The following is a 110,082-nucleotide window of genomic DNA, read 5'->3' on the forward strand; positions in this document are numbered from 1 at the left end:
GGTGCTGGACCGCCGCCGCTCCGGGCGCACCCCCGCGGAACCCTCCCGCGACCGGGTCTGGTCGTGCTCGTACGTCCGGGTCGAGGACCCCGGCGGTCGCCCGATCGGCGTGATCGCCTCCCTGCTCGACATCACCGAGCAGCAGCGCGACCACGTCGAGGCCGAGGCCGGCCGCCGCAGGCTGGCGCTGCTCAGCGAGGCCAGCGTCCGCATCGGGGCGAGCCTGGAGCTGGAGCGCACCGCGCAGGAGCTGGCGGACCTCGCCGTACCGCAGCTCGCCGACGCCGCCACCGTGGACGTACTGGACACCCTCGCGCGCGGTGACGAGCCCGGCCCGGGGCTGGCCGGGGGCGTGGCCCTGCGGCGCCTGGGCAAGGCCCCGCTGACCGGCTCCGCCGTGATCGGCATCCTGGCCCCGCTGGGCAGGACCCTCGTCTTCCCGGCGGCCGCCCCCTACACCCTGGCCCTGGCCGCCCGCCGGCCCTTCCTGATCGCGCAGCTGGACGAGCAGGCCGTCGCCTCCGCCTCCCGCCACACGAGCAAGCCCGCGCAGCTCCTGCCCGTCGGCGTGCACTCGTTCATGATGGCGCCGCTGATCGCGCGGGACCTCGTACTCGGCGTCGCCACCTTCTACCGCACCAGCCCCATCGGCCCCTTCGGACCCGACGACGTCACCCTCGCCGGCGAGCTCGCGGCCCGGGCCGCCATCAGCATCGACAACGCGCGCCTCTACCACCGCGAACACGAGACCGCCGTCATCCTCCAGCGCAGCATGCTGCCCCAGCACATCACCCCGCCGCCCGGCATCGAGGTCGCCCACCGCTACCTGCCCGCCAGCGACGTCAACGAGATCGGCGGCGACTGGTACGACGTCCTGCGGCTCCCCGGCGGCAAGGCCGCCCTGCTCATCGGCGACGTCATGGGCCACGGCATCGCGGCCGCGGCGGTCATGGGACGGCTCTCCGCCAGCGTGCGCGCCCTCGCCCGGCTCGACCTCGCCCCCGAGGCCCTGATGCACCAGCTGGAGGCGACCCTCGACGACCTCGCCGATCCGATGATCGCCACCTTCCTGTATGCCGTGATCGACCCGGAGACCGGCCACTGCCGCATCACCCGCGCCGGCCACCCGCCGCCCGCGACCGTCAGCCCCGACGGCACGGTCCGCCTCCTCGACCTGCCGCCCGGCACCCCGCTGGGCGTCGGCGGGACCGCGTACTCCACCACCGACCTGACCCTGTCCCCGGGCAGCCTCCTCGTCATGTACACCGACGGCCTCGTCGAGGCCCGCGGCAGCGACATCGACGAACGCCTGGCCGAGCTGACCCGCCTGCTCGGCGAACCCCCGCGCTCGCTGGACCACTTGTGCGACTCGCTGATCACGCAGCTGGTCCCGGCGTCCGCGGACGACGACATCGCCCTGCTCATCGCCCGCGTCGGCACCGACCCCCACACGCCCCCGCCCCCCTGACGGGCAGGATGGGGGGATGGAGTTCACCGAACTGGAGGAGCGGGCCCGCGCGCTCGCGGCCTCGGGCGAGCGCCGGATCCTCGGCATCGCCGGACCGCCCGGAGCCGGCAAGTCCACCCTCGCCGCCCGCCTCGCGCAGGCGCTCGGGCCCGAACGGGCCGTGGTCGTACCGATGGACGGGTTCCACCTCGCGCAGGCCGAACTGGAGCGGCTGGGCCGGGCCGACCGCAAGGGCGCCCCGGACACGTTCGACGCCGCCGGGTACGCGGCGCTGCTGGCCCGGCTGCGCACGCCCGCGGCCGCCGCGGTCTACGCCCCCGCCTTCGACCGGTCGCTGGAGGAGCCCGTCGCCGGGAGCATCCCCGTCGACCCGGCGGTACGCCTGGTGATCACCGAGGGCAACTACCTGCTGTACGAGGCGGGGGAGTGGGCGGCGGTACGGGCGCTCCTCGACGAGGTCTGGTTCCTCGCGCCCGACGACACCCTGCGCGTACGGCGACTCGTCGACCGCCACGTACGCCACGGGAAGGCGCCGGCCCGTGCCGAGGAGTGGGTGGCGCGCTCGGACGAGGCGAACGCCCGGCTGATCGCCGCCGGCCGGACCCGGGCCGACCTGGTGGTGGAGTAGGGGCGTACGCGGCGGCAAGGGGGCGCGCAGCGGATCAGATGCGCCATTTCCCGAAAGATTTCCGTCGACACCCGTGCACATTCGGGCGTGTTTTCCGATGGGGTGGTGTTGGGGGAGCGGCCGGTCCGACCGGCCGCTGGATGTGGGGGGCAGGCATGCCCGTTCCGTTCGCTCACCGGAAGGCTTCCCGCCGACGTGATTCCTGTCCAGACCTTCGCTCCCGTGCTGATACTCGTCGCTTCCGACGCTCTCGATGCCGTCAGGAGACACCCACGCCTGCCGGGTGCGAGGACCCGGGCAGCGACCGCTCGTACCGGCGACGACCGGCATCCCTGGAGGAGCGCATGAGTGAGGGCGAGCTCGACCCGTCCGGGGACCGGGCGGTCTCCAGCGAGCTGGCCGGCGTGCTGCCGGTGGAGTTCAGCGCGTTCCACTCCCAGCACCACCGCGCCTACCTGCGCTACGCCCACCTGCAACTGGGCTCCCGCCAGGACGCCGAGGACGTCGTCGACGACGTGTTCACGTTCCTGCTGAAGGTGTGGCGCCAGGCGCTGAAGGAGGCGAGCCTGCACGGCTTCGCCTGGGCGGTGCTGCGCGAACACGTCGCGCGCAGGCTGGCGCTCCTCGGCCGGCCGGCCGCCATGGTCGAGACGGCCTGGTTCGCCGCCCTGCGCCGCGCATCCCGGCACCGCATGGAGCTGCTGGAGGCCAAGCTGGGTCTGTACGCGGCGATCGCATGCCTGCCCGAGCGCCACTACGACGTGGTGTTGCTGGCCTTCCTGCTGGGGTACGACAACGGCACCGTCGGCCGGATGATGGGGATCTCCCCCGCGGCGGTCCGTTCGCACATTCGAGGCGCAAGTCGAATCCTGTCCCAGAAACTCGGGGCGGACTGGGCTCCTGGAGAGGAGAAGGGCCGGTGAGCGACATGACGGCCGACCACGACGCCGTGCCGGGGGAGGAGCCGGCGGCGGCACTGGAGGGGGCCGAGGTGCTGGTGGAGGAGTACGCCGGCTACGACGAGGACGCCGCCCGGCGGCGCATCGCCCGCCGCATCGCGGCGGACCGGGCCCGCTCGGCGACCGGCGCCACCGGCCGGGGCGGCTTCCCGGCACCGGCCTCCCTCGCGGGCCGCGCGCCGCTGCCCCGGCCCGTGCCCACCGTGGCGGACGACCTCGTGCTCGACGCCGCCTGCCACGTACGGGCCGCCCGCGCGCTGGACGACCTGGCCTGGTCGCTGGCGGAGAGCCGGTCCTTCGCCGAGCTGGCCCTGGCCGCCGGCACCTGGCCGCACGGAGCGGAACCGGCCCTGCTGTTCGGCTGCCTCCTGCACCTGGCCGACCGGATGGAAGGCGCCCAGTTCTGGTTCCAGTACGCGGCCGGGGCCGGCTCGCGGACGGCCGCGCGCCTCCTGCACCTCCACCACCTCGCGCGCGCCGAGGTGGACACCGCCCGGCACTGGAAGGCGCTGGCCGAGGCGCTGCCCCCGGACGAGGGACTGCCGCACCTGCCGGAGGTCCCGGAGAACCTTGAGGAGGCCCTCGGCGCCTCGGTCATCTGGACCTCGCCGCCGATCAGCACCCAGGACCTCACCGCCCTCACGGCGGTGAGAGGGTACGGCGGGCGGCCCCCGTACCGGCTGCCCGCCCGGCTCAGGCGGGCCGTGACGGCCCTGAGCTGGAGCGACGACCAGGACCAGGGGGAGGTGTTCCTCCTCGGCCCGCACGTGGCGGTGGCCATCGCCCAGCACGCGCGACTGGACATCCTGCACCTGACGGACGAGGCGAACGCCTGGGCGCTCGAAGCCCTCAGGCATCCGCAGCCGACCGGGGCCGCGCGCGGCGCGTCGTCCCCAGGGCGGCCGGCTCCGGTCGCGATGGAGGCCGTCCACCGGGCGCTGCGCGTCCTGGAGGTCGTGGGCCGGTACTCGGGCGGGGTGGGCCTCGCCCAGATCGCCCGCGAGACCCGGCTGCCGCAGCTGGTGCTGGCGCGGGTGATGGAGCAGCTCGTACGGGCCAGCCTGGCGGCCCCGGCCGGCCCCGGAGCGTACATCGCGGGCCGGGCGCTCTCACTGACCGAGGCGGCGTCCGGCGACGGGCGCGGGCACCTGCAGGAGACCCTCGCCTGGGTCCGGGACGCGGTCGGCGCCGCCGTCTACGTGGCCCGCTACACCGACGGCGAGGTGTGCATCACCCAGTACGCCGACGGTCCCGCGACACCGCTCGTGGACGAGTGGGTCGACTTCCGGGCCGCCGCCCACGCCTCGGCCGTCGGCAAGGCCCTGCTGGCCCAGCTCGGGACCGACGGCCGCAAGGACCACCTGTCCCGGCACCGGGCGGCGCGGTTCACCGCCCACACCATCACCCGGCAGGACGACCTCTTCCGGCAGCTCGACACCCGCCGGCCGGGCGCCCCCCTGCTGGACCTCCAGGAGTACGCCGTGGGCACGGTCTGCGCCGCCGTGCCGATCACCTCGGGCCCCAACGCCGAATGCCTGGCCCTGTCCATCCCGGCCCCCGACCCGCACCGCCTCGTGCAGGCCGCCCGGATCCTCCAGAGCGAGGCCGCGGCGGTACTGCTCGCCCTGATCGTGGCGGGCACCGGCCCGGGCACCTCCCGTACGGCGCCGCACCGCGAGGAGGGAGCGGGAGAGCCCGGCAGCATCCTGATCACCGCCACCTAGGTCGTGTCCCGGGGCGGTCCTCCCGCCGGCCCGCCCCGGGCGTCACCCGACCGCACTGCCCCGCTGGCACGCGGGCCCGGCGGGCGGCTTGCTGGAGAGATGACAGAGCGAGCACCGGGAACCCGGCAACAAGCCCTGAGCACCCCCAAGGCCGCAGGGCTGGCGGGGGTCGTCTTCGCCGTCCTGCTCGCGACGGCGATCGTGCTCGCCCGGATCGCCCTGCCCGAAGGGGGCGGCGGCGAGGAGATGATCGCCCCGGGCGAGCGGGGGGCGCTGCAGACGGCGACCGAGCTCGTCCCGTTCGCGGGCATCGCCTTCCTGTGGTTCATGGGCGCACTGCGCGAGCACACCGGCGACGCCGAGGACCGGTTCATCGCGACCGTGTTCATGGGCAGCGGACTGGTCTTCGTCGCCTGCCTCTTCGGAGCCGTCGCCGCCGCCGGGACCGTGCTCGACGCCGAGGACCCCACCAGCTTCGGCCGGCACTTCGCGTACACGCTGCTCACGACGTACGGGATGCGGATGGCCGCCGTCTTCGTCCTCGCGACCTCGACCATCGGGCGCAAGCTCGGGGTCCTGCCCAGGTCCCTGGTCGTGATCGGGACCCTGGCCGGGGTGGCCCTGCTGGCAGTGGGCTCCAGCGTGCCGTACTGCGAGCTCGTCTTCCCGGCCTGGGCCCTGCTCATCAGCCTGTACATCCTGCGCGCCGCCCGCCGCACCGCGTGACTCCCGCTCGCCGCCGCCTCCCGTCACCCCAATGGCCTCGCCGGACGGGCCGTCCCGCTTCCCGGGCCGCACGCTGGCCGGGAAGCCGGAGGGGCCAACGAAAGGACTGGACCTTGCTGAGGCTTGTCGTCGATCTCAACCGGTGCCAGGGGTACGCGCAGTGCGCCTTCCTCGCACCCGACGTCTTCGCGATGCACGGAGACGAGGGCCTGCTCTACGACCCGCAGGCGCAGGACGCCCACCGCGAGCGCGTGGCCCAGGCGGTCGCCGCCTGCCCGGTGCAGGCGATCCTCGTGGACGAGCTGGACATGGCCGCCACCGCGCCCGGCACCCCGGGCGGCGCCGCGCGGGCCGCCGCGGAGGCGTCCGATGGCTGACACCGCCACGGACCGTCTCAAGACGGACGGCCGGATCGTCGTCGTCGGCGCCTCGCTCGCCGGGCTGCGCGGCGCCGAGACCCTGCGCGAGAAGGGCTTCAAGGGCACGCTGACCATGATCGGCGACGAGCCCCACGAGCCGTACGACCGCCCGCCCCTGTCCAAGCAGGCGCTGCTGGGCATGGGTACGGCCGAGGGCACCGCGCTGCCCCGCCGCCGCGACATCGACGCCGAATGGCGCCTCGGCGTACGGGCCAGCGGCCTCGACATGGCGGCCCGGCGGGTCAAACTCGCCGACGGGGACGAGGTCCCGTACGACCGGCTGCTGATCGCCACCGGCGTCCGGGCCCGGCCCTGGCCCAATCCGGCCGAGGGCGAGCTCGACGGCGTGTTCGTGCTCCGGACCCGCGACGACGGCGCGGCCCTGGCCCGGCGGCTCGACGCGGGCCCGCGCCGGGTCCTGGTCATCGGCGCCGGGTTCACCGGCTCCGAGATCGCCTCCGCCTGCCGCGAGCGCGGAGTGGAGGTCACCGTCGCCGAGCGCGCCGACGCGCCCCTGGTCGGTGCGCTCGGCGGGGTCATCGGCGCGGTCGCCGCCGAACTCCACCGGGAGAACGGCGTCGACCTGCGCACCGGCATCATGGTCACGGCCCTGGAGGGCGACTCCACCGGACACGTCCGCGCCGCGCACTTCTCCGACGGCACCTCGCTGGAGTGCGACGTCGTGGTCGTCTCGCTCGGCGCCCAGCGCAACACCGAGTGGCTGACCGGCTCCGGACTCGGCGCCGGCCCCCGCGGCATCGCCTGCGACGCGGGCTGCCGGGCCTTCGACATCCGCGGGATCGTCACCGACGACATCTTCGTCGCGGGCGACGTCGCCCGCTCCCCGCACCCGCTGTTCGGCTACCAGTTCCTGTCCCTGGAGCACTGGGGCAACGCCGTATCGCAGGCGGAGACCGCGGCCCACAACATGCTCAGCGAGAGCAGCGAGCGCCGCCCGCACATCTGGGTGCCGGCCTTCTGGTCCTCGCAGTTCGGGGTGAGCATCAAATCGGTCGGCGTGCCCTCGATGGGCACCGAGATCATGATCACCCAGGGCTCGCGCGCCGAACGCCGCTTCACCGGCGTCTACGGCTACCAGGGCCGCGTCATCGGGGCGGTCACCTTCGACAACTCGCGCTGGCTGCAATTCTACCAGGAGCAGATCGAGGCCACCGCGCCCTTCCCGCCGCCGTTCCCCACGGTCGACCGGCGCCCCGAGGGGCAGAAGCCGCTCCCCGCGGACTTCCCCGACCCGTCCGTGCCCACGCACGGACCGACCGTCACGCTCAGCGGGTACTCGCCGGCCGACCGGCGCCTCACGTTCACCCCCGCCGGGCACCGGCCCGCCCGCCCCCCGGAGGTCCCGGCATGAAGCAAGGCATCCTGAGCGACATCCTCGACTACTCCAACCGCGCGAACCCGTACCCGCTCTACGCGGAGCTGCGCAAGACGCCGGTCTACCACGACGGGGACGGCCCGTACGTCGTCAGCACGTACCACCACATCCAGAGCCTGCTGCACGACCCGCGGCTCAGCTCCGAGGCCCGCAATCTGTCCGCGAGCGCCGGGGACCCGCTGGCCGGCGGCGAGGACGAGGGAGCCTCGGCCCTGCCGCCGAGCTTCCTCAAACTGGACCCGCCGGAGCACGACCGGCTGCGCCGGATGACCAACCGCCCCTTCGGGCCGCCGCACTCCCCGCACCGCGTCGACGACATGCGCGGCTTCCTGGGCGCCACCGTCACCGGACTCATCGACAACCTCGGCGACCCGGAACGGATCGACCTGGTCGACCAGTTCGCCTACCCGTTCCCCGTCACCATGATCTGCCGGCTGCTCGGCGTACCGCGCGAGGACGAGGCCCGCTTCCACGTCTGGGCCGACACCCTGGCCGCGAGCCTGGACCCCGACCCCGACGCCGACCAGACGGAGCGGGAGAAGAAGACCCACGACGCCCGGATGGAACTGGGCATGTACCTGGCCGGGCTGATCGAGGAGCGCCGCAAGAACCCCGGCGAGGACATGCTCTCCCAACTGGCCGTCGGACACGGCCAGGACGAGACGATGAGCACGATGGAGCTGCTCAGCACCGCGGCCCTGCTGCTCATCGCGGGCCACGAGACCACCGTCAACCTCATCACCAACGGGATGCTCACCCTGCTGCGCAACCCGGACGTCCTGCGGCAGCTGCGCGAGACGCCCGACCTCGCCGTGCCCATGGTGGAGGAGCTGCTGCGGTTCGAGCCGCCGGTGCAGCTGCTGCCGCAGCGCACCCCGCTCGTGGACATCGAGGTCGGCGGGGTCACCATCCCCAAGGGCTCGTCGATGTGGCTGATCATCGCCTCCGGCAACCGGGACCCGAACCGCTTCGAGGACCCGGACCGCTTCGACCCGTACCGCAAGGACATCCAGCACCTGGGCCTCGGCAGCGGCATCCACAGCTGCTTCGGCGCCCCGCTGGCCCGGCTGGAGGCGCAGCTCGCGCTGAGCGAGCTGGCCCGCCGCCTGGAGAACCCGCGCCTGGTCGAGGACCCGCCGCCCTACCGGCAGAACGCGGTGCTGCGCGGCCCGCGCCACCTGCGGATCACGTGCGACGGGGTCCGTCCCGCCTGAAGCCGCGGGCCGGATCTCCGGCCCGCGGCCCCTCGCGTGAGCGGTGAGGAGCGAGAGGCTCAGAAGGAGGTCCAGGTGAAGGCCACCTGGTCACCGGCGTTCAGCTTGAACTGGCAGCCGCCGACCGGGGTGGGCGTGCCGTTGACCGAGATGCTCCAGTACGCCGAGCCGCCGCCGCTCACGTTCTTGATCGTGTCGACGGAGTAGTCGTCGAAGGACGCGTACCAGGTGCCGTCCCAGCCGAAGTAGTTTCTCCGGGCCGCGTCGTCGAGCGCCGCCGTCGGGGTCGGGACCTTGGACGGGTTGGCGTTGCCGTTGGTGCCGTCGCACTTGTGCGCGCCGCCCGTGGCGGTCGTGACGTCGTGGCCCTTCGTGTTGACCTTCCCCTTGAACAGCAGCCCGTTCGGACCCTGCACGGTCAGGGTCACGTTGACCGCCTTGTTCGTGTTCGGTGCGGCCTGGGCCTGGGCCTGGGCCTGCGCCTGGGCGTGGGCCGCGGCGGGCGCGGTGGCGAGGGCGAGGCCGAGGGCGGCCGTGGTCACGACGGCGCGGCGGGCGAGGGTCTGGCGCATGGAATGCCTTCCTGGAGTGGACCGTCCGGCCTGCCGCGACGATCCCCGGTTCGGGTCCGCGTTGGCGGCCCGGACCGGAGCAGTCGCATCGTACGGTCCGTCAACACCGTTCAGGAAGCGCGGATTTCGCCGCGGAACGCGCGGGCCGCGGCCGCCGCCGCGGCCCGCGACCGGCTAGGAGAGCTTGCCGTTGTAGTCCGGGAGCTTGAAGGTGCGCTCCGCGTGGCCGCCGACCAGGTCGCTGTTGTTGTTGCCGATGTTGGCGATGATCGTGTAGCCGCGGCCCTCGATCTCGGCGCGCTTGGCCGTCTTGTAGGCGCTGACCTCGCTGAAGAGGGCCGGCAGGTCCCGGACGTACAGGTCCGTGACGGGGTAGCCGACGGCCTTCAGGTTGTGCTCGGTGAGGGAGTGGATGATCCCCGGGCGGGCGGTGACGAAGATGATGGCGACGCCGTGCTCGTCGGCGTACCGGGTCAGGTCGCGGACCTCGGAGATGGCCGGGGTCGGGAACGTCCAGAACCAGTGGAAGTCCGTCTCCAACGAGGAGTTGTCGATGTCGAGGACGATCGCGGGCTTCTCGCCGGCGGGCGACTGGGCGATGCGCTGCTCGACGTACGGACGGGCCGTGGCCATGACGGCGGCGACATCGCGCTTCCACGTGCCGTAGTCGATGCCGCGCAACAGGGCGTTGCCGCCGGGCGCGGAGGCGGTGGCGGAGACGGTGGCCGCGGCCGGGGCGGTCACCGGGGCCGGGACCGGGGCGGGGGCGGCCTGGGCGGAGGCGGCAGGGGCCAGCATCAGGACGACGGTGGCCGCCGCCGTGGCGGTGGCGGTGCCGAGCAGGCGGGCGCGGGTGCTGCGCATGTGGGGGCGCTCCTCAGGGGGGATTGGCATGTACAGTGCCAGAATTCGAAAGATCGCCCCGCCTGTCTACTGGTCGGTAGTTAAATTTAGGTGGCCGTCCAGCCACCATCGAGGGGGAGCGAGGCTCCCGTGAGGTAGCCGGCGTGGGGTCCGCACAGCCACACCGCCGCCGCCGCGACCTCCTCGGGCTCGATCAGCCGCTTGATCGCGGACCGGGTCAGCAGCACCTCGGACAGCACGTTCTCGGGGCCGATGCCGTGCGCGGCGGCCTGCTGCTCGATCTGCGCCTCGACCAGGGGCGTACGGACGTAGCCGGGGCTGACGCAGTTGCTGGTCACCCCGTACGGGGCCCCCTCGATCGCGGCGACCTTGCTCAGCCCCTCCAGCCCGTGCTTCGCGGCCACGTACGCGGACTTGTACGCGCTGGCCCGCAGCCCGTGGGCGCTGGAGATGTTGACGACCCGCCCCCAGCCGGCCGCGTACATGTGCGGTAGCACGTGCCGCAGCAGCAGGAACGGCGCGGTGACCATCACCTGCTGGATCAGGGCGAACCGCTCGGCCGGGAACTCGGGGATGGGGGCGACGTGTTGCAGGCCCGCACTGTTGACCAGGATGTCCACCGCGGTCGGCAGCCGCTCGATCGCGGCCGGGTCGGCGAGGTCGACGACGTGAGCCTGCCCGCCGACCAGTCCGGCGACGGACGCGGCCGACTCCTCGGCGATGTCGGCCACGTGCACGGTGGCGCCCGCCTCGGCCAGGGCGATCGCGCAGGCCCGGCCGATGCCGCTGCCGCCGCCGGTCACCAGCGCGACGCGCTCCCGCAGGAAAGGAAGTTGGCTCGTCATGGCTGAACCCTAGGGAGGGCGGACGGCCGCGCCCATGGTCCCGCACACCACACTCGGGGGCCGGGCCGTGGTGTGCGGAGCCATGAACGGCGCGGGTGCGCGGCGGCGGCCGCCGTCAACGCCGCCCGGTGGAAAGGAAGTCGAGCACAGTGGCGCTCGCGTCCAGTGCGGTGCTGACGGAGCCGAAGCCCGCGGGCGGGGGAACGGTCGAGCCGGGCCAGGTGTGGCCCGCCCCGTGCATGACGAGCAGCCGCACTTCCGCCCCCGCGGGGCCGGCCGGCCAGGTGACGGAGTCGTAGCCGGACTTGCCCTCCTCGGCAGGACTGCCGGCCCCGCCCGCCGCGGCGAACGCCTCCGCACTGGCCCGCGCGGACATGGTCGCGGTGATGGGCTCCTCCCCGGGAGCGGCCGGCCCGGGACTGGGCAGCCCGGCCAGTGGCCGTACGGGGTCCTCGGCCCCGTAGACGATCAGGACGGGCACCGGCCCGGTGGGCTTCACGGCGGCGGCCCCGGTGGGGAGTTCACCGGAGACCGCGGCCGCGCCCGCGACCAGGTCCGGTCGCTGCGCGGCCATCCGCAGCGCCATGGAGCCGCCGTTGGAGAACCCGGCGACGTAGATCCGGTGCGGGTCCGCCCGGCCGGTGCGCACGAGTTCGGCGACCAGCGCCTCGGTGAACCGGACATCGGCGTCCGGATCCGGGCGCCGGTCGGTGGGAGCGGTGCCGGCGCCCCAGGCCTTGTCCAGCGCCTCCGGGTACACGAGGAGCATGCCGCGGGCCTCGGCGGCCCGGTCCAGGCCGCTCTGCTTGCGCAGGTTCTCGGCGTCGGCACCGCGCCCGTGGAAGGCGATGAGCAGCGGCCGGGGTCCGCCGTCCGCGGCGGGGCGGTGCATCAGGTACTCCCTGGTGCCGCCGTCCACGGTCAGCCGTTCCCGGCTGTCGACGCCGGGGGCCGGGGCGGCGGCGCTCGTACTCACGGCGGGCCCGGCCGCGGCGGGCGGCCGCGCGCCCGTCGAGCAGCCACCGAGCCCGGCGGCGGTCAGGGCGAGGCCGAGGGCGACGGCGGCGGCGTACGGGATGCGACGCGGGGTGCGCCGGGTGCGCCGCGTGCTCCGTGTGCCGGTGCGGTCGGGTGACGGGGGGAAGGGGTTCGAGGACATGCCGTGAGCACAGCACCGCGGCCCGCCCTCCGTCCAAGATCCGTATGGATCTCGGATCGATCAAACTCCGATATCGTTGCTGGCCGTGGACCTGATCCGGCATCTGCAGTGCTTCGTGGCTGTTGCAGAAGAAAGACATTTCGGCCGCGCCGCCGAGCTGCTCGGCATGGCCCAGCCACCCCTGTCCCAGCGCATCCAGCGCCTGGAGCGCGAGCTCGGCGTCCGGCTCTTCGAGCGCACCAGCCGCCAGGTGACGATCACCGCGGCGGGCACGATGCTGCTGGAGGACGCCCGCCTGCTGCTCGCCCGCGCGGACGCCCTCGCGGCCACCGCCCGCCGGATCCGCGACGGCGAGAGCGGACTCCTACGGGCCGCGCTGCCGCCCGATCTCGCCGGCGAGGCGATCGCCGCGATCCTGGCCGCCTTCCGGCAGCACCACCCCGGCGTGGAGCTGGAGCTCCACGAGCTGTCCACCGCCGAGCAGCTGGCCCGGTTCACCTCCCGCGAGCTCGACGTCGGGCTCGTCCGGCACCCCTGCGACATCGCCGGACTGGAGCTCGGGCCGGTCCTGCGCCGCGAGCTCGGTGTGCTGCTGCCCCGCGAGGCCCCGGCCGCAGCCCTGGACGAGGTACCGCTCGCCGCCCTCACCGGATACGGCCTGGTCCTCTTCCCCCGCGCCGAGGCCCCCGCCCTGCACGACGACGTCCTGAACACCTGCGCCCGGGGCGGCTACACCCCCGCCACCGTCCGCCAGGGCCGCGGCACCGGCTTCGTCCGCGGCCTCGTCCTGTCCGCGAACGCCGTGGCCTTCGCCCCGCGCGACACCGGGTCGGCCGACGCCCCGGGCCCGCACGCGGACATCGTCTGGCGGCCCCTCGCCGGCGCCCCGCTGGCCTGGCGCCACAGCGTCGCCTGGCCGCAGGGCCGCGGCGACGCCGCCGTCGGGGCCTTCGCCGAAGCGACCACGCGCGCCCTGTGGAACACTGCGGCGGTGACCGCCGACGCACCCGCGCGGCCGCTCCACCTGCGCCCGGCAGCGGAGTACTGGCTGTGAACCACCCCCTGCGCCGCATTGCCGCAGCCTTCGCCGAAGCCGGCGTCAGCGGCCGGCTGCACGCCGTCGACATCGATTCCGGTACGGAGATCGACGCCGGTGCGGACCAGCCGGTCGTCACCGCCAGCGTGCACAAGCTCTGCCTGCTCGTCGCCCTCCACCAGCACGCCGCGGCCGGCCGCCTGGACCTCACCGAACAGGTCGAGTGCCCGCCGGCCGACCGCACCGCCGGCCCCACCGGACTCGCCGCCATGCTGGATCCCGTCCGCATGTCCCTGCGCGACGCCGCGTACCTGATGACGGCCGTCAGCGACAACGCCGCCGCGGACCTGCTCCTCGCGCGCATAGGCCTCGACGGCGTCAACGAGGCCACGGCCCGCCTCGGCCTGACCCGCACCCGCGCCGTCCACACCTTCCGCTCGCTCTTCGCCACCGTCCGGGAGGACGCGGGCCCCGCCGGAGCCCGGGCCCTCGCCGATCCGCAGGTCCTCGCCCGGCTCCGCGCCCTCGACCCGGCCCGGAGCAACCGCAGCACACCCCGCGACATGACCCGGCTGCTCGCCGCGGTCTGGCGCGACGAGGCCTGCACCCCCGAACACGGAGCCGCGATCCGCCGCCTGCTCGGACTCCAGGTGTGGCCCCACCGGATGGCCGCCGGATTCCCCTTCGACGACGTCCACGTGGCCGGCAAGACCGGCAGCCTGCCGACCGTGCGCAACGAGGTCGGCGTCATCGAGTACCCCGACGGCGGCCGCTACGCCGTGGCCGTCTTCACCCGCGCCGCCAACCCCGCGGCCACCCTCCCCGCGGCCGACGCGGTGATCGGCGCCACCGCGCGCATCGCCGTCGACGCCCTGCGCACGAGGTAGGCCGCGGCGTCCCGGACGCGCCGGGCCCGGTCCGCGCGTACTCCCCAGGGAGTACGCCCGATCGGCCCGCCCGGCGGACGACGCCGCCGGGCCCGGGCGTCTAGCGTGGCGGCATGGCGGAGCGGCGGTGGGAGTACTGGGCGGAGCGCACCCGCGGCGGGCGGCTGCCGTGGCGGTCCTCGCTCCTCGTGGCCGTGCTCGCGCAGGCGGCCGCCGGGTGGGTGCAGCAGGCCCAGCCCGGCCGCGAGCCCATCGGCGCACTCGGGCGGCTCCTGCTGCTCCTCGGGCCCGCCCTGCTGCTCCTGCGCCACCGGTACCCGGTGCCCGTCCTCTACGGCGTCTGCGCCGTCACCCTCGGCTACCTCGCCTGCGGATACCCGTACGGCCCCGTCTTCCTCAGCGTCGCCGTCGCCTGCCTCGCCGCCGTCGTCTCCGGACACCGCCACGCCGCCTGGGGCGCGGTGGGCGGCCTGTGGGCCGGCCATCTGCTCATCGCGCACTGGCTGTACCGCTGGCTTCCGCCGCCCGGCGACGGCCCCGCCCCCTGGGGGACGGAGGGCGCCGTCACCGCCTGGGCGATCGCCGTACTCGCCGCGTCCGAGGTGGTCCGCGTACGCCGGGAGCAGTGGGCCCGCGACCGGGCCGAGCGGAAGGCCGCCGAGCGGCGCCGGGCGGACGAGGAGCGGCTGCGGATCGCCCGCGAGCTGCACGACGTACTGGCCCACAGCATCTCCGTGATCAACGTGCAGGCGGGCGTCGGCCTGGCCCTGCTCGACACCGACCCCGAACAGGCCCGTACGGCGCTCACCACCATCAAGGCGGCCAGCAAGGAGGCGCTCGGCGAGGTCCGGCAGGTCCTGAACACCCTGCGCGCCCCCGGCGAGGCCCCCCGCGCCCCCGCCCCCGGACTCGACCGGCTCCCCGAACTGGTCGCCCAGGCGGCCTCGGCCGGACTCACCGTCTCCGTGACGGGGGAGGACCGGGCCCGGGGACTGTCGCCGGCCACGGACCTCGCCGCGTTCCGGATCCTCCAGGAGGCGCTCACCAACGTGGTGCGCCACTCGGGCTCGCGGACCGCCCGGATCCGCCTCACCCGCCCGCTCGGTGCGCTGGAACTGCAGGTGGACGACGACGGGCCCGCCACCGGCGGCGAAGCCGGCGGCAGCGGCACCGGCCTGATCGGCATGCGCGAGCGGGCCGCCGCGCAGGGCGGCACCATCGAGGCCGGCCCCCGGCCGGACGGCGGCTTCCGGGTGCTGGCCCGGCTCCCGCTGACGGACACCGGATCGCCGGGGAGCCCGGCGGCGAGGGAGGACCAGGAGTGATCCGCGTACTGCTCGCCGACGACCAGGCGCTGGTACGGGCCGGCTTCCGCGCACTGCTCGACGCACAACCGGACATCGAGGTGGCCGGCGAGGCCGCCGACGGGGCCGAGGCCGTGCGCCTGGCACGCGAACTGCGCCCGGACGTCGCCCTGATGGACATCCGGATGCCGGAGCTCGACGGCCTCGCCGCCACCCGCACGATCACCTCGGACCCCGGACTGGCCGCGGTGAAGGTGGTCATGCTGACCACCTTCGAGCTCGACGAGTACGTCTTCGAGGCGATCCGCTCCGGTGCCTCCGGGTTCCTGGTCAAGGACACCGAACCGGAGGAACTGCTGCGCGCGGTACGGGCGGTGGTCGCGGGCGACGCCCTGCTCTCACCCGGGGTGACGCGCCGGCTGATCGCGGAGTTCGCGGCCCGGTCCAAGGCCCCGGAGGCGGCGACCGGGCTGGACCTGCTGACCGAGCGCGAGCGCGAGGTGATGGCCCTGGTCGGCCTCGGGCTGTCCAACGCGGAGATCGCGCGCAGGCTGGTGGTCAGCCCGCTGACGGCGAAGACGCACGTCAGCCGGACCCGCCCGGGACCGGGCCCAGCTGGTGGTGCTGGCGTACGAGTCGGGGCTCGTCAGGCCCGGCTGGCTCGGCTGAGGCGGCTCCCGCGGGGAGCTACTCCCGCAGCCGTACGCACAGTGCCGCCGGCCGTACGACGACCCGGGCACCCTCCCGGGGCGAGTCTCGGAAGCGACAAGGAAACCGCACCCCCTTCCGAGGAGCTGAACCGAGATGAACACCCTGGCCTACGACGGGCCCGGCCCGTGGATCCTCTTCGTCCCGCTGATCTGGGCGGCCGTCGTCTTCGGCGTCGTCACGGTCCTGCGCCGCACGGTGTGGCGCGGCGGCCGCGGCCCGAGCGGACCATGGGCGACCCGGGGCTCGTACGGCGAGAACTCCCCGATCGCCATCCTGGGCCGCCGGTTCGCCACCGGCGAGATCGACGAGGACGAGTACTGGCGCCGGCTGTCCGTCCTGGACGAGCAGTTCGGCCGGACGACCCTGGACGGCAAGGGCGGGGCCGGCTGAGCCCGCCGGACTTCCGGTATTGCGCCCCGCCCCCGGGCAGGAGCACCGGAGGCGGGGTTACCGTCCCGCGATGGATTCGAACACCCAGATACGGGACACCCCTTCGCCCAGCCGCCGCGGCCTGCTCCTCGCGGCCGCGGCGGGCTCGGCGGCCGTGGGGTCCGTCCTCCCCCTCGCCTCCGCCTTCCCCGCCTCCGCCGCTCACGCCCCGGCGCCGCCCGCCGAACCGGAGCCCGCCGCGGGCCCCGTCCCGCCGGAAGCGGCCCTGCGCCGGCTGGCCGCCGGCAACCGGCGCTGGCGTACGTACGGGCAGGAGCACCCGCACGAGTCGGCCTTCATACGGCAGCGGCTCACCAAGGCCCAGCACCCCTTCGCGATCGTCCTCGGCTGTGTCGACTCCCGCGTGCCCCCGGAGCTCGTCTTCGACCAGGGCCTGGGCGACCTCCTGACCGTACGCTCGGCGGGGGAGGTACTGGACGAAGCCGTCCTCGGCAGCGTCGCGTTCGGGGTCCTGGAACTGCAGATCCAGCTGGTGCTGGTGCTCGGCCACCAGTCCTGCGGGGCGGTCGGCGCCGCCGTCCGCGCGGACGAGACCGGTGAGCCGCTGCCCGCGCACATCCAGTACCTGGCCGACCAGATCCGGCCGTCCATCGACCACACCCAGCAGGGCGAGGCCCGCATCGACGCCACCATCGACGCGCACGCCCGGCGCACCCGCGACCGGCTCGCGGCCGAACCCGACATCGCCCGGCGCATGGCCGCCGGCAAGGTGGCCGTCGTCGCCGCCCGCTACGGTCTCCGCGACCAGAGCGTGCGCACCCTGGGATAGAACCGGGCTCCCCGGGGGCGCTGGAGCGCCGCCGTGCGCCCCTGGTGGAGACGGACGGCCGCCCGCCACGCTGGAGCCCGGTACACCCACCAGGGCGGGGGTCATGGTCGATGTCGACGTCGATGGAGAACCAGGGAAAACCGATCACCACGCACGACATGGTGGTGGTCCACCGGATGTTCCGGCGCGAGTTCGGGGAGGCGGCGGGCCGGGTGCGCGGAGTGCGCCACGGCAGCCGCGCCCAGGTCAGGCTGGTCGCGGAGCGGCTGGAACTGCTGCTGGACACCCTGCACCACCACCACGAGGGCGAGGACCGGCTGTTGTGGCCCAAGCTGGCCGAGCGCAGGCCCGAGCAGGCTGAGTTGTGGAAGCGGATGCGGGGCCAGCACGCCGAGCTGTCGGCCGGGCTCGCACGGGCGAGCGCCCTGCTCGGGCCCTGGGCGGCAGCCGGTGGGAGCACCCACCGGGAGGAGCTGGCCGAGGCGCTCGATCAGGTGGCCAAGGCCGCCGGGGACCACTTCGACCAGGAGGAGCACGAGGCGCTCCCGCTCGTCGCGGGGGTGGTCTCGCAGGCGGAGTGGGACGAGATCGGCGACGCGGCCAGCGCCGCCGTACCCAAGAGCAAGCTGTTCACCGTGCTCGGCATGATCCTCAAGGAGACGGACCCGGGCGAGCAGATCCTGATCATGGGCCACCTGCCGCTGCCGCCCCGGGTGCTCTGGCGGGCGGTGGGCGAACGCAACTTCCGCCGCCTGGAACAACGTCTGGAGGCGGCGGTGGGCCACGGCTAGCAGCTCTCGCACGCCCTCAGCTCGGCGAGCGCGAGCGCGCGCACCGCGGGGTACGCGCCGGCGCCGGGGAACGCGAGTACCGTGCGGAACTGCTGGCCCGCCTCGCTGACCCGGCCCGCTGCCGAGTAGGCGCGGCCCAGCCTGCTGCGGATCTCCATCTCCATACGGGTCCGCTCGGGCTCGTTCAGCGGGGACAGCGACCGGAGTCGGGAGAGGGCCTCGTGGTGGAGCGCCATGGCCGCCTCCAGGTTTCCGGTGCCCAGCTCCGCCGTGCCCAGCATGCTCAGCGTGATCGCCGTCAGGGGGATGTCGCCCGCCTGCTGCACCAGGTCGGCCGCCCGGCGCAGGAGCTCCTTGGCCTCGGCGAACTGGCCGAGGTCGAGGTGGACTTCGGCGGCGCAGCTCAGGGCCCTGCTGATCATGGCGGGCCGCCCGTTCGTCTCGGCGCGGGCGGCGGACTCGGCCAGGCACAGGAGCGCGTCCCGGGTCCTCCCCAGCGTGCGGTAGGCCGTGCCGAGCACGCTGAGCGCCATCGCCACCAGCCACTCGTCCTCCAGCAGCCGGGCCAGGTCGAGCGCGGCCGTGAGGGGCGAGAGGGCCTGCTCGGACCGGCCCGAGTTCAGCTCGGCGGCCCCGATCCCGGCCAGGGCCCGGGCTTCCTCGTGCCGGTCCGCGTTCCGTCGGCTCAGGCGCAGCGCCTCGGTGAACGCCGCACGGGACCGTGTGATGTCGCCCAGATAGACGTGGATGATCCCCAGGCAGTTGCGCAGCGCGGGCGCCATCCGCCGGTCGGTGGCCCGGTCCGCCTGGGGGAGGGCGACCTCCAGGGCCGTGCGGCCTTCGTGGTAGCGGCCCCGGCGCACGAACTGGTCGGTCAGCGCCTCGGCGATCCAGCAGGCGTGGTCGGCTTCGCCGAGGCCTGCCGCATGGCCGACGACGTCGGCGAGTTCGGCGTCGGCGGCGTTCAGCCAGGTGCTCGCGTCGGCCCAGCCCGCGAAGGCTCCCGTCGCGGGCGGTCCGGTGGGGAAGCCGCCGGAGCCCCAGTCGCTGGCGGTCCGGCCCGCGTCCACGTAGAGGCGGAGCATGGCGGTGCGCGCCGCCCGCGCTTCGGCCGGGGTGGCCTCCGCGAGCCGCCGGGCATGGACCCGTACCAGGTCGTGCAGGCGGTAGCGGCCCGGCCGGGGCTGCTGCACCAGACTCGTATCGACCAGGCTCTCCAGGATCTGCTCGGCGTCGCGGGCCGGCCGGCCGAGCATGGCCGCCGGCGTCAGGGCGTCGAATTCGCTCGTCGGCGTCAGGCCCAGGGAGCGGAACGCCTGCTGCTGTGTGGGAGCGAGCTGGTCGTACGACAGGCGGAAGGCCGCCTCCAGGCTGCGGTCCCCGGCCCGGAGCTCACTGAGCCGGTGTTCGTCGTCCGCCATACGGTCCACCAGATGGGCGAGCGTCCAGACGGGGCGCGTCTGCAGCCGTGTCCCGGCGATGCGCAGAGCCAGCGGCAGACCACCGCACAGCCGGGCCAGTTCGACCGTCGCCGTCCGTTCCCCGGCCGCGCGCTCTTTCCCGACGAGATGCCCGAGCAGGGTCTGCGCGTCGTCCGTCTCCAGCGGATCCAGCGTGATGCGCCGGTCGGCGTCGAGTCCGGCCAGCCGCCGGCGACTGGCCACGATCACCATGCTGCCCGGTCCCGCCGGGAGCAGCGGCCGGACCTGCGCGCTTCCCCGCGCGTCGTCCAGTACGAGGAGCAGCCGCAGCGAGCCGGTCGCCGCGCGCCAGGCGGCGCTGAGCTCGTCCAGATCGGCCGGTACCTCGCTGTCGGCCGTGCCGATCGTGCGCAGGAGCCGCCGCAGCACGCGCTGGGGCGAGAGCTTCTGCCGCCCCGGGCTGTGGGCGCGCAGGTCCACGAAGAGGCAGCCGTCCGGATAGTGGCCGCGTAACTCCTGGGCCGCGCGGACGACGAGGGCGCTCTTGCCGACCCCGGCGATGCCGTCGACGGCAGCGACGCCCACGGAGTCGGGTGGGAACGCGGTGGCCAGCAGGGACCGTTCGCGCTCCCGCCCGATGAGGACGCCGGTGACGCCCGGCAGTTCGTTGACCGGGGGGCGGGGCCGGGGCGGGGCGGAGAGGTCCGTCGGGCCGGCCGCGGGGAGGGTGGCGGGGCGGGCCGCCGCCGGGCCCAGGAGGAGTTCGTCGTCGCGGCGCAGTACCGCTTCGTACACCCGGCTCAGTGCGTCGCCGGGGCTGACCCCGAGCTCGTCGCGCAGCCGCTCGCGCATGCCCTGATAGGCGTTCAGCGCCTCGGCCTGGCGCTGGTTGGCGTACAGGGCGCGCATGTGCAGGGCCAGGAGCGACTCGTCGTACGGCTCGGCCGCGGACAGCGTGGCGAGCCCGTCCAGGGCTTCGGCGGACCGGCCCAACAGGAGGAGGCATTCGAGCCGTTCCGCCTGGAGCGTCCTTCGCCGTTCCGCCAGCCGCCGCCGCTCGGCCTGCGCGAACGGCCCCGGCAGCCCGGCCAGGGGCTCTCCCCGGAACAGCGCGAGGGCATCGGCGAGCCGTGCCATCGCGGTGGGCACGTCACCGGACGCTTTCACCCGCCGCGCCTCCTGGACCAGCTCGGCCAACTCGGCCACGTCGAGGCGGATTCCGTCCACGGCGATGCCGTACCGGCCCTGGCTGCTGCGGATCACCGACTCCTCGTACCCGGTTCCCGCCGGGTCGAGGGCCTTTCGCAGGGCGTAGACGTAACTCGGCAGGACCCGGTGACCGGAGCCCGGCAGCGCCGAGCCCCACACCCCGTCGAGGAGGTCCTCGTGGCTGACGGTGCTGCCCGGCCGCAGTGCCATCGCGGCCAGTACGGCTTGGCGCCGGACGGGTCCCAAGGCCAGCGGCGTCGTACCCCGCCAGGCCCGTACCGGTCCGAGCAGCTCGATCCTGAGCCGCTGCGGAGATTCCCCGTCCACTCGGATCCTTTCGCGCAGGTCATCGAAATTTCATCAGCATTGCAGTGCCCCCGGCCACGCTTGGCAAAGCTCATGGTGCACGAGTGGAAGCGGAATGGCTTGGAATCGGGGGGAGTCATGACGGGTTCAGCCCCCGCGCGCCGCACCGCGGTGCCGGGATGGGGCGGCAGCCGGGACGTGACCAGGTACCTGTGCGCGGCCGCGTACCTGGACCGCGCCTACGCGACGTCGCTCGTCAAAGAGGTGGCGGCGGAGCCGCATCTGGGCGTGGCCGCGGCCCCGGCCTGCGACGTCCCGGTGGTGCTCAGGCACGCGTACCTCGCGAACGCTCGCAGGCACAGCCGGGACATCCTGCTCGCCTTGCTGCTGCTGTTCGTCCTCATCTTTCAGCTGTTGGTGGGAATGCCCGGTGTCACCCTTGTGATTCTGTTCCTCGGGTGGGTGACGGTGTTCTCCTTTGAGTTCTCGACCAAGTACGGCGGCCCGATGCAGAGTCTGCGCCCGGACGAGTTCGACCCCGCCGCCGCCCCGGAGCCGATCAGCGCGAGCGTCGCCGCGCGGCTGCGTGAGATCGGCGCGTACGCCGAGGGCAACGTCACCACCTACAGCGGCTATTCGCCGTTCGCCGGGTACGGGGCCGCACGCGACTCGTGGTCCCTGGCCTTCGACGTCACCTCGCCGAGCCGGCCGGGGGTCGAACCGCAGGATTTCGACGTGACGGACCTGTACGCGCACGTCGCGGGACGGCTCCGCACGCTGGGCCTGCCCTGTCTGGAGATCGAGGAGCGGGTCTTCGTCGGCGGCTCGGCCGTCCGGGAGGACCGGCGCTTCCTCCCCGATCCCCTCGGCCGGCCCGTCACCGCCATCACGCCCGAGGCCATGGACGCACTGAAGCGGTCGCCGGAGGAGAAGGTCCGGCCGTACCTCGCCGTGCACTCCACGGGCTGGGGCGGTGAGCTGGTGACGTCCCTCTTCATCCGCTTCGTCCGCTCGGACTCGAGCCTCGTCGTGGAAGCGGCCCCGACGGTGCTGTTCCCCCTGCGCGACAGCTACCGGGTCGTCGACACCCTGATGCCCAGCCCGCCCCTGATCGAGGTCCTCAAGCTCGCGGCGTCGACTCTGGTACCGACCGTGTTCGAGCTCCTGGCCTCGCCCGTGCGCGCGGTCGCGGGGTTCGCCCCCGACTTCTGGATGTACTTCCGGGTCCGGAAGCAGGACAAGCTGATCACGCAGCTGCGCCGCTTCGACTACGGGGCCCGGCAGGCCGTGCGCCGCAACGTCGCGGACAAGAGCCACCAGCGCTACTTCCAGGAAGCGGACAGCGGCATGGTCCTCAAGGCGATCGAGAAGAGGGTGCTGAACGCGATCGTGGAATTCGCGGAGGCTCATGGAATCCATACGGACGAGCTGGTGCAACGGCAGGAACTGATCATCAATCACGGGATCATCGCGAGTCACGGAGCGAGAGTCCAAGGCAGCTCGGTCGCCTCCGGTGAGAACTCCAAGGTCTCGTCGAAGATCCTCAAGAAAATACCGCGCGTGAAAATGGACTGACCATGGTGAGGGGCGAGGAAAGAAATGCGGGAAAATCAAGGGATCATCGCCACGGGGGGCTCGCAAGTCGTCTCCTCCGCCGTGGCGAGCGGCAGGAACGCGCAGGCCGAGGTGTACAGCAGCGGGTCGACGCAGTTCGGAGACGGCCGACAGCGATCGCCTCAGGAGATCCGGGACCTGTTCTCCCGGCTGATCGACGAACTCGGGCGTTCCGAACACCCCGACCGCGCCGATCTGATCGAGATCGCGGAGGACGCGCGCGAGGAACTCGCCTCCGAGAACCGGCGCATGGGAAAGCTGAGGATGCTCGCCAGGGCGCTCCTGAGCGCGGTGGCGGGATTCACCGCGCTGGTCTCCCTCGCGCAGCCGATCGAAGAGGCGATCCGCGGTCTATGAGCGAGGGAGATCGGAGGAGATGACCATGCCGCCCTCCCGGCCCGCCGGGCCCGGCTACGTCCGCGTGGGATTCACGGTCCTTCCCCGGTGGCTGCCGTGGCTGGTGGCGGCGCTCGTGGTGGTGGGCGGGGGGAGCGCGGCCGTTCTCATCGCCGTGGCTCCCCCGCGCGGGGAGCGGGCGGCCGACGCGGCCCCGCGCGGCCTGCCGCCGGAAGCGGGCAGGGGCTCCTCCCTGCCATCGGCTCTCGTCCCGCCTCCCACCCCACGATCGAGTGAGCCCGTTGCTCCCGCATTCCCGTCCGCATCGGCCTTCCCGTCCGCATCGGCCACCCCGCCCGTCCTGCCTCCGGTCGAGCCGAGTCCGGCGCGTGCGCAAGGCCCGAGCGAGGTCGTGGAGGAGTACTACCAGGACATCGCGAACCGGGACTTCGCCGCCGCCTGGGAACTCGGCGGCAAGTACATCGCCCACACCTCCTACGCGAAGTGGGTGGCGGGGTACGACACGACGGCGAGCATCTCGCTCGGCTCGGCCGACACGGTGGAGCCCGGCCGGGTCCGGGTCGTGATCCGTGCGCTCCAGACGGACGGCACGCTGAGGGCGTACGAGGGGACCTACACCGTGTCCGGCGGGGTGATCGTCGGCGCGCAGGTCACCGAGGAGTGACCCTGATCCGCCGGACACCCCTAACCGCGGTACACGCGGAGGTCCGAGACCTCGTACGACATCTCCGATACGCCCGGGTCGGGGGCCGGGTGGTAACGGCCCGCGCACACGGACAGGTTCACGATGAGGTACGCCCGCCAGCGCCGGCCCACCCCGCTGTGGTCGGCGTACGCGCGGGTGCCGTTGACCCACCAGACGACCGTGTTCGTACCGAACCTGACCTTGAGGTCGACCCAGGCTCCGGGGCGGATGGCGGGGTCGTGGAAGTAGTGCGAGCCCCCGCCCCGGACGTGGTTGGAGAGTTCCAGCAGGTCCGGGTTGTCGGGGTGGTACTCGAAGACGTCGACCTCCTGGCCGCCGTCCCGCCAGGTCCAGATCGCGGGCCAGGCGCCGACCGCCTCCGGCAGCCGGACCCGGGCCTCCAGCACGTCCTCGGCGCGCAGCAGGAAACCCTCGTCACTGCCTTCGGTGGTGAGCAGTCCGGAGTCCCAGTTGCCGTCCGGCCGTCGGGTGGCGCGGAAGGTCCCGGTGCGGCTGTAGGAGGGGTCGTCGACGAGATGATCGAGTTTGTTGTCGCCCGGATTGACCGGGCCGTTGTCGGGAAAGGCCGAGGTCCGGCCGGCGACCCAGCGGGAGGTCGAGCCGAAGTCGGCGGAGAAGACGAGGGTGCGGGCGCTCCGGAACGGGGCGAGGAGTCGGGAGATCACCCCGCAGCTCTGCCCAGGGCGCGCCGGCCGCATTCCGGTGATCTTTGTCGAAATGCGGACGGGAGGGGCGCTTCAGGGCACTTCCGGCGCCCGAGGCGCCGCCCCGGCGCCCCACGGGCGCACGTCGGTCAGGAGCCGGACTGCTGCTGGCGCTCGGCGCGCTCGGCCTGCTCGGCGTGCTTCTCCTTGATGCGGACCGCTTCCTTGCGGACATCGGCCTGGGTGGCGCGCTCCTTCTGGAGCCACTCCGGGTTCTCCTGCTTCAGCGCGTCGATCTGCTCCGTGGTGAGGGCCTCGGTGACCCCGCCGCGCGCGAGGCCGGCGATCGAGACGCCGAGCTTGGACGCGACCACGGGGCGGGGGTGCGGGCCGTTGCGTCGCAGTTCCTGCAGCCACTGGGGCGGCTCGGCCTGCAGCGCGTTCAGCTCGCTGCGGGTCACGACACCCTCCTGGAACTCTGCGGGGGTGGCTTCGAGGTACACACCCAGCTTCTTCGCCGCGGTGGCGGGCTTCATGGTCTGGGTGGTCTTGTGCGACGTCATGGGGTCAAGGGTATCGAGCGTGTGCGCTACTTCTGACCACGGCCGGTAACCTGGCCGGGTGACAGGCTCGGAAGCATCTCCCACGGCATCGCCCACGGCGTCTCCCTCGTTCCGGCTCGCGTACGTCCCCGGAGTGACGCCCGGCAAGTGGGTGCGGATCTGGAAGGAGCGCCTGCCCGACGTCCCGCTGACCCTCCTCCAGGTCTCCGCCGCCGAGGCTCCGGACCTGCTGCGGGGCAGCGACGCCGACGCCGCCTTCGTACGGCTGCCGATCGACCGTACGGGCCTGGCCGCGATCCCCCTCTACACCGAGACCACGGTCGTCGTGGTCCCGAAGGACCACCTCGTGGCGGCCGTGGAAGAGGTCTCCACCGGGGACCTCGCCGACGAGATCGTGCTGCACCCGCTGGACGACACCCTGGACTGGGAGGGCCTGCCCGGGCGGCCCGCGCTGGAACGCCCCGCCACCACGGCGGACGCGATCGAGCTGGTGGCGGCCGGGATCGGCGTCCTCCTCGTCCCGCAGTCCCTCGCCCGCCTGCACCACCGCAAGGACCTCACGTACCGCACGGTGACGGACGCCCCGCAGTCCCGGGTGGCCCTGTCGTTCCTCGAACTCGACGGTGAACCCACCGACCTGGTCGAGGAGTTCATCGGGATCGTGCGCGGCCGGACCGTCAACAGCACGCGCGGCCGCGGCGCCCCGACCCCGCCTCAGCCGAAGCAGCGCAAGCGCCCCGACGCGGCGGGCGCGGGGCGCGGGTCCGCGGCCGGGAAGTCGGGCGGCAAGAACCCGCGCGGCGGCTCCGGCGGAGCCAAGGGCGCTCCCAAGGGCGGCAAGAGCAGCAAGATCGCCAAGGGTGGCAAGCCCCGCCGCCGGCCGTAGCGTACGGTCACGGTCGGTGACTTTCCGGGCCGAACGGGACGCTAGTCGCCGATCCTGACCAGGGCGAGCGTGATGTTGTCGGGGCCTCCGGCGTCGATGGCGGCCCTCCACAGCTCGAACGCCGCCTTGCCGTCGTCGTGCACCCGCAGCAGCTCGTCGAGCTCCTCGGGCGGCACCGGGTCGGTCAGCCCGTCCGAGCACACCAGGTAACGCGCTCCGGCCGGCAGCGGCTCCGTCGATACGTGCGGGGTGATCCCGATGTGCCGGCGGGCGCCGCCGAGCGCCTGGGTCAGCAGGGACGTGGTGCGCTGCCCCGGTTCCAGCGGCGGATTGTCGTCCACGCTCACCTGCCGGACCTCCGGCGCCGTGGCGTCGAGCACCCGGCTGTCGCCGACGTTGAACGAGATCAGAGAGTCCTCCAGTACGACCGCACCCGCCACGGTGGTGCCCATGGTGGCCAGCTCCGGATCGCTGTCACCGGCCGCGTACACCGCGTGGTTGCACAGGGCGAGCGCCTCGCGGACGGCTCCCTCGCTGTCCAAGGAGGGCCCGAGCACCGCCAGTTGCCGTACCACCAGCGCGCTGGCCACCTCGCCCGCCGGCTGTCCGCCGATCCCGTCTGCGACCGCTACGACGAGCGGCGAACCGAGCGGGAACACGAACGTCTGCGGATTGCGGGTCACACCGGCGCACAGCGTCCACGGCCCGACGACGAGGCTGTCCTCGTTGTGGTCGCGTACCAGCCCGGCATGGCTCAGGGCGCTCACGGCTACGTACGTCATCGCACCCCCATTGTCCCGCCGCACGCCCGTTCGTGCCCTACTCGGGCTCGCGGCCCCCGCCCCCGCCGAGCGCCTGCCGCTCCATGAGCCGGGTGACGTCCTTCGCGGTGACGATCCCCACCAGCCGGTCCGCGTCCACCACCAGGAGCGGCAGCCCGGTCCCCGGCCGCAGCGCGTCCAGGGCCTCGCCCAGCAGATCGCCCGGGGCCGCCACCGCGCACCGCTCCAGCGGTGTCGCCACGTCGCGCACGCGCAGCGCCTCGCGCTGCGCCTCCGGGAGCCGCGCCAGCCCGCGTACGTGCACCACCCCGCTCGGGCGGCCGTCGAAATCGAGCAGCGGAAGCGCGGAATGCCGGGATGCCACGGCCACCTCGTCGATGAACCGCCGCACGCTCAGCCAGTCGGCGCCGGTCGCCACCGGGCTGGACATCGCATCGGCCACGCGCACGCCCCGCAGCCCCGTGCGCAACACGGCGTGCTGGCGCTCCGCGCCCGCGACGAACGTGATGAAGAGACCGATGAAGACGAGCCACAGTCCGCTCGACACGCCGCGCAGGAAGGAGATCCAGCCCACGGCCGCCAGCAGCACGCCCATGACCTGCCCCATGCGCGAGGCCGCCCGGTCCGCCCGGTCCCGGTCGCCCGTACGCCACCACAGCAGGGCCTGGAGCACCCGTCCGCCGTCGAGCGGCGAGGCGGGCAGCAGGTTGAACACGGCGAGGAAGAGGTTCGTCCAGCCGAGCCAGACCAGGACGGCGGCGGGCACCGCCCAGCCGGGCAGGGTGTGCAGCCCGATCCCCGCGCCGACCGCGGCGCCGCCGATGACCAGGCTGGTGAGGGGGCCGCTCACCGCGACCGCGAAGGCCGCCGGGGCGGTCTGCGGCCGGCCCATCCTGGTCATCCCGCCCAGCGCCCACAGGGTGACGTCCTCGACGGAGATCTTCTTCCGGCGGGCCGTCGCGGCGTGCGCCGTCTCGTGCAGGAGCAGGCTGCCCATCAGCAGCAGGGCCCCCACGACGCTGGCGAGGGTGTACACGGCGTTCGAGCGCCCCGGAGTCCACACGGGGAGGGTCTGGCGGCCGAGCCCGTACGCGAACAGCACCACCAGCAGCGGCACGCTCCAGTGCATGCGCAGCGGCACTCCGACGACACGTCCGATAGGGACCGAGCCGTTCATCTGGGTCTCCTGCCGGCCCGGCAGTGGTTCATACACCCCATTGTCGCTCCGGGACGGCGGACCCGTACCGGAGCGACAGGCGGAGCGGGGCTCAGGCCTCCGTGGCGGCCGGAGCGGCCAGGGCCTCGTCGAGCTCCCACGCGTGCCGCTTGAACTCGCGCAGGAAGTCGCCGTGGTCCTCCCACTGGCGGGCGATACCGCGCAGTACGTCCCAGTGGTGCTCCACCGACTGGTCGATGACCCGGCGCAGCGCCGGTTCGGCCGTCGCCCGCTTCTCGATCAGCCCCTTGACCGCCGAGGCCTCCAGCACGGCGTTGCGCAGCGCGCGCAGCGCCCGGGAGGTGTCGTCCATCGCGAAACCGCGCTCGCTGCCGGTGGCCTCGTCGAACAGCGGGGTCAGCCGCGCCTCGATGAATGCGGTGATCCGCTCGAAGTGCTGCACGTCCATCGGGGCTCCATCTCGTCTGCTTCCGGGCGCCGCGGCTGCTCGCCGGCGCGGATGAAGAATATCCGCTGAAGATCGGGAGGCGACGGGCGGCGGGCGCGATCAGACGGCGACGGCCTCCAGGACCGAGGGCACCGACGGGGTGGGCAGGATGCGGGCCAGCCGGAAGCCCGCCCGTGCCAGCAGGGACTCGAACTCGGCGGCGGTCCGCTCGCGGCCCGTGACGACCATCAGCATCACGAGGTCGAGTTCCACGCCGGGATGCGGGGCGCTGCCCTCGGGCAGGACGGCGTCCACCACGAGCAGGCGGCCGCCGGTGCCGGCCGCGCGCCGGATGGAGCCGAGGATGCGCAGCGCGTCCTCGTCGCTCCAGTCGTGGAGGATGTGCTTGAGCAGGTAGAAATCGCCCCCGGCCGGCACGGCGGTGAAGAAGTCCCCGCCCGCCGTCCGCCAGCGGCCCGCCAGCTCGGGCCGGTCCAGTACGTGCTCGGCGACGGTGGCGGGCTGGTCGAAGAGGGTGCCGGACAGGGTGGGCTCCCGGGTCAGTACGGCGGCCAGCAGCCCGCCGCGGCCGCCGGCCACGTCGACGAGGCGTGCGCCCGCCGGGAAGGCGTAGCTCCGCGCCACCAGTTCCTCGACCGGGCCGGAATGCGCCGCCATGCCGGCGTCGAAGGTGGCCCGGTCCTCCGGGGACTTGAGGAGGTGTTCGAAGAACGGCATGCCGTGGGCGAGGTCGAAGGCGGACTCGCCCGTACGCAGGGTGTCCGCGAGCCGGTCGGCGGAGCGCGCGTACATCGGGTCGGTCAGCAGCAGGGCGCTCGCCAGCTGCGATCCCGGCGCGCCGCCGACCAGCGACTGCCCGGCCTCCTCGAGCCGGAAGGCGCCCCGGCCGTCCTCGCCGAACAGCCCCCGCGTCGCCAGGAACCGCAGGATCCGCCGCAGGGCGGGCCCGTGCGTGCCGGTGCGGGCGGCGAGCTCCTCGGCGGTGCGCGGCCCCTCGGCGAGATGGTCGGCTATCCGGTGGACGGCCACGGCCCGTAAGGCGGCGGCGTGGACGTGCCCGTACATGAGGTCGTGCAGCGGGGACGGGGCGAAGGGGTCGATGCTGGCCACGGTCCGGCTCCTGTCGGCTCGATGCGATGCGATGCGATGCGGTGCGGGTCGGTGCGACGCGATGCGGGTCGGGTCGGATCGGGGCGCGCGGGCGGTCGTGCGGCCCGCGCGGCCCACCTGCGCAGTGCATGCCGCGTACGGGTCCCCCGTCCAGTCCCTTTCCGGGCATCTCCGCGCGCCCCCGGGCCCGCCCCTCCACCAGGTGGCGGTTCCGGGTGGCCACTTCCGGGTGACACCCCCGTAGGCCTCACCGGCCCGCGGGCGCCCGTGGTCGACGATCGCCAGCGGCCGTACCTGCCGCGGCCGCAGATCGCCGGGGGCCGGACGCTTGGGAGATCACGTGCACATCCTGCTCGCCGCCAGCGCGTTCAACAGTCTCACTCAGCGTGTACACGCAGAACTGAGGGACCGCGGGCACAGCGTGGCGGTCGAGCTCGCCCTGCCCGGCGTCTCCCTCGCCGAGGCCGTCGACCGTCACCGGCCGGACCTCGTGCTCGCGCCGATGCTGAAGACGCCCATCCCCCGGGAGGTCTGGTCCGCCCACACCTGCCTGGTCGTCCACCCGGGGCCCGTGGGCGACCGCGGGCCCTCCTCGCTCGACTGGGCCGTCACCGAGGACGCGACCCGCTGGGGCGTCACCGTGCTCCAGGCCTGCGAGGAGATGGACGCGGGCGACGTCTGGGCCACCGCGGACTGCCCGCTGCCGCCCGTCGGCAAGAGCGACGCGTACCGCGGGGAGATCGCCGACGCCGCGCTGTCCGCCGTGCTGACGGCCGTCGACCGCTTCGCCTCCGGCACCCACGTCCCCGAGCGGCAGCGGTCCGGCCGCGCCCGGCCGTACCTGCGCCAGGAGCTGCGCCGGATCGACTGGGCGAACGACTCCACGCAGAGCGTCGTCCGCGCGCTGCGCGCCGCCGACTCCCAGCCGGGCGTACTCGACGAGATGCTCGGCGGCCAGTGGTTCCTGCACGGCGGGCACCCCGAGGACCGGCTGCGCGGCCGCCCCGGCGAGCTGATCGCCACCCGCGCGGGCGCGATCTGCCGGGCGACCGCCGACGGAGCCGTGTGGATCCCGGAGCTCCGGGCGCGGCGCGCGGCCGGCGAGCCGGGTCAGCCGGGTCAGCCGGCCCCCGTCAAACTCCCCGCCACCCTCGCCCTCGGCGACCGGCTGCCGCCGCTCCCCGAGATCCCCGCGCCGCCGTACGCCGCCGACGCGGACCCGGACGGCCCGCGCACCTGGTCCGACATCACCTACCGGGAGCAGGGCGGGGCCGGCTTCCTCACGTTCTCCTTCCCCGGCGGCGCGATGAGCACCGCGCAGTGCCGGCGCCTGCTCGCCGCCTACCGGGAGGCCTGCACCCGGCCCGTCTCCGTCCTCGTCCTCGGCGGCGGCCGTGACTTCTTCTCCAACGGCATCCACCTCGGCGTCATCGAGGCGGCAGCCGACCCGGCCGAGGAGTCCTGGGCCAACATCAACGCGATGGACGACCTCGTGGAGGCCGTCCTGACCACCACCGACCGGTTCGTCGTGGCCGCCCTCGGCGGCAACGCGGCCGCCGGCGGGGCCATGCTCGCGCTCGCCGCCGACGAGGTCTGGTGCCGTACCGGAGTGGTCCTCAACCCGCACTACCGGCTGATGGGCCTGTACGGATCCGAGTACTGGACCTACACGCTGCCCCGCCGCACCGGAACCGGCGTCGCCGAGCGCCTCACGACCGAGGCCCTGCCGATCAGCGCCGAAGCCGCCCGCCGGCTCGGGCTGGTCGACCGTACGATCGACTGCGCCCCGCAGGCCTTCGCCGACGAGACGTCCCGGCTCGCCGTCCGCGTGGCGGACTCGCCCGCCGTCCTGTCCCGGATCGCCGGCAAGAAGGCCCGCCGCGACGCCGACGAGAGCGTCCGGCCGCTCGCCGCCTACCGGGAGGCGGAGCTGGCGCGGATGCGGGAGGCCTTCTTCGACCCGCAGGCCCCGTACCACGCCCTGCGCCGCGCCTTCGTACGCAAGGAGCCCGCCGACCGCACCCCGGCGCACCTGGAGCGCACCGTGCCGGGACGGCGCACCGCGGCCCTGCCCTCCCGGCGGCCCCGGGTCACTGGACCGGCCGAACAAGACAGGGCGCCGGGCCCGGCCGGCTGCTAGCAAGAAGGGTGAGGCCGGCGCGGAGCACCTGCCCCGCCCGGCGTCCCCGTCCCCGTTCCCGCCCCCTCCGCGTCCCCGGCCCCACCCACCCCCCCGCATCCCTTCCCAAGGAGCGATCCTCATGGATGCAGCAACGCCGAGCACGGCGGTAGAGGACCCCCCGATCCACATCCTCTGGATCAACGCCGGACTGAGCTGCGACGGCGACTCGGTGTCCCTGACGGCAGCGATGCAGCCCAGCATCGAGGAGATCGTCATGGGCGTCCTCCCCGGACTGCCCAAGATCGCCGTGCACTGGCCGCTGATCGACTTCGAGTGCGGACCGGTCGGCGGCGCCGACACGTTCATCGAATGGTTCTTCAAGGGGGAGCGAGGGGAGATCGACCCCTTCGTGCTCGTCGTCGAGGGCTCGATCCCCAACGAGAAGATCAAGCCCGAGGGCTACTGGTGCGGCTTCGGCGACGACCCGGAGACCGGCCAGCCCATCACCACCAGCGAGTGGATCGACCGCCTCGCGCCCAAGGCCCTCGCCGTGGTCGCGATCGGCACCTGCGCCACGTACGGCGGCATCCATGCGATGGAGGGCAATCCCACCGGGGCCATGGGCGTACCCGACTACCTCGGCTGGGACTGGACCTCGAAGGCCGGCATCCCGATCGTGTGCGTCCCCGGCTGCCCGATCCAGCCCGACAACTTCTCCGAGACCCTGACCTACCTGCTCTACCAGGCGGCCGGCTCCGCGCCGATGATCCCCCTGGACGACAAGCTGCGCCCCACCTGGCTGTTCGGCAACACCGTGCACGAGGGCTGCGACCGGGCCGGCTACTACGAGCAGGGCGAGTTCGCCCAGACCTACGACTCGCCCAAGTGCCTGGTCAAGCTCGGCTGCTGGGGCCCGGTCGTCAAGTGCAACGTGCCCAAGCGCGGCTGGATGAACGGCATCGGCGGCTGCCCCAACGTGGGCGGCATCTGCATCGCCTGCACCATGCCGGGCTTCCCGGACAAGTTCATGCCGTTCATGGACGAGCCTCCGGGCGCGAAGGTCTCCGCCACCGCCAGCGGGGTCTACGGCACGCTGATCCGCAAGCTCAGGGCGATCACCGAGCACACCGTGGACCAGGAGCCCAAGTGGCGCCATCCCGGACGGCAGTTGACCACCGGCTACCGCAAGCCCTGGTGACCGGGCCGCCCGCGGCCCCGCGTCCACCCGGCCCGCGCCCCACCGCTGCGCCTCTCCCAACCTCCAGCTCCCGTCTCCAAGAAGGGTCACGGCAGACAAGATGACACCGAAGACGAAGGCGGCCGGTGACGGCAGCGGCCTGGTGGAGATGGCCTGGGATCCGATCACCCGGATCGTGGGCAGTCTCGGCATCCACACGAAGATCGACTTCAAGCAGAAGAAGGTCGCGGAGTGCTACAGCACCTCGTCCGTCTTCCGCGGCTACAGCGTCTTCATGCGCGGCAAGGACCCCCGCGACGCGCACTTCATCACCAGCCGCATCTGCGGGATCTGCGGCGACAACCACGCCACGTGCTCCGTCTACGCCCAGAACATGGCGTACGGGGTGAAGCCGCCCCACCTCGCCGAGTGGATCATCAACCTGGGCGAGTCGGCGGAGTACATGTTCGACCACAACATCTTCCAGGAGAACCTGGTCGGGGTCGACTACTGCGAGAAGATGGTCCGCGAGACCAACCCCGGCGTCCTCGAACTCGCCGAGCGCACCGAGGCCCCGCACGCCGGCGAGCACGGCTACCGCACCATCGCCGACATCATGCGCTCGCTCAACCCCATCGAGGGCGAGTTCTACCGCGAGGCCCTCCAGGTCAGCCGGTACACGCGCGAGATGTTCTGTCTGATGGAGGGGCGCCACGTGCACCCCTCCACCCTCTACCCGGGCGGCGTCGGCACCATCGCCTCCGTCCAGCTCTTCACGGACTACATGAGCCGCCTCATGCGGTACTGCGAGTTCATGAAGCGCGTGGTCCCGCTCCACGACGACCTCTTCGACTTCTTCTACGAGGCCCTGCCCGGGTACGAGGAGGTCGGCCGCCGGCGCGTCCTGCTGGGCTGCTGGGGCGCGCTCAACGACCCCGAGTACTGCGACTTCACGTACGCCAACATGACCGACTGGGGACGGAAGATGTTCGTCACCCCGGGCGTGGTGGTGGACGGGAAGCTGGTCACCAACGACCTCACCGAGATCAACCTCGGCATCCGCATCCTGCTCGGCAGCTCGTACTACGACGACTGGCAGGGCCAGGAGAAGTTCGTCACCCACGACCCGCTCGGCAACCCGGTCGACGCCCGCCACCCGTGGAACCAGCACACCATCCCGGCCCCGCAGAAGCGGAACTTCGACGACAAGTACAGCTGGGTGATGTCCCCGCGCTGGTTCGACGGCAAGGACCACCTCGCCCTCGACACCGGCGGCGGCCCCCTCGCCCGCCTGTGGTCCACCGCCCTGTCCGGGCTCGTCCACACCGACTACGTCCAGGCCACCGGCCACAGCGTGGTCATCACCCTGCCCCGCACCATGACCAAGCCCGAGACCCGCTTCGAGTGGAAGATCCCGAAGTGGAGCAACGCGCTGGAGCGCAACCGCGCCCGCACGTACTTCCAGGCGTACGCGGCCGCCATCGCGCTGCACTGCGCCGAGAAGGGCCTGGCCGAGGTCCGCGCCGGACGCACCCAGACCTGGGAGAAGTTCGAGGTTCCGGACGAGTCCATCGGCGTCGGCTTCACCGAGGCCGTGCGCGGCGTGCTCTCGCACCACATGGTGATCCGCGACGGCAAGATCGCCAACTACCACCCGTACCCGCCGACCCCGTGGAACGCCAGCACCCGCGACACCTTCGGCACCCCGGGACCGTACGAGGACGCCGTCCAGAACACCCCGATCTTCGAGGAGAACTCCCCGGAGAACTTCAAGGGCATCGACATCATGCGCGCCGTGCGCAGCTTCGACCCCTGCCTGCCCTGCGGCGTCCACATGTACGTCGGCAGCGGCAAGACGGTCAAGCAGATGCACGTGCCCACCGGACTGAGCGGACTCGGCGGATGAGCGCGACGGCGACCGACGCACGCGAGGCGGGCCGGCGGGTGGACGAGGTCCTCGACCGGCTGGCCGCCTCGGGCGACCGGGAGGCCTGCGCCGCGGCCGAGGAACTGGTGCGCGTGCTCATGGACTTCTACGGGGCCGGGCTCGCCCGGATCGTGGAGCGGCTCGGTGTGGAGCGCCTCGGCGGGCTGCTGGACGACGAGCTCGTCGCGAGCCTGCTCGCCCTGCACGACCTGCACCCCGAGGACGTCCACACGCGGATCGCCCGGGCCCTGGACACCGTACGGGACCCCATGGAGCTGATCGGCTTCGACGCGGCCACCGGCGTGCTGCGCCTGCGGTCCGCGCCGGGCGGCGGCTGCGGCTGCGGATCCGGCGGCGACGCCGTGCCGCAGGGCGTCGAGGACGCCCTGGCCTGCTTCGCGCCCGAGGTGAGCGCGGTGGAGCTCGAAGCCGCCGAGCCGCCCCTGCCCCTGCTCCAGATCGGCACCCGCCCGCAGGCCCCGGCGCGGGCCCGGTGAACGCGCCGCACCCCTGGACGACGGCGGAGCCGGGCACCGGCTCCGCCGGGCCGCGCGGTGCGCGCGGCCTGCGCCGGTTCACGGGGCCCCGGCCGCCCCGGCCCGAGCGCTGCGAAATGTGCGCGGTGGCGGTCCCCGAGGACGGCCACCGCCACCTGGTGGAGGTGGAGAAGCGGGCGCTGGTCTGCGCCTGCACCGCCTGCGCCCTCCTGTTCGACCGGCCGGGCGCCGCCACCGGGCGCTTCCGCGCCGTCCCCGACCGCTACCTCACCGACCCGGAACACCGGCTCGGCGAGGGCGCCTGGGAGCAGCTCCAGATCCCGGTCGGCGTCGCCTTCTTCTTCCGCAACGCCGCTCTCGACCGGCTGGTCGCCCTCTACCCGAGCCCGGCCGGGGCCACCGAGAGCGAACTGGACCCGGCCACCTGGCAGAACGTACTCGGCGGCGGGGCGCTCGCCGCGCTGCTCGAACCCGACGTGGAGGCGCTGCTGCTGCGCCGGACCGAGGGCCGCACCGAGTGCTACCTCGTCCCCATCGACATCTGCTACGAGCTGGTGGGGCGGATGCGGCTGCTGTGGCAGGGATTCGACGGCGGGGCCGAGGCCCGCGCCGCGCTGAACGCCTTCTTCGCACAGGTGGAGCGCAGGGCCAAGGTCCCGGCCGGGGCGGGGGAGGGGCGGCCGTGACCGACTTCTCCTTTGCCTGCACCGGGGTGCGCGCCGACCCGTACGCGGCCGGCCCCACCCTGGTCTTCCGGCTGCGCATCACCACCGCCGCCGACAAGCGGGTCCACGCGCTCGCCCTGCGCTGCCAGATCCGCATCGAGCCGGCCAAGCGCGGCTACGGCGCCGGCGAAGCCGCCGCGCTGCACGACCTGTTCGGTGAGCGGGCCCGCTGGGGGACCACCCTCCAGCCCCTCCAGTTCGCCCAGGTCTCGGTGATGGTCCCCAGTTTCACCGGGGAGACCGAGACCGACGTCGTCGTACCGTGCTCGTACGACATGGACATCGCCTCCGGCCGCTACCTCAGCGCCCTGGAGGAGGGCGAGGCGCCGCTGCTGATGCTGTTCTCCGGCACGGCCTTCACCGGGGCCGGGGGCTTCCAGGTCGAGCCCGTTCCCTGGGACCGCGAAGCCCCGTTCCGGATGCCCGCCGAGGTGTGGCGGGAGATGGTCGAACAGCACTTCCCCGGCTGCGGCTGGCTGCGGCTGCCCCGCGACACCATGGCCGACCTGCTCGCCTACCGCTCCCGCCACGCGCTCGCCTCCTGGGAGGCGACCGTACGGACCCTGCTGGACGCGGCGTCGGCCGCCGAGCCGCCGCCCCCGGACCCCGCCTGGGCCGGCGCCGTACTGCCGCGGGCCGCCGAGAGGACCGCGCCATGACCACGACGGCCCTGCCCGCAGCACGCTTCGCGGTCGCCCGGCAGGTGGCCGACGCCGTCCTCTTCGAGGGCTACGTCCTCTACCCGTACCGGGCCTCGGCGGCGAAGAACCGGCTGCGCTGGCAGTTCGGCGTCCTGGTCCCGCCCGCATGGGGACCCGCACACGGCGAGCACTCGTTCCAGCGCACCGAAGTGGTCATGGAACCGCGCGGCGCGGCCACCCTCGCCGTCGAGCTGCGCTTCCTGCACGCGCAGCGGCGTACGGTCGAAGAGGCCCGCCCGGACGGCTCGTTCGTGACCGTTCCCGAACTGCACCTGCCCGACCGGGTCCTGGTCCCGTGGGACGAGGGCACCGAGGAACGGGTCGAAATGACCGTCGCCGTCGCCGAGTTGGAGGAGGGCGAGGTCTCCCTGCCCTTCGTCCGGCCCGCCCGCGAGGAGACCGAAACCGTCCTCGGCGCCGACGGCCGGGAGGTGGGCCGCCTGGTCCGGCGCACCGAGCGCGCCGACGGGGTGCTGCGGCTGCGTGCGGAGCAACTGGACGTCCCGTACCGGGCGTTCAAACTCACCGCGGTGGTGGAGAACACGAGCGAGTGGACGCCGGACGCCGAAGGCGCCGCCGGCGCCGATCGCGACGTCGTGCTGCCCCGCTCACTCGTCGCGGCCCACCTGCTGATGGGCCTGAGCGCCGGATCCTTCCTCTCGATGACCGACCCGCCCGAGTGGGCCAAGACCTCCGTCGCCACCTGCGCCAACCGGCACACCTGGCCCGTCCTCGCCGGCGAACCGGGCAGCAGCGACGTGGTGCTGTCCTCGCCGATCATCCTGGAGGACCACCCCGGCATCGCGCCCGAGTCCATCGGGGCCATGTACGACGCCACCGAGATCGACGAGATCCTCGCCCTGCGCACGGCGGCCCTGACCGACCAGGAGAAGCGGGAGGCCCGCGGCACCGACGCCCGCGCGGCCGCTGTCATCGACCTGGCCGAGACCATGCCGCCCGAGGTGCTGGAACGCCTGCACGGCGCGGTCCGGGCGCTCCGCGAGATCACCGACCCCGGTGTGCCCACCCCCGAGTCGTTCGCCGAACTCTTCGACGAGGACGCCGTGTTCAAGCCGGACACCCCTTGGTGGGACCCGGAGCACGCGGATCCCGCCGGCCCGGCCCGCGACCGGATCCTGATCGACGGGACCTCCGTGGGACCCGGCAGCCGGGTGGTCCTGCGCCCGGGCCTGCGGCGCACCGACGCCCAGGACCTGTTCCTCCAGGGGGCCACGGCCCAGGTCGAGGCCGTCCTGCACGACGTGGACGGGGGAGTGCACCTCGCCGTCACCGTCGAAGGGGACCCGGGCGCCGACATCCGGCGCGAACAGGGCCGGTTCCTCTACTTCCAGCCCGACGAGGTCGCCCCCCTGGAGGGCGCGTGAGCGGCCGCATCCTGATCGCCGGCATCGGCAACGTGTTCCTCGGCGACGACGGCTTCGGCGTCGAGACCGTCCGGATGCTGGCCGAGCCCGGGCACGCGCTGCCCGGGCACGTCGAGGTGGTGGACATCGGCGTACGAGGGGTCCACCTCGCCTACCAGCTCCTCGACGGCTACGACACGCTCGTCCTGGTGGACGCCACCGCCCGCGGTGGAGCCCCCGGCACCCTGTACCTGATCGAGGCCGCAGAGCCCGGCTCCCTCGCCCCGCAGGGCCCCGTACTCGACGGGCACCAGATGTCGCCCGACGCGGTGCTCGCCCTGCTGGACACCCTGTGCGCCGGGACCGGCACCGCGCCGCCCCGGCGGATCTGGGTCGTCGGCTGCGAACCCGGCTGTCTGGAGGAGGGCATCGGCCTGAGCGCGCCGGTGGCCGCAGCGGTGCCGGAGGCCGTACGGATGGTCCTGGACCTGGTCTCCCGCCCGGACGAGGAGACGCTCGAAGAACACATGCCGCTCGACGACGAACAGAGCGCCGCCGCCAACTGAGGAGAACCCCATGAAGAAGGCCATCATCGGCGGCGCGGCCGCCGCCGTCCTCGCCGCTGCACTGTGCGTGGTGCTCCCCGACCTCCAGCGCTATCTGAGGATCCGCCGCATGTGACGCGCGACGCGTTGCCTGTGGTCCCCGCGATCCCTGACGTGCGACCGCCCCGGCGCCCGAATGGCGTACGGGGCGTCGGCGCGTCGGCGTGCCCGAGCGCCCCGTACGGCGCCGGCCGGTCTAATGAGGCCCGGCAGGACGGAGTCCCATGCACGAGATGTCGATCGCCATGGCCGTGGTGGGCCAGGTGGAGGAAGCCGCCGAGGCCGGCGGCGCGACCGCCGTCACCTCGGTCCGGCTCCAAGTCGGAGAGCTGGCCGGGGTGGTGCCCGACGCACTCGCCTTCTGCTTCGAACTGGCCTGCGCGGGAACGCTCCTCGAAGGCGCCGAGCTGGTGACGGAGCCGGTCGCCGCCCGCGCGCACTGCCGTTCCTGTACGGGCGACTGGGCGGTGGGCATGCCGCCCCGGCTGGTCTGCCCCGGCTGCGGGCAGGCGACGGACGTCGAACTCCTCACCGGGCGCGAGCTGCAGATCCTCAGCGTGCACTGGGAGGACGGCCCCGGCCCCGACCGTGTCCGGACCCCCGCCCCCACCCGCGAACCGATCTCCGAGGAGCGCTGAACCATGTGCCGTGTGGTCGACCTGAAGCAGGCGGTCCTCGCCAAGAACGACTCGGCCGCGCACGCCCTGCGCGCCGAACTCACCGCCCGCGGCACCACGGTGGTCAACCTGCTCTCCAGCCCGGGCAGCGGGAAGACCGCCCTGCTGGAGCGCGAACTCGGCCTGGCGCGCGAGCGCGGCGTACCGGTCGCCGCCCTCACCGCCGACCTCGCCACCGAGAACGACGCGCTGCGGCTGGCGCGTTCGGGCGTCCCCGTCAAGCAGGTGCTCACCGACGGGCTCTGCCACCTCGAAGCCGCCATGCTGGGACGGCACCTCGACGGCTGGCTGTCCGAGGACACCCGGCTGCTGTTCGTGGAGAACGTCGGCAACCTCGTCTGCCCCGCCTCGTACGACCTCGGCGAGTCGCTGCGCGTCGTCCTGGCCTCGGTGACGGAGGGCGAGGACAAACCGCTCAAGTACCCGACGGCCTTCGGGCTGGCCCAGCTCGTCGTGGTGACGAAGACGGACATCGCGCAGGCCGTGGAATTCGACGAGGCCGCCTTCCGCGCGCACGTCCAGCAGGTCAACCCGGGGGTGGAGGTGGTGCTGACCTCGGCCCGCGGCGGCGAGGGCGCGGGCATCCTGCTCGACCGGGCGCTGGCGGTGGGCGCCGGCGGCGCGGTACACGCCCCGGTCATGGCCCAGCAGCCCCCCGCACACCACCATCACCACGCCGAGGGTCCGGTCCACGACCACGCCGCCGGGCACCACCACGACCACGACCACGGACCCGGCCACCACCACGCACCCGGTGCCGGGCACGCACCCGCTGCCGGGCACGGCCCCGGGCCCGGGCACGGCCCCGAAGGCGGTCCCGGCCACACCGGTCCCGGCTCGGTCTCGCGGGCCGTGCACCCGCACTCCGGCGTGGTGCCGACCCGCTGATGGAAGCCGTGGAGCGCCGCCGGGTCATCGTGCGCGGCGTGGTGCAGGGCGTGGGCTTCCGGCCGTACGTGTACACCCGCGCGACCGGGCTGGGCCTCGCCGGGCACGTCACCAACACCCCCGAGGGGGTCGTCGCCGAGGTCGAAGGCGCCCCGGCGGCCGTATCGGCCTTCTGCGAGCGGCTCGCGGCCGACGCCCCACCGCTGGCGGTCGTCGACGCCGTCGACCACCACGAGGTCCCCGTATCCGGCGGCGCGGGCTTCACCATCGTGGCCTCCCGCTCCGGCGGCCCCGCCCGTACCCTCGTCTCCCCGGACGTGGCCACGTGCGCGGACTGCCTCGCCGAGCTGGCCGATCCGGCCGACCGGCGCCACCGGCACCCCTTCATCACCTGCACGCACTGCGGACCCCGCTTCACCATCGTCACCGGAGTGCCGTACGACCGGGCGCACACCACCATGGCCCGGTTCCCGATGTGCCCCGACTGCGCCCGCGAGTACGCCGACCCCGCCGACCGGCGCTTCCACGCCCAGCCGGTGGCCTGCCCCGCCTGCGGACCCCGGCTGCGCCTCCTCGCCGGAACCCCGCTGCGCGAGCCCGCCGGCGCCGACCCCGTGGCCGAGGCCCGCCGGCTGCTGGCCGACGGGGCGATCCTCGCGGTCAAGGGCCTCGGCGGCTACCACCTCGCCTGCGACGCCGCGCACGCCGGAGCCGTCGCCGAGCTGCGGCGCCGCAAGGCCCGCGGGGACAAGCCGTTCGCCCTGATGGCCCGCGAACCCGCCGACATCGAGCACCTCGTCCACCTCGGCCCGGCCGAACGGGACCTCCTCACCGGGCCCGTCCGGCCCATCGTCCTGCTGCGCCGCCGCCCCGGAGCCGGTGTGCGGGAGCTCGTCGCCGACGCCGTCGCCCCGGGCAGCCCCGACCTGGGCGTGATGCTCCCGTACACCCCCGTGCACCATCTGCTGCTCGGGCTCCCCGGCGACCCGCCCGGTCCCCGGCTGCTCGTCATGACCAGCGGCAACCTGTCGGGCGAGCCCATCGTCACCGACGACACCGAGGCCCTGGACCGGCTCGCCCGGCTCGCCGACGCCTGGCTCACCCACGACCGGCCCATCCACGTCCCCTGCGACGACTCCGTGGTGCGCGTCTGCGACGGCGAGGCGCTGACCCTCCGCCGCTCCCGCGGCCACGCCCCGCTGCCCCTCACGCTGCCGCTGTCCGTCCCCGCCACGCTCGCCGCCGGGGGCGACCTCAAGAACGCCTTCTGCCTCGGCGAGGGCCACAAGGCCTGGCTGTCGGCGCACATCGGCGACATGGACGACCTGGCCACGCAGTACGCCTTCGAGCGCGCCGAGCAGCAGCTGGAGTCCATCACCGGCGTCGCGCCCGGGCTGCTCGCCGTGGACCGGCACCCCGGCTACCGCTCGGCCCGCCTGGTCCGCGGCCGGGCCGGCGGCCGCCCGGTCCTCGGAGTCCAGCACCACCACGCGCACATCGCGTCCGCGCTGGCCGAACACGGCTTCGACGGCACCCACAGGGTGATCGGCGTCGCGTTCGACGGCACCGGATACGGAGACGACGGGGCGGTGTGGGGCGGGGAGGTGCTGCTGGCGGACTACACCGGCTACACCCGGTTCGCGCACCTCGCCTACGTCCCGCTGCCGGGCGGCGACGCCGCCGTGCACCGGCCGTACCGGATGGCCCTGTCCCATCTGCGCGCCGCCGGGCTCGGCTGGGACCCGGACCTGCCCTGCACGGCAGCCTGCCCGCCCGAGGAACTAAGGCTGCTGCGGCGCCAGTTGGAGCGGAACCTGCACTGCGTGCCGACGTCCAGCATGGGCCGCCTCTTCGACGCCGTCTCCTCCCTGGCGGGCGTCTGCCACCACGCCGGGTACGAGGCCCAGGCCGCCATCGAGCTGGAGGCTGCGGCGCTCACCGCGAGCGGCTCCGGGTCCGGCACCGGCTCCGGGGGCGGCGGGGTCATGGCGGACGCCGGTCCGGACTACGCGTTCGCCCTCCGGCCCCCCGCGCCCGGCGGCCGCGAAGCCCCGCTGGCCGCGGACCCGGCCCCCGTACTGGCGGCGGTGGTCCGCGACGTGCGCGCCGGCCTCCCGCCGGGCGTGGTCGCCGCCCGCTTCCACGCGGCCGTCGCCGGTCTCGTGGGCAGGCTGGCCGTCCTCGCGCGCGAGCGGCACGGGCTCGAGACCGTCGCCCTGACCGGCGGGGTCTTCGCCAACACCGTGCTCTCTTCCGCCTGCGCCCGCCTCCTGAGCGAGCGCGGCTTCACCGTCCTGCGCCACCACCGCGTCCCGCCGAACGACGGGGGGCTGGCCCTCGGCCAGCTCATGGTGGCGGCCTGCGCCCCGCAACACCCACAGCAAGGAGAGGGCCATGTGCCTGGCGGTACCCGGCAGAGTGCTTGACATCGGGGAGAAGGACGGCACCCGCATGGCGACCGTCGATTTCGGCGGTGTGGTCAAGGAGGTGTGCCTGGAGTACCTGCCGGACCTCCAGGTCGGCGAGTACGCCATCGTCCACGTCGGCTTCGCGCTGCAGCGCCTCGACGAGGAGTCGGCCCGGCAGACCCTCGAACTCTTCGCGCAACTCGGCATGCTCCAGGAGGAGTTCGGCGACCCCTGGGAGCGGGCGGCGGCCGAGTCGGGCGCACCGGACTGGCCCTTCACGGAAGACATCGCGGAGCAGGAGGCGCAGCAGCAGTGAAGTACCTCGAGGAATTCCAGGACCCGGAGCTGGCGCGTCGCCTGCTCGACGACATCCACTCCACCGTCACCCGGCCCTGGGCGCTGATGGAGGTCTGCGGCGGCCAGACCCACACGATCATCCGGCATGGTATCGACCAACTACTGCCCGATCAGGTCGAGTTGATCCACGGGCCGGGTTGTCCGGTGTGCGTGACCCCGCTGGAGGTCATCGACAAGGCGCTGGAGATCGCCTCCCGCCCCGAGGTCATCTTCTGCTCGTTCGGCGACATGCTCCGCGTGCCCGGATCAGGCCGCGACCTCTTCCAGGTGCGCAGTGAGGGCGGCGACGTACGGGTGGTGTACTCCCCGCTCGACGCCCTGCGGATCGCGCAGCAGAACCCGGCGCGCGAGGTGGTGTTCTTCGGCATCGGCTTCGAAACCACCGCGCCGCCCAACGCCATGACGGTCCATCAGGCGAAGAAGCTCGGCATCCCCAACTTCAGCCTGCTCGTCTCCCACGTCCGGGTGCCCCCGGCCATCGAGGCGATCATGACCTCCCCGAGCTGCCGGGTCCAGGGCTTCCTCGCCGCGGGGCACGTGTGCAGTGTGATGGGCATGGGGGAGTACCCGGAGCTGGCCGCGCGCCACCGGGTCCCCATCGTGGTCACCGGCTTCGAGCCGCTGGACATCCTCGAAGGCGTACGCCGGGCGGTAGGGCAGCTGGAGCGGGGCGAGCACACCGTCGACAACGCCTACGCGCGCGCCGTCCGCCCGGAGGGGAACCCGGCCGCCCTCGCCATGCTGGAGGACGTCTTCGAGGTCACCGACCGCGCCTGGCGCGGCATCGGCGTCATCCCCCACAGCGGCTGGCGGCTGTCCGCCCGCTACCGCGACTACGATGCCGAGCACCGCTTCTCGGTGACGGACATCGCCACGCAGGAACCCGCCGAGTGCCGCAGCGGAGAGGTCCTCCAGGGCCTGATCAAGCCCCACGAGTGCGAGGCGTTCGGCACCACCTGCACCCCGCGCACCCCGCTCGGCGCCACGATGGTCTCCAGCGAGGGCGCGTGCGCCGCGTACTACCTCTACCGGCGCCTGGACCTCGCGCCGGCCGCCCGGACCGCACCGCTGGAGGCGAGCCCCGTTGTCTGAAGCCCTGTCCGAAGCCGTACTCGACGTCACGGGCTGGACGTGTCCGGCCCCGCTGCGCGACCGCCCCCGGGTGGTGATGGGCCACGGAGGCGGCGGAGCACTCTCCGCCGAGCTCGTCGAGCACGTCTTCGCACCCGCCTTCGGAGGCGAGGTGCTCGCCCGGCTCGGCGACTCCGCGGCGGTCACCCTGGGCGGTGCCCGCCTCGCCTTCTCGACCGATTCGTACGTGGTGCGGCCGCTGTTCTTCCCCGGCGGCAGCATCGGCGACCTCGCCGTCAACGGCACGGTCAACGACCTGGCGATGAGCGGTGCCCGCGCCGCCTACCTGTCGTGCGGGTTCATCCTCGAAGAGGGCGTCGAGATCTCCGTGGTGGCCCGGGTCTCCGAGGACCTCGGCGCGGCCGCGCGGGCCGCGGGCGTCGAGGTGGCCACCGGCGACACCAAGGTCGTCGAGGCCGGTCACGGCGACGGCATCTACCTCAACACCGCCGGCATCGGGCTGATCCCCGACGGGGTGGACCTGCGCCCGCAGCGCGTCGTGCCGGGCGATGTCGTCATCGTCAGCGGGGAGATCGGCCTGCACGGCGTGGCCATCATGAGCGTCCGCGAAGGCCTCGAATTCGGGGTGGACGTCAAGAGCGACTGCGCGCCGCTGGGCGGGCTCGTCCAGGCCATGCTCGCGGTCACCCCCGACCTGCACGTCCTGCGCGACCCCACGCGCGGCGGGCTGGCAGCCGCCCTGAACGAGATCGCGGCCGCCTCGGGCGCCGGGGTCGTCATCCAGGAGGGCCGGGTACCGGTCCCGGAGGCCGTCGGCAACGCCTGCGCGATCCTCGGCCTCGACCCGTTCTACGTGGCCAACGAGGGCAAGCTGGTCGCGTTCGTACCCCGAGAGCACGCCGACGCCGTACTCGACGCGATGCGCGCGCACCCGCTGGGCCGCGACGCCACGGTGATCGGCGAGGCGGTCGAGGCCCACCCCGGCCTGGTGGTGGCCCGCACCGGCCTCGGCGGCACCCGCGTGGTCGACCTGCCGATCGGGGAGCAGCTGCCCCGCATCTGCTGACGCCGGGACCCTGCGCGGCCGCGGTCCGTGAGCTCAGGGGAGCTCGGGGATGAAGGGGAGGTAGTCCTCCGTGGCCGCGGAGGGGAGGACCGCGTAGCTGGCCTCGGGGAGTTCGTTCCACACCCCGGGGAGGTCGCCGAGGGGTTCGGAGACCACCAGCCGCGTCGCGTCCGAGACCTCCCGCAGGAACGGCAGCTCCGGGTACAGCTGGCGTACGGTGTCGGCCCTGCTGCTGTAGAACAGCGAACGCGACGTGCCCGCGCTGGAGTACCGGAAGGCCCAGACGCGCTCGCCGTCGCTGACCGCGATCGTCATCTGCATCGGGTCGGCGACGCCGTGCTCCTTGCCGACGCGCTCCACGAGGCCCGTCATCCGGGCGACCGCGCCCGGGGGGTCCTGGTCGAGGCCGAAGGTGACGGCCAGGTAGAACATCACCTCGGAATCGGTGGAGCCCTCGATGCAGGGGAAGAGCGCGGGGTCGACCGCCATGCACAGATCGCGCTGGAGACGGTGGAAGTCGGTGATGGCGCCGTTGTGCATCCACAGCCAGCGGCCGTGCCGGAACGGGTGGCAGTTCGTCTGCTGAATGGCCGAACCGGTCGAGGCGCGGACGTGGGCGAAGAACAGGGTCGAGCGGACGTGCGCGGCCAGTTCCCGCAGATTGCGGTTGTTCCAGGCCGGTCCGATGTCCCGGAAGATCGCCGGAGTGCCGCCGCCGTCGGCGCTGTACCAGCCGATGCCGAAGCCGTCGCCGTTCGTCGACTCGACGCCCATCCGGGCGTGGAGGCTCTGATCGATCAGCGAGTGTTCCGGCTGGTAGAGAACCGCGTCGAGCAGCATCGGCGAACCGGAGTAGGCGAGCCAGCGACACATCCGCATCATCCCTCTCCTGCGCCCCGTACGAGCCTATCGCGGCCGCCCTCAAGCCGCCTCGCACCTTGACGCGCACGCCCTCCATGTGCTTGCGGCGGACGGGCGCGCGCAGAGCGCCGCGCCGGCCCTTCGGGCATGGGGATGTCCTACAGCCGCTACAGCCGCTTTTCCATCCGGATGGAAGACTCCAGGTCCTCGCGGGCCTTGCCCTCCGCCTCCTCGCCCTTCCCCTGTTCCAGCAGCACCGCGGCGATCGCGTCCAGCTTGCGCTGGACGGCGTGCTCGGCGCGGCGCTCGGAGTTCTTCAGCAAGGCCAGCAGCAGCAGGGACACGGCGGCCATGGCGTCGCCCGCGAGGTGCTGCCACTCCGTGGGCAGCCCGGCCACGTGTACGGCCACGAAACCGGCCACGAGAAGTACGCACAGCAGGGAGAAGACGGCGGAACTCGTGAAATTGGAGGCGAGCTCGGCCAGCTTCTCGAAGCGGGCGGTCCGCCCCTCGCCGGTGCGTTCCGCCGGGTGCTGCAAGGCCATACCCGGCGCCTGCCCATCCGTTCCCTCCGTACACCCACCGCCTCGCGTCCGGTCCCGCGGTACCCGAATTCGGCCAGCGCGCTGCGGAACGGAGGTGTTGGCCGTTTCGCGTCCTTCCCCGTGCGCACTCGCTGTGGTGGCATGTGCATGCCGAAATTCGAAGAGTTCCGGTTCCGGTTGTGCCGGACCGATGAATGGAGAAACGACGATGTTGCTCCGCAGATTCACCGTCGGCGCGGCGGTCGCGGTGTTGTCCGCCGTGGCCGTTCCCGCGCAGGCCGATACCGTGTACACGCCGCCCGGCAGAATCACCGTCGAGGTGGTCGGCGTCAACGGATCGGGATGCCCGCAGGGGACCGCGGGTGTCACCGCGGCTTCCGACAACACCTCGTTCAGCGTCACGTACAGCAACTACCTGGCCCAGGCCGGAGCCGGTTCCGGCGGCACCGAATTCCGCAAGAACTGCCAGCTCGCCCTCCAGGTCCACGTACCGCAGGGGTTCACGTACGCCATCGCCCGCGCCGACTACCGCGGCTTCGCCCACCTCCAGCGCGGGGCCTACGGCCAGCAGCGCGCGAACTACTACTTCCAGGGCATGCCGCAGACGGCCCGCACGACCCACCAGTTCGGCGGCCCGTACTCCGACAACTGGCAGGCGAGCGACCAGACCGAGTACCAGGACCTGGTCTTCGCGCCCTGCGGCGAGGAGCGCAATCTCAACGTCAACAGCGAACTGCGGGTCTACGCGGGGACGTCGAACCCGCAGGCCCTGAGCTTCATGAGCATGGACTCGACGGACGGCAGCGTGAGCACGGTCTACCACTTCGAGTGGAAGGAATGTCCGGCGGCGGCCTGACGCGGCGTGAGCGCAGGAAACACCGATCGATGATCAGGAGTGACAACAACGATGTCTCATTCCCTGTCTCGTACCCTGCTCACCGGTGGCGCGGCGGCCGTGCTGATCGCCACGGCGGCGACCTCCGCCGGGGCCGCCGGCCACACCCCGCAGATCACCGCTCCGCCCGACAAGATCGTGATCGAACTCGCCACCGTGAACGGATCCGGCTGCCGCGAAGGCACCGCCGAGGTCGCCGTCGCGCCCGACAACACCGCCTTCACGGTCACGTACAGTGACTACCTCGCGCAGGTGGGACCCGGCGCGCCGCCCACGGCATTCCGCAAGAACTGCCAGCTCAATCTCCGCGTCCACGTTCCTTCGGGATTCACCTATGCGATCGTCCAGGCGGATTACCGCGGATTCGCATTCCTCCAGCCCGGTGCGTGGGGTCAGGAGCGGGCGAACTACTACTTCCAGGGAATGCCCCAGACGACCCAGCGCACCCATCAGTTCAACGGGCCGCACAACGACAACTGGCAGGCGAGCGACAAGACCGAGTACGCGGACCTGGTCTGGGCCCCGTGCGGAGAGAAACGAAACTTCAACATCAATACGGAACTGCGCGTGAATGCGGGCACGTCCAATCCGCAGACCGCCACGAGCTTCATGGCCATGGACTCCACCGACGCGAGCGTGAGCACGCTCTACCACCTCGCCTGGCAGGTCTGCCCCACGCCCAGATAGCCGCTACCGCCCGAGCGCCGTACCCGGCGGGTCCGCCGGGTACGGCGCTCGGCCGCGTCGCGCGCCGCTCACGTCAGAGGGCGCAGCCGGGACGCGGTGTGGTGGGACACGGACGGGAGGACGGCCGCCGAGACGGGGGCGTCGGAGGAGGTGAGGGCACTGCCGGCCCGCCAGGCCCGCCAGTCCAGGTTCCAGTCGCCGAAGCCGTTCTCGAACGGAGCCATCGGCTCCCCCTCGCTGTTCACCACCTGCACGATGTCCCCCTCCCGTACGGTCTGGAAGAACCAGGCGGCCTCCGCCGTGCTCATGCCCGTACAGCCGTGGCTCACGTTCTCCTCGCCCTGCGAGGCGACCGACCAGGGCGCCGCGTGCACGTACTCGCCGCTCCACGTCACCCGCGTCGCGTAGAAGACCGGCAGGTCGTAGAACTCGCTCGTGCCGCGCTTGATGCCGACGGAGTCCCCGCGCATCCGGACCTGGTACTCCTTGCGCAGCACGACCTTGACGCCGCTGCGGGTCCGGAACCCCGCCTTGCCGGTGGTGACCGGGATCGTCCGGATCACCTTGCCGTTGCGGCGTACGGTCATCTCGTGCGCTTCGGCGTCGGTGACCGCCTCGATCCGGTCCCCGATGGTGAACTCCGTGGAGTCGGAGGGGCCGCCGTAGTCGTGGTCGCCCACCTCGACCCCGTCGAGACCGCTCGTCACGTGCACCTCCGCGTGCGCCGGCCAGTACGTGCGCGGCCGGTAGTGCAGCGTCGAATCGTCCACCCAGTGCCAGCCGCCCTCGACGGCCGGCTCCGAGGTGACCTGGAGCGCCCGCTCCACCCGGGCCCGCGCCGTCCGGTCGGCGGCGGGAACCGGCCGGCTCAGGGCGGCCGTCACGATCTGCCCCGCGCCGTACGTGCCGGGCCGCGGCCCGAACTCCACCGTGAGCCGGCCCTCGTCCGGGGGCGGCGCGGTCCGGAACGCCAGGGTGACGCCGACCGGAGTCCCCGCCGCGTCCTGGGCGCCGACCCGGACGGTGTAGAGCTCGCCGGCCCGCAGCGGCTCGGTGTTGGTCCAGTGGCGGCTCCTCGGGGCGAGTTCGCCGCCCACGTAGCGCCCGTGCCCGTCGTGGACGGTGACATCGGTGAGCTGCCCCGCCTCGGCGAGCGCGATCTCCAGCGGACCGCCGGAGTTCGTGGGGAGGACGACCGTACGATCCGCCCCGCCGGCCTCGCGGGCTGCGGGCCCGCGCAGGACCGAACCGGCTCCCCGCGAGGTGGCCCGGACGCGCTGCTGCCGCCAGCCGGTGCACAGGCCGTCCCGGAACGCCTCCAGCGCGCACCGCGCGGCGATGCCGCCGTCCCCCTGGTCCAGGGCCCGGCCCACGAGCAGGGTCACGGCGGCGTCCGGGCCGCCGGCCGGCCGCCCCGCGGCGTCCTGCTCGGGCGCCCGGCCCGGTGCCGCGGCCACGACGAGGGCGGCGCCGGTCACGGCGGCCACCACGCTCCACGTCCTGGTTCCCGGCGCCCCCCGGGCCCGTCGTACCCGTCGTTCCTTTTGTGCACGGTGCGTCGATGACATCGCCACGCAGCCTTCCCAGCTCGCCCACGGCCCGTTGGGAGCATCAAAACGATTGCGCGGCTAAATGATGATCATGCGCTCGGGTGGTGCGACCGAACGGGCACGCAAGAGAACTCGGACGGAGCAACGGTGCGTTCGGGAGGGCGTGCGGGGGTGCGTGCGGGGCGCGTTCAGGGCAGCGGCCGGACCCGGACCACGCGGGCCGGTTCCTGGCCGCCGCCGGAGGCCAGGATGCGCACCTCTTCCTGGTCGCTGATCTCCGCACGGACGATGCCGGACGCGTCCGCGTAGACCGGGTGGCCGCCCGGCCCGGCCTGGCCGGTGGCGGTCACCACGACGACGTCCTCGCTCGTGTCCGCGTCCTCGGAAAACACCAGCTCGTAGCGCTGGGCACTCATCCGGGCCCTCCTCTGCCGGGCGAAAGGAGCTTCCCCACCTCCCATGATGCGCGCAGCGGCCGGTCCGCGCCGCCCGCGCGCCACCGCCCGCCCCGCGCCCCGCGCCCGCCCCGCGCCCGCCCCGCGCCCGGACTACGCGCGGACGACGGCGTACCGGCCGCGCGCCCTCGTGCCGTCCGGCAGCGTCCACTCCGCGGTGACGTGTCCCAGCGGCTGCCGCTCGCCGGTGTCCTCCTGCGCCGGTGCGGGCCGCAGGACGCGCTGCACGCCGAGGGTCAGCTTCCCGCCCGCGGTCTGCACGAGCACGTCGGTCGTCTCCGGTCCGTCGGACACGCCGAGGACCGCGACCGGGCCCGGGTGGCCGGTCCCCGCCGACCAGCCGGTGACGGACGGGTCGGGCGTGTCGCTCTCGCTCTGCGCCTGCGGCTCCGCCTCGCCGCGTACGAGCGCGTACAACCGCTCGACCAGGACGGGGTCGTGGGTCCCGTCGTAGATCCAGCGGCGACCCAGCACCCCGTGCTCGGAGGTTCCGATGAGGGCGTGCTCGGCCCCGTCCAGCGGTGCCCCGCGGTACGTGAGGGGCACGTGGTACGTGATCGGCCGGTCTCCCGCACGGTCGGAGACCGCCATGAACTCGATCCCGACCTCGCCCTGCGGGTCGTCGAGCCGGAAGCCCCCGACCCTGGCCGGCTGCGGGGCGCTCCCCGCGCCGGGGCCCTGGTACCAGGACTGGGTGGGAAGCCAGGAAGCGAGCAGCTCCAGCTTGCCCGGGGTCATCGTGGTCCGGTGGACGACGGCCATGGTGCGGCACCTCTCTCGGTCGACTGCCGATCATCCTGCCACCGGCCCCGCGCGGCCCTCAGGTTGCGTCCGCCTTACGTGACGCCGACGTTCGTGCCACGCGCCGTCCATGGCCGGTGAACAGGCAGGAAACACCGTGCAGTTGGCGTTGACGGCCGCCGCTCTACGCGCGTCATCATGGGCCGCATGAGAATCCCCCCACGCTTCCTGGCCCTCGTCGGCGCCGCGGCGGTCGCCGGCGCACTCCTCACCGGACCGGCCGCCTCGGCGGCCCCCGCTCCCGCGTCCGCCCCCGTCTCCGCCTCGGCCGCCGCCGCGGCATCGGTCGGCAGCATCTGCTACTCGGCGCTGCCTTCGCAGGCGCACGACACCCTCGACCTCATCGACCAGGGCGGCCCGTTCCCGTACTCCCAGGACGGCGTCGTCTTCCAGAACCGCGAGCGGCTGCTGCCGATCCACGGTAGCGGCTACTACCACGAGTACACCGTCATCACCCCGGGCTCGCCGACCCGCGGGGCGCGCCGGATCATCACCGGACAGCAGTGGGAAGAGGACTACTACACCTCCGACCACTACGCCTCGTTCCGGCGGGTCGACTTCGGCTGCTGATCCTGTCGATCCTGCCGTTCGCACGCCTCCCGGCGGGCTCCGGTCCGTGCGACGCCACGGGCCGGGGTTCCGCCGGGACCGGTGTGCCGGTACAACTTCCCCTGGGATCAAGGGGGATGCGGATGAGTGAACGGCGTACGGGCCGGACCGGCGCGATCAGAGCCTGGCTGTTCGGCGCCGCCGGTCCGGTCGAGCCGCGGACGATGGCCGAGGCCCTCGGCCTCGCCGAGGAGGCTCCCGGCCTCCAGCGGCTGCGGGACGCGGAGCCGCTGGAGCTGGCCCGGATCGAACGGCTCCACACGGCCGCGCAGCGCGCGTTCGAGCAGCGTACGGGCGATGCGGTGGGCCGGGCCCTGGAGGCGGCCGTACGCGCGGGCATCCGCGAGAGCGCGGCCGGCCCCGCCGGGCGCCCGCCCGGGACCGGAACCGGGACCGGGGCCGGAACCGGGGCCCGGACCGACCGACTCAAGGCCGAGGCCGATGCCGCCTCCCAGCGGCTCGCGGCCGACGCGGCGCTCGCCGGCGGGCGCGGGCTCAACACGGGCCTCGCCTTCGGCATCGTCCTCAGCCCCGTGGTGCTCGTACTGGCCCTGTTCGCCGCCCGGTTCGTGCCGCCCCTGCTCGACAGCGCCATCGGCTGCCCCGAAGAGCTGGTCCTGATGGATTCGCTGGTCTGCTTCGCGGGCGGGGCGATGGGCGCGGTCTTCAGCGTGATCATCCGGCTGCGCGACGCCTACCAGCTGATCCAGCCGGCTCCCGGGCGCTCCGCGCCCGCCGATATCCCCGCGGACCCGGTGCAGCTCGCCCGGATGATGCGTCAGGAGGGCTGGTACCGGGTGGTGGTCGGCTGGTTCCTGGCCAGCTCGCTCTTCCTGCTCATCAACGGCGGCATCCTCACCCTGCTCGCCCCGCCGGCCGCCCCCGAGGACATGTGCGGGCCGGTGCCGCTGTCCGCGGCCGGGCACCAGGCCCTGATCAAGGCCTGGTTCTTCTGGGGCGGCGTGGGCTTCCTCGCCGGTCTGAACGAGCGGTGGGCGTACGGCCTGGTCCGCCGCGGAGGCGAGCCGCGACCGGCGGATCCGCCCGCGCCCGCCGGGTGACGCAGACCTGCATCACGCGGCGGACGGGCGGCGCTGCGTCACTCGAACCGCGTGGTGTCGCCCGCCCCGCGGCGTACGATCTCGGCCTCGCCGCCGGAGAAGTCGATGACGGTGGTCGGCTCGGTCCCGCAGTCGCCGGAGTCGACCACGATGTCCACGAGGTAGTCGAGCCGCTCCTTGATCTCCCAGCCCTGCGTCAGCGGCTCCGGCTCGTCGGGCAGGAGCAGGGTGCTGGACAGCAGCGGCTCACCGAGCTCGGCGAGCAGGGCCTGCGTCACCGCGTGGTCGGGGATGCGTACGCCGACCGTCTTCTTCTTGGGGTGCAGCAGCTGGCGCGGCACTTCCTTCGTCGCGGGAAGGATGAAGGTGTAACTGCCGGGCGTGGACGCCTTGATCGCGCGGAACACGTCGTTGTCGATCTGCACGAACTGGCCCAGCTGGGAGAAGTCCTGGCACACCAGCGTGAAGTGGTGACGGTCGTCGAGGTTGCGGATGGACCGGATCCGGGCGAGGCCGTCACGGTTGCCGAGCTGGCAGCCCAGCGCGTAGCAGGAGTCCGTCGGGTACGCGACGAGCGCGCCGGAGCGGATGCTGTCAGCGACACTGCCGATGGTGCGCTGCTGGGGGTTCTCGGGGTGCACGTCGAAGTACTTGGCCATTGGCCGAGCCTACGCGATCAGGCCACCCCCGGCTCGCCGGGCGCCTGACGTCCAGCCCTGCCGGCGGAGGCGTTCGAAGCCGTCCAGGAGCAGGTCCAGCGCGAACTCGAACTCGAACTGGTCGTCGCAGCCGCCGCCGACGACGGATTCCCCGTCGTGGGCCGCGGCTCCGGCCAGCTCCGCGACGTGCGGGTAGGCCGCCGCGGCCTCCGGCGGCATGGCCGCCCGCCCCGCCGGATCCGGGTCCGGGGCGGCGTCGAACACCTCCTGGGTGAACCCCAGGACGCGGCCGCCCAGCGCGTGCATCACGTGATGGGTGAGATCGACGGAGAAGCCCCCGGCGCGGAACATGCCGATCACCGAGTCCAGGTACGCGAGCACGGCCGGGGTCGGCCCGGTGCGCGAGCGGATCACCTGGGCCGCCCAGGGGTGCCCCAGCAGGGCCGCGCGAGCCGAGAGGATCCGCTGCCGGACCGCGCCCTGCCAGTCCGATCCGCGGGCCGGGGGATCGATCTCGCCCACGACGGCCTCCACCATGCCGTCCAGGAGCTGTTCCTTGTTGGCGACGTGCTTGTAGAGCGCCATCGGCACCACGCCCAGCTCCTGGGCGAGCCGGCGCATGCTCAGCGCTTCGATCCCGGTGCCGTCGGCCAGCTCGACGGCGGCGCGCAGCACCCGGTCCCTGCTCAGCGGCGCCCGGGGCGCGGCCTCCGGTCGGCGGGTCATGTCGATCGGCTCCTTCGTCGTCGGTTCTCGGCTTGACGAGTGTACGGCGTACACCTAGCGTATGGCCCAGAGGTCGAGGTGTACGCCGTACACCTCTCAAGAGGGAGTGGTTCCGCATGGGTTCGACCAGAAAGACCGCGGTCGTCACAGGGGTGTTGTTCCTCGTCACCGAGATCGCCGCGATCGGCGGGCTCGCGCTGTACGGCCCCGTGCTGCACGACGCCGGTTACGTCCTCGGCCCCGGCGCCGACACCCGGGTGTTCCTCGGGGCCCTGTCCGAGTTCGTCCTCGCGCTGGCCGTCATCGGCACCGGGGTCGCCCTGTACCCGGTGGTCAAGCGGCAGAACGAGGGCGCCGCGCTCGGCTACGTCTGCGGGCGGCTGCTGGAAGCCGCCGTCATCCTCGCCGGCACCCTCAGCCTGCTGTCGGTGGTGACGCTGCGGCGGGAATCCGCGGCAGCGCCGGGCGGTGGCGCCGCCTCCCTCGTCACGGCCGCCGACACCCTGGTGGCGTTCCACGACTGGACGTTCCTCTTCGGGCCCAACCTCGTCCTCGGCGCGAACACCCTCGTCCTGGCGGGCCTGATGTACCGCTCACGGCTCGTCCCGCGGCCCCTCGCGGTGCTGGGGCTCGTCGGCGGCGCGCTGATCGGCGCCTCGGCGACCGCCGTGCTGTTCGGCCTCTACGAGCAGGTCTCGGTCGCCGGATCGCTCGCCGCCCTCCCGGTGTTCGCCTGGGAGGTGGGCCTGGCCGTCCGGCTCCTCGCCAAGGGGTTCACCGGGGCCGAGGGCACGGGAGCCGAGGGCACACGAACCGAGGGGTCCGGCGGGTCCGGCGGGCCCGCTCAGCTCCCGAACACCCCGGAGAAGTGGGCGGCCAGTCCCGGGACGGTCGGCGGGCACAGCCTGGCACCGAGGTAGCCGTCCGGCCGGACCACGAACGCCGCCGGCTCCCGCACCCCGTACATCCGGGCGAACTCGCCCCGGCCGTCGCGGTACACGGGCACCGGCGCCCCCCGGTCGGCCTCGGCCCCGGCGTCGGCGAGGATCGCGCACACCCCGACCCGGCCCGGGGTCGGGAGGTCCCGTACCGCGGAGGCGAGCTCGGCGAGGCCGTCCAGCGCCGGGCCCGGCCCGTACAGCAGCAGCATGTGATCGCGGCCGCGCAACAGGTCGTACAGCCGCACCGGATACGCGGCGATCTGCCCGGAGAGCCCGCCGCAGTCCGGCGCCCGGTCGCCGGGCCGCGGCCCGGGGCCGCCGTCGTCCTCCGGGCCCGCCGGCTGTACGAGGGGACTGCCCCGGTAGCCGACGAGCAGCTGGGCCTCGCGCATCATCAGCGTGTCCGCGTCCTCCGGATCCGCCTGGACGCCCTCGGCGGCCTGCCGCACGGTACGGCCGACGACCTCCTCGCCCACCGGCCGGCGCTCGGCGTCGTAACTCGCGAGCAGCCCCGGTCCGCCGGCGCCCCGCACGGCCAGCGCCAGCTTCCAGGCGAGGTTCCAGGCGTCCTGGATCCCCGTGTTCATGCCCTGCGCCCCGGTCGGCGGATGGATGTGCGCCGCGTCGCCGGCCACGAAGACCCGCCCCAGCCCGTACCGGTCCACCAGCCGGTGGCTGATCCGGAACACGGACGACCAGCGCATGGCCGACGCCGTGGCGGGCTGCGGGGACAGCCGGTCCACGACGGCCTGGACGTGTCCGAGTTCGGGGGTCCGGCCGCCCTCCAGCCCGTGCGCCACCGCGTCACCGCCCTGCGGAGGAGCGGCCGAGAGCTCGGGCGGCACCAGCATCGACACCCGGTAGCGGCCGGCGCCCGGCAGCGGAATGCACACCAGCAGGTCGTCGACGGAGCCCCGGGCATCGTGGTGCATGGCCCGCACCCCGTACCCGTACGGCAGGTCCCAGTCGAGCTCCACGTCGGCGAGCATGTACTCCTCGGGGAACGCACCACCCTCGAAGGCCAGGCCGAGCCCCTTGCGGACGACGCTGTGCGCGCCGTCGCAGCCCACCAGGAACCGGGTGCGGACCTCCTCCTCCCCGGCGGGAGTGACGAGCCGGCAGGTCACCCCGTCGGCGTCCTGGACGAACGACACCAGCTCGGTGCCCCGCTCGATACGCGTCCCGAAACCCTCCAGGAACTCCTCGATGATCCGCTCGGTCTCGTACTGCGGCAGCGCGGCGAAGCGGTACGGCACCTCGGGCGGCAGCACCAGGTCCAGCCGGGGCTGCTCCACGCCGTCCACGTACGTGAGCTGCCCGCGCATGGGGACGGCCGCCTCCAGCGCGGTGCGGACGAAGCCCATCCGGTCCCAGATCTCCAGGGTCCGCGGCTGGATCCCCACCGCCTTGGCGTACGGCAGCCGCTCCGGGAGCCGGTCGACGATCCGGCAGGAGATCCCGCGCCGGCGAAGCTCGGCGGCCGCCGTCAGCCCGACCGGGCCGGCCCCCGCCACCAGGACGTCCGCGGCCGCTCCATCGGTGTGCACCATCGAGCCTCCCGGACGGGGTCCCCGTGGATACGGATCTCCCCCCATGGTGGCCCGGGCGCCCGCACCCGGCGATCGGGCCGGGGTACCGGTCGGGTGGGCCGACCCGTACCCAGGCCCGATCTCAGTCCCCGATGTCGCGGCGGCGGAAGTCGTCCAGGGTTTCGCGGCGTACGAGGAGCCGGGCCGTGCCGTGGTCGACGGCGACGACCGGGGGACGGCCGACCATGTTGTAGCCGGAGGCCATGGACAGCTGGTAGGCGCCCGCCACCGGCACGGCGAGCAGGTCTCCCGGGTGGACGTCCCCGGGGAGTTCGACGTCGGCGGCGAGGATGTCCCCCGCCTCGCAGTGCCGGCCGACCACCGTGGCCGTACAGGGCCCCGCGGTGGAGTGGCGGCCGATCAGGCGGGGCGCGTACCGGACCCCGTACAACGCCGGCCGCGGGTTGTCGCTCATGCCGCCGTCCACGGCCACGAACACCCGCTCCCCGGTGTGTTTCACCGCGAGGACCCGGTACAGGGCCACGCCCGCCGGACCGGCGATCGCCCGGCCCGGCTCGATGGCGAGCCGGGGCACGGGCAGCCCGGCCGCCGCGCAGCTCTCGACGAGCTCGCTGCGCAGCCGGCCGGCCAGGGCCGTGAGGTCGAGCGCGGGTTCGCCCGGGCAGTACGCGATGCCGTGGCCGCCGCCCATGTCGAGCTCGGGGAGCGTGACGCCGTGGGCGTCGCGGATGCGGGCCATCAGGCCGACCACGCGGCGCACCGCCGTCAGGTACGGCTTCACGTCGGTGATCTGGGAGCCGATGTGGCAGTGCAGCCCGACGAGTTCGAGCTGCGGCTGGCCCAGGATGCGGGTGACGGCGTGCTGCGCCGAGCCGTCGGTGAGGGACAGGCCGAACTTCTGGCCGTCGGTGCCGGTGCGGATCTTCTCGTGGCCGCCGGCCGAGATGCCGGGGACGACGCGGACCAGGACCTTCTGGTGTCCGCCCGGGCCGACGGCGGCGGCGAGGCGGGCGATCTCGGACGGGCTGTCGATGACGATCCGGCCGACGCCGAGCCGCAGGGCGGTCTCGATGTCGCGGGGCGATTTGGCGTTCCCGTGCAGGAGGATGCGGTCCGGCGGGAATCCGGCGGTGACGGCGAGTTCGAGCTCGCCGGCCGAGCAGACGTCGAGCCCGAGGCCCTCCTCGGCGACCCAGTGGACCATGGCGCGGGAGAGGAAGGCCTTGGCGGCGTAGAGCACTTCGGCGTCGGGGAAGGCGTCGCGGTAGGTGCGGCAGCGGGCTCGTACCTCGCCCTCGTCCAGTACGTACGCCGGGGTGTCGAAGCGGTCGGCGATCTCGGTCAGCGGGACCCCGCCGACGGCGAGGCTCCCGTGCGGCAGCCGGGTCGTCGACGCCGGCCAGACGGACAGCTCGTCCGCGGAGTCCGCGGCGATCTCGGACAGGGTGACGGTGGTCATGGGACTCCTCCCCTCAGACGGCCTGGGCCGGGAACCGGCCCGGCCGCAGCGGCGCCGCGGCGGCGGCCGGAGCCGCCGGAGCGGCCGCCGGAGCCGACAGCGTCGGGTCGACGGTGATCAGGTCCGCGCCGAGCGGTTCGCACAGCTCCCGCAGCACGGACTCCGACAGCCGGATGTAGCCCTGGCCCTCACCGAGGGTGGCGGCCAGCAGATCCGTGCGGGTGAAGCCCACGGCCGTACGGGCGCCCAGTGGAGTGCGGAACAGGCGGATCACCGCCTCCGCTCCTCTTCCCGGCCGGACGGGCACGTACAGGAGCCCGGCCGGGACCCGTTCCTCGGGCTCGGGATCGTCTTCGTACCGGAACAGACACATGGGGCCCTCCCTGAGGAACCGCAAGAGGCGACTGGTGGCGCCCCGAGTGCGGGGAGGCAGTCCGGGGCGCGACTCCGAAGCTATCCCCGCCTCCGGCCCCCGCGCGCGGGTCCCTGACGCCACCTTGACGGGAAACGGCCCACTCCATACACGCCGCTGACGCGCTCCCGGCCCCGGCATCAAGGCACCGTCAGGGATTGCGCCCCGGCCGCCGGAAGCCCGCCGGCATTCCCCCGGCCGGTGTCAGCCCGCCCGGCCCGCGTGGTGGGCCAGGGCGGCGTGCGGGTCCTCGCGATCGGCGGTGTCGGTGTGATCGATGTGCACGGTGGCCGCGGTCAGCCGGGGGACGGCGTGGATCAGCGCGTGCTCGGCCTCGACGGCCAGGGCGTGCGCCTGCACCACCGTGAGGTGCGGGTCGACGACGATGTCGGCCTCGGCCCGCAGCGCGTGCCCGATCCACCGCATGCGGACCTGCCCGGTGCCCCGTACGCCGGCCACGCCGAGCAGCGCGCCGTGCGCGGTGTCGACCAGGGCCGGATCGACCGAATCCATGAGCCGCCGGCAGACCTCGCGCGCGGCGTCGCGCACCACCATGAGGATGGCCGCGGTGATGAGCAGGCCGACGATCGGGTCGGCGCTCTTCCAGCCGATCGCGGCGCCGCCCGCGCCGAGCAGGACGGCGAGCGAGGTGAACCCGTCCGTACGGGCGTGCAGGCCGTCGGCGACGAGCGCCGCGGAACCGATCCGGCGGCCGGTGCGGATCCGCTGCCGGGCCACCCACTCGTTGCCGAGGAAGCCGACCACCGCGGCGCCCGCGACCGCCCAGAGCTGGCTGATCTCGCGGGGGTGCAGGAGCCGGTCCACGGCCTGGTATGCGGTGAGGGCGCAGGAGGCCGCGATCGTGAGCACGACGACGATGCCGGCCAGGTCCTCCGCGCGGCCGTAGCCGTACGTGTAGCGGCGGTTCGCCGCCCGCCGCCCGAGTACGAACGCGATGCCGAGGGGAACGGCGGTGAGCGCGTCGGCGGCGTTGTGGACGGTGTCGCCGAGCAGGGCCACCGACCCGGACAGGGCGACGACGCCGGCCTGGACGGCCGTGGTCAGGCCCAGGACCCCCAGGGACAGCCACAGCGTGCGCATGCCCTGCCGGGAGGTCTCCATCGCCGGGTCCACCTTGGCCGCCGGCTCGTGGCCGTGCGGGGTGAACGCGTGCGCCAGATGGCCGAGCCGGTGTCCCAGTCGGTGTCGCAACCGGTGCCCCAGCCGGTTCCGCAGCGGCGCCCCGGAGGATCCGTCGTGGCGCTCGTGGCGCTCGTGGCGCTCGTGGCGCTCGTGGTGGTGGCTCACGGCGTGCTCGCTTTCGACGAGGACGACAGGGAACGGGTGGGCTCGACCCTCCGCCCACCCGCCCATTGTGTCCCCGGCCGTCAGCGGGAGCGTACGGCCGCGTCCAACTGCTCGGCGGACCGTGCCAGGCCGGCCGCCGCCGTCGCGCAGCGGTCGGCCAGGGCCTCGATCCGCCACCGGAAGGCCTCGGCCTGCGGACCCTTCCAGTCCAGCGCCACGGCCCCCGCCCGCAGCCGCTCCGCGTGCCGCAGCAGCGCCGCGGAGTGGGCCCGCAGCCCCTCCGCGGGTTCGTACCGCCGTGCATCCCGCTCCGTGCGCGGCGCCGGGATGGCCGTCACAGGGTCCTCCACGGGGCGAAGGCGTTGGTCACGCCGTCGAGGGCCGGGGCCAGTTCGGGGTGGTGGCGCAGGAGGACGGAGACCATGCCGTTGCGGTCCACCCACTCCAGGCCCTCCGCCGAGTACACCTCCGGCCGGTAGTCGGTGGTGAAGAAGCGGTCGCTCTTCAGCCGCCTGCTCGCCATCAGGATGAAGATCCGGAACAGCGAGTCGCTGAAGCCGAACCCGGCCGGCCGTGGCTCGGCGAGATTGCCGACCAGCGTGTCCACCCGGTCGAGGCGCCCCTCGTACAGCTCCTTCAGCAGCGGAGTGTCGCCCGGATGCCCGCCCGTCAGCTCCTCGAAGGAGGTGACCGGCCGCTTGCGCAGCATCTGCCGGTACGCGTTGTAGCGGGGGATCCCGCGCTCGCGGTCCCGCAGGATGTCGACGGTGCCCAGATCGATGTGCTCGCCGGTGAGCCGGGCCAGATTGCGCAGCGCGTCCGGGTGGTTGTGCAGTACGAGGGCCCCGGGGTGGGCCGTGCCGAAGCTGTAGAAGAGGTCGCTCATGCCGTACGCGTCGACCGCCTTGCGGGTGGTCGCGCCCTGCATGTCGTCGAACCCGATGGTCGCGCGGACGGTGCCCGCGCGGTGGTCCCGTACGGCGAGCTCGTCCGGGATCAGCGGGTGCAGCCGGTACGCGGAGACGAACTCCTCCGTCATCGAGAACGGCGCCGCGTGGTGGTCGGTCGCGGAGCCGAGGATTCCGCTGAGCATCTCGCCCTTGCCGACGCGCCCGTACGTCCGGCTGACCCAGCGCGGCAGCACCCCGTACCAGTTGGCGTCCATCGCGCGCCGCAGCACCGGGGTGTCGAGGATGCCCGGCGTCCACTCCACCGTGTGGATCTTCGCCATCAGCGCGGTGTTGACCAGCCGCGCGGTGTGGAAGAGCCGCTCGTCGTCCCAGGTCGGGTAGTGGGCGCGCAGGTAGTCGCAGATCGCGTTGTGCTCCTTGGCGAACAGCGTGTGCAGCAGCGACAGGCCCGCCCAGTAGTCGCTGTTCATGCCGGTCCAGTCCAGGCAGGAGTTCCCCGGCCGCGGATCGGCGGGCAGCCGGCCGTCCTCGACGATCAGCCGTCCGTGCTCGCCCGTGCGCAGCGCCCGGCAGCGGGCCTCGTCGGAGCCGTAGATCTGCGACCCGTCCCACCAGTGCGTGACGGTGTTCTCGTACGTGGGCGGCGCGTCGGCGGCGGTGTGCGCGACCGGGTCGGGGCGGGTGCGGTTCACGCGCATCGGGCAGCCGCCACCGTGCTCGGCCCAGTCGTCGTCCTCGGCGAGCGGGACGGTGAACGGCTCGGCCTCCTCGTTGTCGCCGTGGTTGGCCCAGCCGTGGTTCTCGAACTGGATCCAGGCGGCGGCCAGCAGGTTGAGGGTGGGCGCCGGCACGAACCCCTTGCGGGCCAGCAGCTGCCTGCTGATCTCGCGCGGGCTCGGCGACATCAGCTCCTCTTCGGAGTCCGGGAAGGCCAGGTGCAGCGGGGCGTTGCGGTCGAGCCGGGTGCCGACCCGGCCCATGTCCTCGTCGTACGGGTCGTAGCCCGAGCCGTCGTACGAGCGGAAGGGCGCGAGCGCGGCGGTCGGACGCCGCCGGTGCTCACCGCCCGCGCCGTAGGTGTCGTACAGGTTCTTGCGGCGCAGGTCGTCGCGGAGCACCCGGAGGTTCAGCAGCCCGAGGGGGAGCGGCAGTTCGTGCCACTCGCGGGTGCGGTTGACGCGGGCGAAGGCGGCCGAGCCGAGGCGTTCGAGGAGCCCGGGCGGGCCGTACGAGGGCGACTGGCCGGGGTGGGCGGCCTGCGCGGGGACGCCCGCGGCCGCCGGGGTCCGACGGCTCGGGGCCGCGCTCGGCTCGGTGGAGGTGGTGTCGGTCATGGTGTTCCTCAGCGGTCGTAGAGCCGGAAGAAGCGGGCGGCGGTCACCCGGCCCCGGAAGGGCGCGAGGTCGGCGTCGACGCGGGCGCTCGCCTCGGGGACCGTGTGTTCGAGGTTGTGCGCGTACCGCTCCGCGGCATGGCACAGCGGGAAGGAGTGCGTGTCGTCGGTCCAGGTGAACTCGGTGAACTGCTCGGGCAGTGCGTACGCGGAGACCGAGGAGCGGCCCTCCAGGCTCGGCACCACGTCGTGCTCGTTGACCAGCGAGTACACCCGGGTCCGCGGATCGGCCGGGCGCTTGCCGTCGATGGGGGAGCCGATCGCGACGACGTGCGTGACCTGGTGGATCCCGCAGAAGTCCCGGTCGGCGGCCAGGTTCATGGCGGTGATCCCGCCCAGGCTGTGGCCCACCAGGGCCAGTTCGCAGCCCGAGGGGATCAGCCGGCGCAGCGCTTTGGAGACGGCCCTGGAGTACGGGGTGGCGGGCCGCGCGACGGCGTGGACGGCGCCCAGCAGGTCCTGGGGGCTCTTGTCGCTGACACCGGACATGCCGGCGAGCTGGACCACGTACCGCTGGACGCCGTCGGGACCCACGACCTGCTGGACCAGCAGCGTTCCGTCGGTCCCCACGGCGCCGATGTTGCGGACGTACCCGGCGATCGTGCCGGTCGTGTCGAGGCGCTCGGCGAGTGCGGGGGAGGGGACGAGAGGTTCGGCGCGGCCCCGCCCCCGGTCGAGGAAGGCCCAGACCCGTCCGCTCACGCCGAGGACCGGCTCGGCGCCGGCCAGGGTGCGGCCGGTGGCGATCTCCCAGCCCGCCCCGTCGTTGAGCGGGTTCTCGTCGGTGAGGGCGTTCCACGCCAGGATGTCGGCGAAGGCGGGGGCCAGCAGGGCGAAGGTGCGCTCGGCGCCCTTGGTGCCGAGGAGCGAGCGGAAGACGCGGACCGCCTCGCGCGGCCGGTCCCCCTCGACGGCCCGCAGCACGCGCGCGGTGTCCGGGTCGCCGAGCAGTTCCGGGTGGGTCACGGCGGCGGCCCGGATGCGGGCCTTGAGGCCCGTCACGGCCAGGCTGACCGCAAGGCTCTCCCGGCTGGTGAACACCCCGGCGAGCCAGCCGATCCGGGCCAGACCGCGGCCGCGCGGCGCCCAGCCCAGCCCCTTGGGGTCGGTGATCGTCCGCAGCAGGGTGCGCCAGGCGGCGCCTCCGCGGGCGGCGCGCGGCAGCCGGGTGCCGAGGGCCAGTTCGGAGGCGTACCGGGAGGCGTCCCCCACTCCTTCGGCGGCTTCCGCGAGCACGCGGCACAGGTGGTGCAGGGAGCCGGTCTCCGGTTCGTGCCCGGTGACGGCGGTCGTGGCATCGGTCATGCGGGTGCCCTCCGGGGCATGGTGGGTTTCGGGTGGCGGGCCGCACGTGCGGTGCGGGCCGCACGTGCGGCGCGGGCCGCACGTGCGGCGCGGGCCCGGCGGGCGGCCGGACCCGCGCCGCCGGACGTGCTCAGCGCAGGGCGAGGGTGAGCCGGATACCGGCCGAGGCGAGGATCCCGGGCAGCGGACGGCAGGGGTCCACCGCGGGCCTGCCGCCGGTGACCCGGTGGCCCCGAAGCACCGCCGCGGTCAGCACCGCCGCCGTCAGCACGCCCAGGTGCTCACCCGGGCAGCGCCCGCCGCCATGGCTGAACGGCGCCATCCGGATGTCCTGCGCCGCCCCGGACCGCAGCCACCGGGCAGGCACGAACTGGTGGGCCGCGGGAACGTGTTCGGGATCCCGCTGATGGAACAGGGCGGGCACCAGCACCGCCGTCCCCGCCGGATAGTGCACCCCGCGCCACTCGGTCTCGGCCCGGGTGACCCGTACGAGGTCCGGCACGATCGGGAACAGCCGCAGGGTCTCCTCCACGCAGGCCCGCAGCCGGGGCAGTTCCGCGCCCCCGCCGTCGACCTCGGCCCGCAGGGCCTCCTGCTCGGCCGGATGCGCGGCGAGCAGCAGCAGGGTACGGGCCACGATCGGGGCGACGGTGTCGAGGGCGAGCAGCCAGTGGTGGGCCTGGCCCACCGCGTCCAGCGCGGCGGCGTCCGGTCCCTTGGCGGCCGGGTGGTTGCGGGCGAGCGCGGTCAGGGTGTGCGGTTCGGCGCGGGCGGCGTACTGCTCGACGCGGGCGGCGGCCTTGCGGTAGAGCGCCTCCGCGGCCGCGGCACGCCCCCTGCGCATCCGCATCCAGTTCGACTCCTCGCGGATCGCGAGCAGCCACCGGGCGAGCTCCTCGTCCCCCGCGGCCGCGTCGCCGAGGACCATCCGGCGCCCGATCCGGGCCACCGTGCGCCGCAGCAGCGGGAAGTCCAGCTCGGCGCCCTGGATCAGGGCGGGCGCCTCCTGCGCGATCACCGCCCGGAACTCCTCGCACGAGGGGTGCACCGGCCGGTCGGCGGCGAGCACCTCGTCGTTGACGCGCCGGCGCTCCTCGCGGGTGTCGCCGTGGGAGCAGATGACGCCCGTGGGCTCCAGCAGCGACAGCCCCTTGTACTTGTCGGGCGCGTCCATGGCGAGGGTGCGCACGGGCAGTTCGTAGAACCGCCGGACGTCGGCGTGGTCCAGCAGGACCAGCAGCGGCCCGGACAGGCCGCGCACCTCGACGGGCGCCCCGCCGTGCCGGGCGCGCATGGCGCGCAGCGTCGCCGCCGACCAGCCCTGCTGGCCGAGGGCCGCCTGCGCCGCCACCACCCGGGGTCGCAGGTGGAAGGCCCCGCGCACGAACGCGGGCAGCGTGTGGGTGGCGGCGAAGCGGACGGCCTCGGCGCGCCCGGCCCGGGCTGGCCGGGGTACGGGGAGGGAGGCGGAGCCGGTGTCCGCGGCTTGGTCCGGGATCCCGGCGGCCGCGGTGGTGTTCTCTTCGGCGGCCTCGGAGCGGGCCACGGACTCGGTCATGCCTCCACGACCTTGCCGGGGTTGAGCAGGTTCTTCGGGTCGAAGAGGCGCTTGAGCCCGCGCTGGAGTTCCAGGCTCACCGGGTCGAGTTCCCGGGTCAGCCACTCGCGCTTGAGCGTGCCGATGCCGTGCTCGCCGGTGCTGGTGCCGCCGAGGGCCAGGCCCGCGGCCATGATGTCGTCGTACGCGGTCTGGGCGCGGCGGAACTCGTCCGCGTCCGACTCGTCGAAGACGACGGTCGGGTGCAGGTTGCCGTCTCCCGCGTGCCCGAGGGTGAAGATCCGCAGCCGGTTCCGTACGGCGATCTCCTCGATCGTGCCCATGAACTTGGCCAGTTCGGAGCGCGGTACGGCCACGTCCTCGATGAAGGCGGTCGGCCGGCCGCCGAGGGTCGCGGCGAACGCGCCCAGGGCCGGGGTGACCAGCCGCCGCGCCTCGATGACCTGCCGCGACTCCTCGGAACCGGTGGCGGTCACCACGTTCCGGGACCCGGCCTCCTTGCACAGGAGGGCCATCGATGCGAGGTCGCGGGCGGGCTCGGCGGTGTCGCTCTCGATGATCAGCGTGGCGGCGGCGCCCGGGGTCAGCATCGGGTGCCCGTGGTCGGCGACGGCCTGGGACGTCGCACGGTCGAGGAGTTCGAGGGCGGACGGGACGTGGCCGGCCGCGGTGATCGCGGCGACCGCGTCCCCGGCCGCCGTCAGGGTCGGGAACTGGGCGAGCATGGCCAGCGCGGGCGGCCGTACGGGGCACAGCCCGAGCGTGGCGCCGACGATGACGGCCAGGGTGCCCTCCGAGCCGACGAGCAGGCGGGTCAGGTCGTACCCGGCGACCCCCTTCGCCGTGTCCCGGCCGGTCCGCATGCGGCGGCCGTCGGCGAGGACGAGGTCCAGGCCGCGGACGTAGTCGGCCGTGACCCCGTACTTGACGCAGCAGATGCCGCCGGCGCCGGTGGCGATGTTCCCGCCGATGGTGCAGTGCTCCCAGGAGGCGGGGTCGGGCGGGTAGGACAGGCCGTGCTCGGCGACGGCGTCGTTCAGGCGCTTGGTGACCACCCCGGGCTCGCAGCGCACGAGCCGGTTGGCGGGGTCGATCTCCAGGATGCGGTCCATCCGGGCGGTGCTCAGGACGACGCAGCCGTCGATCGCGTTCGCGGCGCCCGCGAGGCCGGTGCGGGCACCCTGCGGGACGACGGGGACGCCGAGCTCGTACGCGGTGCGCATGATGTGCCGGACCTGCTCGGCGGTGCGGGGGAAGGCGACGACGGCAGGGGTGCCGGACTCGGAGAACGGCGCGGCGTCGCGCGCGTGCGCGGCGAGGGTCTCCGGGTCGGTGTGCAGGACGTCGGCGTGGTCGGTGAGGAGGGTGCGCAGGCGTGACAGAAGAGGGGTTTCGGGGGACATGAGGAGCCTTCTGACGGTGGTGGGGGAGGCGGGCGTCCGGGCTGCGGAGGGGCCGGGCCTCAGAGGGAGGGGAGCTCGGTGGTCACGGGCACGTCGATGAGCACCGGCCCGTCCTGCTGGGCGGCCGCGTCCCGGACGAGCTTGGTGAGTTCACCCGCGCCCTGGGCCCGGTGGGTGCGCACCCCGTAGCCGTCGGCGACGGCCGTGATGTCGAGACCGGGGATGTCGAGGCCGGGGGCGCCCTGGGCGTGTTCGAGCTGCGCGAACCAGTGGAGGATCGCGTACTTCGCGTTGCTGAGGACGACGAAGGTGACGGGGACCTTGTACGCGGCCGCGGTCCACAGGGCCTGTACGGCGTAGTGGATCGAGCCGTCGCCGATGACGCAGACCACGGGCCGGTCGGGCGCGCCGAGCTGCGCGCCGACGGCCGCGGCGGCCCCGAAGCCGAGTCCGCCGCCCGCGGAGAACAGGTAGGAGTCCGGGGTCGCGATGCGGGTGGCCTCGTGGAACTGCGGGACGTTGGAGGGCGATTCGTTGACCCAGAGGGTGTTCTCCGGGGCGCCCTGCGCGATGGCCGTCAGCGCGGCGAGCGGGGTGAGCACCCCGTCGGCCGACTCGGGGAACCGCACCTGCTCGTGCGGTGCGGGCGCGCCCGCACCCGCGCCGGCGGCCGGGAGCCGCTCCGCGAGGGCCCGTACGGTCAGTGCCAGGTCCGCGACGACCGCGTCCCCGACGGGGGCCCGGGAGGCCTCCTCGGCGTCCCGGGTGAGGAGCACGAGCTCGGCGCCCTCGGGCAGGTGGGAGCCGGGGACGTACGGGTAGTAGCGGAACACGGGGGCGCCGACCACGACGACCAGGTCGTGTCCCGCGAGCTGCCGGCCGAGCGGCCCGATCGCCGGGGCCAGATCCCCGCGGAACTGCGGGTGGCTGCGGGGGAAGGAGACGCGGGCGGCGACGGGCGCCGCCCAGACGGGCAGCCCGGTGCGCTCGGCGAGTGCGAGGACGGCGTCCCAGGCGCCGGAGGCGTCGACGTCGTCGCCGACGACGAGGACGGCGGAGCGGGCGCGGGAGATCCGGTCGGCGAGCGCCGCGACCGTGGCGGCGTCGGGAGCGGCGGCGTGCGTGATCCGGCGGGCGGCGGCGGCCCGGCCGGCCAGGTCCTCCGCCTCGGTCAGCTCCGCGTCGAAATCGTCCATGGGGAGGGAGAGGAACACCGGCCCGTGGGGCGGGGTCTCGGCGATCTGCACGGCGCGGGCCAGCGCGGCCGGGACGTCGGCGGGGCGCGGGGGCTCGTACGCCCACTTGACGGCGGGCTGCGGGAGCAGCGTGGCCTGCGGGTTGGAGAGCAGGGCCTCCATGGTGAGCATGGCGCGTACCTGCTGGCCCGCGGTGACGACCATCGGGGTGCGGTTCGCGCGGGCGTTCAGGATGGCGCCCATCGCGTTGCCGGTGCCGGGCCCGGTGTGCAGGTTGACGAGGGAGGTGGTTCTGGAGGCGAGGGCGAAACCGTCGGCCATGCCGACGACGACCGCCTCCTGGAGGCCGAGGACGTACCGGAAGTCTTCGGGGAAGCGCTTGAGCATCGGCAGTTCGGTCGAGCCGGGGTTGCCGAAGACCGTGGTGATACCACGTGCTCGTAGAACGTCCAGGACTGATTCGCGAACCGTGCGCATTCGGTGTCCTTCCGCGCAGCCGGGGGCACTGTCGGTGATCAATCCAGCACACTGAGTTGATCTTTACAAAAAGCCTCCACGGCATATTCGTCTCTGCTATGCGCGCCCCGCGTGCCCGCTTCCCCACTGGCCACACGGCCGGGCGGGGTTGACGCCGTGTCCAGGGGGTGCGTCCGATGTCCCCCCGATGGGTGGACGGGGCTCGGCGCTCGTGGGCCCCGGGGGATGCTCCGGCGCGGTGAAGCGCGGACCGGCCGGGACCGGCGGCCGCGGGCGACGAGGGCTCAGGGGCGGAACCGGAGCGGGTGGTCCGCCGGGACCTCCACCACGGCGATGCGCACGCCGTCCGGGTCGGCGATCCACATCTCGATCAGGCCCCAGGGCTCCCGCCGGGGCGGCCGCAGCACCTCGGCGCCCCGCGTCAGCAGCTCCTCGTACGCCGCCTGCGCGTCGGTGACTTGGAGCCACAGCCGGAGCCCGGGAGCGGGCGGCTCCTCGGCGCGCCCCGAGACCTCGAGGAAGCCGCCGCCCAGGAAGTAGACCGTCCCGCGTTCCGGCCCGGTGCCGAACTCCCGGTAGACGGCGAGCCCCAGGGTGGTGCCGTAGAAGGCGCGCGAGCGCTCCGGGTCCGTGGGGGTGAGCAGGACGCGGCTGCCGAGTACGTGCACCATGCCGGCGAACCTACCCCCGGCGCCGGGGCACCACACGGCGGACGCCCCCGGACAGGGTGCGCGTCAGCCGCAGCCCGGGGCGTACAAAGTGCCCGGGACCTGGCGCCGCCGCAGCTCCCGGTCGTGCGGCCCGGCGGTGGCCGCGCACAGTCGGGGCAGCAGCCGGGCCGTGGTGTCGGCCGCTCCGCTGACCGGGGTGCGGCCGTCCGGGCTGAACGCGAGCGCGCCCACCAGGTTTAGGAGCCGCGGCGGCCTCCGGGAAGCGTTTCGCCCGCTTCGCCGGGGCCGGTCAGGCCTCGGGGACGGCGGCGTCGAGGGCCGCGGTGAGGCGGTGCAGGCGGATCTGGAGATCCCGGATCTCGGCGAGCTCGAAGCCCGTCGCGGCCGCGATCCGGCGCGGCACCTCCACCGCGCGTGCGCGCAGCTCCGTGCCGGCCCCGGTGAGGCCGACGTGGACGGACCGCTCGTCCTCGGTGCTGCGCTCCCGGTGGACCAGTCCGGCCGCCTCGAGGCGCTTGAGCAGCGGCGAGAGCGTCCCGGAGTCGAGTCGGAGGTGGTTTCCGATCTCCTTGACGGGCGTCGTGCCGTGCTCCCACAGCACCAGCATCACCAGGTACTGCGGATAGGTCAGGCCGAGGTCCTTGAGGACGACGCGGTAGAGGCCGTTGAAGGCCCGGCTCGCCGAGTTCAGCGCGAAGCAGATCTGGCCGTCCAGGCGGAGGAAGTCCTCCTCGCGGAGGGTTCGGGGGGGCTGCTCGCTCATGGACGCAAGTGTACCCGGGCAAGGCTTGTGAGGCATTTAGTTGTGCACAACTTAATTGTGTGCTCTACTTCTGGAGTCAGCCGATCACCGGCTGGACGGTCACCACCGCGAGAGGAACCCCTGATGGACGCGCTGTACACCGCTGTCGCCACCGCCAACGGCCGCGAGGGCCGCACGGTCAGCTCCGACGGCCAGATCGACCTCGCTCTCGCCATGCCCCCGGCTCTCGGCGGCAGCGGCCAGGGCACCAACCCCGAGCAGCTCTTCGCGGCGGGCTACGCGGCCTGCTTCGCCAGCGCCCTCGGCCTGGTCGGCCGGCAGGCGAAGGTCGACACCGGTGAGGTGTCGGTCACCGCTGAGGTCTCGATCGGCAAGGACGACACGGGCTTCGGCCTGGCCGTCACCCTGCGTGTCGAGCTGCCGGAATCCCTCGCCGGTGAGACGGGCGAGCTGCTGGTCAAGCAGGCCCACGAGGTCTGCCCCTACTCCAAGGCCACCCGCGGCAACATCCAGGTCGACCTGGTGGTCGAGTAGTCCTGACGGGGGTCCTCCCCTGAGGCGGGGGTCCTCCCCTAAGGCCCCCGGCCCGCCCCGTCAGGGGCGGGTCAGGGCGTTCCCCGAGGACGGGCGGATCCGGCGCGGCCATGATCGATCCATGTGGAACTCACCATGGCAGCGGGCGGCGTTCAGCGTCGGTCCGCTCTGCATGACGGCCTACGGGCTCATCCGGCTGACCGATGAGGAGCACGGCCCCGGTCTGGCCTGGTCTTCGGGCCATCTCTTCTTCCTGGCAGCCGTGGTGTGCTTCATCCCCGTCGTGCTGGGGATGCGGAGGATGGCCGCGGCGGGTCGGGCCCGGGCCGGCCGGGGACTCGCCGGTGCCGGCGCGGTGACCGCCCTGCTCGGCGTGGCCGCGGTCGTCGCGCAGGTGGTCATCGACCTCGTCGCCGGGTTCCTCAGCGAGGACCGCGAGGCGATGCGCGAACTCTTCCGGCGCGTCAAGAGCCACGCCGGTGTGGAGCCCGCCGTCTACACCGTCGGTCCACTCCTGTTCTACGTCGGCCTGCTGCTGCTCCTGACCCAGCTGGCGGCCCTGCGCCGGACAGCCGCCTGGCGGCCCCTCGCCGTGGTAGCCGGCATCGTGGCCACGGGTGTCAGCCTGGACCTGCTGCCGCTGGCGGGGCTGCTGTTCCTCCTCGCGTTCGCGCCCCTGGGGCGGCAGATCGACGACGCGGACCGCCGTCCGCCGGCGGCCACGGCCACGGCCTCACCGGGCCGCTGACGGGACCGGCGCGGCAGGGACGTGGTCCGTGAACAGGGCCTCCGGGAGCGGGGCCAGGCCGAGAAGGCCCAGCGTCGTGTCCGTCGTGACCCGGTGCCAGGCGGCGGCCCGGCGGAGCATCGCGTGCCCGCCGTGCGGCATCGCGATGCCCGCGGCCCGGGCCCCCCGGGCACGGGCCCGCCGTACGTAGTCCCACGACCCCTGCGCGTCGGTGACGCGGTCGGCCTCGTCGTGCAGGAGCACCACGGCCGTGTCCCCGAGGTGCAGGACCGGTTCACCCGGCGGGCACCACGGCGCGAGCCCCACCACCGCGCGGACGAGCGGGTCGGCGGCGGCCCGCAATGCGGCGCGCCCGCCCATGGAGTGCCCGACCAGCACCACGGGCAGGGGCCCGGCCACGCAGCACAGCTCGCGCAGCGCCTGCCACACGTCGTGGACCGGATCCGCGCGGTTGCCGTTCCAGCCCCGGTGCTCGTAGCGGACCTCCGCCACCACCACGCCCCGCGCCGCCCCCGCGCCCGCGATCGCCCGCGCGAACGGACGCATCCGCAGCCCCGGCAGGTTCGCCCGCGGCGGCGCGTCGAGCCCCTCCGCCCGCCCTCCGTGCAGCAGGAGCACCGCGGCCGTCGGGTCCTGCGGCACCCGGTGCAGCACCAGCGCACCCGTCGGCGCCCTCACGCCCGGCCTCCCCGCGGCGGCAGCGGGAGGAACCCGCTGGTACGGGCGGTGTAATCCGCGAAACCGGGCCGGTCCGCCATCCGGGCCTCCAGCAGCCGCTTGCCACTCCCCACCGTCAGCAGCAGCGTCATGGCCACCGGGGACACCACGCACGGCAGCGCGGCCCGCCAGGTCCCGCATACGGGCAGGTAGAGCCCCCACCAGACCAAGGAGTCCCCGAAGTAGTTCGGGTGGCGGGTCCACGCCCACAGACCCCGGTCCATGACCGCGGCCCGGTGCGCCGGATCGGCCTTGAACCGCGCGAGCTGGAAATCCCCCACGGCCTCGAAGCCCAGACCCGCCGCCCACAGCGCCGCTCCGAGTACGTCGAGCGCGCCGAGGGGGGAGTCCACGTAGGACGCGGCCTGCACGGGCAGGGAGACCAGCCAGACCAGGCCCGCCTGGAGCAGGTACACCGTGAGCAGGGCGCGCACCTGCGGATTCCCCCGCCCCCGGGCCAGGAACTGCGTGTAGCGGGGGTCCTCGCCGTGCCCGCGGCCGCGCCAGGCGAGGTGCAATGCCAGCCGCACCCCCCAGACGACCGTGGCAGCGGCGACCAGCAGCCGGCGGCCGCCGTTCCCGTGACCGGCCGACAGGACGTACGAGACCACCGCGATCGCGGCGAACGCCAGGCCCCAGGCGATGTCCGCCGTCCGGTGCAGACGCCGGGCCGTCCCGACCGCGAAGGCCAGGAGCAGGACGGCGGCGGCCGCACCGGCGGCCGCGGCCAGGTTGCTCCCGAGGGCCTCCCAGGAGGCGGCGTTCACCGCCCCGCCCCCAGCGCGACGTCCTCCGTCAGCAGCAGTTGCCGGACGTCGAGGTAGCGGGCCCGGAACCCGGCTTCCGAGTAGGCCAGGTAGAACTCCCACATCCGCCGGAACGTCGCGTCGAAGCCGAGCGCCGCCACGGCCTCGGCCCGCTCCGCGAAGCGCTCCCGCCACAGGCACAGCGTCTGCGCGTAGTGGTCTCCGTACCCCTGGTCGGAGACGATCCGCAGCCCCGCACCGGCCGCGTGCGCCTCGATGGCCTCGCGGGAGGGGATCAGACCGCCGGGGAAGACGTACTTGCTGATCCAGGTGTGCGTACGGGCGGTGCGCAGCATCCGCTCGTGCCCCATCGTGATGGACTGGAGCGCGATCCGTCCGCCGGGCACCACCGCATCGCGCAGGGCGGCGAAGTACGTCGGCCAGAAGTCCCTGCCGACCGCCTCGATCATCTCCACGCTCACCACCGCGTCGTACCGCCCCTCCAGGTCACGGTAGTCCCGCAGTTCCACGTCCACCCGGCCGGCGAGCCCCGCGGCGGCGATCCGGCGGCGGGCGAGGTGCTGCTGCTCCGCGGAGAGGGTCACCGTCGTCACGTGCGCCCCCCGCTCGGCCGCGCGCAGCGCGAGCTCGCCCCAGCCGGTGCCGATCTCCAGCACGCGCTTGCCCGGGCCGACGCAGGCGAGGTCCAGCAGCCGGTCGATCTTCCGGTGCTGCGCGGCCGGCAGGCTCTCGTGGCGCGCGGGGAAGGAGGTGAACACGGCGGAGGAGTACGACAGGGTCTCGTCGAGGAAGAGGGCGAACAGCTCGTTCGACAGGTCGTAGTGGCGATGGATGTTCTCCCGGGCCCCGGACCGGGAGTTCAGCTGCGCCTCGGGCCGGCGCTGCACCCACGCTCCGCGCAGCCTGCGCAGCGGGGCGGGGACGAGGTCGTCCACGTGCAGGGCGAGGACCGTCAGCAGGCCGGTCAGGTCGTCGCTGTCCCACTCGCCCGCCATGTAGGACTCGCCGAAGCCGATCAGGCCGTGCGCCCCGATCCTGCGGAAGAAGGCGTCCGGGTCGTGGACGGTCAGCGAAGGGCCGATGCCCCGGGCCGGTTCGGCGCCGAAGCGGCAGCGCAGGGGCAGGGCGGTCACGGCACGCCGGACCAGCCGGCGGGCGACGGCCGCGTGCCCGAAGGGGGCCGCCGGCGGCCGCGCCACGTCCGGCCACGCGTGGGCGCGGGGGTCGGCATCGAAGTGGACGGCTGCGGCGTGCCGCTTCGCGGGCTCGTCGGCGGTGCGGGGGAGCGAAAGGGTCACGAGAGGATGCCTTCCTGGGGCGCGCGGTCGGGTCGGGGCTGTACGGGCAGCCCGCGGAGCAGCAGTCGGACGGCCTGTCGGCGGATCCCGGCCCAGACGGCGGCCGTGGACCACGGCCGCCGGGCGACCGCGCGCAGCAGGGTGAGGGAGGTGGCGGGGCGGTGGCGGCCGTGCAGGGTCGCGGTGAAGGCCCGCTGCCCGGCACGTTCGAGCTGGACGGCGATCTCCAGCCGCTCCCGCGGCTCCGGCAGTCGCATGCGGTAGTGGCCGTCGACGGGGAAGAACGGCGAGACGTACAGCTCCTTCGTCGCCTCGGCCCGTCCGGCGTCGTCGGTGCGCAAGAGGTAGCAGTGGCGCTGTCCGTACGTGTTGTGGACCTCGCCCACGACACAGAGCAGGGCTCCGGCGCGGTCGTGGCACCAGTACAGCGTCAGCGGGTTGAACACGTACCCCAGGACCCGGGCGTGGGCCAGCATCAGGACCTGCCCGCCGTCGAGGTGTACGCCCCGGGAGGCCAGGTACGCGTCGAGGCCGGCCCGGATGGTCGGCGCGGCGGCGAAGTGGTCCCGGGCGTCGAAGCGGGCCAGCGGGCGCAGCGGCCACGGGAGGCGGGGGAGCGCGTCCACGTCCACGAGCCACATGTACGTGCGGTGGCGGAAGGCGTGCCGTACGGGGGCCGTCCGCGCGTGGGAGACGACGCAGTCGTACAGGGCCGGCACGGCGACGGCGGGCAGGGCGGGCGGTGTCGGCCCCGCAGCGGCCACCGGGTCCGCCGGTGCCACCGGGACCTTCGCCTCCGCCAGGACCGTCCGGCACGCCCTCTGCGCCACCGTGGGCGCCTCCACCCCGCTCACCAGCGCACCCCCAGCGCCGCGGCCGCCCGTACCCCGGAACGGCAGCCGTCCTCGTGGAAGCCCCACCCGTGGTACGCCCCGGCGAACGCGGTGACCCGCGTGTTGAGGCGGGGCAGCGCCCGCTGCGCGGCCACCGACTCGGGGGTGTAGACGGGGTGCGCGTAGTCCATACGGGCCAGGACGCGCTCGGGGTCGATCCGGCCGCCCGCGTTCAGCGTGACGACGTACCGGGTGGCGCCCGGCAGCCGCTGGAGGCGCGTCATGTCGTAGCTGACCCGGACCCCGCCCGCCCCCGGGCGGCAGTCGTCGAGGTGGTAGTTCCAGGAGGCCCGGGCCCTGGGCGAGCGGGGCAGCAGGCTCGTGTCGGTGTGCAGCACCGTCGGGTTCGCCTCGTACCGGAAGGCCCCGAGGATCCGCTGCTCGTCCCGGGTGGGATCGGCCAGCAGCCGCAGTGCCTGGTCGGGGTGCGTGGCGATGACGACCGCGTCGTAGGCATCGGTGGTGCCGTGCTCGGTGCCCACCAGGACGCCGCTCGGTATCCGGTCCACCCGGTTGACCGGCGTGGCGGTCCGGACGTTGCTGATCTCCTTGGCGACCTTCTCCACGTAGGCCGCGCTGCCGCCGGTGACGGTCTTCCACTGCGGGGAGCCGGTCACGGACAGCAGCCCGTGGTGGTCGAGGAAGCGGAACAGGTACGCGGCCGGGTACTCCAGCGCGGTCTCGGCGGGGCAGGACCACACCGCCGACACCAGCGGAGTGATGAAGTGGGTGACGAAGTACGGGGAGAACCCGCCGTCGGCGAGAAAGGCGCGCAGGGTGAGCTGCTGCGGGGGGCCGTCCCCGGCCAGCAGGCCGCGGGCCCGGCGGTGGAAGAGCGGTACCTCCGCCAGCAGCCGCAGGTACCGGCCGCGCAGGGCGGACCGCCCGGTGAACAGGCCCGCGGCCCCGCGGGCACCGGCGTACTCCAGCCCGCAGCCGTCGCACCGTACCGACATGCTCATCTCGGAGTCCTGCGTGGCCACTCCGAGTTCGCGGAAGAGCCGGAGCAGCAGGGGGTACGTGCGCTCGTTGTGGACGATGAACCCCGAGTCCACCCGCGCCGTTCCGCCGCCCGGGGCCGGCAGTTCATGGGTGTGGGCGTGGCCCCCCAGCCGGGGGTCCGCCTCGTACAGCGTGACGTCGCACGCCTTTTGCAGGACGTAGGCGGCGGTCAGTCCCGCCACCCCGCCGCCGATCACGGCCACACTCTGGGTACGCACAGTCCGTCACTCCCCACCGGTCGCCACGCCGCCGTCCGCGGCGGCGTTTCCCCTTGCTTCGCAGCCGAAGCGACCGCGGATTGGTGACAGTTGGCGAAAGCGGAATCAGCAGCGGTGCGGGAGGTTGCACATTGATCGGGAATTGGCGACCTGGTTGACCAATCCGCACAGATGTCCGCTCCGAAGACCGGTCAAGAACGCGAACCTGGCAGCATCCGGAGCGGTCGGCCCTCTGAGTGGAAGGGCCGGTCCTTTCGACAGGGAAGGACTGTCATGCGACGGACGGATCCCGGCGGACCTTCCGCCACCACCGGGCAAGCGCTGCCCTTCGGTGTCCCCGACACCGCTGCCCCCAGGCTCGAAGACCTGATGTCCCGGGTGGCCCGCGGCGACAAGGACGCCTTCTCCGCCCTTTACGACGCCCTGTCCGGGACCGTGTTCGGACTGGTCGTCCGGGTCGTACGCGACCGCGCCCAGTCCGAGGAGGTGACACAGGAAGTGATGATCGACCTGTGGCGGCAAGCCGCCCGCTACCGCCCAGACCAGGGCAGCGTGCTCAGCTGGGCCGCCACCCTCGCCCACCGCCGGGCCGTCGACCGGGTCCGATCCGCCCAGGCCGCGATCAACCGCGAACACGACCAGGCCGCCCGCCAACAGGCGCGCCCGTTCGACGAGGTGGCGGAACAGGTCGAGACCCGGCTGGAGAGCGAACAGGTACGGCGCTGCATGCGCGGCCTGACCGAGATCCAGCGCCAAGCCGTCACCCTGGCCTACTACCAGGGCCTGACCTACCGTGAGGTCGCAGAGACCCTGCGCACTCCACTGCCCACGATCAAGACACGCATGCGCGACGGACTCATCCGGCTGCGCGACTGCATGGGGGTGACCACATGAAGCACGACGGGGAACTGCACACCCTCACCGGCGCGTACGCCCTCCACGCACTCACACCGGCGGAACACGAGGTGTTCACCACACACCTCGCCGACTGCCCGTCCTGCCGGCAGGAAGTGGCCGAATTCTCCGCCACCGCCGCCCGCCTGGCCGGGGCCGCCACCCTGTCGCCGCCGCCGCGCATGAAGGACGCGGTCCTGTACGGCATCGAGTCGGTCCGCCAACTGCCTCCGCTGCTCCCGGCCACGGGCAGGCCGATGACGTTCACCGCCATCCTGCGCCGCAAGGCCATCACCCTGGCCATCGCCGCGAGCATCGTCGGGGCGGCCGTGCTCGGGGGCGTCACCGTCCGGCAGAACCGGCTCGCCGAGGACGCCCGGCAGCAGGCCCAGGCCACCGAACGCCGCCTCCAGGACGTCACCGCCGTCGTGGCCGCCGCCGACGCCCGTACCGTACGGGGCCGCACCACCACCGGCGCCGCCACCTCCGTGGTCAGCTCCAAACTGCAGAACAGGGCGGTCTTCATCGGCTCGGGGCTCCCCGACCCGGGCGCGGGCCGGACGTACCAGCTCTGGTTCGAGGACCACGGCACCATGCGGCCCGCCGGGCTGCTCACGCAGGACGGGGCCACGCTCATGCAGGGCGGCATCCAGGGCGCCTCCGGGGTGGGACTCACCGTCGAACCCGCGGGCGGGTCCGCCCGGCCCACCTCCCGCCCGCTGCTGCTCCTCAACCTGCCGGCCTGAACCCGCCCCGCCTCCCTACGGGGCGGGTTTCTGGACGGGCTTCGCACGGACGTGCATGCGTTCGCCCTGCCTGCCGAAGAGGCTGAGCACCTCGACGGGCCGGCCGTCGGCGCTGCTGAACCAGTGGGGCAGCCGCGTGTCGAACTCGGCGACCTCGCCGGGGCCGAGGACCAGGTCGTGCTCGGAGAGCACCAGCCGCAGCCGGCCCTGCAGCACGTACATCCACTCGTAGCCCTCGTGGGTACGGAGATCCGGCTCGGAGCCCCGGTCGGTGATGATCATCTTGTACGCCTGGAGGGGACCCGGAGTCCTGGACAGCGGGACGAACGTACCGCCGCTCGGCAGCTCATGCGGGGTCAGCCGGACCCGGGGATCGCCCACCTCGGGCGCCCCCACCAGATCGTCCAGCGGCACGCGGTACGCGCCGGCCAGCGGCAGCAGCAGCTCCAGGCTGGGGCGGCGCTGCCCGGACTCCAGCCGGGACAGGGTGCTCTTGGAGATGCCGGTCGTCTCGGAGAGCGCGGCCAGCGTGAGGCCGCGCTTGGCACGGAGCCGCTTGAGTCGCGGGCCGACCTCGTCGAGGACGCTCTGGTAGGGCGGTGGCGGTGCGTCGGCCGGTGCGTCGGCTGGTGTGTCCATGCGGGCATTCCACCCCGCTGTCCCGGAAACGGCAACAAGAGTTGTCGTATCGGATCCGCAGGGGGCAGGCTCCGCGCCATGAGCCCCCACAGCGATTCCAGCCCCGCACACGGCCACGGCCACGGTCACGGACACGGGCAGGCGGACGCGCACGCGCCCGGCCACGGCTCCGGCCACCACTCCGCCGAACTCGACTGGGACGTCATGGCGACCCAGCTGGAGAACGGCGCCGAGCTTCAGCTCCCCGGCCTGCGCCGGACGGCGGCCCACCTGGGCGAGCTGCTCGGCCCCTCGGCCGAGGTCCGCCGCATCCTCGACATCGGCAGCGGACCCGGCGTGATGACCTGCGTGCTCGCCGAGGCCTTCGCCGGCGCCGAGACCGTCGCCGTCGACGCCACGCCCGGCCTGCTGGACCGCACCCTGGCCCGCGCCGAGAAGCTCGGCCTCGGCGACAGGGTGGCCGTACGCCACGCGCAACTGCCCGAAGGCCTGGGCAGCGGCGTGGGGCCCGGCGGGGAGGGCCTCGGCACGGCGGATCTGATCTGGAGCAGCAAGACCGTCCACCACCTCGGCGATCAGCAGTCCGCGCTGGACGCGCTGGCCGGTGTACTGCGGCCCGGCGGGGTGCTCGCCGTGGCGGAGGGCGGCCTGCCGATGCGCTTCCTCCCGCGCGACATCGGGATCGGCAGGCCGGGCCTGCAAGCCCGGCTCGACGCCGTCCACGAGCACTGGTTCTCGGTCATGCGGGCCGAGCTCCCCGGCAGCACCCCCGTCGTCGAGGACTGGCCCGCGATGCTCGGCCGCGCCGGGCTGTCCCGCGTCGGGAGCTTCACGTACCTCCTCGACCTGCCGGCCCCGCTGGGCGGGACGGCCCGCGCCTTCCTGCACACCCAGCTCACCCGGCTGCGGGAGGCCGCGAGCGACATGCTCGACGCGGACGACCTCGACACCCTCGACGTGCTGCTCGATCCCGAGGCGCAGCACGGCATCCTCAGCCGGCCCGACGCCTTCCTGCTGTCCGCCACCACCGTCTTCACCGGCGTGCGAGAGGCCTCTGACGGCTGATCGCCGCCCGGGCGACGGCGATCTTCGCCGTGGGCCCGCCGCGCGCCCGCTGCGTGACCCGGGGCACAGGTGGGGGCCGAGTGGGGACGTGGCGGTGCGGGCACGTTCAGGGGGCGACACAATGACCACTGTTGTTCTCTTTGATCCAGTACGGAGGAATGGGCGGATGCTCAACGAAAGAGCGGGGCAGCAGGCGCGCCCGGAGGACCTGGTCGACGTGGCCCGGCTCGTGACCGCGTACTACGCCCTGCACCCCGATCCCGCGGATCCCGGCCAGCGCGTCAGCTTCGGCACCTCGGGACACCGCGGCTCCTCCCTCGCCACGGCCTTCAACGAGGACCACATCGCCGCGACCAGTCAGGCGATCTGCGAGTACCGGGCCCGGCAGGGCATCGACGGCCCGCTCTTCCTCGGTGCGGACACCCATGCCCTGTCCGAACCCGCCCGAGTGACCGCCCTCGAGGTCTTCGCCGCCAACGACGTGACCGTGCTCGTCGACGCCGCCGACGGCTACACCCCCACGCCCGCCGTCTCGCACGCGATCCTCACCCACAACCGCGGTCGCACCTCGGCCCTGGCCGACGGAGTGGTGGTCACCCCCTCGCACAACCCGCCCGCGGACGGCGGCTTCAAGTACAACCCGCCGCACGGCGGGCCCGCCGGATCGGATGCGACCGGCTGGATCCAGGAGCGCGCCAACGAGATCATCACCGGCGGCATGAAGGAGGTCCGGCGGATCCCGTTCGCGCGCGCGGCGGCGGCGTCGACCACCAGTACGTACGACTACCTCGGCACGTACGTGCGCGATCTGCCGTCCGTGCTCGACCTGGACGCCGTACGCACCGCGGGCGTGCGCATCGGGGCCGACCCGCTCGGCGGGGCCTCCGTCGCGTACTGGGGGCGGATCGCCGAGGAGCACCGCCTCGACCTGACCGTGGTCAACCCGTACACCGACCCCACCTGGCGGTTCATGACGCTGGACTGGGACGGCAAGATCCGGATGGACTGCTCCTCCCCGTACGCGATGGCCTCGCTGATCGAGGGCCGGGACCGGTTCCAGATCGCCACCGGCAACGACGCGGACGCCGACCGGCACGGCATCGTGACCCCGGACGGCGGACTGATGAACCCCAACCACTACCTCGCCACGGCGATCGAGTACCTCTACGACCACCGCGAGCAGTGGCCGGCGGACGCGGGCGTCGGCAAGACCCTGGTGTCCTCGGGGATGATCGACCGGGTGGCCGCGGACCTGGGCCGCGAACTGGTGGAGGTGCCCGTCGGATTCAAGTGGTTCGTGGACGGGCTCTCCGCGGGCAGCATCGGCTTCGGCGGCGAGGAGTCGGCCGGGGCCTCCTTCCTGCGCCGCGACGGCTCGGTGTGGACCACGGACAAGGACGGCATCCTCCTCGCCCTGCTGGCCTCGGAGATGCTCGCCGTGACGGGGCAGACCCCGAGCGAGCGGTACGCCGGTCTCACGGCCCGGTTCGGCGAGCCGGCGTACGCGCGGATCGACGCCCCGGCCACCCGGGAGGAGAAGGCGGTGCTCGGCCGGCTGTCCCCCGAACAGGTCACCGCCGACACCCTGGCTGGGGAGCCGGTCACGGCGGTGCTGACGCAGGCTCCGGGGAACGGGGCCGCCATCGGCGGCATCAAGGTCACCACGGAGCACGCCTGGTTCGCGGCGCGCCCGTCGGGGACGGAGGACGTCTACAAGATCTACGCCGAGTCCTTCCTCGGCGCCGACCACCTGGCCCGCGTACAGGAGGAGGCCCGGTCCGTCGTCTCGGCGGCGCTGTCCGACTGATCCCCCCCGCCGGCGAACCCCCGCCGGGCCCTTGCCGATTCCTCGCGGACGAACCCGCCACCCCCACGGGAGATTTCTCAGTAGGGTGGCGGGCTCCGGGAGTTCACGCGGAGGGAGCAGACATGCGGGGCGGTACGGTCGCGGTGGTGGGCGGGAGCGTCGCCGGTTGCGCGCTGGCCTCGGCGGCGGCCCGGGCGGGCGCCGACGAGGTGGTGGTGCTGGAGCGCACCCACGGACGGCTGGCGGACCGGGGCCTGGGGCTGTGCATCCACGACGGCCGGGCCGCCGAACTCACCGCCACCGGCGCGCTGCCCGCCGGCATCGCGGCGCACCGGCTGACGCGGCGCCGCTGGATCGTCCGGGACGACGCGGCGGCCGGGCCGGCCGGGCGGGTGTTCTGGGAACAGCCCTTCCCCTTCCACTCGTACCACTGGGGCCTGCTGTGGCGCGGGCTGCGGGAGGCGACACCCGCCTCGGTGGTCTACCGGCAGGGCGCGGCGGTGACGGGCGTGGCCGGCACGGGCGAGCGGGCCGAGGTACGGCTGGCCGACGGGACCGCCGAGCCGTTCGACCTGGTCGTCGGCGCCGACGGGTACCGCTCGGTGGTGCGCGAGGCGGTCTGCCCCGGTTCCCGGCCGGTCTACGCCGGTTACGTCTGCTGGCGGGGCAACCTCGACGCCCGGGGGCCGGCCGCGCTCGGCGACGACGGAGTGCCCTCCGACGCGGTGACCACCGTCTGCTTCAACGGCGGGAGCTGCGTCATCTACCCCACCCCCGGACCGGACGGCCCCCGGGTGAACTGGGTCCTGTACGCCATGCCTCCGCGGAGCGGCCGACTGCCGTTCGACGACCCGACGAGCTTCCCGCCGGGGCGGGTGACCGAGGAACTCACCGCACACCTGCGCACGTTGCTGGAGCGGGAGTTCCCGCCCCACTGGGCGCGGGTGCTCGGCATGACGGAGCCCGCGGACACCTACGTCCAGCCCATCTACGACCTCGAGACGGCGCGTACGACGGCCGGGCGCCTGCTGCTCGCGGGCGACGCGGCCACCGTGGTGCGCCCGCACAACACGAGCGGGGTGGCCAAGGCCCTCCAGGACGCCACCGCGTTCGAGGACGCGTGGCGCCGGGCCGGCACCTGGGCCGAGCTGCTGGGCGGATACCACGCCGCGCGCGGTCCGGCAGGCCGGGAGATGGTCGCCCTGGCCCGCCGCCTCGGCCGGGGGCAGGTGGAGCAGACCCCTGCCTGGGCCGCGATGAACCACCGCGAGGTGGAGTCGTGGTGGCAGGAACTGCTCGACGGCGCCGCCGACATCGGCGGCCAGGCCATGAGGCCGTAGACCCGTACCCGCGCAGTCCCGTACCCGCGCAGGCCCGTACCTGACCGGACGGTCCTGCCGCTCGTTATCGGCCAAGCGGAGCGTGGCCGCCCCGGGAGTCACACCGCAGGCCCTACGGTGATCCCGATGCGCCCGCCGGCGCAGCACCATGTCCACAAGGTCGGCGCCGACGGGCTCCACCACATCGCCGACGGCGTCCGCAAGCAGTACCACCAGGAGTCGGTGCTCACCTTCCGCTGCCTGCCGCGCACCTCACCGGACACCGACGCCGTCGAGATCCAGGCCCCGGGCGTCTCGGCGGCCCGCCTGCGCGAAGCACTGCTCGCGGACCCCGAGGCCCGCGAGCGCCTCGGCGGCGGCTCGGTCACCACGGGCGGCCGCCTCATCCTGATCGCCCCGCTCGCCGACCTCCCGCTGGCCCGTCGCCTCACGGCCGGCCTGGGGGTGGACTGGAACACGGCGAAGGTGAGCTACGGGGACGAGGAATTCGTCTCGTAGGCCCCGGCTCGGCCCGCCCCGGCCCGCCCCGGCCCGGCTCGGGACGCACATGACGACCGTGCCCTCGGCCGGCGGGGGTGGGCGGCCGGGGGCCGCCCGGACGAGCTGGGCCCCGGGTGGCCGTCGCTGAGCGGGGCGGCGGCACTGCGGCCTACCCTGGAGACGGCGGCCGTCCGCGGTGAGCGGCCCGGGCGGCCGCCCCGGCGGCTGCGGGCACGTACCCCTCCTTGAATCCCGCGCCCGCGGCGCCGGCACGGCGGCCGGTCACGTGACGGCACGGCGGGGCACGGCGGGGCACGGCGGGGCGGGCGGCGCGGCGCGGTGCGGAGCCGAGCCGGAAGGGCCCTCGCGGTGGGACAGTGGATGCCATGTGCGGTCGATATGCCTCCAGCCGCGCCCCCGAAGACCTGGCCGGCCTGTTCGAGGCCCGCTGGGACCCCCGGGAGACGCTGGCACCGAGCTGGAACGTGGCCCCCACCGACGAGGTGTGGGCGGTCCTCGAACGCCCCGACCGCACGACGGGGGAGGTGGAGCGCCGGCTGCGCACCCTGCGGTGGGGCCTTGTCCCCTCCTGGGCGAAGGATCCGAACGGCGGCGCCCGGATGATCAACGCGCGGGTGGAGACGGTGCACGAGAAGCCGGCCTACCGCCGCGCCTTCACCCGCCGCCGCTGCCTGCTGCCCGCCGACGGTTTCTACGAGTGGCAGTCCGTGGCCGCCACCGCCACGGCGAAGGCGTACAAGCAGCCGTACTTCATCACTCCGCAGGACGCCGGGGTGATGGCCATGGCCGGGCTGTACGAGTTCTGGCGCGACCCGGCCGTGACCGAGGAGGACGATCCGGCCGCCTGGCTCCTCACCACCACGATCATCACGACCGAGGCCACCGACGCGGCCGGCCGCATCCACCCCCGCATGCCCCTGGCCGTGGCCGCGCAGGACCAGGACGCCTGGCTGGATCCCGCCCACGAGGACGTCCACGGCCTCCGGGCCCTGCTCCACACCCCGTCCGACGGTCACCTCGACGTACGGGCGGTGTCCACCGCGGTCAACAGCGTACGGAACAACGGCCCGGAGCTGCTCGAACCCCCGGCCGGCCGCTGAGCGCGCGCCCGCGCCCGCCCGGTCAGGCGCCGATGGCCGCCATCAGCATCGGGAACGAGGACACCAGCTCGCGCTCCCAGTACGGCCACGCGTGGACGCCCTGGTACGAGCACACCGCCGCCGGAATACCGAGCTGGGCGAGTCGCAGCAGCAGATCCTGGTTCATGCCGTGGATGAGCGCTTCCACGCGCTCCGTGCCGTGGCGGAGCGGGTTCGTGCAGCGCGTCGGGCTCGCCGGCGGTTCGCCCCACTGCCAGCCCGTACCGGCGTCCGTGCCGTCGCCGTACGAGACGTAGAGCGCGGTACCGGTCAGCCCGGCGGCCTGATGGACCGGGTCGTTGCGCTCCCACACGCCGCGCTGGCGTACGTCCGCCGGGTCCAGGGTGTCGTACGGGAACCCCGGCTCGCCCCAGATGCGCCGCCAGTCGGTGTGGCACGCGCCGCCTGCGCCCTTCACCAGGTCGGGTCCGGAGAGCCCGCCGTCGAGCGACAGGTGGAGCGTGCTGACCGCCCCGCTGTACGAGGCCACCGCGCGGAACATGCCGGGGTGCATCGCGGCGAGCTTCATCGCGCCGAGCCCGCCCATCGACAGCCCCGCGACGGCACGCACCGTACCGGCGCGGTACCCGCTCTCCAGCAGCGGCCGCATCTCGTCGACCAGGTAGGTCTCCCAGGCCGGAGGGCCGCCGCTGCCGGTGTTGTACCAGTCGCTGTACCCGCTGCACGGGCTGGTCTGCGGCAGCACCACGAGGACGTCCCGGGGGGCGGCCAGCTCCTCGATGTGGGTGTTGGCGGTCCAGTCGGTGTGGTCCCCCGGTCCGCCGTGCAGCAGCCACAGGACGGGCCACGTACGGGTGGCGGTCTTGGACCAGGCCGGCGGCAGCAGCAGCCGCACCTTGACCGGCGCGTCGATCTCGGGCGAGGAGACGGTGAGATCGAGCGTCCGGTCGTCGATCCGCTGCTCCTCGACCACCTGGGCCGGGTTGTCGGCCGCACGGGCGGACCCGGCCCCCGCCGGCTCCAGCAGGAGTACGAGCGCCGCCAGTACCGAGGCCGCGTGTCGCGTGATCCGATGGTGCACGAGAACGTTCCTTCCTTCCGACGCGCTGTTCCCCGGCCGGTCCTTCCGGACGCCGGTCACCGGGCGGCCCGCGCGATGGCCGCCCCGCGTACGGTCAGGGCCTGCGGGGCGCGGCCCGGATGCGCGGGAAGGCGCAGTGGGCGGCTGCCCGGGGTGAGCGACCCGAGTAGGCGCGGCCCCGCGGCGCCCGTGCACCCCGGGGCATTGCCCGGGAGGCCGTGCAGGGTGAGGTATCCGAGCACCGCGAAGGCGTAGGCCTCCTTCGCCTCCGCGGGCAGCCCCAGCTCCTGCGACCCGCGTACCGCCGTGCTGCCGGTACGGGCAGAACCACCGGTGCTGCCCGTACGGCCCGTGCCGGCCGTGTCGCCCGCCAGCTCTTCGCGGAGCATCGCCATCAGCGCGGGGTTCCGTACGCCGCCACCGGACACGAACACCTCGGTGGTTCCGAGCGGGCGCAGGGCGTCGGCCACCGTCCGGGCGGTCAGACGCGTGAGGGTGGCCACGAGGTCCTGCGGCCGGAGCTCGCCGAACCCCGCCAGCCGTGCCCGCAGGTAGCCCGCGTGGAACAGCTCCTTGCCCGTCGTCCGGGGAGCCGGCAGCCGGTAGTACGGCTCCCCGCACAGCAGCCGCTCCAGCAGCGCCTCGTGGACGCGCCCGGCGGCGGCGAGCGCGCCGTCCGCGTCGTACGCGAGCTTCCCGGCGCTCAGTTCACGGACCGCGGCGTCGATCAGCGCGTTGCCCGGGCCGGTGTCGAACGCCAAGGGACCGCCGCCCGCCGGCAGCACGGTGACGTTGGCGATCCCCCCGATGTTCAGGGCGGCGGGTACGCCGGGGCGCCCGCGCAGGAGCATCAGGTCGATCAGACTGACCAGGGGTGCGCCCTGCCCGCCCGCCGCCACGTCGCGCGGCCGGAACCCGGAGACGACCGGGCAGCCGCTGCGCTCCGCGATCCAGGCCGGTTCGCCGAGCTGGAGCGTGCCGTGCACCCGGCCGTCCTCGGCCCAGTGGTACACCGTCTGCCCGTGTGAGGCGACCAACTCGGCGCGTCCCGCGCACAGTTCCCGGTCGGCGCGGGCGGCGACGGCCGCGAAGGCCTGCCCGATCCGGGTGTCGAGGCGGCAGACCTCGGCCAGGGTGGTCGCCGCGGGCGGCAGGGCGGCGGCGAGGGCCTGCCGTACGTCGGCCGGGTACGGCTCGCTGACCATGCCCAGCGGGACGAGGTGCAGCGCGCCGTCCTCGGCGGAGAGTTCGAGATCGGCGGCCGCGGCGTCGACGGCGTCGTACGAGGTCCCCGACATCAACCCGATCACCCTCATCGCAGCGGCTCCCGGTGGTCGCGGCCGCGCAGGCCCAGCAGGGCGAAGCAGCTGAGGGCGCAGGCGCCGGCGGCGTAGTACGCGGGCACGGAGGTGTCTCCCGTCCGGGCGATCAGGGCGGTGATGACAAGCCCGGCGCAGCCGGAGAACACCGCGTTGGCGAGGGCGTAGGCCAGTCCGAGCCCGGTACAGCGCACCCGCCGCGGGAACATTTCGGCGAGCATGGCCGGCCCCGGTCCGGCCATCAGGCCGACCAGCGCACCCGCGAGCAGTACGGCCCCGGCCCTGAACCAGGGCGAGGCGCCGGGGGACTGGAGCACGTGGAGGAGGGGGAGGGCGAACACCACGACGCCGAGGGCCCCGCCCAGTATCACGGGGCGCCGGCCGATCCGGTCGCTGAGCGCCCCGGCGGGCAGGATCGAGGCGGCGAACCCGGCGTTGGCGAGGGCGGTGGCCAGCAGGGCCTCGCGCAGGGATGCGCCCAGGGTCGCCTGGAGGTACGACGGCAGGACGACGAGGAAGGTGTACCCGGCCGCGGACCAGCCCATGATCCGCCCGATGCCGAGGACGACGGCCCGCGCGAGCTCCCGGGGGCCGACGGGACGGGCGTCCGCCGCGGGAGCCGGTGGCGGCGGTGGCGCGGGCGGTTCCTCCAAGGCCGTACGCAGCCACAGCGCCACCGCACCCAGCGGCAGGGCCAGCAGGAACGGGATGCGCCAGCCCCACGCGTGCAGGGCTCCGGCGGGCAGCGCGCTCGCCAGGGCGGCGGCCGTACAGGCCCCCGTGAGCAGGCCGAGCGCGACGGTGAAGGACTGCCAGGCGCCGAAGAGGCCGCGGCGACCCACGGGCGCGTACTCCGTCATGAGGGCGACGGCCCCGCCGAACTCGCCACCCGCGGAGAGCCCTTGCAACACCCGCAGGAGGGTGAGCAGCCAGGGCGCGGCAGCGCCGATGGCGGCGCGGGTGGGCAGCAGCCCGATCGTCACGGTGGCGAGGGTCATGAGGCCGACGACCACGATGAGGGTGGGCCGCCGCCCCAGCCGGTCGCCGAGCCGCCCGAACAGCACGGCGCCGACGGGCCGGAAGAAGAAGGCGAGGGCGAACGAGGCGTACGTGGCCACCAGCGCTTCGGCTCCGCTGCTCCCCTCGTGCCGGAAGAAGTTCGCGGCGATGACGGTGGCGAGGCTCCCGTAGACGCCGAACTCGTACCACTCGACGAGATTGCCGACCGACCCGGCGAGCAGGGCCCGCCTGGTGGTGCTCGTGCGGACGGCCGCCGCGGGGCGCAGTGCGAGGGGTCTCACCGTCAGAGGTCCTCGCCCGAGAGGAGGGGCTCGAACGCCGTGTAGGCGGCGAGGTTCCGGAAGTGCCTCGTGTAGAGCTCCGTTCCGTCGCCCACGCGGTCGTCCGGTACCTCCGCGACGTCCACGAGCTGCCGGAACGTCCAGGTGATCAGCTCACCTTCCGCGTTGCGGTAGTCCGTCTCCATGCCTTCGCCGTGGGCCCGGGCCTTCTGCCTGGCCTCGTCCTCGTTCCGGGCGGCCAGCAGGACGAAGCTCTCCCGGTACAGGGGCGGTTGGCCGTCGGAGGCCGTCGAGGCCGAAGCCTCGGCGGCGCAGAGGAGGACGGCGACGTACGTCCTCACTTCCTGAACCGGTTGTCGTTCAGCAGCTTCCACGCCGTCTGGCAGGACTTGAGCCCGCAGCCCCGGATGTACCCGAGGGAGTCCCCGTAGTGCTCCCCGGGGAACGCCTGCCGGATGGAACCCCTGCGGCACCGCGAGATGAAGTTGTTCGCGATCTCGCCCAGGTTCTCGCCGGCCACGCACGCGTCGGCCGGCCGCACCGGCACGGCACCGGCGGCCGTAGGCGCCCCGAACAGGACGGCGCACGCGAGGACGAGCGCGGCCGCACCACGCGCCGGCTTCCCGTTGACTGCCATGATCAGCAGCCCGCGAGCTTCCCGTACGCGATCCAGACCTCGCCCTTGCCGTTGATGCTGACGTTGCCCGTCTTGTGCAGTCCGGTGTACTTCCCGCGGTACTTCCTGAGCTGCCCGAACTGCGATTCCAGGGAAAGGTAGGGGGAGTCGGGCTTCCAGTCGCCCGAGAACTCGGCGTACACCCCGTCGGTTCCGTCGGTGCCGCTCGCCCAGCAGGCCCGACTGCCCGAGTAGAGGACCAGGTTGCCGTCGTACTGCATCTCCAGGCGGTTGGCGCCGTGGCTGATGCACTGCCCGGGGATCAGCTTGTCGGTGAACGAGGTTCCGATGTTGCGGCATTGCGCCGCCCGCCCCGTCGCGGCGGAGACCTGCCCGGCCGGTACGGCTGCCGCCGCCAGCAGACTCACCACGGCGAACGCCAGTGCACGGGTCGTGTTCCCGACCGTCTTCATGGACGTACCTTCCTACGCGTGATCACTTCCCTTGGCGATCACGAAAGGTAGCAGCTCGACTACGGAAAGTCGCGCCCTGTGGCGCCTTGTTGACGCCTGTCGGGGCTGCGGTGGTGCCGAGCCACTCGGTGCCGAGGAGGAGTTCGGCCGAGCGGAGTGCCGTGTAGGCGTTCCGTTGACCCATCAAGATGCACAGGGTGTACGTGGCGTCGTCGAGCTCATCGCGTACGGCCGGGTCGTGGGGCGCGGCCAGTGCGCGGCGGCGCAGGGCCCGGTGCCGCTTCAGCAGCTCGCCGATGGCCTGCGGGTCGGGGAGCAGTCGCGTGTACGGCGGGGTCACGGGCTCGGTGGCGGAGCGGGCCTCGTCCATCGCGTCCGCCAGGGCCCTGCCCAAAGGGGCCGGGGGCTTGCCGCCGCTTCCCAGCAGGAGCACGGCCTCGGCCGTCTCGCGGAGGCCCGTGCCGGCGGCCCAGGCCGTGTCTCCCAGGATCTGCCGCGCGGTGTCGGCGCCGCACGGCACCATCGCCATCAGGACGGTGACGGCCCGCTCCGCGGCGGTGTGCTGGGGTGGTGTCTCGCTCATCCGCCTGATTCCTCATTCCTCCGGCTGCTGGTTCGGTTCGGGGTGTACGCCCCCGGTCGGCCCGGGTGGGGTGCGCCGTAGGCTGGCGGCAGGCAGCCCGCCGATTCCTCCCGGAAGGACGTACGCGATGAGTGCGAAGGCCCGCAAACTGTTCGAGGCGCTCGATCTCAACCACGACGGCACCCTGACCCGGCTGGAAGTGATCACCGCCCTGCGGACGAAGGGCCCGACGCTGGCCGCCAACGGCGACCTGCCGTTCTGGGGTCTGGGGGATGTCGACGCCTCGTCCGCGCTCTTCGACGCCGCCGACAAGAACGGCGACAACGTGCTGACGTTCGAGGAGTTCGCCCGGGAGGTCGACCGCCGCTTCGGCTGGTAGCCGCTCCGCCGCCGAGCGGCGCATCGACGCATCGACGCATCGACGACGGAGGCTAGGCCGTCCGGCTGTCGGTGTCCGGGCCGGACGCCTCGGCGGCGGCGAGCGTCGCGGCCCGGCGGCTCAGTACGACGGTGGCCGCGGCCGCGCTGAGCGCGAAGGCCATCACCACCGTGGCCGGCCGGTCCAGCCGGTGCCGGGTGGCATGGTCGAGCGAGAAGCGGCCGGGCCCCGACAGGCCCAGGCAGGCCGCCACGAAGCCGAGGAAGGCCGGGTACTCGAAGCCGCCGCCCTGGGCGAAGAACCCGGCGGGCGCGTGCACGGCGGCGGCGCCGGCCATGGCGCCCGCGGCGGCCGCGCCGGCCGCCGGAGTCGCCAGCCCCAGCGCGAGCAGCGCCCCGCCACCCGCTTCGCCGAGCCCGGCCGCGATCGCGCTCTCCCGGCCCGGGAGGAACCCCATGTGTTCCATGCCCCGGGCCGTTCCCTCGATACCGGCCCCGCCGAACCATCCGAAGAGCTTCTGCGACCCGTGTGCGAGCAGCACGCCGCCCGCGCCCAGGCGCAGGGCGAGCAGTCCGAGATCCTTGCGATGCGTGAGCGGCATGAGGACGGGCCCTTCCTGAGGGGTTGCGTGTCACCTGGCCTCAAGCTTCACGCGGGCACCCGCCGCGCGCACGCGCTGTACCGCGCCCGGGTGCCGGATCAGCCGTCGTCCATGGCGGCATCGCAGGAAGGGCACACGAGGCCCTGCTCCTCCGGCGGGTACCACCGCGAGCCGGGCTCCCCGGACGGGGTCCGCGCCGCCGCTCGCATCGCGAACGTGTCCCTGCCGCACAGTGTTCGCGGGCCCGGCTCGGTGGTGGTACCCGGGGCCGCGGGGGCGGCATGGACCTGGCGTACGGCAGCCCCGGCGCCGGGGGCCGGCCCGCCCGCCGTGTGGCTCGGCGCCGCCGTCTCGAGTTCGTGCACCACGATGATCCCGCTCATACTCCGACGTTAGGCGCCCCTCCGGCAGCCCGCTCCTTCGCGCCGGTGCGGCGGTGTGTGGGCCGGTTGGCCCCGCCCGGAGCGGGGCCAACCGAGCGTAAGGCATACAAAATGCTATGCATTTGATTGCTTTCGAGGCATTCGCGCCATACGTTCCCCACGGATTCGAGCCTGGTTCCCTGGACAGCCGGAACGGCTGTGCGCACTCCGACCGGAGGTCTGTATGCCTTGCCGTAAGTCACTCACACTGTTGGCCGCAGCCGCGTTGCTCTCCCTCGGGGCCCCGGCGGCGGTCGCCCACGCGGCCGACGCCACCTGCTTCGGGCAGCCCGCGACCATCACGGGGTCGGGCACGATCACCGGGACGGAGGGCAACGACGTCATCATCGGGTCGGCGGCGGCGGACACCATCGACGGTCTCGGCGGAGACGACCTGATCTGTGGTCTGGGCGGGAACGACACGATCGCGGGCGGCCTCGGCAACGACCAGCTGGATGGCGGCGAAGGCGCGGATCTCATGCGTGGCGACCTGCTCTCGACGAGGGCTGCCGTGGACGGCGGGGGCAACGACGTCCTCTTCGGCGGGCCGGGTGACGACCGCATGGGCGGCGACAGCATGGCCTTCGGCTCCAGCGCGTCGGGCGGGGGCGACGACGTCCTGTTCGGCGAGGCGGGGAACGACGCCATGATCGGCGACAGCCGGGGCGGCATCAACGCGACCGGCGGCGGCAGGGACGTCCTGGACGGCGGGGCCGGAGACGACAGCCTCACCGGCGATTCCTCCGCCGAGGGCGCCGCGACCGGCAACGGCGAGGACGTACTCCTGGGCGGAGCCGGCGTGGACACCATCATCGGTGACAGCAACTCGGGCCACGCCGCGCACGGCAAGGGCGAGGGCCTGACCGGCAAGCCCGCGCACCTGAACGGCAAGCCCGCGCGCCCGGCCGGCCAGGGCCGCCCGACCCCGGCGGCGAAGCCCGCGCAGGGCGCACCGGTCGCGCCCGTCGCCCCGGACGCGGCGGCGGGCGGCAACGACGTCATCGACGGGGGCGAGGACGCGAAGGACAGCTGCGACGGCTCGGGCGGAGCCGACATCGCGGTGCGCTGCGAGACCATGTCGAACGTGCCGTAACCCGCGACGAGCGGCGCCCGCGCCGCCGCGGTCAGCGGATCGCGTAGCGCGCGGCGATGCCGTCGATGACGATCTGCAGACCCTCTTCGAAGTGCTCGTCGTACTCCTCGAAGAGGTGCGTACCGGCGGCCGCGGCGAGTGGGTAGTCGGCCAGGCGCTCGCCGCGCTCGGCCACGTCGTAGCCGTCCCGGCGCTCGCCCGGGGCGGGGTGGACGCCTTGTTCCTCGATCACGAACCCGAGCGTGTAGGAGAAGGCGGTCGCCATGGCCCGTACGGCCTGCGGCAGTTCGAACCCGTGCGCCAGCAGGGCGCGCAGATAGGCCTCGGACTGTTCGGCGTGCTCGGTTCCGGTGAAGCGTGAGCCGGTGAACACGCGGGCGCCGTCGCGGTACGCGAGCAGGGCCCGGCGCAGCCGGCGATTGGCGCTCAGCATCCGCTCCCGCCAGGGCGCCGAGGCATCGTCCGGCCCGGTCTCCTCCGGGCTGGTGACCATGCGCCGGAACATCTCCGTGGCCATCTCGTCGATCAGCTCTTGCTTGTTCTTGAAGTGCCAGTACAGCGCCGGCGCCTTCACATCCAGCTCCTGCGCGATGGCGCGGAGGGTGAGCTTGTCGAGCCCGCCCTCGTTCAGCAGCCGCAGCGCGGTCTCGGCGACGGTCAGGCGGGTCAGGGGCGGGACGCGCGGCGGGGTCTGCTGCGGCTTGCCGTTCATCGTCTGCCTCTGTCTCCCGGGGCGGTTCACTCTTCCGTGGCGTTGACAGCTTAACAGCGTTAAGGGCACTCTTGCGGGACGAGGCTCCTTAACGTTGTTAAGTGGCTATGGCGGAGTGAGCGAACGGGGAGACCGATGAACCAGCGGCAGTACCAAGAAGACCGAACCGATGTGCTGATCGTGGGCGCCGGTCCCACCGGCCTCGTGCTGGCCTGTGACCTTGCCCGGCGAGGCGTGCGTGCCCTGGTCGTCGAGCGGTCGCCGGAGCTGTTTCCCGGTTCCCGCGGCAAGGGCATCCAGCCCCGGACCCTGGAGGTCTTCGATGACCTCGGTGTCCTGGGGGAGGTCACGCGATGGGGCGGCCGGGCGCCGATCGGCATGACGTGGCAGGGCGGCTCCCGTGTCGGTGAGTACCGCATGTTCGAGGACGTCGAACCGACCGAGGGTGCGCCCTACACCGGGCCCGCGCTGCTGCCCCAGTGGCGCACTCAGCGGATCCTGCTCGACCGGCTCCGCGAACTGGGCGGTGACGTCGTGTTCGGAGTCGAGCTGACCGGCCTCACCCAGGACGCCGAGTCCGTGACCGCGACCCTCATGCCGGTGGGAGGCGGGAGCCCGGAGTCCGTCCGCGCGGGATACGCCGTCGCCGCCGACGGCGGCCGGTCCACGGTCCGCCGGCTCGTCGGCATCAAGATGACCGGTGAGCGCATCGACCCCGCCCCGATGCTCGTGGCCGACGTGGTCATACCGACGCTCGACCGGGACAACTGGCACATCTTCCCGCCCGCCGCGGGCGGCACGGGCTTCGCCACCCTCTGCCCCTTGCCGCATACGCGGGAGTTCCAGTTCGTGGCCCAGCCGGCAGCGGTCGGCAAGGAGATCACGGCGGACGAAGTGCGTGCGCTGGTCGCCGCGTTCACCCACATAGCGGCCGAGGAAGTCACCGAGGTCTTGTGGGCATCGGACTTCACCGTGAACGCCGCGCTCGCCGACCGCTTCCGTGACGGCAGGGTCTTCCTCGCGGGAGACGCCGCCCACATCCACTCGCCGGCGGGCGGCCAGGGGCTCAACACCAGCGTCCAGGACGCCTACAACCTGGGCTGGAAGCTCGCCGCCGTACTGCGCGACGGAGCACCGGAGGCGCTGCTGGACACGTACGAGGAGGAGCGCCTCCCCAATGCAGCCGCCATGCTGGGGCTGTCCACCCGCATCCACCGTGGTGAGGAGGGGCGCGGCGCCGCCACGCGCCAGCTCGGCCTCGACCAGCGCAACTCCTCACTCACCCGGGAGATACGCAGCGGCCTGGCCGACGACGCCCTGACCGCGGGAGACCGCGCGCCCGACGGCAAGCGCGACGGGCTGCGGCTCTTCGACCTCTACCGAGGCCCCCACTTCACCCTGCTCGCCGTCGACACTCCGCTGCCGGAGCGACTCCCGCCGCTCCCGGGCCTGCGCACCGCGCAGATCGGTGCGTACGAGGCCTATGGGCGCGGGCTGTACCTGATCCGCCCGGACGGATACATAGCCTGGGCCGGTCCGGGCGGCGACGCGCCCGAAGCCTCGGCCGACGACCTGCGGATCTGGACCTCCCGGGTCGCACGGCCCGCCCGGGCAGGTGTGTGAGGGGGCTACGGGCGAACGTAGGGGCGGGTCATGATCTCCATGTTGTGGCCGTCCGGGTCGGCGAAATAGGCACCGCGACCACCGAACAGGCGGTTGATCTGCCCCGGTTCGGAGTGGTGGGGGTCGGCGTAGTAGGTGACCCCCACCGCCTCCAGGCGGGCGATCATGCCGTCGAACCGCTCGTCGGGCACGAGGAACGCGTAGTGCTGCGGCTGGATCGGCTCGTCGGTCATCGCGTAGTAGTCGAGCGTGACGCCGTTGCCGAGGTCGACGGGCAGGAACGGCCCGAACGGAGCGCCGACCTCCAGACCCAGGATCACGGCAAGGAACTGGGCCGACAGCCCCCGGTCCTTGGCGTGGACGACGGTGTGGTTCAACTGGACGGCGTTCGGGTACTGCTGGGCGTTCGGCATGAGTGAGGTGTCTCCGGTTTCGGGTTTCCGTGGGAAGGCGCCGCACGCGGGCGCCGGGCGCAAGAAACGCGGAGAAAGGGCGGGCTCCTGGCCCGCCTCGGGCTCACGCCGAGGCCGGGAACCCTACTCGTACATGGCTCAAGGCCGACCCGGCAGTCACCCGGACGACCTTAGTGATCATCACCGGCCCGCGCAACGTGTATTTCCCGCCGGGTCACCGGCGCGTTCTGACCGCTGCCCGCACCCACGCGCGCTCCTGCAGACGAAGGCGGGGCACTGTCCCGAGCACCGGCGGACCCCACGCCACGAGCGCCGCCACGGCAGCCGACGCCCCCGTGACGGCGGCGAACCCGTAGGACCAGGTCGCCGAAGTCCCACTGGGCAGCACGATGAACAGCAGCACCAGCATCGCCAGCCGCGCCCGCGTGCTCTCCATCAGTCGCCAGGCCGCCGCCGCCAGCGGCACCATCCCCCACAGCACGTACCAGGGCTGTACGACCGGAGCGGTCACCACCAGCCCCAGCAGCGCCATGCCGGTGGCGTACTCGGGACCCGTACGCGGCGCACGCCACGCGCAGAAGCCCACCAGACACACGCCCAGCAGCATCCCCACCGACCGGGCGGCGGCGATCGCATCGGCCGCGGTACCCAGGCCGAACCCCTCGGACAGCAGCCCGAGCACCCGGCCCACGTCCGTACTCGGCGAGAGCACCGTGTAGACCTGCGCGGGTCCCCGCAGCGTCGACAGCCACCCCCAGCCCTGGCCGCACACGGTCACGCCCAGCACCAGCGCCGCCAGACCCACCAGCGCGATCCCGGCCGCCCGCAGCCATGCCGCACGCCGGTCCGGCCGCCCGCCGACGGACCACGCGGCGGCGCACAGCAGAGCCACCGCGGCGGGCACCTTGACCAGCGCGGCCGCGACGAGCACGACGGTGCCCAGAACCCAGTGCCCCCGGCGGAAGGCCACCAGCCCCGCCACCATCAGGCCGATCATCAGCGCCTCGTTGTGGGCACCGCCCACCAGGTGCACCAGGGCGAGCGGGTTGAGCACGGTCGCCCACAGCGCCCCGGCCTCCCCGCCTCCGGATGCGGAACCCCGCTCGGAACCCCACTCGGAGGCGAGCCGCCCCACGCCCCAGACGATCAGCGCCAGCCCGCACAGGGCCAGCAGCCGCATGCCCAGCACCGCGGCCACCGTGTGGTGCTCGCCCGTGACGGCCACCACGGCCCGCGTCGCCGCGACGGCCACCGGCCCGTACGGCGCCGGTGCGTCCTGCCACACCTCCGGCACGTTGCCGGCGAGCGTGCCGCCGAGCGCCGACGGCCCCAGCCGGTACACGTCCCAGCCCCGGACCGCCAGCGCGCCCTGCGCGACGTAGCTGTACGCGTCATTGCTGAAGATCAGCGGGCCCGGGACGAGCGGCAGGACCCAGGACCACAGCACGGAGCGCAGCCGTCTCGGGCCGACCGGCTCCCCGGCCCGCAGCAGCCCGCCCAGCCGCCACCAGGCGACCACGAGCAGTACCAGCCCGGCGTACGCCGCCGCCGCTCCCAGCACCGTGTGCGCCGGGCTCCGCTGCGCCCACACCCCGTCCGGAACGCCGAAGGGCAGCGCGCCCGCCGACCAGCTCCCGGCGGCCAGTAGCACCGACCCGAGCATTCCGAGCAGTCGGCAACCCCGGACCGTGACCCCCACCTCAGACATGGCGGCAGCCTAGGGTGGGCAACACCGGTGATCGGCCTGCCCGAGGCATCGGGGAGGTGAATTTCGCGCGTCCTTACTGCAATCGGGTCATGCCGACGGGCCGAGCCGGACGGGCAGCGAACGGTGGCCGTTGCTGATGAGGGAGGTGACGGGCAGGAGCTCGTCGGCGGGCACCGCCGGCTCGATGGCAGGGAAGCGGTCGAACAGCGCTTCGAGCGCGGTCGCGACCTCCAGCCGGGCCAGCGGGGCGCCGAGACAGAAGTGGACCCCGTGCCCGAACGCGAGGTGGTCCTTCGTGACCCGCGTGGCATCGAAGGTGTCGGCGTCCGGCCCGTGCCAGTCGGGGTGCCGGTTGGCCGCGGCGTACGAGGCGAGGATCGCCTCCCCCTTGGCTATGGTCCGCCCGTCGGCCAGCGGGATGTCGGCCAGCGCGAAGCGCATCGGCAGGTGCTTCACGGCCGACTCGTGCCGCAGGGTCTCCTCGACGACGTCGCTCCAGCTGCTGCGCCCGGCGCGGACGTGGTCCAGCTGGGCGGGGTCGGCGAGCAGGGCGGTGACCGCCTGGTCGATGACGTTGACGGTCGTCTCGTACCCGGCGCTGATCATCAGGATCAGGGTGTCGCTCAGCTCGGAGTCCGAGAGCGCGGAGCCATCGCCCTCCTCGTCGCGGGCGGCGATGAGCAGGGAGGTCATGTCGTCACCGGGCACGGCGCGCTTGGCGGCGATGAGCTCGGCGAGGACCTCGTAGACCCGGACCGTGTTCGCCGCGGCCTCCTCGGGGGTGAGGGTCGTGTCGAAGACCCCGTCCACCACCGTACGGAAGTCAGCGCGCTGCTCCTGGGGGAGGCCCATCAGGTGTCCGATGACCGCGATGGGCAGCGGGTAGGCGAGCCGTTCGCGCAGGTCGGTCACCTCGCCCGGCGGCAGGGCGGCGAGCTCGTCGAGGAGGCCGGTGACGATGTCCTCGACGGTGTCACGGAGCAGAGCCACACGGCGGGCGCTGAACGCGGGCGCCACCATCCGGCGCAGCCGCCGGTGGTCGGCTCCGTACGCGGTGAACATGTTGGTCACCGCGACCCAGAGGGCGAGCGGCCAGGTCTGGACGGCCTGCTCGAACTCCGGCCAGTGCGCGCGGGCGTCCTTGGACACGTCCGGGCTGGTGAGCAACTCCTTGAGCAGAGTGGGGTCGGTGACGGCCCAGGCCGTTACGCCGAGTATGTCGACGCGGGCCGCGGGCCCTTGGGCGCGCAGCAGCCGGTGCTCCGCGTGCCGGTCGGCGCCGGCGGGGTCGAGGACCAGCGGTGCGGTCGGGGCCGGTTTCACGCGGGACTCCTTCGCGAGGTGGTGTAAGAGCTGTTCTTGGCGGTGTGAGGTTCTCTCCGTCTCCCGCACAACGTGCGTGGTGGGCGGGGCGTTCCACGGACGGCCGGCAAGGACGGCCGGCAGGCAGGCAGGGACGGTCAGACGATCTGCCACCGCTGGTAGGCCGTACCGGAACCCGGCTGCTGCGTGGCCAGGGCGCCGTCCGCCCCGGACGCGGTGGTCAGCAGGAGCGCGCTCTTCTTGTTGGCCACCGAGTAGTCGCCCCCGCCGAGCGCGGTGAGCAGCCAGCGCTGGCTGTCCGCGCCCGTGCAGGCGGCCTGGACGACGGCGGCGCCGGGCGCCGTGGAGCCGCCCGACACGTCCGCGCAGAGCCTCGACGATCCGTTGGCCATCGAGTAGGAGCCGTCGGCGTTGGGCGTCAGCTGCCACTGCTGGTTGGGGCCGCCGTGCGGGGTCCAGGTGATCAGCTGCGTACCCGGCGCGCTCGAACTCCCCGGGTCGTCGAGGGCCTTGCCGGCCGCGCTGAGGGTCCGGGCGCCGCTCAACTGGCCGCCGTACACCTCGAACTCGTACAGCGAATAGCCGTACGCGGTGCCGCGCTTGGTCCCGTACACGCGGATGTAGCGGCCCGATCCGGACAGGCCGGTGAGCTCCTGGACCCCTCCGGCGCCGGTCGTCGTGGTGTACACGGTGCGCCAGGTCGCGGCGTCGTCGGAGAGCTGGATCTGGAAGGCCTTTCCGTACGCGGCCTCCCAGCGCAGCACCACGCGGCTCACGGCCTGGCCGGACCCCAGGTCGACCTGGAGCCACTGCGGGTCGGCGTACGCGCTGGACCAGCGGGTGCCGGGGTCCCCGTCGGTGGCCGACGACGCCGGGAAGGCGGCGGTCTCGGTGCTGGAGGCGGTGGTCGGCCGGTTGCGGGCGAGGTTGCCGGGCTGGGCGAGACCGGGCCATGCGGGGTTGTGCCCGACCGCGGCCGCGAGCGGGGTGAAGGCGGCGTACGTGGCGGCCGGCTTGGGGGAGCCCCAGGTCTGCTGGGCCAGGGCGCGCAGCGGGTACATGATGCCCGCGGCGATCTGCTCCTCCGTCTCGGCGGTGGGGTTGTCGCACCACACGTGGATCAGCGAGCCGGGGTTCTTCGAGGGGTCGGTGAGGGTGGCCCCGCCCTCGAAGCGGTCGGGGGTCCAGGTCTCGTACATCCACTTGGTGTCGGGTTTGGCGCCCCCGAGCACGTAGTACGTCGGCGTCCAGGACTCGTTGGCGACGGTGTGGCCGGCCGCGGCCAGCTGCTGCGGGGTGAGCCCGTAGCTGTACCAGTACTCGACGAGGATCCCGGGGTGCGGGGTGAGCGTCCCGTCCCCGGCCTTGATGCCGTCGTTCCACATCCGGGTGGTCTTGCCGGCCGCCCGCACCAGGTCGTCGGCCCAGTTCACGAACCCGTAGTAGGTGTCCTTGGCGGTGGCGCCCGCCCCGTAGTGGGCGCGGGCGTATCTGAGCAGCTGCGGGTACTTGGCGTAGTCGGTGACGTATTCGTCCGCGCCGATGTGCCAGTACGGGGCCGGGAACAGCGGCAGGTACTCGTTCACCAGGTCCTTGATCAGGGTGTACGAGGCCGGCAGTGAGAGGTCGATGAAATCGGGACTGGCCGTGCCGGAACTGTTCTTGAGCTTGAGCTCCGGGTGGGCGGCCAGGACGGCGTTCATGTGCCCCGGAGTGTCGATCTCGGGAACGATCGTGACGTGGTACTTCTGCCCGAGCGCGACGAGGTCGGCGATGTCCTGCTTGGAGTAGTGGTCGGCGGAGACGATCTCCGGGTGGGTGGAGCTCTCCAGCCGGAACCCGAAGGTGTCCGACAGGTGGAAGTGGAAGTAGTTGAGCTTGAGGTAGGCCAGCTCCTTGATGTGCTGCTTGACCCAGTCGACGGTGAAGAACTTCCGGCCCTGGTCGATCATGAGCCCGCGCTCCGCCTTGGCGGGCCAGTCGACCGCCGTGCCGGCGGGCACCGAGGCCGACTGGTGCAGGAGCTGGAGCACGGTACGGGTGCCGTAGAACGCGCCGGTGTCGGTCCCGGCCTGGATGGCGGCGGACTGTCCGACGGTCAGCCGGTAGCCCTCGGCGGGCAGCCCCGGGTCACCGAGGCTCAGCGCGATGTCGCCCGGGGAGGCGCTCCCGGTGACGACGGCTACGGGACGTCCGGCCAGGGCTCCCAGGTCCTCGGCGAAAGTGGCGGCCTCGTCGGAGAGCTGGGCGGCGTAGGCGGGATCGACGGTGATCCGGCTGGTCCCGGTGAAGGTGTAGGCACCGGTGCCGGCCGTCCACTGCCGCAGCGCCGGAACGGTCTGCGGCGGCCCGGCGGCGGCCTGCGCGGGTCCGGCGACGGCGACGGCGGGCAAGGAGAGCGCGGCCACCGCGCAGACGGCGGCGATGAGCAATCTGAGCAGACGCATGGCGAGTCCCCAAGTCATCGGAGGGAAGGGGGAGTTCAGGAGCCGGCCAAAGTGCAGGCAAAGTGCAGCGCAGTGCCGGATGCATGTCAATACCTGCTCGAAACCCCGACCGAGCGAGCAGGATCGCGCATCCACCCGTCACAGGGGTCACGTGTTACCGTCGCGCCATGTCCAAGGGTGAAATAGACGCGCTGACCGACGAGTTCTTCGGCGCGTTCGACAACCGGGGCGGCAAGGCCGCCGACGTGGCCCGGATCCGGCGGCTGCTGCTGCCGGGCGGGGTGATCGTCAAAACGGGTCCGGACCTCACGGTCTACACCGTCGAGGAGTTCATCGAGCCCCGCCTGAAGCTGCTCAACGACGGCCGGCTCGTCGAGTTCTCCGAGTGGGAGACATCCGAACGGACCGACATCGCCGGCGACATCGCTTCGCGGTTCGGCGAGTACCGGAAGTCCGGGATCCTGGACGGCCGGCCGTACGAGGGCAGCGGGACCAAGACCATCCAGTTCGTCCGCACCCCGGACGGCTGGCGGATCGCCGCGTTCTCCTGGTACGACCAGCCCTGAGCCGGCGCCGAGCGGCCGCCGAGGCGGCCCTGACCCGCCGCCGAGCCGGCCGGCCTACGCCGACTCCGTGCCGAGCCCCTCGCCGCGCCGCCGCTGCCACCGCACCGCCGTGACCACGAGCACCAGCAGCGCGGCCGCCCCGTAGGCCACGGCACTCACCGCCCCGCGCGAACCGAACGCCTGGCCCGTGACGTAGACGGCCGGGCCGGCGACCGCGATGCCCAGCCACTCCCAGCGCCCGTCCAGGGCCACGAGCCCGACGAGCAGCAGGGCGTACCACGAATAGCCCGGCGTGAGCAGGGCGAACGCCCACCCCGTCACCAACAGCGCGCCGCTCCACGGCCGTCGGGGATCCCCGCGCCACAGCACGTACCCGCACACGCCCGCCATCGCGGCGAGCAGCACCGGCACCGCCCAGTCGCCCGGCAGCACCAGCCGCAGCAGCGCGTAGCGGGACCCGGCCGAGGGGTCCTCGTACCCCTCCTCCTCCACGTACCCGCCGAGGTACCCGAAGACGGAACCGTCCGAGAGCAGCACGTACGGCAGGTACGCGAGCGCCGTGAAGGCGGCGGCCGGCAGCAGTACGGCGACCGCGTCGCGCACCCGGCGCACGCCGGACAGGGCTCCGGGGAGGACGATCGCCGGCATCAGCTTCGTGGCGACGGCGGCGCCGAGGACCAGCCCGCCGCTCGCCCGGAGCGCCGGGCTCCGCGCGGCCACGAGCCCGAGACCGGCCACGGCCAGCAGCACCCCCAGCACGTCGACGTGCGCGTTGTTCACGGCCTCGATCGGTACCGCGGGGCACCACGCCCAGTACGCGGCCCTGCGCGGGTCCGTGCCCCGGCGGCGCAGGATAAGCAGCAGCGCGCCGGTCACACCGAGGGACAGCACCCCGGCGCCGATCTGGAGCGGCTTGTGCCGGGCGCCCCCGGGGGACAGCCGGTCGACGGCCAGGAAGTACGCCTCGGCGATCGGCGGGTAGAGGGTGTGCACGGCCGGCCGGTTGATCCGCGTGCAGTGCGGGGTGTCCCCGGCGTACGGGATCCGGGCCCGGTCCGGGCCGGTGCAGGCGGCTCCGCCCGTGGGGAAGAGCCACGGGTCGCGGAGCCGGCCCAGCTCCGGGTCCTGCGGGGCGTGGTCGTACGGGGAGAGGCCGGCGGACTGCACCCGGCCGTCCCAGGCATAGCGGTACGAGTCGGTGCTGGTCCGGGGCGCCGCCACCAGCCCCGTCGCCGTCACCGCGACGGCCCCCGCCAGCACCAGCGGCACGACGAGCGCGGCCGGGACCCGGCGCAGCGCGAGCAGCGCGACCGCGAACAGCGCCCAGCAGGCCGCGTACCGCCAGGACAGTCCGGCGGGGTCGGTGAAATTGCCGTCGTAGCGGATGGTCCACACCAGGGCGGCGACGAGGGCCGAGAGACCGAGGACGGGGAGGGTGAGCACGGGGAGACCGAGGGCGGGGAGGGCGGAAGGGCCGGGGGCGGTACGCAGGTTCACAGCCGCAGCGTTCCAGGGAACGGTGCGCAGCGGGGTCCCGCGCCGCCCATGTCCGCGTTTCGTAAGGTGTCCGAACCGCCTCTGAGCTGCTTCCCGGGGGTGTCATGGGTCCATGCGCTTCCCCATCCGTCTCCCTTCCGACCCGCCCGTCACCTTCAAGGCGCGGCTGCACGACGCCCGGACCGCGACCGCCATCGGCCGCTGGCTCGGGCTCGCCTTCGCCGTCTGTTTCGCGACCGGCGTGCTCAGCCACTACGTCCAGCACCCGCCGCACTGGCTCGCCGACCGGCTGCCGAGCCGCCCCTACTGGGGATACCGGTTCACCCAGGGACTCCACGTGGTCTCCGGGATCGCGGCGATCCCGCTGCTGCTGGCGAAGCTGTGGGCGGTCTACCCGCGGCTGTTCGAATGGCCGCCGCTGCGGTCGGTGCGGCACGCGCTCGAACGGGCCTCCGTGGCGGTCCTGGTGGCGGCCGGCGTGTTCGAACTGTTCACCGGGCTGCTCAACACCTTCCAGTGGTATCCCTGGCCGTTCTCCTTCGTTCCCGTGCACTTCGCGCTGTCCTGGCTGCTGCTGGGCGCGCTCATGGTGCACATCGCCGTGAAGTGGCCGGAGATCCAAGACCATTGGACCCGCCGCTCCCCGGGCACGCTCGCACTGCCCGAGGCCGACGGCCCGGACCGGCGCGCGCTGCTGGTGGGCGTCGCCGCGGCGGTGGGGGCGGTCACACTGACGACCGCCGGGCAGTCCGTGACCGCGCTCGGGGGGCTCGACCTGTTCGCCCCGCGCGACCCCGCCGTCGGACCGCAGGGGCTCCCGGTGAACCGTACGGCGAAGGCGGCCGGGGTCACCGCGGCCTCCGTACGGGACTGGCGGCTGACCGTCGCCGGACCGCGCCCGTACACGCTCACCCTCGACGAACTGCGTGCGATGCCGCAGTACGAGGTGACGCTGCCCATCGCGTGCGTCGAGGGCTGGAGCAAGAACGCCCGGTGGACCGGGGTCCGCGTGCGCGACCTGCTGGAACGCGCGGGCGGCGGCCCGGGTGCCGGCGCCCGCGTGGAGTCCCTGGAGCCGGTCGGCGCGTACCGGGTGATGGCGATGGGCCGCGAGTACGCCCAGGACCCGCTCACCCTGCTCGCGCTGCGCCTGGGTGGCGAGGAACTCTCCCCGGACCACGGCTACCCGGCGCGGATCATCGCCCCGAACCGGCCCGGCGTGCTCCAGACCAAGTGGGTCGGCCGACTGGAGGTGGCGTGATGACGTACCGGTACGCGGTGGCCGGTCTCGGCCTGGCCCTGATGGGACTGGGCGGCGCCCTGCTGCTCCAGCAGCCCTCGCCCTGGCGGATCGCGCTGTGGCTCGCGGGCGCGGTCGTGGTGCACGACGGGCTGATCGCGCCGCTCGTGATCGCGGTCGCCGCGCTCACCGGCGCCGTCGGCCTGCGCCTGCGAGGGGTCCCGCGAGCCGCCCTGATCGTCGCGGGCTCCCTGACCGCGATCGCCCTCCCGCCGCTCCTGCGCCCGGGCGGGGCGGCCAACCCGACCGTGGTGCCGCTGGACTACCTGCGCAACTGGCTGCTGACGATGGCGGCCATCGCCGTGGCCACCGGTCTGTACGTCGCGGGGCGCGCGGCGCTGCGCGGGGCGCGCCGGCGGACCTGAGCGGCCGGACACGCGAAAGCGGCTGACGCGAGAGCGCGTCAGCCGCTTTCCGTACGTTCCTGGTGAGTGCTCAGCGCTCAGCGCCGCAGCTGAACGAAGGCGCGGCCCGCCGCATGCCAGGTCACCGCCCGGGTCCAGCCCGCGTCCGCCGCCTCCGTACGGAGCGCGCGGGTGCCGAGCCGGGCCCACGGGAAGGGCGCCCCACGGCCGCCGTTCCCGTCCTCGACGTGCACCTCGACGCGCTCGTCGACGTCCGCGGTGGCCACCTCGACCAGCAGGGTGCCGCCCGGGGCCGCGAGGCGGGCGGCCCGGCGCAGCAGCGCGCCGGGGTCGCCGCCGATGCCGATGTTCCCGTCGATGAGCAGGACCGTGCCCCAGCGGCCTTCGCTGGGCAGCGGGTCGAACACGGACCGGCACAGGGCGCTGCCGCCGGTGCGCACCGTACGGGCCACCGCCTCCGGGGTCACGTCCACGCCCAGCGCGGGCCGACCGAGGCGGGCGAGGGCGGCGACCAGGCGGCCCGGTCCGCAGCCTATGTCCAGGACCGGGCCCTCGCAGCGGGCCAGGACGGTGGCATCGGCCGCGTCGGCTTCGGCGCACCAGCGCTCCACGTCGAGCGGCAGCAGCCAGCCGTCGCTGCGGCCGAGGAAGAGGGGCCCCCGGCCGGTGCGCAGGGCGTCGGAGTACGGGTCGGCCCGCCAGGCCTGGGCGGCGGGCTCGACCACGCGTGCGGCCGGTTGCGCGGTCGTCTGCGCGGTCACCGTACGGCCGCGCACAGCTCGGCGTGCAGGGCGGCGAACCGGGTCCCGGGCGCCGAGGCGGCGACCTGCACGGCGTCTTCCGGCGTGTCGACGTCGCGCAGCGCCGGAAGGTCCCGTACGGCCCGCCCCGACGCGGTCAGCCGCAGGCGCTGCACCGCCCCGGTGTCCGAGACGGACATGGGCACCCCCAGCAGCAGTGCGGGATCCGGCTCGGCGAGCCCGAGGGCCCAGAACCCGCCGTCCAGGGCCGGGCCGAACCGGGCGTCCGCACCGGCGAAGTCGAGGCCCTGGGCGAGGAGCTCCGGGGTGACCTGCGGGGTGTCCATGCCGATCAGGAGCGCGGGACCCTCGTACAGGGCGAAGGCCGCGGCGAGCCGGACGTCGAGCCCGCCCGCGCACTGCGGTACCACCTCGATGCCGTCGGGCAGCCAGTGCTTCGGCGTCCCGTCGAGGTAGAGGACGCGCCGCCGGGCCGGTGTGGCGAGGACGGCGTCCAGGGTGTCCTGGAGCGCGGCCCGCGCCAGGGCGGCGGCCTGCTGCGGGGTGAAGTGCGGGGTCAGCCGCGTCTTGACCCGGCCGGGGACCGGGGCTTTCGCCACGACGATCAGCGTGCCCTCGCCCCGGCCGTCGTCCGTGTGCTCGCTCCCGTACGTGCTCATGCGCGGACCCCACCGGCCGGGACGGACCGGGCACCGGGCTTCTCGGCCAGCACCCGCCGCATGTCCCGCACCGCGTGCCAGGTGCCCCGCCAGGTCCCGGTGACCTTCGACTTTCCGGCGCGCGGCAGGTACGGGACGTCCGTCTCGGCCACCCGCCAGCCCGCGTCGGCCGCCCGTACGACCATCTGGAGCGGGTAGCCGCTGCGCCGGTCGGTCAGCTCCAGGTCCAGCAGCGCCTCGCGGCGCGCGACGCGCATCGGTCCGAGGTCGTGCAGCCGCAGCCCCGTGCGGCGGCGCAGCATCCGCGCCAGCGCGAGGTTCCCGGCGCGGGCGTGGGCCGGCCAGGCGCCGCGTCCCTGCGGGCGTCGCCGCCCGAGGAGCAGGTCGGCCTCGCCGGCCTCGACCCGGGCCGCCATGGGGGCGAGCAGCCCGGGGTCCAGCGAGGCGTCGCAGTCGCAGAAGCAGACGAGGTCGGCGCGCGCGGCCAGCAGCCCGGCATGGCAGGCCGCGCCGAAGCCGCGCACGGGTGCGTGCACCACGGTCGCTCCCAGGCTGCGGGCGATGTCGGCCGAGCCGTCGGTGGAGCCGTTGTCGACGACGATGGCCCGCCAGCCGGCCGGCACCCGCGCCAGCACCCAGGGCAGCGCCTGCGCCTCGTCGAGGCACGGCAGTACGAGGTCCGCGCGGGGCGGCACACAAGCAGATTCAGTCACGTCCACACCGTAGGAAGCGGGCGCGGACGAAAGGGGCTTTCACTCCTTACGAAACGCGGACGCCGTGCCCGATCCGGGGAGGGTGCCGTACCGGCGGACCGGAGGGGATGTCAGGCTGTGGCCATGGCAGTCAGCAATACGCAGAGTACGGACGAGGGCCGTGAGGCGGCCGGGACGGCCGGGGCGGACACACCCGACCCCGCCCTCGGCAACATCCTGGTCGTGGACGACGACCCGACCGTTTCGGAGGTCGTGGCCGGATACCTCGACCGCGCCGGCTTCACCGTGCGCCTGGCCGCCGACGGACCGGCCGCCCTGCGCGCCGCCGAGGAGCGGCGCCCGGACCTGGTGGTCCTCGACCTCATGCTGCCGGGCATGGACGGACTGGAGGTCTGCCGGCGGCTGCGGGCGCGCGAGCGCGCCGCCGGCCCGCACGGCGGTCAGGGCGCGACCCCGCCCGTCCCGGTCATCATGCTCACCGCGCGCGGTGACGAGGACGACCGGATCCTGGGCCTGGAAGTCGGCGCGGACGACTACGTGACCAAGCCCTTCAGCCCGCGGGAGCTCGTCCTGCGCGTGCAGTCCGTCCTGCGCCGGGCCGTCCCCGCCGCACCGGCCGCAGGCCCCCGGCTCACCGCGACGGGTCTGAGCCTGGACCCCGCGGCGCGCCGCGTCAGCAAGGACGGCAAGGAACTCGCCCTCACCCTGCGGGAGTTCGACCTCCTCGCCTTCTTCCTGCGGCACCCCGGGCAGGTCTGCGACCGGGAGCGGCTCATGCGCGAGGTCTGGGGCTGGGACTTCGGCGACCTGTCCACCGTCACCGTCCACGTCCGCCGGCTGCGCGGCAAGATCGAGGACGATGCGGCGAACCCCCGGCTGATCCAGACCGTCTGGGGCGCCGGCTACCGCTTCGACGCCCACCCCACCCCGGCGGCGCCCGCCACGGACCCGAGAAGGGCGGACGGCCATGAACATGCGTGACCAGGACCTGCTGCTGATCGCCCTCTACGCGCTCCTCGGCGCGGGCGGCGCCGGAGCGCTCGGCGCCTTCGCCCTGCGGATACTGCGGCGGCGCAGCGTCGCCGTCTCCCTCGCCGTCGTGACCGCCGTCGCCGTGCTCGCGATGCTCGCCGGCACGCTGGCCGTGGCCTGGGCGATGTTCCTCTCCTCCCACGACCTGACCGTGGTGACGGTGGTCGCAGGGGTGGCCGCCGCCGTCTCGCTGGGCACGGCCCTGCTGCTGGGGCGGCAGGTCGTACGGCGCTGCCGTGAACTCGTCGACGCCGCACGCGTCTTCGGCGAGGAGGGCACCTTCACCACGCCCGGCGTGCCCGCCCCCGCCGAACTCGCCGCGCTCAGCCGCGAACTGGCCCTCACCAGCGAACGTCTGACCGCGTCCCGGGAACGCGAGCGGGCCCTGGAAACCTCCCGCCGGGAGCTCGTCGCCTGGATCTCGCACGATCTGCGCACCCCGCTGGCCGGGCTGCGCGCCATGTCGGAGGCGCTGGAGGACGGCATGGCCGCCGACCCCGCCCGCTACCACCGGCAGATGCGCACCGAGGTCGACCGACTCAACTCCATGGTCGGCGACCTGTTCGAGCTCTCCCGCATCCACGCGGGCGCCCTCAGCCTCAGCCCCACCCGGCTGAACCTCTACGACCTCGTGGGCGACGCCCTGGCCGGCACCGACGCCCTCGCCCGCGAGCACGGCGTACGGCTGGTCGGCGACGGGATCGCATCGCTCCCGGTGGAGGTGGACGGCAAGGAAATGACCCGCGTCCTGTCGAACCTGCTGGTCAACGCCATCCGCCACACCCCGGCCGACGGCACGGTCGCGATCGCCGCGGAAGCCCGGGAGGGCGCGGTGGTGCTGTCCGTCACCGACGCCTGCGGCGGCATCCCCGAGGAGGACCTCACGCGTGTCTTCGACACCGGCTGGCGCGGGACCCAGGCCCGTACGCCACCGGGGGGCGCGGGCCTGGGCCTGGCGATCGTCCGCGGCATCGTCGAGGCGCACGACGGGCACGCGCACGTCCGCAACGTCACCGGAGGCTGCCGCTTCGAACTGACCCTCCCGGCGCCCGCGTAGCGATCAGGGCTACTGGCAGGTGACCTGCACGTTTTCACTCCGCGCGGTCATGTTGAAATCCGGCACGTGCAGGGTGACGAACGCGCTTACCGTCTTCGTGTTCGCCATCACCGACCCCTCCACCACCTTGAAGAGGGAGACGCTCGTGGTGCCGGGGGTGAACTCGGCCGTGCCAGAGGAGATCGGATCGGCGCTGGACGCGTACGTCCAGAAATAGCGGACCTTCCCCTGCCCGGTGCCCGTGATCTTGCCGTCGAACTCCAGCTTGGGCGGCTTGGTGCAGTCGACGGTGCTCCCCGACTTGGTCAGCGTCAACACCTCGACCTTGGTGACCTGCACGTTCCCCGTGCCGCTGCCCGGCTTCTCCCCCCGGGGCGGGGTGACGCAGGAGACGTGCTTGCCCTGCTGCGACCCGCTCTCCCGGTAACTGACGCCGTACGTGCCGTAGCGGACGCCCTGCCGGTCGAGCGAGCCCGCACCGTCCACCGTGGCCCGGAAGGACGACTTCCCCTCGACCCGCACCGACTGGTTCGGGGCGAATCCGCTGAGGTGGAGGTCGTAGCGCATGTTCCCGCCCGGACTGCCGCCACCGCTGCCCGGAGTCAGTTCGCAGGAGGGCGCCATGGGAGCGCGGGCGGCCTCCGCCCCCGCGGTCCGGCCCTGGGCGGCGAATGCGGGGGTGAGGGCGACCGAGGAGGCGAGGAGCGGGGCCGCGAGGAGCATGAGGCCCCGGTACCGGTGCGTCTGCCGATTCATCGTGCTGCCCTTCCTGAGAGGAAAAAGCCCCCGATGTCGGACCACCAGGATATCGGGCAGGGACGATGGCGCCCAGGCGGCCGAAAGCCGCCTAGGGGGCGTCCGCCCCGGCGGCCAGCTCCGCCATACCGGCGGCGAACGGCACCACCGGACGCCAGTCCAGGTCCCGGCGCAGGCGCGCCGAGTCGGCGGTGACGTGCCGGACGTCGCCCAGCCGGTACTCGCCGGTGACCACCGGGTCCGGGCCCCCGCACGCGGCGGCCAGCGCCTCGGCCATGTCGCCGACGGTCCGCGGATCGCCGCTGCCGACGTTGTACGCGGTGAACCCGTCCGGCGCGCCGGCCAGGGACTCCACCGCCACGGCGTTGGCCGCGGCCACGTCCCGTACGTGCACGAAGTCCCGCCGCTGGCCGCCGTCCTCGAACACGCGCGGGGCCTCGCCCCGCGCCAGCGCGGAGCGGAACAGGGCGGCGACCCCCGCGTACGGGGTGTCGCGGGGCATCCCCGGCCCGTACACGTTGTGGTAGCGCAGCGAGATCGCGGAGCCGCCGGTGGACCGCGCCCAGGAGGCGGCGAGGTGCTCCTGGGCCAGCTTGGTCGTGGCGTAGACGTTCCGCGGGTCCATCGGGGCGTCCTCCCCGACCAGGCCCGGCGCGAGCTCGGCGCCGCAGTGCGGGCAGCGCGGCTCGAACCGGCCGGCCGCCAGATCGGCCTCGGCGCGCGGGCCGGGCCGCACCACGCCGTGCGCGGCGCACACGTACCGCCCCTCGCCGTAGACGACCATCGAGCCGGCGAGGAGCAGCCTGTGCACGCCCGCCTCGGCCATCCCGGCCAGCAGGACCGCCGTACCGAGGCCGTTGGCCGACACGTACGCCGGTGCGTCCCCGAAGTCCTTGCCCAGGCCGACCTTCGCCGCCTGGTGGCAGACCGCGTCGACCCCGGCCAGGGCGTCCCGCACCTGGCCGGGATCCCGTACGTCCCTTCCGTCCTCCGCGAGATCGAACACCACCGGGTCGTGGCCGCGGCCGGCCAGCTCGGAGACGATGTGCGAGCCGATGAAGCCCGCTCCTCCAGTCACAAGTACGCGCATGATCCGACGCTATGCCCCGGCCCACCCGCGGAGGCGCTCTCCCGGCCGCACGTCACGGATCCGTAAGACGTCCCGGGATCCATGACAGGGTGGCGGGATGACGACCCACCGCGAGCGTTCCGCCGATCCCCGCCCCGCCCCTGCCGGCCCCGCACCGTGGCCGGACGCGACCGGGGTCCACGGAGATCTCCTCGCGGCGAAGTCACGTGTCTACGACCCGTGCGGATTCACCTGCTCGCAGCCGGTTCCCGAGGCCGAGGGCGCCGCGTACGCCGCGCACGAATTCACCCTGGACACACGCGCCGTCCGCTTCCGCGCGGCCAAGACGACGCCCACCAAGGTCGGGCAGTTCGTCACCGTGTGGAAGCGGTCTCCGGGGGGCGGGCCCATCCGGCCCTTCGACACCGCGGATCGCGTGGACCTCTTCGTCATCAGCTGCCATGACGACGAAGGCTTCGGCCAGTTCGTCTTCCCGGTGGACGAGCTCCGCCGGCACGGCGTCGTATCGGTGGACGGTTCCGGCGGGAAGCGGGGCTTCCGCGTCTACCCGCCGTGGGTGGCCACCGCCAACCGCCAGGCCGACGGCGCGCAGGCGTGGCAGGTGGAGCACTTCCTCCACCTGCCTCAGGACGGCGCCGTCGACCTGGCCCGCGCCGAGGAGCTGTACCGCCCGTAAGGGGTCGGCTCAGCCGGTGGTGGCGGGCGAACGGGGCGGGGCCTCGCGCTGGTGCGGGACCGGCGGGACCGGCGGGAGCGCCGACGCCTGGAGCCCGTCCTGGTGGATCTGGACCGTCCGCGTGGGCGCGGGGATCGAGATGCCCTCCGCCCGGAACCGCTCGTGCAGGCGCTTGATGAACTCGTGCTTGATCCGGTACTGGTCGCTGAACTCACCGACGCCCAGGATCACCGTGAAGTTGATCCTGGAATCGGCGAAGGTGTGGAACCGGACCTTGCCCTCGTGGTCGGGGACCGCGCC

Annotated in this window: 114 protein-coding genes and 1 pseudogene (2 of these 115 running past the window's edge); 57 read left to right on the forward strand and 58 right to left on the reverse strand. The window is 73.6% G+C overall.

The window, feature by feature from the left end; all coding sequences use genetic code 11:
- From IF02_RS0110220 to IF02_RS0110255, 8 genes are all read left to right on the forward strand, one after another.
- On the forward strand, positions 1–1,468 hold the 3' portion of the coding sequence (locus IF02_RS0110220) for a SpoIIE family protein phosphatase (RefSeq protein WP_030155516.1). 623 nt of this gene lie to the left of the window's left edge; only the last 1,468 of its 2,091 coding nucleotides appear in the window; its start codon lies beyond the left edge, outside the window; its stop codon occupies positions 1,466–1,468.
- Between the two features lie 16 nt (positions 1,469–1,484).
- Positions 1,485–2,096 (forward strand): nucleoside/nucleotide kinase family protein, encoded by a 612-nt coding sequence (locus IF02_RS0110225; RefSeq protein ID WP_030155517.1) that lies wholly within the window; start codon positions 1,485–1,487, stop codon positions 2,094–2,096.
- A gap of 344 nt (positions 2,097–2,440) precedes the next feature.
- On the forward strand, positions 2,441–3,019 hold the full coding sequence (locus tag IF02_RS0110230; RefSeq protein ID WP_234318152.1) for an RNA polymerase sigma factor: 579 nt from the start codon (positions 2,441–2,443) through the stop codon (positions 3,017–3,019).
- A 953-nt stretch (positions 3,020–3,972) separates the two neighbouring features.
- Positions 3,973–4,779, forward strand: a complete 807-nt coding sequence (locus IF02_RS35440) for an IclR family transcriptional regulator (RefSeq protein ID WP_078622018.1) — start codon at positions 3,973–3,975, stop codon at positions 4,777–4,779.
- Positions 4,780–4,878: 99 nt separating this feature from the next.
- Positions 4,879–5,505 carry a hypothetical protein gene (locus IF02_RS0110240; RefSeq protein WP_030155521.1) on the forward strand — a complete coding sequence of 209 codons (627 nt, stop codon included), beginning with the start codon at positions 4,879–4,881 and terminating at the stop codon, positions 5,503–5,505.
- Between the two features lie 116 nt (positions 5,506–5,621).
- Positions 5,622–5,882: a ferredoxin gene (locus IF02_RS32320; protein WP_037836028.1), complete on the forward strand. Its 261-nt coding sequence runs from the start codon at positions 5,622–5,624 to the stop codon at positions 5,880–5,882.
- On the forward strand, positions 5,875–7,296 hold the full coding sequence (locus IF02_RS0110250; protein ID WP_030155524.1) for an NAD(P)/FAD-dependent oxidoreductase: 1,422 nt from the start codon (positions 5,875–5,877) through the stop codon (positions 7,294–7,296). The genes IF02_RS32320 and IF02_RS0110250 overlap by 8 nt, the downstream gene beginning before the upstream one ends.
- The gene (locus IF02_RS0110255) at positions 7,293–8,534 is read left to right on the forward strand and encodes a cytochrome P450 (RefSeq protein ID WP_030155525.1); all 1,242 of its coding nucleotides are present in this window, start codon (positions 7,293–7,295) and stop codon (positions 8,532–8,534) included. The genes IF02_RS0110250 and IF02_RS0110255 overlap by 4 nt, the downstream gene beginning before the upstream one ends.
- A 59-nt stretch (positions 8,535–8,593) precedes the next feature.
- Here the strand turns inward: IF02_RS0110255 and IF02_RS0110260 are convergent, their stop codons facing one another.
- From IF02_RS0110260 to IF02_RS0110280, 4 genes are all read right to left on the reverse strand, one after another.
- A complete protein-coding gene (locus tag IF02_RS0110260; RefSeq protein ID WP_030155527.1) occupies positions 8,594–9,106 on the reverse strand; it encodes a DUF4430 domain-containing protein in 513 nt (170 codons plus the stop codon).
- Between the two features lie 174 nt (positions 9,107–9,280).
- Positions 9,281–9,970, reverse strand: coding sequence for an HAD family acid phosphatase (locus IF02_RS0110270; RefSeq protein ID WP_030155528.1), 690 nt, complete (start codon positions 9,968–9,970; stop codon positions 9,281–9,283).
- A gap of 86 nt (positions 9,971–10,056) precedes the next feature.
- The gene (locus IF02_RS0110275) at positions 10,057–10,815 is read right to left on the reverse strand and encodes a 3-hydroxybutyrate dehydrogenase (protein ID WP_030155530.1); all 759 of its coding nucleotides are present in this window, start codon (positions 10,813–10,815) and stop codon (positions 10,057–10,059) included.
- A 115-nt stretch (positions 10,816–10,930) separates the two neighbouring features.
- Positions 10,931–11,974: an alpha/beta hydrolase family esterase gene (locus IF02_RS0110280; RefSeq protein WP_078621997.1), complete on the reverse strand. Its 1,044-nt coding sequence runs from the start codon at positions 11,972–11,974 to the stop codon at positions 10,931–10,933.
- 85 nt (positions 11,975–12,059) lie between these two features.
- Here IF02_RS0110280 and IF02_RS0110285 point away from each other — a divergent pair, with 85 nt between their 5' ends.
- The 7 genes and pseudogenes from IF02_RS0110285 to IF02_RS0110310 all read left to right on the forward strand — a co-directional run bounded on the left by IF02_RS0110285 (position 12,060) and on the right by IF02_RS0110310 (position 17,922).
- A complete protein-coding gene (locus IF02_RS0110285; protein WP_078622019.1) occupies positions 12,060–13,028 on the forward strand; it encodes a LysR family transcriptional regulator in 969 nt (322 codons plus the stop codon).
- Positions 13,025–13,897: a serine hydrolase gene (locus IF02_RS0110290; RefSeq protein WP_199809203.1), complete on the forward strand. Its 873-nt coding sequence runs from the start codon at positions 13,025–13,027 to the stop codon at positions 13,895–13,897. The genes IF02_RS0110285 and IF02_RS0110290 overlap by 4 nt, the downstream gene beginning before the upstream one ends.
- 113 nt (positions 13,898–14,010) lie before the next feature.
- Positions 14,011–15,222, forward strand: coding sequence for a sensor histidine kinase (locus IF02_RS0110295; RefSeq protein ID WP_037835982.1), 1,212 nt, complete (start codon positions 14,011–14,013; stop codon positions 15,220–15,222).
- A pseudogene (locus tag IF02_RS33610) lies at positions 15,219–15,870 on the forward strand (response regulator). Before IF02_RS0110295 ends, IF02_RS33610 begins: the two are co-directional and overlap by 4 nt.
- Before the next feature lie 135 nt (positions 15,871–16,005).
- A complete protein-coding gene (locus IF02_RS0110300) occupies positions 16,006–16,302 on the forward strand; it encodes an SHOCT domain-containing protein (protein WP_030155539.1) in 297 nt (98 codons plus the stop codon).
- A 70-nt stretch (positions 16,303–16,372) separates the two neighbouring features.
- Positions 16,373–17,131, forward strand: coding sequence for a carbonic anhydrase (locus tag IF02_RS0110305; protein WP_030155540.1), 759 nt, complete (start codon positions 16,373–16,375; stop codon positions 17,129–17,131).
- A gap of 110 nt (positions 17,132–17,241) precedes the next feature.
- Positions 17,242–17,922 carry a hemerythrin domain-containing protein gene (locus tag IF02_RS0110310; protein ID WP_037835984.1) on the forward strand — a complete coding sequence of 227 codons (681 nt, stop codon included), beginning with the start codon at positions 17,242–17,244 and terminating at the stop codon, positions 17,920–17,922.
- Here the strand turns inward: IF02_RS0110310 and IF02_RS0110315 are convergent.
- Entirely contained in the window at positions 17,919–20,879 is a 2,961-nt protein-coding gene (locus IF02_RS0110315) for an AfsR/SARP family transcriptional regulator (protein WP_234318154.1), read from the reverse strand. The genes IF02_RS0110310 and IF02_RS0110315 overlap by 4 nt on opposite strands.
- A 117-nt stretch (positions 20,880–20,996) precedes the next feature.
- On the opposite strand from IF02_RS0110315, the gene IF02_RS0110320 reads away from it, so the two are divergent.
- The 3 genes from IF02_RS0110320 to IF02_RS34745 are packed head-to-tail and all read left to right on the forward strand — an operon-like array spanning position 20,997 to position 23,493.
- Positions 20,997–22,433, forward strand: coding sequence for a zinc ribbon domain-containing protein (locus IF02_RS0110320; RefSeq protein ID WP_234318155.1), 1,437 nt, complete (start codon positions 20,997–20,999; stop codon positions 22,431–22,433).
- Between the two features lie 24 nt (positions 22,434–22,457).
- Entirely contained in the window at positions 22,458–22,829 is a 372-nt protein-coding gene (locus tag IF02_RS0110325) for a hypothetical protein (RefSeq protein WP_030155547.1), read from the forward strand.
- A 19-nt stretch (positions 22,830–22,848) separates the two neighbouring features.
- Positions 22,849–23,493 (forward strand): hypothetical protein, encoded by a 645-nt coding sequence (locus IF02_RS34745; RefSeq protein ID WP_030155549.1) that lies wholly within the window; start codon positions 22,849–22,851, stop codon positions 23,491–23,493.
- Between the two features lie 20 nt (positions 23,494–23,513).
- On the opposite strand, the gene IF02_RS0110335 is transcribed toward IF02_RS34745, so the two are convergent.
- Both IF02_RS0110335 and IF02_RS0110340 read right to left on the reverse strand, forming a co-directional pair.
- A complete protein-coding gene (locus IF02_RS0110335) occupies positions 23,514–24,200 on the reverse strand; it encodes a family 16 glycosylhydrolase (protein WP_234318156.1) in 687 nt (228 codons plus the stop codon).
- Between the two features lie 128 nt (positions 24,201–24,328).
- Positions 24,329–24,742, reverse strand: a complete 414-nt coding sequence (locus IF02_RS0110340; protein WP_030155552.1) for a DUF5997 family protein — start codon at positions 24,740–24,742, stop codon at positions 24,329–24,331.
- A gap of 58 nt (positions 24,743–24,800) precedes the next feature.
- Between IF02_RS0110340 and IF02_RS0110345 the strand changes: the two genes are divergently transcribed.
- Positions 24,801–25,628 (forward strand): LysR family transcriptional regulator substrate-binding protein, encoded by an 828-nt coding sequence (locus IF02_RS0110345; protein ID WP_078621998.1) that lies wholly within the window; start codon positions 24,801–24,803, stop codon positions 25,626–25,628.
- 41 nt (positions 25,629–25,669) lie between these two features.
- Here the strand turns inward: IF02_RS0110345 and IF02_RS0110350 are convergent, their stop codons facing one another.
- The 4 genes from IF02_RS0110350 to IF02_RS0110365 form a co-directional block, all read right to left on the reverse strand.
- On the reverse strand, positions 25,670–26,410 hold the full coding sequence (locus tag IF02_RS0110350) for a PP2C family protein-serine/threonine phosphatase (RefSeq protein WP_030155556.1): 741 nt from the start codon (positions 26,408–26,410) through the stop codon (positions 25,670–25,672).
- Between the two features lie 37 nt (positions 26,411–26,447).
- A complete protein-coding gene (locus tag IF02_RS0110355; RefSeq protein ID WP_030155558.1) occupies positions 26,448–27,587 on the reverse strand; it encodes a site-2 protease family protein in 1,140 nt (379 codons plus the stop codon).
- Between the two features lie 91 nt (positions 27,588–27,678).
- Positions 27,679–28,035: a hypothetical protein gene (locus tag IF02_RS0110360; RefSeq protein ID WP_030155560.1), complete on the reverse strand. Its 357-nt coding sequence runs from the start codon at positions 28,033–28,035 to the stop codon at positions 27,679–27,681.
- A gap of 99 nt (positions 28,036–28,134) precedes the next feature.
- A complete protein-coding gene (locus tag IF02_RS0110365) occupies positions 28,135–29,145 on the reverse strand; it encodes a methyltransferase (protein WP_030155562.1) in 1,011 nt (336 codons plus the stop codon).
- Between the two features lie 340 nt (positions 29,146–29,485).
- Between IF02_RS0110365 and IF02_RS0110370 the strand changes: the two genes are divergently transcribed.
- The 15 genes from IF02_RS0110370 to hypE all read left to right on the forward strand — a co-directional run bounded on the left by IF02_RS0110370 (position 29,486) and on the right by hypE (position 44,751).
- Positions 29,486–31,285 carry a hydrogenase maturation protein gene (locus IF02_RS0110370; RefSeq protein WP_051696108.1) on the forward strand — a complete coding sequence of 600 codons (1,800 nt, stop codon included), beginning with the start codon at positions 29,486–29,488 and terminating at the stop codon, positions 31,283–31,285.
- Positions 31,286–31,406: 121 nt separating this feature from the next.
- Positions 31,407–32,465 carry a hydrogenase expression protein HypE gene (locus IF02_RS0110375; protein ID WP_030155565.1) on the forward strand — a complete coding sequence of 353 codons (1,059 nt, stop codon included), beginning with the start codon at positions 31,407–31,409 and terminating at the stop codon, positions 32,463–32,465.
- A gap of 100 nt (positions 32,466–32,565) precedes the next feature.
- Positions 32,566–34,350, forward strand: a complete 1,785-nt coding sequence (locus IF02_RS0110380) for a nickel-dependent hydrogenase large subunit (RefSeq protein ID WP_030155566.1) — start codon at positions 32,566–32,568, stop codon at positions 34,348–34,350.
- Complete coding sequence (locus IF02_RS0110385; protein ID WP_030155567.1) at positions 34,347–34,868, forward strand: hypothetical protein; 522 nt, start codon at positions 34,347–34,349, stop codon at positions 34,866–34,868. The genes IF02_RS0110380 and IF02_RS0110385 overlap by 4 nt, the downstream gene beginning before the upstream one ends.
- 116 nt (positions 34,869–34,984) lie before the next feature.
- Positions 34,985–35,554 carry a DUF5947 family protein gene (locus IF02_RS0110390; protein ID WP_324603763.1) on the forward strand — a complete coding sequence of 190 codons (570 nt, stop codon included), beginning with the start codon at positions 34,985–34,987 and terminating at the stop codon, positions 35,552–35,554.
- Entirely contained in the window at positions 35,551–36,252 is a 702-nt protein-coding gene (locus IF02_RS0110395; protein ID WP_030155569.1) for a DUF6084 family protein, read from the forward strand. Before IF02_RS0110390 ends, IF02_RS0110395 begins: the two co-directional genes overlap by 4 nt.
- Positions 36,249–37,679 (forward strand): hypothetical protein, encoded by a 1,431-nt coding sequence (locus tag IF02_RS0110400; protein ID WP_030155570.1) that lies wholly within the window; start codon positions 36,249–36,251, stop codon positions 37,677–37,679. Before IF02_RS0110395 ends, IF02_RS0110400 begins: the two co-directional genes overlap by 4 nt.
- The gene (locus IF02_RS0110405; RefSeq protein ID WP_051696109.1) at positions 37,676–38,224 is read left to right on the forward strand and encodes a hydrogenase maturation protease; all 549 of its coding nucleotides are present in this window, start codon (positions 37,676–37,678) and stop codon (positions 38,222–38,224) included. The genes IF02_RS0110400 and IF02_RS0110405 overlap by 4 nt, the downstream gene beginning before the upstream one ends.
- Before the next feature lie 10 nt (positions 38,225–38,234).
- Positions 38,235–38,339 (forward strand): DUF6893 family small protein, encoded by a 105-nt coding sequence (locus IF02_RS36210; RefSeq protein ID WP_420708120.1) that lies wholly within the window; start codon positions 38,235–38,237, stop codon positions 38,337–38,339.
- A 148-nt stretch (positions 38,340–38,487) separates the two neighbouring features.
- On the forward strand, positions 38,488–38,901 hold the full coding sequence (locus IF02_RS0110415; protein WP_030155574.1) for a hydrogenase maturation nickel metallochaperone HypA: 414 nt from the start codon (positions 38,488–38,490) through the stop codon (positions 38,899–38,901).
- A 3-nt stretch (positions 38,902–38,904) separates the two neighbouring features.
- Positions 38,905–39,828: a hydrogenase nickel incorporation protein HypB gene (gene hypB / locus IF02_RS0110420; protein ID WP_078621999.1), complete on the forward strand. Its 924-nt coding sequence runs from the start codon at positions 38,905–38,907 to the stop codon at positions 39,826–39,828.
- The gene (gene hypF / locus IF02_RS0110425) at positions 39,828–42,254 is read left to right on the forward strand and encodes a carbamoyltransferase HypF (protein ID WP_051696110.1); all 2,427 of its coding nucleotides are present in this window, start codon (positions 39,828–39,830) and stop codon (positions 42,252–42,254) included. Before hypB ends, hypF begins: the two co-directional genes overlap by 1 nt.
- Complete coding sequence (locus tag IF02_RS32325) at positions 42,223–42,552, forward strand: HypC/HybG/HupF family hydrogenase formation chaperone (protein ID WP_030155577.1); 330 nt, start codon at positions 42,223–42,225, stop codon at positions 42,550–42,552. Before hypF ends, IF02_RS32325 begins: the two co-directional genes overlap by 32 nt.
- Entirely contained in the window at positions 42,549–43,685 is a 1,137-nt protein-coding gene (gene hypD, locus IF02_RS0110435; protein WP_030155579.1) for a hydrogenase formation protein HypD, read from the forward strand. The genes IF02_RS32325 and hypD overlap by 4 nt, the downstream gene beginning before the upstream one ends.
- Before the next feature lie 76 nt (positions 43,686–43,761).
- A complete protein-coding gene (gene hypE, locus IF02_RS0110440; protein WP_420708125.1) occupies positions 43,762–44,751 on the forward strand; it encodes a hydrogenase expression/formation protein HypE in 990 nt (329 codons plus the stop codon).
- A gap of 33 nt (positions 44,752–44,784) precedes the next feature.
- Here the strand turns inward: hypE and IF02_RS0110445 are convergent, their stop codons facing one another.
- Positions 44,785–45,624 carry a class II glutamine amidotransferase gene (locus IF02_RS0110445; RefSeq protein WP_030155582.1) on the reverse strand — a complete coding sequence of 280 codons (840 nt, stop codon included), beginning with the start codon at positions 45,622–45,624 and terminating at the stop codon, positions 44,785–44,787.
- 155 nt (positions 45,625–45,779) lie between these two features.
- Positions 45,780–46,157 carry a hypothetical protein gene (locus IF02_RS0110450; RefSeq protein ID WP_030155584.1) on the reverse strand — a complete coding sequence of 126 codons (378 nt, stop codon included), beginning with the start codon at positions 46,155–46,157 and terminating at the stop codon, positions 45,780–45,782.
- Positions 46,158–46,365: 208 nt separating this feature from the next.
- On the opposite strand from IF02_RS0110450, the gene IF02_RS0110455 reads away from it, so the two are divergent.
- Together IF02_RS0110455 and IF02_RS0110460 are read left to right on the forward strand one after the other, a co-directional pair.
- Positions 46,366–47,013, forward strand: coding sequence for a DUF4360 domain-containing protein (locus tag IF02_RS0110455; RefSeq protein ID WP_030155585.1), 648 nt, complete (start codon positions 46,366–46,368; stop codon positions 47,011–47,013).
- Between the two features lie 51 nt (positions 47,014–47,064).
- The gene (locus IF02_RS0110460) at positions 47,065–47,739 is read left to right on the forward strand and encodes a DUF4360 domain-containing protein (RefSeq protein ID WP_420708121.1); all 675 of its coding nucleotides are present in this window, start codon (positions 47,065–47,067) and stop codon (positions 47,737–47,739) included.
- Between the two features lie 68 nt (positions 47,740–47,807).
- Here IF02_RS0110460 and IF02_RS0110465 read toward each other — a convergent pair whose 3' ends face one another.
- From IF02_RS0110465 to IF02_RS0110475, 3 genes are all read right to left on the reverse strand, one after another.
- Positions 47,808–49,229 (reverse strand): L,D-transpeptidase, encoded by a 1,422-nt coding sequence (locus tag IF02_RS0110465; protein ID WP_051696112.1) that lies wholly within the window; start codon positions 49,227–49,229, stop codon positions 47,808–47,810.
- 248 nt (positions 49,230–49,477) lie between these two features.
- Positions 49,478–49,705, reverse strand: coding sequence for a DUF6296 family protein (locus IF02_RS0110470; protein ID WP_030155590.1), 228 nt, complete (start codon positions 49,703–49,705; stop codon positions 49,478–49,480).
- 132 nt (positions 49,706–49,837) lie between these two features.
- Positions 49,838–50,506, reverse strand: coding sequence for a maltokinase N-terminal cap-like domain-containing protein (locus IF02_RS0110475; RefSeq protein ID WP_030155592.1), 669 nt, complete (start codon positions 50,504–50,506; stop codon positions 49,838–49,840).
- Positions 50,507–50,692: 186 nt separating this feature from the next.
- Here IF02_RS0110475 and IF02_RS0110480 point away from each other — a divergent pair, with 186 nt between their 5' ends.
- Positions 50,693–51,115 (forward strand): ribonuclease domain-containing protein, encoded by a 423-nt coding sequence (locus tag IF02_RS0110480; RefSeq protein ID WP_030155594.1) that lies wholly within the window; start codon positions 50,693–50,695, stop codon positions 51,113–51,115.
- 122 nt (positions 51,116–51,237) lie between these two features.
- The gene (locus IF02_RS0110485; protein ID WP_030155595.1) at positions 51,238–52,215 is read left to right on the forward strand and encodes a hypothetical protein; all 978 of its coding nucleotides are present in this window, start codon (positions 51,238–51,240) and stop codon (positions 52,213–52,215) included.
- A 38-nt stretch (positions 52,216–52,253) separates the two neighbouring features.
- Here the strand turns inward: IF02_RS0110485 and IF02_RS0110490 are convergent, their stop codons facing one another.
- Positions 52,254–52,874 (reverse strand): L-threonylcarbamoyladenylate synthase, encoded by a 621-nt coding sequence (locus IF02_RS0110490; RefSeq protein WP_030155597.1) that lies wholly within the window; start codon positions 52,872–52,874, stop codon positions 52,254–52,256.
- Between the two features lie 9 nt (positions 52,875–52,883).
- Positions 52,884–53,600 carry a TetR/AcrR family transcriptional regulator C-terminal domain-containing protein gene (locus IF02_RS0110495; protein ID WP_030155598.1) on the reverse strand — a complete coding sequence of 239 codons (717 nt, stop codon included), beginning with the start codon at positions 53,598–53,600 and terminating at the stop codon, positions 52,884–52,886.
- A gap of 116 nt (positions 53,601–53,716) precedes the next feature.
- Here IF02_RS0110495 and IF02_RS0110500 point away from each other — a divergent pair, with 116 nt between their 5' ends.
- A complete protein-coding gene (locus IF02_RS0110500; protein ID WP_078622001.1) occupies positions 53,717–54,520 on the forward strand; it encodes a DUF4386 domain-containing protein in 804 nt (267 codons plus the stop codon).
- On the opposite strand, the gene IF02_RS0110505 is transcribed toward IF02_RS0110500, so the two are convergent.
- The 13 genes from IF02_RS0110505 to IF02_RS0110565 all read right to left on the reverse strand — a co-directional run bounded on the left by IF02_RS0110505 (position 54,445) and on the right by IF02_RS0110565 (position 68,947).
- Positions 54,445–56,091: an FAD-dependent monooxygenase gene (locus tag IF02_RS0110505; RefSeq protein ID WP_030155602.1), complete on the reverse strand. Its 1,647-nt coding sequence runs from the start codon at positions 56,089–56,091 to the stop codon at positions 54,445–54,447. The two genes, IF02_RS0110500 and IF02_RS0110505, sit on opposite strands and share 76 nt — an antisense overlap.
- A gap of 121 nt (positions 56,092–56,212) precedes the next feature.
- Positions 56,213–57,550, reverse strand: coding sequence for a diaminopimelate decarboxylase (lysA, locus tag IF02_RS0110510; RefSeq protein ID WP_030155603.1), 1,338 nt, complete (start codon positions 57,548–57,550; stop codon positions 56,213–56,215).
- Between the two features lie 13 nt (positions 57,551–57,563).
- On the reverse strand, positions 57,564–57,923 hold the full coding sequence (locus IF02_RS0110515) for an SAV_915 family protein (protein WP_030155605.1): 360 nt from the start codon (positions 57,921–57,923) through the stop codon (positions 57,564–57,566).
- A 243-nt stretch (positions 57,924–58,166) separates the two neighbouring features.
- Positions 58,167–59,336: a cation diffusion facilitator family transporter gene (locus IF02_RS0110520; RefSeq protein WP_420708122.1), complete on the reverse strand. Its 1,170-nt coding sequence runs from the start codon at positions 59,334–59,336 to the stop codon at positions 58,167–58,169.
- Between the two features lie 14 nt (positions 59,337–59,350).
- The gene (locus IF02_RS0110525; protein ID WP_030155608.1) at positions 59,351–59,608 is read right to left on the reverse strand and encodes a hypothetical protein; all 258 of its coding nucleotides are present in this window, start codon (positions 59,606–59,608) and stop codon (positions 59,351–59,353) included.
- On the reverse strand, positions 59,605–61,515 hold the full coding sequence (locus IF02_RS0110530) for a peroxidase family protein (protein ID WP_078622003.1): 1,911 nt from the start codon (positions 61,513–61,515) through the stop codon (positions 59,605–59,607). The genes IF02_RS0110525 and IF02_RS0110530 overlap by 4 nt, the downstream gene beginning before the upstream one ends.
- Before the next feature lie 8 nt (positions 61,516–61,523).
- Positions 61,524–62,879: a lipase family protein gene (locus tag IF02_RS0110535; RefSeq protein WP_030155612.1), complete on the reverse strand. Its 1,356-nt coding sequence runs from the start codon at positions 62,877–62,879 to the stop codon at positions 61,524–61,526.
- 130 nt (positions 62,880–63,009) lie between these two features.
- Positions 63,010–64,437, reverse strand: coding sequence for a cytochrome P450 (locus IF02_RS35910; protein ID WP_030155613.1), 1,428 nt, complete (start codon positions 64,435–64,437; stop codon positions 63,010–63,012).
- A complete protein-coding gene (locus tag IF02_RS0110545) occupies positions 64,434–65,840 on the reverse strand; it encodes an FAD-binding oxidoreductase (RefSeq protein WP_030155615.1) in 1,407 nt (468 codons plus the stop codon). The genes IF02_RS35910 and IF02_RS0110545 overlap by 4 nt, the downstream gene beginning before the upstream one ends.
- Before the next feature lie 59 nt (positions 65,841–65,899).
- On the reverse strand, positions 65,900–67,513 hold the full coding sequence (gene mdlC, locus IF02_RS0110550; protein WP_030155617.1) for a benzoylformate decarboxylase: 1,614 nt from the start codon (positions 67,511–67,513) through the stop codon (positions 65,900–65,902).
- 284 nt (positions 67,514–67,797) lie between these two features.
- On the reverse strand, positions 67,798–68,184 hold the full coding sequence (locus tag IF02_RS0110555; protein ID WP_030155618.1) for a VOC family protein: 387 nt from the start codon (positions 68,182–68,184) through the stop codon (positions 67,798–67,800).
- A gap of 63 nt (positions 68,185–68,247) precedes the next feature.
- Positions 68,248–68,415, reverse strand: coding sequence for a hypothetical protein (locus tag IF02_RS34750; RefSeq protein ID WP_158708481.1), 168 nt, complete (start codon positions 68,413–68,415; stop codon positions 68,248–68,250).
- Between the two features lie 58 nt (positions 68,416–68,473).
- Positions 68,474–68,947 (reverse strand): MarR family winged helix-turn-helix transcriptional regulator, encoded by a 474-nt coding sequence (locus tag IF02_RS0110565; RefSeq protein WP_030155620.1) that lies wholly within the window; start codon positions 68,945–68,947, stop codon positions 68,474–68,476.
- Positions 68,948–69,070: 123 nt separating this feature from the next.
- Between IF02_RS0110565 and IF02_RS0110570 the strand changes: the two genes are divergently transcribed.
- Together IF02_RS0110570 and IF02_RS0110575 are read left to right on the forward strand one after the other, a co-directional pair.
- A complete protein-coding gene (locus IF02_RS0110570; RefSeq protein WP_030155621.1) occupies positions 69,071–69,481 on the forward strand; it encodes an organic hydroperoxide resistance protein in 411 nt (136 codons plus the stop codon).
- 121 nt (positions 69,482–69,602) lie between these two features.
- On the forward strand, positions 69,603–70,229 hold the full coding sequence (locus IF02_RS0110575) for a hypothetical protein (RefSeq protein ID WP_037835989.1): 627 nt from the start codon (positions 69,603–69,605) through the stop codon (positions 70,227–70,229).
- Here the strand turns inward: IF02_RS0110575 and IF02_RS0110580 are convergent.
- From IF02_RS0110580 to IF02_RS0110600, 5 genes are all read right to left on the reverse strand, one after another.
- On the reverse strand, positions 70,215–70,907 hold the full coding sequence (locus tag IF02_RS0110580; RefSeq protein ID WP_199809204.1) for an alpha/beta fold hydrolase: 693 nt from the start codon (positions 70,905–70,907) through the stop codon (positions 70,215–70,217). The two genes, IF02_RS0110575 and IF02_RS0110580, sit on opposite strands and share 15 nt — an antisense overlap.
- Positions 70,904–71,713: a DUF1295 domain-containing protein gene (locus IF02_RS0110585; protein WP_030155627.1), complete on the reverse strand. Its 810-nt coding sequence runs from the start codon at positions 71,711–71,713 to the stop codon at positions 70,904–70,906. The genes IF02_RS0110580 and IF02_RS0110585 overlap by 4 nt, the downstream gene beginning before the upstream one ends.
- Complete coding sequence (locus IF02_RS0110590; protein WP_078622004.1) at positions 71,710–73,011, reverse strand: SAM-dependent methyltransferase; 1,302 nt, start codon at positions 73,009–73,011, stop codon at positions 71,710–71,712. The genes IF02_RS0110585 and IF02_RS0110590 overlap by 4 nt, the downstream gene beginning before the upstream one ends.
- On the reverse strand, positions 73,008–73,775 hold the full coding sequence (locus tag IF02_RS0110595; protein WP_030155630.1) for a DUF1365 domain-containing protein: 768 nt from the start codon (positions 73,773–73,775) through the stop codon (positions 73,008–73,010). The genes IF02_RS0110590 and IF02_RS0110595 overlap by 4 nt, the downstream gene beginning before the upstream one ends.
- 86 nt (positions 73,776–73,861) lie before the next feature.
- Positions 73,862–75,124 (reverse strand): NAD(P)/FAD-dependent oxidoreductase, encoded by a 1,263-nt coding sequence (locus tag IF02_RS0110600; protein ID WP_037835991.1) that lies wholly within the window; start codon positions 75,122–75,124, stop codon positions 73,862–73,864.
- Positions 75,125–75,397: 273 nt separating this feature from the next.
- Between IF02_RS0110600 and sigK the strand changes: the two genes are divergently transcribed.
- Together sigK and IF02_RS0110610 are read left to right on the forward strand one after the other, a co-directional pair.
- Entirely contained in the window at positions 75,398–76,018 is a 621-nt protein-coding gene (gene sigK, locus IF02_RS0110605) for an ECF RNA polymerase sigma factor SigK (RefSeq protein WP_078622005.1), read from the forward strand.
- Positions 76,015–76,764 (forward strand): anti-sigma factor, encoded by a 750-nt coding sequence (locus tag IF02_RS0110610; RefSeq protein WP_030155635.1) that lies wholly within the window; start codon positions 76,015–76,017, stop codon positions 76,762–76,764. Before sigK ends, IF02_RS0110610 begins: the two co-directional genes overlap by 4 nt.
- A 15-nt stretch (positions 76,765–76,779) precedes the next feature.
- On the opposite strand, the gene IF02_RS0110615 is transcribed toward IF02_RS0110610, so the two are convergent.
- Entirely contained in the window at positions 76,780–77,403 is a 624-nt protein-coding gene (locus IF02_RS0110615) for a helix-turn-helix domain-containing protein (RefSeq protein WP_051696114.1), read from the reverse strand.
- A 78-nt stretch (positions 77,404–77,481) separates the two neighbouring features.
- Here IF02_RS0110615 and IF02_RS0110620 point away from each other — a divergent pair, with 78 nt between their 5' ends.
- The 5 genes from IF02_RS0110620 (at position 77,482) to IF02_RS0110640 (ending at position 83,216) form a co-directional block, all read left to right on the forward strand.
- Entirely contained in the window at positions 77,482–78,468 is a 987-nt protein-coding gene (locus IF02_RS0110620; RefSeq protein WP_030155639.1) for a class I SAM-dependent methyltransferase, read from the forward strand.
- 166 nt (positions 78,469–78,634) lie between these two features.
- Positions 78,635–80,275: a phosphoglucomutase (alpha-D-glucose-1,6-bisphosphate-dependent) gene (gene pgm, locus IF02_RS0110625; RefSeq protein WP_030155640.1), complete on the forward strand. Its 1,641-nt coding sequence runs from the start codon at positions 78,635–78,637 to the stop codon at positions 80,273–80,275.
- Positions 80,276–80,397: 122 nt separating this feature from the next.
- On the forward strand, positions 80,398–81,615 hold the full coding sequence (locus tag IF02_RS0110630) for an FAD-dependent monooxygenase (RefSeq protein WP_030155642.1): 1,218 nt from the start codon (positions 80,398–80,400) through the stop codon (positions 81,613–81,615).
- A 126-nt stretch (positions 81,616–81,741) separates the two neighbouring features.
- Complete coding sequence (locus IF02_RS32330) at positions 81,742–82,113, forward strand: hypothetical protein (protein ID WP_234318157.1); 372 nt, start codon at positions 81,742–81,744, stop codon at positions 82,111–82,113.
- 368 nt (positions 82,114–82,481) lie between these two features.
- Entirely contained in the window at positions 82,482–83,216 is a 735-nt protein-coding gene (locus tag IF02_RS0110640; RefSeq protein ID WP_030155645.1) for an SOS response-associated peptidase, read from the forward strand.
- A gap of 22 nt (positions 83,217–83,238) precedes the next feature.
- Here IF02_RS0110640 and IF02_RS0110645 read toward each other — a convergent pair whose 3' ends face one another.
- Genes IF02_RS0110645 through IF02_RS35450 form a run of 7 tightly spaced genes read right to left on the reverse strand, consistent with a single transcriptional unit; the run spans position 83,239 to position 88,589 of the window.
- The gene (locus IF02_RS0110645; protein ID WP_030155647.1) at positions 83,239–84,297 is read right to left on the reverse strand and encodes an alpha/beta hydrolase; all 1,059 of its coding nucleotides are present in this window, start codon (positions 84,295–84,297) and stop codon (positions 83,239–83,241) included.
- Positions 84,298–84,353: 56 nt separating this feature from the next.
- Complete coding sequence (locus IF02_RS0110650) at positions 84,354–85,613, reverse strand: anhydro-N-acetylmuramic acid kinase (protein ID WP_030155649.1); 1,260 nt, start codon at positions 85,611–85,613, stop codon at positions 84,354–84,356.
- Positions 85,610–86,923, reverse strand: coding sequence for an MFS transporter (locus IF02_RS0110655; RefSeq protein WP_420708126.1), 1,314 nt, complete (start codon positions 86,921–86,923; stop codon positions 85,610–85,612). Before IF02_RS0110655 ends, IF02_RS0110650 begins: the two co-directional genes overlap by 4 nt.
- Positions 86,920–87,258: a DUF4288 domain-containing protein gene (locus IF02_RS34755; protein ID WP_030155652.1), complete on the reverse strand. Its 339-nt coding sequence runs from the start codon at positions 87,256–87,258 to the stop codon at positions 86,920–86,922. The genes IF02_RS0110655 and IF02_RS34755 overlap by 4 nt, the downstream gene beginning before the upstream one ends.
- Positions 87,255–87,554 carry a hypothetical protein gene (locus tag IF02_RS34760; RefSeq protein ID WP_030155653.1) on the reverse strand — a complete coding sequence of 100 codons (300 nt, stop codon included), beginning with the start codon at positions 87,552–87,554 and terminating at the stop codon, positions 87,255–87,257. Before IF02_RS34760 ends, IF02_RS34755 begins: the two co-directional genes overlap by 4 nt.
- A 2-nt stretch (positions 87,555–87,556) precedes the next feature.
- Positions 87,557–88,006 (reverse strand): hypothetical protein, encoded by a 450-nt coding sequence (locus tag IF02_RS0110670; RefSeq protein WP_030155655.1) that lies wholly within the window; start codon positions 88,004–88,006, stop codon positions 87,557–87,559.
- 22 nt (positions 88,007–88,028) lie between these two features.
- Entirely contained in the window at positions 88,029–88,589 is a 561-nt protein-coding gene (locus tag IF02_RS35450; RefSeq protein WP_037835993.1) for a DUF5133 domain-containing protein, read from the reverse strand.
- Between the two features lie 127 nt (positions 88,590–88,716).
- Here IF02_RS35450 and IF02_RS0110680 point away from each other — a divergent pair, with 127 nt between their 5' ends.
- Complete coding sequence (locus tag IF02_RS0110680) at positions 88,717–88,968, forward strand: EF-hand domain-containing protein (protein ID WP_030155659.1); 252 nt, start codon at positions 88,717–88,719, stop codon at positions 88,966–88,968.
- 52 nt (positions 88,969–89,020) lie between these two features.
- Here the strand turns inward: IF02_RS0110680 and IF02_RS0110685 are convergent, their stop codons facing one another.
- Both IF02_RS0110685 and IF02_RS0110690 read right to left on the reverse strand, forming a co-directional pair.
- Entirely contained in the window at positions 89,021–89,569 is a 549-nt protein-coding gene (locus tag IF02_RS0110685; RefSeq protein WP_030155660.1) for a DoxX family membrane protein, read from the reverse strand.
- A 98-nt stretch (positions 89,570–89,667) separates the two neighbouring features.
- Positions 89,668–89,952 (reverse strand): hypothetical protein, encoded by a 285-nt coding sequence (locus IF02_RS0110690; protein ID WP_030155662.1) that lies wholly within the window; start codon positions 89,950–89,952, stop codon positions 89,668–89,670.
- Between the two features lie 250 nt (positions 89,953–90,202).
- On the opposite strand from IF02_RS0110690, the gene IF02_RS0110695 reads away from it, so the two are divergent.
- A complete protein-coding gene (locus IF02_RS0110695) occupies positions 90,203–91,084 on the forward strand; it encodes a calcium-binding protein (RefSeq protein ID WP_051696116.1) in 882 nt (293 codons plus the stop codon).
- Positions 91,085–91,115: 31 nt separating this feature from the next.
- Here IF02_RS0110695 and IF02_RS0110700 read toward each other — a convergent pair whose 3' ends face one another.
- Positions 91,116–91,796 carry a TetR/AcrR family transcriptional regulator gene (locus IF02_RS0110700; protein ID WP_051696117.1) on the reverse strand — a complete coding sequence of 227 codons (681 nt, stop codon included), beginning with the start codon at positions 91,794–91,796 and terminating at the stop codon, positions 91,116–91,118.
- A 135-nt stretch (positions 91,797–91,931) separates the two neighbouring features.
- Here IF02_RS0110700 and IF02_RS0110705 point away from each other — a divergent pair, with 135 nt between their 5' ends.
- Positions 91,932–93,419 (forward strand): FAD-dependent monooxygenase, encoded by a 1,488-nt coding sequence (locus tag IF02_RS0110705; protein ID WP_037835996.1) that lies wholly within the window; start codon positions 91,932–91,934, stop codon positions 93,417–93,419.
- A 5-nt stretch (positions 93,420–93,424) separates the two neighbouring features.
- Here IF02_RS0110705 and IF02_RS0110710 read toward each other — a convergent pair whose 3' ends face one another.
- The 4 genes from IF02_RS0110710 to IF02_RS0110725 all read right to left on the reverse strand — a co-directional run bounded on the left by IF02_RS0110710 (position 93,425) and on the right by IF02_RS0110725 (position 99,310).
- Complete coding sequence (locus IF02_RS0110710) at positions 93,425–93,832, reverse strand: VOC family protein (protein ID WP_030155669.1); 408 nt, start codon at positions 93,830–93,832, stop codon at positions 93,425–93,427.
- Between the two features lie 214 nt (positions 93,833–94,046).
- On the reverse strand, positions 94,047–95,540 hold the full coding sequence (gene mptB, locus IF02_RS0110715) for a polyprenol phosphomannose-dependent alpha 1,6 mannosyltransferase MptB (protein WP_158708482.1): 1,494 nt from the start codon (positions 95,538–95,540) through the stop codon (positions 94,047–94,049).
- A gap of 87 nt (positions 95,541–95,627) precedes the next feature.
- On the reverse strand, positions 95,628–96,863 hold the full coding sequence (locus tag IF02_RS0110720) for a cytochrome P450 family protein (RefSeq protein ID WP_030155672.1): 1,236 nt from the start codon (positions 96,861–96,863) through the stop codon (positions 95,628–95,630).
- A gap of 137 nt (positions 96,864–97,000) precedes the next feature.
- Complete coding sequence (locus tag IF02_RS0110725; protein WP_051696119.1) at positions 97,001–99,310, reverse strand: family 20 glycosylhydrolase; 2,310 nt, start codon at positions 99,308–99,310, stop codon at positions 97,001–97,003.
- A gap of 167 nt (positions 99,311–99,477) precedes the next feature.
- On the opposite strand from IF02_RS0110725, the gene IF02_RS0110730 reads away from it, so the two are divergent.
- Positions 99,478–99,876, forward strand: coding sequence for a nuclear transport factor 2 family protein (locus IF02_RS0110730; RefSeq protein WP_030155676.1), 399 nt, complete (start codon positions 99,478–99,480; stop codon positions 99,874–99,876).
- Positions 99,877–99,930: 54 nt separating this feature from the next.
- Here the strand turns inward: IF02_RS0110730 and IF02_RS0110735 are convergent, their stop codons facing one another.
- Complete coding sequence (locus tag IF02_RS0110735) at positions 99,931–101,373, reverse strand: glycosyltransferase 87 family protein (protein WP_078622008.1); 1,443 nt, start codon at positions 101,371–101,373, stop codon at positions 99,931–99,933.
- 112 nt (positions 101,374–101,485) lie between these two features.
- Between IF02_RS0110735 and IF02_RS0110740 the strand changes: the two genes are divergently transcribed.
- A complete protein-coding gene (locus IF02_RS0110740) occupies positions 101,486–102,634 on the forward strand; it encodes a molybdopterin-dependent oxidoreductase (RefSeq protein WP_030155680.1) in 1,149 nt (382 codons plus the stop codon).
- Positions 102,634–103,038, forward strand: a complete 405-nt coding sequence (locus tag IF02_RS0110745; RefSeq protein WP_030155682.1) for a hypothetical protein — start codon at positions 102,634–102,636, stop codon at positions 103,036–103,038. The genes IF02_RS0110740 and IF02_RS0110745 overlap by 1 nt, the downstream gene beginning before the upstream one ends.
- 77 nt (positions 103,039–103,115) lie before the next feature.
- On the opposite strand, the gene IF02_RS35455 is transcribed toward IF02_RS0110745, so the two are convergent.
- The 3 genes from IF02_RS35455 to IF02_RS0110760 are packed head-to-tail and all read right to left on the reverse strand — an operon-like array spanning position 103,116 to position 105,171.
- Positions 103,116–103,799 (reverse strand): class I SAM-dependent methyltransferase, encoded by a 684-nt coding sequence (locus IF02_RS35455; RefSeq protein ID WP_234318158.1) that lies wholly within the window; start codon positions 103,797–103,799, stop codon positions 103,116–103,118.
- Positions 103,796–104,458: a TIGR04282 family arsenosugar biosynthesis glycosyltransferase gene (locus IF02_RS35460; protein ID WP_051696120.1), complete on the reverse strand. Its 663-nt coding sequence runs from the start codon at positions 104,456–104,458 to the stop codon at positions 103,796–103,798. The genes IF02_RS35455 and IF02_RS35460 overlap by 4 nt, the downstream gene beginning before the upstream one ends.
- A complete protein-coding gene (locus IF02_RS0110760; RefSeq protein WP_030155687.1) occupies positions 104,455–105,171 on the reverse strand; it encodes a glycosyltransferase family 2 protein in 717 nt (238 codons plus the stop codon). The genes IF02_RS35460 and IF02_RS0110760 overlap by 4 nt, the downstream gene beginning before the upstream one ends.
- A 213-nt stretch (positions 105,172–105,384) precedes the next feature.
- On the opposite strand from IF02_RS0110760, the gene IF02_RS0110765 reads away from it, so the two are divergent.
- Both IF02_RS0110765 and IF02_RS0110770 read left to right on the forward strand, forming a co-directional pair.
- Positions 105,385–106,152: a response regulator transcription factor gene (locus IF02_RS0110765; RefSeq protein ID WP_051696132.1), complete on the forward strand. Its 768-nt coding sequence runs from the start codon at positions 105,385–105,387 to the stop codon at positions 106,150–106,152.
- Positions 106,145–107,260: a sensor histidine kinase gene (locus tag IF02_RS0110770; RefSeq protein ID WP_037835998.1), complete on the forward strand. Its 1,116-nt coding sequence runs from the start codon at positions 106,145–106,147 to the stop codon at positions 107,258–107,260. Before IF02_RS0110765 ends, IF02_RS0110770 begins: the two co-directional genes overlap by 8 nt.
- A gap of 9 nt (positions 107,261–107,269) precedes the next feature.
- Here the strand turns inward: IF02_RS0110770 and IF02_RS0110775 are convergent, their stop codons facing one another.
- Together IF02_RS0110775 and IF02_RS0110780 are read right to left on the reverse strand one after the other, a co-directional pair.
- Positions 107,270–108,016: a hypothetical protein gene (locus IF02_RS0110775; RefSeq protein WP_030155692.1), complete on the reverse strand. Its 747-nt coding sequence runs from the start codon at positions 108,014–108,016 to the stop codon at positions 107,270–107,272.
- A gap of 91 nt (positions 108,017–108,107) precedes the next feature.
- The gene (locus tag IF02_RS0110780) at positions 108,108–109,106 is read right to left on the reverse strand and encodes an NAD-dependent epimerase/dehydratase family protein (RefSeq protein ID WP_030155694.1); all 999 of its coding nucleotides are present in this window, start codon (positions 109,104–109,106) and stop codon (positions 108,108–108,110) included.
- A 97-nt stretch (positions 109,107–109,203) separates the two neighbouring features.
- Between IF02_RS0110780 and IF02_RS0110785 the strand changes: the two genes are divergently transcribed.
- The gene (locus tag IF02_RS0110785) at positions 109,204–109,782 is read left to right on the forward strand and encodes a MepB family protein (protein ID WP_030155695.1); all 579 of its coding nucleotides are present in this window, start codon (positions 109,204–109,206) and stop codon (positions 109,780–109,782) included.
- 9 nt (positions 109,783–109,791) lie between these two features.
- On the opposite strand, the gene IF02_RS0110790 is transcribed toward IF02_RS0110785, so the two are convergent.
- Positions 109,792–110,082 carry the end of a mechanosensitive ion channel family protein gene (locus tag IF02_RS0110790; RefSeq protein ID WP_030155697.1) on the reverse strand. It continues 822 nt past the right edge of the window, so 291 of the gene's 1,113 nt are visible here — the last part of the coding sequence; its start codon lies beyond the right edge, outside the window; its stop codon occupies positions 109,792–109,794.

It is taken from the genome of Streptomyces sp. NRRL S-244, assembly GCF_000717915.1.
In the GTDB taxonomy this organism is placed as follows: Bacteria; Actinomycetota; Actinomycetes; order Streptomycetales; family Streptomycetaceae; genus Streptomyces.

What these genes read in the sequence shown, in the direction of transcription:
- IF02_RS0110460 (WP_420708121.1), top strand. Translation starts at nt 47,065, where the DNA reads ATGTCTCATTCCCTGTCTCGTACCCTGCTCACCGGTGGCGCGGCGGCC.
- IF02_RS35460 (WP_051696120.1), bottom strand. Translation starts at nt 104,458, where the DNA reads ATGAGCACGTACGGGAGCGAGCACACGGACGACGGCCGGGGCGAGGGC.
- IF02_RS0110485 (WP_030155595.1), top strand. Translation starts at nt 51,238, where the DNA reads ATGAGTGAACGGCGTACGGGCCGGACCGGCGCGATCAGAGCCTGGCTG.
- IF02_RS0110500 (WP_078622001.1), top strand. Translation starts at nt 53,717, where the DNA reads ATGGGTTCGACCAGAAAGACCGCGGTCGTCACAGGGGTGTTGTTCCTC.
- IF02_RS34745 (WP_030155549.1), top strand. Translation starts at nt 22,849, where the DNA reads ATGACCATGCCGCCCTCCCGGCCCGCCGGGCCCGGCTACGTCCGCGTG.
- IF02_RS0110320 (WP_234318155.1), top strand. Translation starts at nt 20,997, where the DNA reads ATGACGGGTTCAGCCCCCGCGCGCCGCACCGCGGTGCCGGGATGGGGC.
- pgm (WP_030155640.1), top strand. Translation starts at nt 78,635, where the DNA reads ATGCTCAACGAAAGAGCGGGGCAGCAGGCGCGCCCGGAGGACCTGGTC.
- IF02_RS0110775 (WP_030155692.1), bottom strand. Translation starts at nt 108,016, where the DNA reads ATGAATCGGCAGACGCACCGGTACCGGGGCCTCATGCTCCTCGCGGCC.
- IF02_RS0110255 (WP_030155525.1), top strand. Translation starts at nt 7,293, where the DNA reads ATGAAGCAAGGCATCCTGAGCGACATCCTCGACTACTCCAACCGCGCG.
- IF02_RS0110505 (WP_030155602.1), bottom strand. Translation starts at nt 56,091, where the DNA reads ATGGTGCACACCGATGGAGCGGCCGCGGACGTCCTGGTGGCGGGGGCC.
- IF02_RS0110470 (WP_030155590.1), bottom strand. Translation starts at nt 49,705, where the DNA reads ATGAGTGCCCAGCGCTACGAGCTGGTGTTTTCCGAGGACGCGGACACG.
- IF02_RS34760 (WP_030155653.1), bottom strand. Translation starts at nt 87,554, where the DNA reads ATGGCAGTCAACGGGAAGCCGGCGCGTGGTGCGGCCGCGCTCGTCCTC.
- IF02_RS0110730 (WP_030155676.1), top strand. Translation starts at nt 99,478, where the DNA reads ATGTCCAAGGGTGAAATAGACGCGCTGACCGACGAGTTCTTCGGCGCG.
- IF02_RS32325 (WP_030155577.1), top strand. Translation starts at nt 42,223, where the DNA reads ATGTGCCTGGCGGTACCCGGCAGAGTGCTTGACATCGGGGAGAAGGAC.
- IF02_RS0110705 (WP_037835996.1), top strand. Translation starts at nt 91,932, where the DNA reads ATGAACCAGCGGCAGTACCAAGAAGACCGAACCGATGTGCTGATCGTG.
- IF02_RS0110490 (WP_030155597.1), bottom strand. Translation starts at nt 52,874, where the DNA reads ATGGCCAAGTACTTCGACGTGCACCCCGAGAACCCCCAGCAGCGCACC.
- IF02_RS0110710 (WP_030155669.1), bottom strand. Translation starts at nt 93,832, where the DNA reads ATGCCGAACGCCCAGCAGTACCCGAACGCCGTCCAGTTGAACCACACC.
- IF02_RS0110480 (WP_030155594.1), top strand. Translation starts at nt 50,693, where the DNA reads ATGAGAATCCCCCCACGCTTCCTGGCCCTCGTCGGCGCCGCGGCGGTC.
- IF02_RS0110535 (WP_030155612.1), bottom strand. Translation starts at nt 62,879, where the DNA reads ATGACCGATGCCACGACCGCCGTCACCGGGCACGAACCGGAGACCGGC.
- IF02_RS0110385 (WP_030155567.1), top strand. Translation starts at nt 34,347, where the DNA reads ATGAGCGCGACGGCGACCGACGCACGCGAGGCGGGCCGGCGGGTGGAC.
- IF02_RS0110445 (WP_030155582.1), bottom strand. Translation starts at nt 45,624, where the DNA reads ATGTGTCGCTGGCTCGCCTACTCCGGTTCGCCGATGCTGCTCGACGCG.
- IF02_RS0110620 (WP_030155639.1), top strand. Translation starts at nt 77,482, where the DNA reads ATGAGCCCCCACAGCGATTCCAGCCCCGCACACGGCCACGGCCACGGT.
- IF02_RS35910 (WP_030155613.1), bottom strand. Translation starts at nt 64,437, where the DNA reads ATGACCGAGTCCGTGGCCCGCTCCGAGGCCGCCGAAGAGAACACCACC.
- IF02_RS0110565 (WP_030155620.1), bottom strand. Translation starts at nt 68,947, where the DNA reads ATGAGCGAGCAGCCCCCCCGAACCCTCCGCGAGGAGGACTTCCTCCGC.
- IF02_RS0110355 (WP_030155558.1), bottom strand. Translation starts at nt 27,587, where the DNA reads ATGAACGGCTCGGTCCCTATCGGACGTGTCGTCGGAGTGCCGCTGCGC.
- IF02_RS0110400 (WP_030155570.1), top strand. Translation starts at nt 36,249, where the DNA reads ATGACCACGACGGCCCTGCCCGCAGCACGCTTCGCGGTCGCCCGGCAG.
- IF02_RS0110225 (WP_030155517.1), top strand. Translation starts at nt 1,485, where the DNA reads ATGGAGTTCACCGAACTGGAGGAGCGGGCCCGCGCGCTCGCGGCCTCG.
- IF02_RS0110685 (WP_030155660.1), bottom strand. Translation starts at nt 89,569, where the DNA reads ATGCCGCTCACGCATCGCAAGGATCTCGGACTGCTCGCCCTGCGCCTG.
- IF02_RS0110475 (WP_030155592.1), bottom strand. Translation starts at nt 50,506, where the DNA reads ATGGCCGTCGTCCACCGGACCACGATGACCCCGGGCAAGCTGGAGCTG.
- IF02_RS0110340 (WP_030155552.1), bottom strand. Translation starts at nt 24,742, where the DNA reads ATGACGTCGCACAAGACCACCCAGACCATGAAGCCCGCCACCGCGGCG.
- IF02_RS0110530 (WP_078622003.1), bottom strand. Translation starts at nt 61,515, where the DNA reads ATGACCGACACCACCTCCACCGAGCCGAGCGCGGCCCCGAGCCGTCGG.
- IF02_RS35440 (WP_078622018.1), top strand. Translation starts at nt 3,973, where the DNA reads ATGGAGGCCGTCCACCGGGCGCTGCGCGTCCTGGAGGTCGTGGGCCGG.
- IF02_RS0110455 (WP_030155585.1), top strand. Translation starts at nt 46,366, where the DNA reads ATGTTGCTCCGCAGATTCACCGTCGGCGCGGCGGTCGCGGTGTTGTCC.
- IF02_RS0110280 (WP_078621997.1), bottom strand. Translation starts at nt 11,974, where the DNA reads ATGTCCTCGAACCCCTTCCCCCCGTCACCCGACCGCACCGGCACACGG.
- hypB (WP_078621999.1), top strand. Translation starts at nt 38,905, where the DNA reads ATGTGCCGTGTGGTCGACCTGAAGCAGGCGGTCCTCGCCAAGAACGAC.
- IF02_RS0110270 (WP_030155528.1), bottom strand. Translation starts at nt 9,970, where the DNA reads ATGCGCAGCACCCGCGCCCGCCTGCTCGGCACCGCCACCGCCACGGCG.
- IF02_RS0110375 (WP_030155565.1), top strand. Translation starts at nt 31,407, where the DNA reads ATGGATGCAGCAACGCCGAGCACGGCGGTAGAGGACCCCCCGATCCAC.
- IF02_RS0110785 (WP_030155695.1), top strand. Translation starts at nt 109,204, where the DNA reads ATGACGACCCACCGCGAGCGTTCCGCCGATCCCCGCCCCGCCCCTGCC.
- hypF (WP_051696110.1), top strand. Translation starts at nt 39,828, where the DNA reads ATGGAAGCCGTGGAGCGCCGCCGGGTCATCGTGCGCGGCGTGGTGCAG.
- IF02_RS0110310 (WP_037835984.1), top strand. Translation starts at nt 17,242, where the DNA reads ATGTCGACGTCGATGGAGAACCAGGGAAAACCGATCACCACGCACGAC.
- IF02_RS36210 (WP_420708120.1), top strand. Translation starts at nt 38,235, where the DNA reads ATGAAGAAGGCCATCATCGGCGGCGCGGCCGCCGCCGTCCTCGCCGCT.
- IF02_RS0110640 (WP_030155645.1), top strand. Translation starts at nt 82,482, where the DNA reads ATGTGCGGTCGATATGCCTCCAGCCGCGCCCCCGAAGACCTGGCCGGC.
- IF02_RS0110700 (WP_051696117.1), bottom strand. Translation starts at nt 91,796, where the DNA reads ATGAACGGCAAGCCGCAGCAGACCCCGCCGCGCGTCCCGCCCCTGACC.
- IF02_RS35450 (WP_037835993.1), bottom strand. Translation starts at nt 88,589, where the DNA reads ATGAGCGAGACACCACCCCAGCACACCGCCGCGGAGCGGGCCGTCACC.
- IF02_RS0110250 (WP_030155524.1), top strand. Translation starts at nt 5,875, where the DNA reads ATGGCTGACACCGCCACGGACCGTCTCAAGACGGACGGCCGGATCGTC.
- IF02_RS0110630 (WP_030155642.1), top strand. Translation starts at nt 80,398, where the DNA reads ATGCGGGGCGGTACGGTCGCGGTGGTGGGCGGGAGCGTCGCCGGTTGC.
- IF02_RS0110295 (WP_037835982.1), top strand. Translation starts at nt 14,011, where the DNA reads ATGGCGGAGCGGCGGTGGGAGTACTGGGCGGAGCGCACCCGCGGCGGG.
- IF02_RS0110495 (WP_030155598.1), bottom strand. Translation starts at nt 53,600, where the DNA reads ATGACCCGCCGACCGGAGGCCGCGCCCCGGGCGCCGCTGAGCAGGGAC.
- IF02_RS0110230 (WP_234318152.1), top strand. Translation starts at nt 2,441, where the DNA reads ATGAGTGAGGGCGAGCTCGACCCGTCCGGGGACCGGGCGGTCTCCAGC.
- IF02_RS0110260 (WP_030155527.1), bottom strand. Translation starts at nt 9,106, where the DNA reads ATGCGCCAGACCCTCGCCCGCCGCGCCGTCGTGACCACGGCCGCCCTC.
- IF02_RS0110770 (WP_037835998.1), top strand. Translation starts at nt 106,145, where the DNA reads ATGCGTGACCAGGACCTGCTGCTGATCGCCCTCTACGCGCTCCTCGGC.
- IF02_RS0110360 (WP_030155560.1), bottom strand. Translation starts at nt 28,035, where the DNA reads ATGGACGTGCAGCACTTCGAGCGGATCACCGCATTCATCGAGGCGCGG.
- IF02_RS0110325 (WP_030155547.1), top strand. Translation starts at nt 22,458, where the DNA reads ATGCGGGAAAATCAAGGGATCATCGCCACGGGGGGCTCGCAAGTCGTC.
- lysA (WP_030155603.1), bottom strand. Translation starts at nt 57,550, where the DNA reads ATGACCACCGTCACCCTGTCCGAGATCGCCGCGGACTCCGCGGACGAG.
- IF02_RS0110380 (WP_030155566.1), top strand. Translation starts at nt 32,566, where the DNA reads ATGACACCGAAGACGAAGGCGGCCGGTGACGGCAGCGGCCTGGTGGAG.
- IF02_RS0110725 (WP_051696119.1), bottom strand. Translation starts at nt 99,310, where the DNA reads ATGCGTCTGCTCAGATTGCTCATCGCCGCCGTCTGCGCGGTGGCCGCG.
- IF02_RS32330 (WP_234318157.1), top strand. Translation starts at nt 81,742, where the DNA reads ATGCGCCCGCCGGCGCAGCACCATGTCCACAAGGTCGGCGCCGACGGG.
- hypE (WP_420708125.1), top strand. Translation starts at nt 43,762, where the DNA reads ATGGGCCACGGAGGCGGCGGAGCACTCTCCGCCGAGCTCGTCGAGCAC.
- IF02_RS0110555 (WP_030155618.1), bottom strand. Translation starts at nt 68,184, where the DNA reads ATGGTGCACGTACTCGGCAGCCGCGTCCTGCTCACCCCCACGGACCCG.
- IF02_RS0110745 (WP_030155682.1), top strand. Translation starts at nt 102,634, where the DNA reads ATGACGTACCGGTACGCGGTGGCCGGTCTCGGCCTGGCCCTGATGGGA.
- IF02_RS0110415 (WP_030155574.1), top strand. Translation starts at nt 38,488, where the DNA reads ATGCACGAGATGTCGATCGCCATGGCCGTGGTGGGCCAGGTGGAGGAA.
- IF02_RS0110570 (WP_030155621.1), top strand. Translation starts at nt 69,071, where the DNA reads ATGGACGCGCTGTACACCGCTGTCGCCACCGCCAACGGCCGCGAGGGC.
- IF02_RS0110650 (WP_030155649.1), bottom strand. Translation starts at nt 85,613, where the DNA reads ATGAGGGTGATCGGGTTGATGTCGGGGACCTCGTACGACGCCGTCGAC.
- IF02_RS0110780 (WP_030155694.1), bottom strand. Translation starts at nt 109,106, where the DNA reads ATGCGCGTACTTGTGACTGGAGGAGCGGGCTTCATCGGCTCGCACATC.
- mptB (WP_158708482.1), bottom strand. Translation starts at nt 95,540, where the DNA reads ATGTCTGAGGTGGGGGTCACGGTCCGGGGTTGCCGACTGCTCGGAATG.
- IF02_RS0110390 (WP_324603763.1), top strand. Translation starts at nt 34,985, where the DNA reads ATGTGCGCGGTGGCGGTCCCCGAGGACGGCCACCGCCACCTGGTGGAG.
- IF02_RS0110305 (WP_030155540.1), top strand. Translation starts at nt 16,373, where the DNA reads ATGGATTCGAACACCCAGATACGGGACACCCCTTCGCCCAGCCGCCGC.
- IF02_RS0110350 (WP_030155556.1), bottom strand. Translation starts at nt 26,410, where the DNA reads ATGACGTACGTAGCCGTGAGCGCCCTGAGCCATGCCGGGCTGGTACGC.
- sigK (WP_078622005.1), top strand. Translation starts at nt 75,398, where the DNA reads ATGCGACGGACGGATCCCGGCGGACCTTCCGCCACCACCGGGCAAGCG.
- IF02_RS0110450 (WP_030155584.1), bottom strand. Translation starts at nt 46,157, where the DNA reads ATGGCCTTGCAGCACCCGGCGGAACGCACCGGCGAGGGGCGGACCGCC.
- IF02_RS0110680 (WP_030155659.1), top strand. Translation starts at nt 88,717, where the DNA reads ATGAGTGCGAAGGCCCGCAAACTGTTCGAGGCGCTCGATCTCAACCAC.
- mdlC (WP_030155617.1), bottom strand. Translation starts at nt 67,513, where the DNA reads ATGCGCACGGTTCGCGAATCAGTCCTGGACGTTCTACGAGCACGTGGT.
- IF02_RS0110690 (WP_030155662.1), bottom strand. Translation starts at nt 89,952, where the DNA reads ATGAGCGGGATCATCGTGGTGCACGAACTCGAGACGGCGGCGCCGAGC.
- IF02_RS0110545 (WP_030155615.1), bottom strand. Translation starts at nt 65,840, where the DNA reads ATGTCCCCCGAAACCCCTCTTCTGTCACGCCTGCGCACCCTCCTCACC.
- IF02_RS0110740 (WP_030155680.1), top strand. Translation starts at nt 101,486, where the DNA reads ATGCGCTTCCCCATCCGTCTCCCTTCCGACCCGCCCGTCACCTTCAAG.
- IF02_RS0110240 (WP_030155521.1), top strand. Translation starts at nt 4,879, where the DNA reads ATGACAGAGCGAGCACCGGGAACCCGGCAACAAGCCCTGAGCACCCCC.
- IF02_RS0110575 (WP_037835989.1), top strand. Translation starts at nt 69,603, where the DNA reads ATGTGGAACTCACCATGGCAGCGGGCGGCGTTCAGCGTCGGTCCGCTC.
- IF02_RS0110670 (WP_030155655.1), bottom strand. Translation starts at nt 88,006, where the DNA reads ATGAAGACGGTCGGGAACACGACCCGTGCACTGGCGTTCGCCGTGGTG.
- IF02_RS0110610 (WP_030155635.1), top strand. Translation starts at nt 76,015, where the DNA reads ATGAAGCACGACGGGGAACTGCACACCCTCACCGGCGCGTACGCCCTC.
- IF02_RS0110300 (WP_030155539.1), top strand. Translation starts at nt 16,006, where the DNA reads ATGAACACCCTGGCCTACGACGGGCCCGGCCCGTGGATCCTCTTCGTC.
- IF02_RS0110515 (WP_030155605.1), bottom strand. Translation starts at nt 57,923, where the DNA reads ATGTGTCTGTTCCGGTACGAAGACGATCCCGAGCCCGAGGAACGGGTC.
- IF02_RS0110615 (WP_051696114.1), bottom strand. Translation starts at nt 77,403, where the DNA reads ATGGACACACCAGCCGACGCACCGGCCGACGCACCGCCACCGCCCTAC.
- IF02_RS0110520 (WP_420708122.1), bottom strand. Translation starts at nt 59,336, where the DNA reads ATGGGCGGGTGGGCGGAGGGTCGAGCCCACCCGTTCCCTGTCGTCCTC.
- IF02_RS0110275 (WP_030155530.1), bottom strand. Translation starts at nt 10,815, where the DNA reads ATGACGAGCCAACTTCCTTTCCTGCGGGAGCGCGTCGCGCTGGTGACC.